This is a genomic window from Halorientalis salina, assembly GCF_005049285.1.
In the GTDB taxonomy this organism is placed as follows: Archaea; Halobacteriota; Halobacteria; order Halobacteriales; family Haloarculaceae; genus Halorientalis; species Halorientalis salina.
Map to the genome: position 1 here is coordinate 1 of NZ_SOSC01000009.1, position 113,675 is coordinate 113,675.

Sequence of the window (113,675 nt, forward strand, 5' to 3'; positions counted from 1 at the left end):
GACATCGAGACGCGCGGCGGCGCGGAGAACTGGGAGGACCTCCCCGAAGAGATCCAGGACACGTTCGACAAACTGGGCATCCCGGAAGCCGAGAAGAACGCGCTCTCCGGGGTTGGCGCCCAGTACGAGTCCGAGATCGTCTACCAGAACATGCAGGAGCAGTGGGAGGAAAAAGGCGTCATCTTCTGTGACATGGACAAGGCTGTCCGTGACCACGAAGAGAAGGTCAAGGAGTACTTCATGACCAAGTGCGTGCCGCCCAGCGACAACAAGTTCGCGGCGCTCCACGGTGCCATCTGGTCGGGCGGTTCGTTCGTCTACGTCCCGGAAGACACCACGGTCAACATGCCGATTCAGGCGTACTTCCGGATGAACTCCGAGGGGATGGGCCAGTTCGAGCACACGCTCATCATCGCCGAGGAGAACTCCGAAGTCCACTACATCGAGGGCTGTTCCGCGCCGAAGTACTCGGCGTTCAACCTTCACAGCGGTGGCGTCGAAGTGTTCGTCGGCGAGGACGCACACGTTCAGTACTCGACCGTGCAGAACTGGTCGAAGAACACCTACAACCTCAACACCAAGCGAGCTATCGTCGAGGCCGATGGGACGATGGAGTGGGTCTCGGGCAGCATGGGCTCGAAAGCCACGATGCTGTACCCGGCGACCATCCTGAAAGGTCCGGGCGCGACGGACAACCACATCACCATCGCCTTCGCGGGCGAGGGCCAGAACATCGACACCGGTGCGAAGGTCTACCACAACGCACCTGACACGAAATCGACCATCGAGTCCAAGTCCATCTCGAAGGACGGCGGCCGCACGAACTACCGCGGCCTCGTCCACATGGCAAACGGCGCGGAGAACTCCTCGACGAGCGTGGAGTGTGACGCGCTGATGTTCGACAACGAGAGTACGTCGGACACGATGCCGTACATGGAGATCCAGGAGAACCAGGTCGACGTCGCCCACGAGGCGACCGTCGGCAAGATCGGCGACGAGGACGTGTTCTACCTCCAGAGCCGCGGCCTGGACGACGACGACGCAAAGCAGATGATCGTCGCCGGCTTCATCGAACCGATCACCGAGGAACTACCGATCGAGTACGCGGTCGAACTCAACCGCCTCATCGAACTCGAAATGGAGGGCAGTCTCGGGTAACCCCCGGGAGCAATCATGAGTACGCAGGTACACGCAAACCTCACGGAGGAGCAGGTAACGACGATCAGCGAGGACCTCGGCGAGCCCGAGTGGCTTCTGGAGACGCGTCTGGAAGCGCTCGACGCGCTCGACGACCTCGACATGCCCGACGTCATTCGCACGCCGGGTCGTGACTGGACCAACCTCGACGCGCTCGAATACGAGAGCTTCGTCGACCCGCTGGACCGGGCCCAGGAGAAAGACCGCGTCGAGGCCGAGGGCGTCGAACTGCTCTCGTGGGACGAGGCACTCGACGAACACGGCGACGTCATCGAAGAGCACTTCGGGAGTGTCGTCGACCCGCAGCGCGATTACCTCACTGCGCTATCGACGGCGCTGTTCTCGGCCGGGACCCTCGTGTACGTTCCCGAGGGCGTCGACGCCGAGGACGTGAAGATTCGGACCCGGATGAACAGCCAGTCGCTGTTCAATTACACGCTCGTCATCGCCGAGGAGTCCTCGTCGGTGACGATCCTCGAACGACAGGAGAACGGCGACGACGTCGAGGGGAACCAGTACTACAGCGGCGTCGTCGAGGCCGTCGTCGGTGAGAACGCGCACGTCCAGTACGGCGCACTCCAGAACCTGGACGAGGACACCTACAACTTCCAGGTCAAGCGCGGCCACGCCCACACCTACGGCGTCCTCAACTGGATCGACGGCAACATCGGCTCACGGCTCACGAAGACCAACGTCGAGACGCGACTGCTCGGCGACTCCTCGGAGTCCAAGATCGTCGGTGCCTTCTTCGGCCACGGGGACCAGCACTTCGACCTCGCCTCGCGCGTCTGGCACGAGGCCGAACACACGGTCGCGGACCTCGTGACCCGCGGCGTCCTCGACGACACGGCGCGATCGGTGTACGAGGGCGTCCAGGACGTGGGCCGCGAGGCCTGGGACACCAGCTCCTACCAGCGTGAGAACACGCTGATGCTCTCCGACGAGAGCGAGGCCGACGCGTCGCCGAAGCTCATCATCAACAACCACGACACCGAAGCGAGCCACTCCGCGACGGTCGGGCAGGTCGACGAGCAGGACATGTTCTACATGACCTCCCGGTCGATCCCGCCGGAAGTCGCGCGGAACATGCTCGTCGAAGGGTTCTTCGTGCCCGTCCTGGACGAAGTTGCGGTCGACGAACTCAGCGACGATCTCGAAGAGCTCATCGCGAAGCGTCTTCGTGAGTAGCGTGGCATCGGAGACGCCACGAACGAACGGGCCGGAGGCCCGTGAGTAGTGCGGAGCACTACTCACGAACGGCTCGGGAGAGCGTTGCTCTCCCGGCGTCTCCGCGAGTAACGCCTTGGCGTTACGAGGGGGGGCTCGTCAGGCGTCAGCCTGACGGCGTCTTCGCGAGTAGCGTGGTGACGAAGTCGCCACGAACGAACGCGCCTCGCACCCCGATTTTCGACGAAATGGACACGCCGATGTGTGACAAGGGACTTAAGGTCCCGCCTACCCGAGTGTGGAACATGCCAGCGGTACAGGTCGACGACGAGGTGGCGACGGCGTGAGCGTCCAGCAACCCGTGGCGTCGGACCACCAGCTCGCACGACTCCTCCAGATCGGGATCGTGCTCGAAGAGGTCGTCGAGGCGCGAGCGGGCGAACACGCCAAGACGCTCGACGTGACCGATCCGGAACTCGAAGCGCTACTCGACGAGGCCGCGGCCGAGTCCGCCGACCACCGGGACCGACTCGAAGCGCTGATCGACGAACTGGAGGCCGAGACGATCCCCTTCGAGCAGATCAAGGAACTCGTCGCGGCCCAGTACGAGGCCGAATCGGACTTCGACGGCGTCCTCTACGATCAGCTCTGTAACGAGGAGACGGCGTACAAGTTCTACGACGACCTGATCGGCGCGATCGAGGCCTCGGACGCGGCGTTCAGCATCGACCGCGACCGACTGCTCGACACCCTCTCGGCGATTCGCGACGACGAGGCCGACGGCGTCGAGGACGTGGCGGAACTGATGGAGGCACGAGAATGAGTATTCAGGGGTGGCTTACATGAACACGGCAGACCAGTATCTGAAGGCGATCTATCTCGTTCAGGAACAGGAGGACGGCCCGGCGTCGACCGGTCGCGTTGCCGAGACGCTCGATGTCAGCCCGGCGAGCGCAAACGAGATGATCGGCAAGCTAGAGGAGCGTGACCTGCTCGACCACGAGAAGTACAAGGGCGTCACGCTCACCGACGAGGGCATCCGGAAGGCCAGCGACGCCCTCCAGACGTACTGCATCATCGAGCGGTTCCTCCACGAAGTCCTCGACGTCGAGGAGTTCCGCCACGAGGCCAAACAGCTCGAACCAGTCATCGACGAGACGGTCGCCGAGCGCCTCGACACCATCATCGACCGCGAACCGCAGTGCCCCGACTGCTTCTCCGCCGAAGACGACGCCTGTGCCCTGCTGGAACTCGAAGTCGACGCGGCGGACTGATGATTGCTGTTCAGTCCCACGGTTCCGGCCAAGAGTAACACTCTTACTTGTTCGCCCGGATTGCCTAAATGAAGTCTCGTGGTGTAGTGGCCAATCATAGGGGCCTTTGGAAGAACATACCCCAGAGTCGATTCGTATTCATTGGGGTGTGTTCTGAAGTTAGCCCCTGACGGCGGTTCGAATCCGCCCGAGACTATGACATATTTCGTATGTTTTCGCGGACGGGAGGATTCATATTTCAGCGTGACGTACTCGGAATCACGAGCGAAAAAAACGCATGAGTTCGATCGTCATCCACGCGGGGGAGCCGACGCAGTTACACGTGATGGTGGACGCGTTGGCCGGAGTCGGGTTCGGTCTCGTGGCCGTCGCCCTGTACTACGTCTTCTTGCGGTACGTCGTCGCCTCGAACCGCGGGAACCAAAGCGGCGGGTGAGTTGCCTACTCGCCGGGTTTCGGCATCCGATCGCGGTAGTCCCACGTCGAGACTTTCGTCGGGTCGATGCGAATGGTCACTTCCTCGCGGTCGGCATCGAGCAGACGGCTCGCGAGTTGTGAATCGGTGCCGTCGAGATATCGGTCCAGCAGGGCGCGAAGCAGGGTCTTTTCGGGGTCCGGGTCGATGGCGACGGTGCCTTGCCCGCGGACGCCCCGGTAGGGGGGTTCGTTAACGGATACCTCGAAGGCGACGCGGGGGTCTTCGCGCAGGAATCGGACGATATCGGCGTCGGCGCCGGTCGCACACCAGAACCGGCCGTCCTCGTAACGGTACCACAGCGAGAGCATCCACAGGCCGTCCGAAGGCGTCCGACAACTCAGTCGGATCGGAACGACGGCGTCGTCGAGGAACGCCGACAGTTCCGAGCGGTCCCAGGGGCCGGCAACCGGGACGGGGTCGTCGGTAGGGATTTCCTCTGGTGGCGGTCCGTCGTCCGTGTCGGTCACGTGGGGCCCTTCGGGACGGAGCGACAAAGGTTCTCCTGCGTCGAGCGCTACCCTTTTGTCGACACCGGAACAGGATCCGGCATGAGTGTCGGGAAGGTACTGCGGGACAGTTTCATCGCGGGGCTGGCGCTGGTGGCTCCGCTCGTGGTGACGGTGTTCGTGCTGCAGTTCCTCGTGAACTGGTTGACGACGTTCATCGATCCGGTAGTCCAGGAGACGCAACTGGCCCAGTACACGGCGAACATCCACATCGTCGCGCAGGTGCTGGCGCTGGCGATCATCGTCCTCACCGTCGTCGTGTTGGGCTACGTCGCCCAGCGGAGTTTCGGAAAACGGGTGTTCGGCTGGGTGGACCGCGGGGTCGGGTTGGTTCCGCTGGTTCGGACCATCTATTCGAGCGTGCGGCAGGTGTCGAACGCGCTCATGGAGCGGTCGAGTCGCTACGAGAGCGTCGTACTCGTGGAGTATCCGCGGGAAGGGCTGTACTCGCTGGGATTCGTCACCGGCGACAGCCCAGCGCAGGTCAAGGAGACGGTCGACGGCGACGTCTACAACGTCTTCGTTCCGAAAAGTCCGAATCCGACGGGCGGCAACCTCATCATGGCACCCGAAGATCAGGTGTACACCCTCGACATGAGCGTTCGCCGCGGCGTTCGGTTGCTCGTCACGACGGGCATGGCCGAGCGCCAGGAGGAACTCGCCGAGTTACGAAACGAGGCCGGCGTGTCGGAATCCAGGCCCTGAACGGGGTTACATGTACGACGCGTCCCAGCGGGTGGGCTTGCGGCTGTTGCCACACTGGCCACACTCGATCCGGCCCATCGAGTCCATCGCGTTGGCCAGGGAGTCACACTTCGAGCAGTGGTAGCCGTATTTTTCCTCGCGGTCCTGGTCGGCGTAGACGACGTGGAAAGGCGCCAGCGAGCCGCGTTCGACGTCATCGTGGTCCACGTAGACCGTCTCCCCGTCGGCAGTGAGCGCCTGGAGTCCCTCGGGTTCGGCTTCGAGGTAGAGCGCTTCCGTGTAGGGACTGTCGTCGATCCGCACTTCGCCCTCGCCGACCTTCTCGAAGCCCACGTTCTTGTAGAAGGTGTTCCCGGCCTGGTTGATCGAGAGCACGCGACCACGAAGGTGGGTCACTCCGTAGTCCTCCAGTCGATTTCTGGTCGTCTCGAACAGTTCCGAACCGATCCCCTCGCCGCGGTAGTCGGGGTGAACGTGCAACCAGAGGAGGTCCGCTTCGCCCTCTCCGAGGAGCGCGTTTTCCGAGAAGGCGACCGGCTCGCCGTTCCGTTCGACGACGAAAATCAGGATCTCGTCGTCCTCGATTTTCTCTGCGAACTCGTCGGGACCGAACCACTGTCTGATACCGCTCTCGATCGCCTGTGGACTCAACGAGTACGACGCCTCCAGCGACCGCTTGGCGATCTCCCGAATCGCCGCCTGGTCGTCGGCAGTTGCCTCTCTCACTTCCATACCCGCACGTATGACGGTCGGTTTCATAAATCTACGTCCGCCCGTCAGGATTTGCACGGACGTGGACCGGTCAACGACATCGCTGTTCGCGCGGCCACCCCAGGTTTCACTCGTATCGGCTCCCCGACAGAATCGAAATCGAGCAACCTGGATCGCCGGTACCGCCACGAGCAGTGATTGATTCGCACGTGTATACCGTCGTTACACGTCGAGATCAGTACAGTAGCGGCGACTGGGCGAGCGGTTCTGGGCTGTCGTAACGCTAAAGACCCGCACACGCCTTTATATCCGTAAGATGAACAACGAACGCTATTTGCGGAGGTGGTTCTGTGGGTGTTGAAATCCGGGAATCGCCCGTCTCCGACGCGGAGTTCGAGGAGATGAAGGCTTTCGTCCACGATTACCTGGAAGCGAGCGTCGAAAACGAGGAAGAAGGCGGGCGGATGCGGTGGTACCCCTGGCACTCCGCGGCCTACCGGTTCAACCACATCATGAACGTCGTGGAGTTGGCGACCGACATCGCCGAGGTCGAGGGTGCGAACGTCGACGTCACGCGCGTCGCCGCGCTCTTTCACGACATCGCGAAACTCGAAGCCGACCAGGACGTCCACGCCGAGGAGGGCGCCCGCATCGCCCGCGAGTACCTCACGCGACACGACGACTACCCCCAGTCGTTCGTCGACGAGGTCTGTGCCGCAATCCGAGACCACTCCTACCAGGGCGACCTGACCGACCTCCCGCTGGAGACACAGTGTCTCATCGAAGCGGACTTACTCGACAAGATCGGTGCGAACGGGACGGCTCTGATGCTGTTGCGGATGGGCTATGAGTCCCGCACACACATGGACGCCTCCGAGATGGTCGGGCGCGTGCTCGAACGCGGCCGGGACGCGGCCGAGCGCGTCGAGAGCGACGCCGCCGAGAGCCTGGTCCACCGCCGACTCAAACGAGTGCGGTGGTTCCAGGAGTGGCTGGAAGGCGAGGTCGCGATGATGGGCGACACCGACGCCGAGATGAGCCCCGAGATGGCCAAGGAACTCGACGCCGAGGCCGAGGCGGAGACGGACGACTAGGTCAGCGCTGTCAGCCCGTCGGCGAGGAAGTAGACGCCGAAGCCGCCGAGAACGAGGGCGCTCCCGACGGCGATCAGCGGCGCGAGCCTGTCGACCCGGTTCCCAGCGGCCACGAGCGCCGCCGGGAAGCCGACAATCCAGGCGACGATCCCGCCGAACAGGCCGACGACGAGCGCGGGACTGCCGGTCGTGACGACGAGCAGTCCCGACAGCGCCGACCCGACGTACGGCGTCTTCGCAAGGACGTCGACGGTTCCAGGTTCCAGCAGTCCGACGCCGACGGTCAGCCAGAACGCGATCTGATAGGGGTTCGTCAGCGCCAGCACGAACGCCTTTCGGAAGCCGCGGCCGGTCGTCGCCGCAGTGTCGTCGGCCGCTCCCGCACCGAACTGCTCGCGGGCGTCGCTGACAGCGCCGTACGCGAAGTACAACATGAGAACGCCACCGGCGAGTATCATCGCGGCGCGGAGCGTCGGCCGTTCCTGCACGACGGCGACGACGCCGACCAGCGCCAGCAGGAAGAAACAGGCGTCGGCGGTCATCGCCCCGAGGCCGGCCCGGAAGCCGGCGAGCCAGCCACGGACGACGCTCTCCTCGGCGATGATGGCGTTCATCGGTCCCGGCGGCGCCGCGAGCGCGACCCCGAAGACGACGCCGGCGGCCAGCGTCGAGAGGAGAGTCCCGGCAGCCATCCTCTCGGCTCAGATCCCCTTGCTCATCAGGTGGCTGCGCAGCACGTCGGCCTCCTTGTCGGCCGCGACCGTGTTGACGACGACGACGGTGTCGTCCGCGTCGAACTCGCCGTCCTCGGCGAGCGCCTGCGCACCGCTGACGGCGGGGGCGCTGCCCGCTCCGACCTCGACGCCCTCGTCCCCGGCGACCGCGACGGCGCTCTCCAGACACGCCGCGTCCTCGGTCGCGACCGCGCCGCCGTCGCTCTCCCGGATCGCATCGAGCGCGAGCGACCCGCCCGCGGGGTCGGCGACCTCCACGTCGCCACAGATGGTGTCGGGCGTCTCGACGGGGTCGTGTTCGTCCCGGCCGTCCTCGAACGCCTCGACGATGGGTGCACATCCCTCCGCCTGGGCGGCGTAGAGCGCCGGTGCCCCGTCCACGAGGCCGAGGGCTGACAGTTCCGTCGCACCGGCCTGCAGGCCGACGAGGCCGATGCCCTGCCCGGTCGGAGAGACCACGGCGTCTGGGGCCGTCCAGTCCAGTTGCTCGGCGATCTCGTAGGCGAGCGTCTTCCGGCCCTCAACGCGGTAGGGCGTCTCGAAGGCGGCGACGGAGTGCCAGTCTTCCTCGGCCGCGGCGTCTTCGAAGGCCTCGACGGCGTCGTCGAACCGACTGCCGACGACGGACATCTCGCCGCCGTGGACGTTGATCATCGCCTTGGTGCCGTGCGGTGATCGTGCCGGGACGAAGGCGTGAGCGGCGAGCCCCGCGCGGGCGGCGTAGGCGGCCGCGGACTGGCCGGCGGTTCCGGTCGTCGGGAGCGCGACATCCGTTGCACCGTTGGCACACGCGGCCGAGACGGCGAGTGCGAGACCGCGGTCGGTGACGCTCCCCGTCGGATTGCGGCTCTCGTCTTTGACGTACACCTGACCGACGCCCCACGCCTCGGCCAGCGTCGGACACTCGACCAGCGGTGTGGTCCCCTCGCCCATCGAAACCAGTGTCTCGCGGGAGAGGGGGAGCAGTTCCGCGTACCGAGCGAGGCCCTCGAACCGCCGGTCGGCGAGTTCGTCGGCCGTGACGTCGACGCTATCGAGGTCGTACTCGACGGTGAGGAAGCCGTCGCAGTCCGGACAGCGGTGTGTCTGGTCGGCCGGGTCGAACGCGGCCGCACAGTCCATACAAACGAGTCCGCGGACCGCGGGGGACGTATCCATGCTCGGCGTCTCGGGACGCCACGGACTAATCTCTGCGGATTCGCCGCCGGGTCAGTCGTCGTCAGGGCTCCGGGTCTCGTCCGCGCCTGGTTCGTTGGCAGGCGGCTCCGGCCCCGGTTCGTCGTCGGACGACTCCTCGCCCCCGTCGGCGATGGCGGTCTCCAGGCGCTGTTCGTGCCAGTCGTACTCGCGGCCGTACAGGGCGGGCGATTTTTCCTTGACGTTCCAGGGGTCCGGGTCGACCTCGGGGCCTTCGAGCCAGGACTGGACGACGTTCCAGACGAAGATGATCTGGCCGATGAGCAACAGCAGGGCACCGAGTGTGGCCGCCCTGTGGAGGTTAGTCAACAGCTGCTGGGGGGCGACACCGACCTCGTAGCCGGCGTATCGGCGCGGCATCCCGACGTACCCCAGCAGTAACATGGCGAAGAAGGCGACGTTGGTGCCCACCATCGAGAACCAGAAGTGCCACTTCCCGAGCGTGCGCTGGTACATCCGGCCCGTGAAGATGGGGAACCAGTAGTAGATGCCCGCGAAGGCGGCGAAGCCGATCGCGCCCATCACGATGTAGTGGAAGTGCCCGACCACGTAGTAGGTGTCGTGGACGAGGCGGTTGACGGGAACCGCCGCGAGGAACACGCCGGTGACGCCGCCGAGGATGAAATTGGAGATGAAGCCGATACAGAACAGCATCGGCGTCGTCAGGCGGAGCCGCCCGCTCCACATCGTCGTGATCCAGTTGAACACCTTGACGGCGCTCGGTATCGCGATGGCCAGCGAGATGGCCATGAAGCTCACCTGCAGTTCCGGGTTGATACCCGTCGAGAACATGTGGTGGGCCCAGACGCCAAAGGAGAGGACGCCGATGGCCAGCGTCGAGTAGACGACGAACTTGAACCCGAACAACCGGCGTCCGGAAAAGCGCGGCAGGATGTAACTGATCAGACCCATCGGCGGCAACACGAGAATGTATACCTCGGGGTGGCCGAAAAACCAGAACAGGTGTTGCCAGAGGATGGGGCCGCCACCCCCATCGACTGCGAAGAAGGCAGTGCCGAAGTTCCGATCCAGCAGGAGCATGATGAGCGCGCTCCCCAAAAGCGGGAACGCGAACAGGATGATGGCCGATTGCGTGAGCATCGTCCAGGAAAACAGGTCCAGATCCGCCCAGGAGACGTCTTCGCCACGTTCGGTGATGATGGTCGCGATGAAATTGATCGCCCCCATCGTCGCCGAGACGCCGGTCAGGTGCAGGCCAAGCAGCAGCATGTCGGCACCGGCCTGGGGCTGTTCGACCGACAGCGGCGTGTACATCGTCCAGGACGTCTGTGCCGCAGTGACGCCGGGAATGAGGAAGCCGCCCCAGATGAGCACGGCACCGGGAGGCAACAGCCAGAAAGCGATGGCGTTGATGCGGGGGAACGCCATGTCGTCCGCACCGATCAAAAGCGGGATGAAGTAGTTGGCAAAGGCCGCGATGATGGGCGTCCCGAAGAGAAACAGCATCGTGATGCCGTGGCTGGTGAGCAGGGCGTTGTAGAGACTCGCGTCGATGATCGCCTCGGTCGGCGTCACCAGTTCGGCACGCATGATGACGATCCCGATGCCGCCCCAGACGAACGCGACGAGCGCGTAGACACCGTACATGAGGCCGATGTCCTTGTGATCGACGGTCGTCAGCCAGCGGATCAGCCCGCTCGGCTTCTCCTGCTGTTCCACCTCCGAACCCTCGCCGTACACGCTGACGTCGTCCAGCGCGGTGTCGGGCGTTTCGATCCGATCGAGTCCGAGAACGCTGTAGGACCGGTCGGCGACCCGATAGTCGAGCCAGAACGCGATGACCAACAGGAAGATCCCCATCACCGCCGCCGTCAGTATCAGCGGAGACACCGCCATATCGGGGCCTGGGACGGTCGCCGGTTAGTTATTTACCGGCAAATCGGATCCGGGATTCGCTACGCTCGACGTACCTCAAGTAAGAACGGCTTGTGTCGCGGTCGCCGGGCCGACCCCGCTGTCGTTTAGTGGTCGGGGTCCCAAGCGACGGACATGACACGTGTCGTGGTCGTCGGCGGCGGACTGGCGGGACTGGTCGCTGCGCGCCGCCTCGCGGCGGACGGCGTGGACGTGACGCTGCTCGAAGCGCGCGAGGGAGTCGGTGGCCGGGTCCGATCCGTCCGCGAGGACGGCTACGTCTTCGACCGCGGGTTCCAGGTCCTCTTTACGGCCTACCCCGCCGCCCAGCGGGAACTGGACTACGACGACCTCGACCTCCGGTATTTCACCGGCGGCGCGACCATCGCCAAACCCGGCCGACGCTCGGTCCTGGCCGAACCGCGGAGTCTCGGGGACCTCTCCGATACGATCTTCAATCCCGACGTGACCTTCGGCGACAAACTGCGCCTGTTCTCGCTCGGCCGCGAGCTGACGGGGCTCGACCCCGCGGACTGTTTCGACGGGGCGGAGCAAACCATCGAGTCGTACCTCCGCGAGCGGGGCTTCTCCCAGCAGTTCCTCGACAACTTCGCCGCCCCGTTCTACGGCGGGATCACGCTCGACCGGTCGCTGTCGGTCGACGCCGGCGTCTTCCGGTACACCTTCAAGATGCTCCGGGAGGGCCGAACCGCCATCCCGGCCCGCGGGATGGGTGCCATCACCGAGCAACTCGCCGACCGGGCCCGCGCGGCCGGCGCGACCATCGAGCTCGGCACCACCGTCGAGAGCGTCGACGCCGCGGACGGTTCGACGGCCACGGTCGCAACCGGGAGCGAGACACACACCGTCGACGGGGCCGTCGTCGCCACCGATCCCCCTACTGCGGCGGATCTGACCGGCGTCGAGAGCGTCCCGACCGGGACGAAAGGCTGTGTCACCCAGTACTACGGGCTGCCTGGCCACATCAAACTCGACACCGGGAAGAAGATCGTGCTCAACGCGCGCGACGGCGAGCCGAATCAGGTCGTCCCGCTCTCGAACGTCGCACCCGAGTACGCGCCCGACGACCGGACCCTGCTGTCGGCGACCTGGCTCGGGACGCCCGACGAATCGGATGAGGCACTCGCGGCCCGCGTTCGCGAGGTGCTGGGCCAGTGGTACCCGGAGCGGCGATTCGACGATCTCGACCTGCTCCACACCGACCACATCGACGTCGGGCAGTTCGATCAGCCACCGGGCTTCCGCCGCGACCTCCCGGACGTGGACGCCCCGGACGGACCGGTCGTCCTCGCCGGCGATTACACCCAGTGGTCGTCGATCCAGGGCGCGCTCGAAAGCGGTCGCGTGGCCGCCGAAACCCTTCTACAGTAACTCCCGGAACTCCCCGAGCGGCGGGAACCGGCGCGTTTCCTCGACCGACTCGTCCCACACGATGGGGCGGAACCGGTCGAGGTCGGTCACGAGCGGCGAATTGAGCGCGGCCGTCCCGTACCGACGGTTGATCGAGACGCCCTTGACCAATTTGGTGAACGCCGGAAGCATGAGCACGTCCGCGCCCCGGAACGCGTTCTCGCCGTAGAGATAACAGTGCCACTTCTGCCCCTCGATCGTGATCGTGGGGTGGTCGTGGCCGACGACGTACAGCGCCGCGTCGGTCCCCGGTTCGCCGTGGCCGTGACAGACCACGACCGGGCCACCGTCGCCGCGCTCGTCGTTCGTCGACCCCGCTCCCGGCACCCATTCGACGCCGTCGACGACGTACTCGTGTTCGGTGGGCCCGTCCCAGACCACGTCGAGCATCGTGTCGTGGTTGCCCGGCGTGACGACCGCCCGGGCACCGGCGTCGCGGCAGGTTCGCGCGAGCGCCGTCACCGTGTCCTCGGCCAGCGAGGGGACGCGGTCGAAAGAGTGGAGCAGGTCGCCGGCGAAGACGACTTCAGCGGGGTCGTACCGGTCGCACAGCGCGGCGAGTCGCTCGACCAGGTGGTCGCGTTCGCCCAGCGGGACCTGGACGTTCGAGCTCCGACCCTTCCCCACGTGCAGGTCGGCACAGACCAGCGTGTCCCCGAGCAACACGGCCCGGTCGCGGAGCGGTGCGTCCATCGGGCGGGGGTCGGGGTTCGGCGTGTAAATGTCTGCCGTCCGCGTCAGCTCGCGTGTTTCTTGGCCGTCGTGTACGCCTCGCGCAACCGCTTGAACTCGTCTTCGTCGCCCCCGTGGTCCGGGTGGACCTCCTTAACCCGCTCACGGTAGGCACCCTTGACGTCTTCGACCGACGCTCCGGTCGGAAGACCGAGCGCGGCGTAGGCCGCCTCGCTGGGGTCGAGGGCGTCCTCGCCGTCGAAGTCGACATCGGGCGTCTCGAAGGGGAGGCGATAGCCAAGCGCCACGCCGGGCAGTTCGTGTTCGACGAGCACCGGTTCGGTCTCGGAGTGGGCGATACGGTAGTACGCCCGCGCGTCGAAGGTGATGGCCACGTCCCGCTTGGGGAGGTAGAAGGCGACGTGTTGGCCCTCGACGAAGTGGCCCTCCGCGTACTGCTCACCGATGGCGTCTAAGTAGTCGCGCATCTCCGCCCGGCGACGCGTCTCGCTGTCGGTCGTCCGCTTCTCGCGAGGGCGCTCGCCGGGAAAATAGCGGACCATCACGTAAAAGAGGCCGGCGACGACCAGACTGAGCACGACGCCGAGGAGTGCCCCGTCGATCACCCACCGCGGCAGCGTCTCCAGCGCCTCCGGAAGCACGCCTGAGGATAGGAAGCCGTCGATAAAGAATGTCTCGGAGTCGACGCCGGACCGAGTCGACCGGTCCCTCATACGGACTGTTGTGAGTCAGTTCGGTATCGACCGTCCGCCGTCCGGCGGTCGTACCGGTAACAAGTTACAACAATCCGTATCAGCCGATGTATCGGAGGTCCTCGTCCGAGGGCGTCGGCGAGCCCTGTTCCATCTCCTGGATTTTCCGGACGACTTCCTCCATCTCCTCGGCCCGCTCCTCGAGCGAACCGAAGTCGACCTCGAACCCGACGAGGTCCTGCAACACCGTCAGGACCGCCTGGGCGCTCTTGGGGTCGACGAGGTAGCCGCTGGTCTCGCCCATCAGGCAGGCCGACCCGAACCCGCGACGGCCGCCCAGTCCCAGCAGGAGGCCGCTCACGCCGACGATGCCGCCAGCCGGTTCGTCCTCGCGGAACTCGACACCCACGTCTTCGAGGTCGGCGGCGAGCTCGCCGGTCGTCGCCGCACCGAGCACGTCGTACTCCTCGATGAGTTCCCCCGTCGGCACGCCGCCCAGGGCGAACACGCGCTCGACGCCGAACTCCTCGGCCACGTCGAGGAAGCGGTCTGTCAGTTTGTAGTGCCCGCGGTTGTCCTGTGCCTGGTGGTCGCCGGTCAACACCAGCAGGTCCTGGCCCTGCTCGGTGTGGACGGCGTGGAACTCTGCGTTGGCCAGTTCCGACTGCCCCTCGTCGAGGCTGACCTGTGGCGGGAAGTGCTGGGAGTACACCTTCCGGACCGGTTCGCCGTCGAGTTCCTCCAGAAGATGCTCGGCGGCGAGTTTCCCGACGTGCCCGACGCCCGGCAGGCCCTCGATCAGTACCGGGTCCGAAAGCTCCGGGTCCGCGAGTCGCTCGGTCTCGAATTCGTCCATACCGATTAGTCGCGGTTGCGCCGCTTAATAGCGCGTCGATGTTTTCCGTAGGGGTCCGCCGGATCGAACGGCGCGGGCGCGCTGTTTACCGCCTGCGCCCCACACTCCGGACAGGTCTCACCCAGCGTGTACACCGGCCGCTCGTGGGTCGACTCCCAGGCCGAGCAGACGCGGATGTCGGATTTCATGTGAAAAACGGACCGACGGAATTACTCCTCGTCGGTGTTGCGCTCGCGGTGGTACTCGCCGCTGCCGCCGTGTTCGGCGACGACCGCGCTGGCGCGGTCCGCGCTCTCTTCGAGGTGGCTCTCGGCGGTCTTGTAGTCGGGCGCTTTCACCTTGATTCGGTACTCGGGCGCACCCACGTACGTGACCTCCAGTTCGACCTCGTCGGGGATCTCCCCGTTGCCCTCCGCGGCCTGCAGAGCGTCCTGGATGACCTCGACGCCCTGGGAGCCCGGACACTGCAGGTCGACGTAGCCGGTGACGTTGACGTACGGCACCGAGACGTTCTCGCGCGCGGTCTCGACGATGGCGTCGATCTCCTCCTCGGAGAGGTCGGTCTCTTCGAGGGCCTCGTGGCCGTGGATGGCGGCCTGCTCGAAGCCGTCGTACATCGAGCCGAAGGCCGCGAGGAACTCGTTGGCGATGGCTCCGTACTGCTCGTCATCCATGTCCTCGCCGAAGGCGACGGCCATCCAGTTGTCGGCCTTCTGCTCGTTTTTCCACTCCTGGATCTTGTCCTTGCGCTGGTGGTTGTTGACGTCCTTGATCGAGAGGTCGATCTGCTGGGCGTCCTCGTCGACCTCCAGCACCTTGGCGACGACCGTCTGGCCTTCGCTGACGTGGTCGCGGACGTTCTTGATCCATCCCGAGGCGACCTCGCTGATGTGACAGAGGCCGCGCTTGTCCTCGTACTCGTCCAAGTCGACGAACACACCGAAATCCTCGATCTCGTCGATGCGTCCGACGACTAACTCGCCGGGTTCTGGCCAGCCACTGTACTTCATGTGGGCTTATCGTGCCTCGACGGTCTCAACGATTTCGCCTTCGATGGCCGAGAGGCCACCGGTCGGGCGGGCCAGCGTGTGGCCACACACCGCACAGGTGACCTCGGTCGCGGCCTTCCCGAAGACGGTCTGTTCGTTCTCACAGTCCGGGCACTCGACGCTGAAGAAGTTCCCCGCCATGGTTACTCCTGGAACTCCAGTCGGCCGGCGCGCCATCCTTCGCGGAGGTGAGCCTTCCCGCATTCCGAGCAGCGGTACTTCAGGTCGGTCTTCTTCGTGGGCTTGTCTCCACCAGGGACCTTCGAGAACTTCCCGTCGTTCCCGATACCGGAGTTGCGCTCGCGCTGTCGATCGATCCACTTCATCCCGGTCTGGCGACCGGTTCGGACCTTCTCGACCTCGATTTCCTGGTGCTCGTTGCAGTGCGGACAGTACGTGTTAAATCGGCGTGGCATCTGCATAGATATCTACCTTAGTTCCTCGTATGAGAGTCCCCACTAAAACCCGTTTGGTTTTACGACCATCTTTTTGCTCCCATCTTTTTCCTCGTCGGGTTCGCGCGGAGCGCGAACCGCTCCTCGCAAAAACATGGGTGAAAAAGGCTGAACGCTCGCTCCGCTCGCGTTCAGTGAACCGCGCGCCGTAGGCGCGCGGATGCTGGTAGTCAGTACAGGCCATTCATCCAGCAGACAGGTGAGCCAGTAGATGAGGTTGATTTATGCTCACAGGTGCCCGGAATCCCACAAATAGAGGAGAGTATATACAGAAAAGAAAACAATGACCTGAACCAGTCTCGGTAGGCTCCCTGGTTCAGGACTCTCTTCGAGGGGCACGATCACGATAGTAGCGACAAAGAGCGAAAAGAAGAGGGACAATATGTTCTTACCAAATGCACGGACCATGCTCGTATCTCTCTCCATGTATTGCCCTAGCCGAATACGAGTAAAAATACCTGTTATATGACGTTTTTCTAACCGTCGCGTAGTGAATTTCTCGGTGGTCGATCCGCAGACGCAGTGAGCAGTCAGTAATGGGAACGATCCAGTTGCCAGACCTATTGAGTGCTGTTGCGGTCCAAGCATCCGTGCGAGCGAAGCGAGCGCGGTTCACCGCGAGCGCGCCTTCGGCGCGACTCGCGGCCTTTTTCGCCCACGTTCACGAGCGCCGCGCGCTCGTGAGCCCGGCAGAAATCTTCGATTTCTGCAGACGTTTTTCAAGGAGTGGTGGCCGAACGAAGTGAGGCCACCCGACGCAGAAAAAGGTGGCTTCGAAGCGCTTAATGGACGGTCTTGCGAACGCTCGGGCATGAAACAGCTCATCGTCCACGGGGACCCCGGCATCCGGAAGAACGCCGTCATCGAGTACGACGGTGAGGAGTACGTCTGTTTTGCCATCGCACGCCAGGGTGAGTGGCACGGCCCCGAGCGCGTCCAGCTGTGGTGTACCATCGGCAAAGAGGAGGAGTACGACGACTACCAGCGCCGCAACTACATCCCGAACCACCTCGAAACCGAGGACACCGACGCCGACGCCATCGAGGTCGTCGCGAAGTCCTTCACCTGATCGGCTCCCGCCCTTTTTTCCGCGTCAATCACTGACCGCGAGCTCGTCCTGCTCGACGCTGTATATCGTCACCTCGTCCCACTGCTTTTCGACGGTCACGCCCTGTACGTCCGCGAAGTTCGTGGGACCGTAGGTCACCCGCTCGGCCGGCCCGAGGTAGATGTACGACACGTCGTACTCGGCGAGCAGTTCGGCCTGTTCGGCCGGCTCACCGGAGTAGATGGTCCGGACGTCGGCCGCCCGGCGCTGGAAGGCGTCCTCGCCGCGGTAGCCGACCTCGTGGTGCCAGCCGATGACGGTCGGGTGCCCCGTGAGACTGGCCGCCGCGCTCGCGCCGCGACCGGCACCCGCGTTCCACTGATAGCCGCCGGGCGCTGAGGTGATGGTCCTTCGGCCCTCGCGGGCGTCGAGCCAGCGGATCGCCGGCGCCTCGTCGGCGTGGGTGGTCTCGACGAACCGCGTCGCGTTGAGCGTCGGGTCGTCGGTCTGGCTCATCGGTCCCTCGGCCGTGAAGTGGTCGGTGAGCGCGAGCGTACCGTAGATCCCGCTCCCGGCGATCAGCAGGACGGCGAAGATCGCGAAGGCCGGTTTCCACCGGCCGCCGCTGAGCGCGAGAGACGGTTTGTGCTGCCAGACGAGGTGGGCCAGGGCCACGCCAGCGGCGACGCCCCAGAGCACCCACACTTGCATGTAGGTCTTGAACACCGTGTTCATCCGGCCGGGTCCGGCCTGTTCCTGGACGTACGCGAACTCGACGAGCAGGACCAGTCCCGCGCCCGCGACGAGTAACACCGCCTCGAAGCCCGGCATGGACGGTGCAGTTCCCGCTTTCGGGCCGCCACCCGTCTCGTCCGGGTCGGTGCCGTCGCTGCCACCGTCGGCACCCACTGCCGCGGGTGCCGGCTCTGTGACCGTCTCACGGCGGTCGGCAACGACTCGCGTAAGCGCCCAGACGACGCCGATAAGGGGTGCGACCAACGCGACGACGGCCGCCTTGGTCACGACGCTGATGGCGACGACGAGCAGGAGCATGACGCCGAGCCGCCCCCTGCGCTGCAGACGGGGGAGCGCGTGCCTGAGGAGGTACGGAACGAACACGAGCAGGAACGTCCCGTGGACGAGCAACAAGGGACCGAGCGGACTCCGCTGGGGGAACAACCCGAGGCCGCGGCCGCTGGCGGTACCGAACCAGAACGGCAGCGACAGGACGACGCCGCCGACGACGACGAACGCGCCGAACGCCCCGGCCGTCAGCAAACGGGTGAGTTCCTCGCCCGCCCAGTTCCCTGGTCGGCGGAGCCGCTCTGTCAACGCCGACGGCAACAACGTGCGCGGGTCGGTCGGGGCGAGGTACAGCGTCAGCAGCGTGAGGCCGCCGACGCTCGGGAACGACCAGGTGTTGACGACCGCGAGCATGCCGGCGAGCGGCGGGAGCGTCCCCAACACGAGCAGCCGACGACGCGTGCGCTCGGACTCGGGCGTGCGGTAGTACCCGAAGAGGAGCGCGGCGACAAGCAGGAGAAACGGCGTACTCATCATGTGGGCGTGCAGGTCGCCGTTCAGCCAGGCGAAGAACGGGAACTCGTTGATGGTGCCCTCGATGATGCGGCTGGCACCCCAGTAGCCGAAGTCGCCCAGCGAGTTCGCCAGGCCCTCGACGGGGATCGAGAAGAGGCCGGCAACGAAGCCGGCGACGCCGTCGGGCAACAGCCAGACGACGAACTGGCCGGGCGTCGAGAGGTTGCTGGCGAACCCGACGAAGAAGGCCCCGAACAGGCCACCGAGCCACCGGGGACTGTCCCGGTGGGCTGCGATCGACCCCGCGAGGCCGTAGGCGGCGGTCACGAGCATGGCGTAGAACCCGGCGAGTCCGAGGTTGTACGCGTACTGCGGTGCGGTGCCGGTCAGCCGAGTCAACAGCGAGACCAGCAGGTGACCGCCGTAGTAGTAGCTGACCGGTTCGCCGGCGAACCACATGTCCTCGGGCGGCAGGGTCTCGGCACGCAGCAGCGATTTCAGGAGGCCGAAATCGAGGAACTTCTCGCCGCCGGCCGGATGCACCGCCGGATCGACGGCCCGCATCGCCACGAGAACGCAGAAAGCGACGGTGAACACGCCGACCGTCTCGGCGAGCACTCGGCGGTCGAGTTCGATGTCCCGGACCCAGACGAGTCCGACGACGAGGCCGAACAGCAACACGAGGCCGACCCAGACGGCCACCGAGAGCGAGAGCCGGCCGACCCAGTAGCCGACGATCCAGAGTATCGCCGCGGAGATAGGGAGCGCGACGCCCATCCCGCGGTCGGCCAGCCGTGGGAGGAGGGTCGCTGCGATCGGGACGCCGGCCAGCAGGAGGGCGAGGTAGACGACCAACCAGAGCGCGACGAGGCCGTATTCCATCACCCGAGAGAGGTATGGCCGACCCTATACCTTTTGTGACTCGGTACCCGTCGCGGGGAGACGTGAGAAGTCGAACAGTTTTTACACTCCCACCCGGTTTCTCCCACCAATGAGTCGGTCCCTTGGTATCGTCGTGCCGGCGTTCCGGCCCGATATCGAGCGGGTATCGACGTACGTCACCGCCCTCCACGAGCGCCTCGACCCCGCCGAAATCCGGGTCGAAATCGACGTTCCCGCCGACGGCGTCGTCGCGCAACTGGAGCGGCTCCCCGTCACGGTCGGTGTTTCACCGTATCGACGGGGGAAAGGAGCGGCCATCACGGCCGGGTTCGAGGCCCTGGAAACCGACGTGCTGGCCTTCGCCGACGCCGACGGGAGTACGCCCGCCGATTCGATGGCGTCGGTGGTCGAGCCGGTGGTGACCGACGAGGCAGATCTGGCGGTCGGCTCGCGTCGGCATCCCGACGCGACGATCCACAGTCACCAGACACTGGCACGGCGGTATCTCGGGGACGGGTTCGCCTTTCTCGGTCGGCTGTTGCTGGAAGTCGACCTGCACGATTTCCAGTGCGGGGCGAAAGCGATCTCGGCAGCGGCCTGGGACCAGGTCCGGGGACACATCTACGAACCCGGTTTCGCCTGGGATATCGAACTCATCGCGATGGCAGCGGCGGTGAACCAGCGCATCGCGGAGGTCCCGATCGACTGGGAGGACCAGCCGGGGTCGACGGTTTCGCCGGTTCGGACGACGCTGTCGATGGGTCGGGCACTGTTCGTCGCACGGCATCGGGCAAAGCAGCTCAGGGACAGTCGGTTGCACAACGCCATCGCTGCGAGTCGCGAGGAGCAGCCGGCGCTGATCGACCGAGACGACGCCGAGATGTAACCATGAGCGACGACTACTCGCTTTTCGGACTCGTCCGGGCGCGACTGCGAGCGATCGCGTCGGGGATGCGATTCGGGCGGTTCGTCTCGGTCGGCGTCGTCGGTTTCGTCGTCGACACCATGGTCATCACGGCACTGACGGTCGGGTTCGCGGTCCCGACGCTGTGGGCGAAACTGGCCAGCGCCGAGACGGCCATTATCGTGATGTTCGCGCTGAACGAGCGGTGGACCTTCGAGCGCTGGGGCGAGGCCGAACTCCTGTCGCTGGCTCGGCGGTTCGTGACCTCGAACGTCGTCCGGACCGGCGGAGTCGCGGTGGCAACGGGCGTGTTGCTGGCGCTGAACGGCTGGTTCGGAATCTGGGTGCCGATCGCCAACGCCGTCGGGATCGGCGTCGGCTTCGTCGTGAACTTCGTGTTCGAGAGCCTGCTGACGTGGCGTGTCCACACGAGCCACACCGAGGATAAGTAACAGACGGCTTCCGAATCACAACCCTTAATGGGAGGTCGGGGTTACAGAAAGGTAGCGGGATGGGATAGCCAGGAGATTCCGGCGGGCTCATAACCCGCAGACCGGTGGTTCAAATCCACCTCCCGCTACTTTTCAGCGAACAATTCGCCGCAGAGTCTCGGCTCTGCGGCACCAGTGAGCCTGTAAGTAGGGTCACGGTGATTTGAAGTAGAGAAACGCGAGCGTAGCGAGCGTTTCGCGTAGTTCAAATCCACCTCCCGCAATGTTCTACCGTCAGAGACCGTGGCCGACGAGTTACGTCGTCGTTGATCAGGCGTTCTACAAACTCGTTCCTGGCCGACGGTCACTCACGTTGTCGAGCGCGTTGCCAGGACACGAACCAGAGGGCGGTCAGGCCGAGGGCACAGACGATAGCGAGGAGACCGCCGGCGGCGACGGCGAGGAGGTGGTCACGAATCGGTCCTATGGCCGTGGCTGGCGAACGGGCGGCGACGAAGCCGAAACTCCCCAGGCCGAGGAGACAGAGGACGAACAGGCCGTACCGTGAGTCCATGCGGCGGTCAGTCGTCGCCGGTTTCGTCGACGATGACGACTTCCCCGTCGACGACGTCGACGTTGATGAGCGTCTTCGGTTCGTATCCGGTGCCGTCGAGGGCGTTCTCGCCGCCGACCTTCTTGATGACGGTGACGATGTCGCCGATGTCAGCGCCGATCTCTTCGAGCGCGCCACAGAGGGCCTTGAGGGTGCCGCCGGTCGAGAGCACGTCGTCGATGAGGAGGACGCGGTCGCCCTCGTAGACGTCGTTCATGTACATCTCGCTCTCGGAGTAGCCGGTGACCTGCGAAAGCGAGACCTCGCCGTCGAGGCCGTAGTGGCGCTTGCGGACGACGACGAGGGGGATGTCGGTCATCAGCGAGACGGCGGTGGAGATGTGGATGCCCATCGCAGCGGGGGTGACGATCTTGTCGACGTCTTCGAGTTCCGCCTTGCGGATGATCTTGATGACGATCTCCCGGAGCAGTTCCGGACGGAGCATCGGGACGCCGTCGCTGATGGGGTGGACGAAGTACTGGTAGCCGTTTTTCTCGATGATGGGGGCGTCACGCAGCGACTGCTGCAATCGGTCCATACCGCCCGCTTTACCGCCGATGATAAAAAGATACGCGTCACACGAGCGCGAGGAATTCGCTCAGAACGCCCATCGCCGGCAGCGCGAACCCGCCGGCGGACGCGAAATAGACCAGCCCGGAAAGGAGCGTAAAGACGGTTCCGACGCCCGTTGTCAATCCGAGAGCGATGGCTCCAGCACGATCCGGGACAGTCGTCGAGAGCGACCTGGCGACGACCCAGAGCCCCAGCAGGGTGCCGGTCGCGATCGCGAGGAGCGCGTGGAACTGGACAGCCTCGCCGAGTCCCGGGTTCGTCAGGCCGAGGTAGGCGACGACGAGTTGGCTGCCGACGAAGACCGTTCCGGCAAAGGTCCAGAGCGCCGTCGGCCAGTGGACGTCGAGTGCGCCGCGGACGGCCGGAACCCGGACGAGCGCGTAGATCGAAAGGGGAAAGAGTGGGTGGAGGTACCGGACCGTGACCTGCGCGTGGATCGGGAGCTTCGGGACGTACAAGAGGCTGAAGAGGATCGCACACGCGAGCACGTAGCAATCGGTCGCCCCGACCGGCGTCCGGACGTGTCGACGGAGCCGTGTCGTCGTCTCCCCCCGCAGCGAGTGGGCGATAGCTAGCGGGATTCCGAGGAGCCCACCAACGAGCGGAGCCGACTCCAACATGGTGAGGTTGATCGCTTCGAGGCCGTCTCCAGAGGCGACACCGGAGAGAAACCCTGAACGGATGAACGTCTGGTACAGCCGGATCGGCTCCGTGACGCTGACGACGACACCGTCCCAGAGCAGGGACCCGAACGTCAGGGCGATATCAACGCCGGTGCCCACGACCGGAATCGGAATTCCGCCACCACCACCCCCGCTCAGATCGAGATCGCCCGGAGCCTGGTCGAACGGGGTGAGCATTCGCGGCGGTTGGACTGGGTTTCCCGAGACAAGGAGGTTCGTCAGGAAGAATGGAAGCAGTGAGACGAGGAAAGCGAGAGCCACGAGGCCGAGCGTCCGTCGATCGTTCGAGGGGGCAGTCGCCACGTCGATGGCCACGAGCGGGACAAACAGGAGCAGAGCCTCTGCAGCGTGTATCCAGGCCATAATCCCCACTGCGGCGTAGGCGAGCGCGCGGAACGAAGCGGAGTGGTCGGTCCGCCGTCGGCTCCGATAGAGGGCGTACACCACAGTGACCAGGAGCAGCGCGGTGAACGAGTGTCGCTTCGGTATCGAAGCCCAGAACGCGACCGGGGTCCCCAGAACCGTCGCCGCACCTGCCATGAGTCCCACCCGTGCGTCGTACAGTTCAGCGACCAGTCGGTAGAGGACGACGCCGGTAAGCGCTGTGGCAAGCAGCGTCACGACCTGTAACGCGAAGATCGGATACAGCGATTCCGCGAGGGGAGTCGCGACACCGAGGTTCGTCAGGAAGGCAACGACGGCCAGTCCGCTGCCACCGACGACGATCCAATCGCGGTCGAGGAGTCGGCCGACCGTCGTCGCGAACCCGACCAGAACGAGGCTCCAGAGTGCGAAGACGACGACCGACGGTGCGAGAACCGTCGCGAGGGCCTCGAACGCCCAGAGCACCGGCAGTGCGAAAAAGACGATGCCGTAGTTTCGCCCGTAGGCTCTGCCGTCCGCGCGGTACGTCCCGGGCGCTTCGCGGCCGCCCCCGTACGGGGCCTCGGTTATGTACAGATGGCCGTCGGCGACGTTGACCAGCGTGTTCGCGATGGCGTTGGTGTCCGTGATGAACACCCCGATCCGCCAGTAGAGGCCGAAGAAACAGAGCCCACCCAAAAAGAGCGCGAGTCCTCGCCTGTCGCCGAAGACGGCACGACCGACGAGTCGACCGATGGCGCTGCCACGGGCGGACAGTCCGCGCAGCGAAAACCGGTTCCGCGTGCTCATTCGCGGACCTCGACGGTAACGGTGCGGTTCGCGAGCACGCGCTCGGTCCCGTTCGCTCGCAGCGTGAGCACCAGTTCCCCGGTGTATTCCGTCTGCGAGAACGTCTCCGGCGGGAACGTGTCCCGTTCGACCGTCAGCGTCCGCCGCTCGGTCCCGGATTCGACGAAGTAGACCGATTGCCGGCTGTAACTCAGCGCCGGCACGTTCAGTTTGTAGTTCAGGACCGGCCGGCCCGTGACGCTCTCGAACTCGACCTCGGTCTCGGGAACCTCGAGATAGTAGGTCCCGGAACCGTAACTCCCCTGCTGGAATCGAGCAGTCGACGGGAGCGAGGCGTTCGCGACCGTCACGTTCCCCGTCCCGACATCGGGTGTAGACTGCTGGGATCGTTCGATGTCGACGACCCCCAATCCCGGCGCAGCGACGAGTGTCCCGAGCACGATGATCGCACCAGCGACGAGCGGACTGCGGGACGCGAGGTTCATTACCTGTCCTCTCGTAGATGTGTCGTATAAAAGTATTGTCCGGGTTTGCCGACGCTGTCGCTCAGCAGTCGGTCGATAAAAACGGAAAGTAACGCGTGGTTACGACGTTGCCGGGCCGTTGTCCTCGGCGAGCGTCGCGGAGTTGTCGCCTTCGGAGGACTCGTAGACGAGGTCGAGTTCGTAGTCGTTGTCGACCCACGCACGCATCCGGTCACCGGAGACGACGGCGCTGTCGCCGCCCTTGTCACCGTTGGCCGTTGCTGGAGTTATTTTCGAGTTCCCCTCGTCGCTCGCCTCGCTCCACTTGGTATTCGATTCGGTTACTGCGTAGTCCCCGACTGTATTCGGGGCACTACCAGTATCAGCGAACCCTTCCCCACGGAGGACCAACTCGTTTGCCTTTATTGTTGCCCCACCGTCGTGAGTGATCGTCACGTTCCCGAATGACTCGTCATCGTGTGAATTGTAATCGAACGAGAACGACGCCTGCGGCGTCTGGTTCGTTTGCCCGCCCAGCCCGAGCACGAACGATGCGATGACGGCGGCCAGGATGACCGTGATCGCGACCATCAGGATGACCCCGATGACCGGACTGACCGCGTCTTCCTCGTTGAGCAGCTTGCGCACCTGCATACCTACCCCATTATTTACTACTTTACTTATTTATTTGGGTCGACTCAATGGCCGACTACAATCAGAAATGATAGCTGCCGGGACGAATAGAATCGCAAGACGGAAGCTGTTAATGGAGTCTTGAAGTCGGAAAAGTAGAGCTATGTGAGAATTACGCGTCGGGTCCTTCCCAGGATGCGAGCGTGGCGGAGTTCTCGCTGTTACTTCCTTCGTAAACGAGGCTGAGTTGGGAATCTGACTTGATACCGAAGGTTACGTAGTCGCCGCCAACAACTGCACTTTCGCCGTTTTTAGTACTACCCATACTACCGGTGATTGTACTTACACCACTTGACACGAGATCTGCCCATGTTTTGCCAGATTTGATATTATTTGATACAGAAGTATCGTTGTTTATCTGTCCACGGAAGTAGAGGTTAGACCCAGCAATAGTACCTCCACCATCGTGGGTAACCGATAGTTCGCTATCTCCGTCATTGTATTCGAAGGAGAAAGAGGCCTGTGGTGCGGTCGAACTCACTTGCTCGCCGAGTCCGAGGACGAACGTTGCGATGACTGCCGCCAGGATGACCGTGATCGCGACCATCAGGATGACCCCGATGACCGGGCTCACTGCGTCGTCGTCTGAGAGTAACTGTTTCAGTTGCATGGTTGGGTGGGTGGGTCACACGCGGCTCGCGGCGGGTTGCGGGACCAGTTGACGACACTCGTCACTTGCCCGTCCTGATCCGTTGGCCGAACGCGTGCTTACCAAGAAACATGAGCGGGAGCTAATATAAATGCTCGGCCTGTTTTAACCACTGTTTACCGTTTCAGTAAGGTATCATTTACCACGGTGGCTGTCCGGGAGAAGGGCGCTCAGTCCGAGAAACGACGGAGAAACGGTCGTGGCCATTCGTGTAGCTTAGCTTATGGAACGGCACCAGTCGCCTGACGCAGTATATAAAAGATGTGCCAACACGAGACGCGGTTCTCGGTCCGGATGGTACGGACAGCGGTCGCGGAACCGTGACCGCAAAGCAAAATGGCTTTCATTGGATACCGCGAACGGCAGAACAACAGTGACAACAGCCTGGTGCCAACAGCCTGCACTCGCTCGGACGCGTGCCACGGGATATCCGGTGGGTGAAACAGCATGACGAGCGGGCGACTGCTGGTACCGGTCAGTGAATCGGTGGCGCTTCGCAACACCGTGGCGTACGCCGTCCGCCACGTCGTCGAATCAAAGGCGGCAGAGGGAGCGGTCCATTTCGTCTATCCGTATTCTCCACAGATGGTGACTGGAATGGACACCAGCGGTGTCGACGAACTCCTCGAACGCGTCGAGGTGTGGGCCGACGACGACCTCGGCGACGACGCCGGGGCAGTCGACGTTCAGACAGCGGTTATCGGTGCCGGCGAGTACCTGTTCAGCCCCGGCGATTACGCCGACGTACTGGCCGAGTACGGGGAGCGAGAGGACCTGGAGACGGTCGTCCTCGATCCGGAGTTCAGCCCGTCGGGAACGACGCCGCTCTTGCCGCCGCTGGAGGCCGAGCTAGAGCGGGCCGGGTTCGAGGTGCTGGAAGCACCGGTCGAGCGGCCGACGCGCCGGGCTCGGCTGGTCCGTGGCGGGAACGTCGGCCAGTTCCTCCTGGTCGCCGCGCTATCCTTCGGGTTCTATCTCCTCATCGGCGGGTCGCTGAGCACCTTCGACCTGGTCACCGGTGGGCTGAGCGGCGTCATCGTCGCGACGGTGCTGTGGCGGGTCTGCTTTTCCGGTCCGGTTCGGCCGGGACGGCTCCTCAAGCGCATCGGCCGCATGTCCGTGTACACGTTCTACCTCGTCTGGGAGATCGTGATTGCGAACCTCCAGATCGCCTACGTCGTGTTGCACCCGCGGCTCCCGATCGACCCGAAGATGGTCGAGTTCGACGCGGCCGTCTGGTCGGAGATTCCGGTGACCACCCTGGCAAACAGCATCACGCTCACGCCGGGCACGCTCACAGTCGACGTGGACAGTCAGAGTTTCACGGTCCACTCGCTGACAGCGGGCGCTCGGGACGACCTGTTTTCCGGTGGGCTCGAACGTGCGGTCCGGTTCGTCTTCTACGGACGAGCCGCAGCGCGGATTCCGAGCCCGCGTGAGCGGGGCGAGGAAGGGAGCGACGACGGGGGTGCGGAATCGTGACTCTGCTCACGACCGCGCTGTTCGCCGCCACCGCCGCCTTCGTCGCGCTCTCGGTCGTCATCGTCTACCGCATCGTCCGCGGCCCGACGATGCAGGACCGGGTCATCGCGGTCAACGCCGTGGGGACGAACACGGTCGTCGTCATCGCGCTCATCGGCGCGGCGACCGACGACCCCGGCGTCCTCGACATCGCGCTCGTGTACGCGCTCTTGAACTTCCTCATGAGCATCGCCATCTCGAAGTTCACCGTCGAACGCGGAGGTGTCATGTAGATGGTCACCATCACCGAGGGCGCTGTCGTCGCCCTGCTGGCCGGTGGCGTCTTCTTCGGGCTGGTGGCAGCGGTCGGGTTGCTCCGGCTACCGGACCTCTACACGCGGACCCACGCGGCCTCGAAGACCGACACGCTAGGTGCCGGGCTGACCCTCGCCGCCGTCGCCGTCGTCTACGACGCGGGCCTGCCGACGGTCAAGGCCGGCCTCCTGCTCGTCTTCCTGCTCATCACCAATCCGACGGCGGCACACGCGATCGCCCGTGCCGCGGCCGACCAGGGCATCGAGCCGTGGACGGCCGAGGACGGAGGTGACGAACAGTGACCAGTCCGCTCGTCTTCGTGATGTTGGCGCTGGTGCTGGCGTGTGCGCTGGCGACTGCCGTCCTCCGGGACGTGCTGGGTTCGATCATCGCCTTCGCCGCCTACAGCCTCGGCGTCTCGATCATCTGGGTGTTCCTCAGGGCGCCGGACGTCGGACTGACGGAGGCGGCCGTCGGTGCCGGCGTGACGACCGTCCTCTTCCTCCTGACGATCACCAAGACGGTCAGGCCGGCCGGTGAGAAGATCCTCGAACCGATCGACTGGACAGGGGTCGTGGTCTCGGTACTCCTGGTCGGCGTCCTCGTCTCGACGCTCGGGGCGCTCCCGGCAGTCGGATCGGCCGAGACCCCGGTCGCGACCTCCGAAGTCACCGACTACTACCTCGACAACGCCTACGAAGAGACCGAGGTCAAAAACGCCGTGACGGCGGTCCTCGCGTCCTATCGCGGGTTCGACACGCTCGGCGAGGCAGTGGTCGTCTTCGCGGCGGGGATCGGACTGCTGGTCGTGCTCCAGAAGGAGGAGTTCGCATGAGTAACGGAAACGACGAGAACGGCGACGAGAACCTCGGCGAGCGACTCTACGTCGAGAGCCCCATCATCATGGCGACGGTCAGAGTCGTCGCCCCGTTCGTCCTCACGTTCGGCCTGTTCATCATGTTCCACGGGGCCGACTCCTCGGGCGGTGGCTTCCAGGGCGGCGTCATCGTCAGCACGGTCGTCCTGATGGTGGCCATCGCCTTCGGGATCGAACCGACGCGCGACTGGGTCGATCCGACGACCATCGTCGCGGTGATGGGTATCGGTGTGAGCGTGTTCCTGCTCATCGGGATGGGGTCGGTCGCGCTCGGCGGCCGCTTCCTGGAGTACCACGCCTACCCCGTCTATCACGCCAGCAAGTACGGCATCGAACTCGTCGAACTCGCCATCGGCGTCATCGTTGCGAGCGTCGTCGTGGGATTGTTCTTCGCCATCGCGGCCGGCGTCTCACACGGCGACGACGCCGAACCTGCCGAGTCGGAGGGGTTGCTGTGATCGACCTGGTCGCGGCGCGGGTCCACTATCTCGTGACCTTCCTGCTGTTGGGTATCGGTACGTACATGATGATCGGCAACCGGAACCTCGTCAAGAAGGTCATCGGTATGAACGTCTTCCAGACGGGGATCTTCCTGTTTTTCATCTCGGCGGCCTACATCGAGGGGGCCGGCAGTCCGGTCCTCAGCAGCCCGGGGCCGTACGTCAGCCCGCTCCCGCACGTCCTCATCCTGACCGCCATCGTCGTCGGGGTGAGCCTGACCGCCGTCGCCCTGGGCCTCGTCGTCCGCATCTACGACGAGTACGGGACGCTCGAAACCGACGTGCTCCGGGAGGTGCGTGCCGATGAGTGATCTGGCCCCGTTCCTGATCGCACTCCCCATCCTGGGGTCCGTCGTCGCGCTCCTGATCGGCCTCGCCCGCTCCGAGACCGGCTGGCCGGTCGCCGTCGTCGCCATGATCGGCCAGACGGGACTGGCCGCCTGGCTCGCCTACCAGGTGTTCACCGGCGGCCCCATCGAGTACGTCGTCGGCGGCTTCGAGGTCCCCTACGGCATCGAACTCGTCATCGACGGGCTCTCGGCGTCGATGATCGTCCTCATTGCCACCGTCGCGCTGGGTGTACTGGCCTACGCACACGCCGCCGGCCCGCGGTCGAACCCCTTCTACGGGACGTACCTGTTGTTGGTCGCCGGCCTCACCGGCGTCTGCATCACCGGCGACGTGTTCAACATGTACGTCTTCCTCGAAATCACGGGGCTGGCCGCCTACGCGCTGGTCGCCAGCGGTCGGTCCGGGCGGTCGGCCGTGGCGGCGCTGAAGTACCTCATCGTCGGGACGGTCGGGGCGTCGCTGTTCCTCCTGGGCGTCGGCTACGCCTACATCGCGACGGGGACGCTCAACATGGCCGACCTGGCGGCGAAACTCGCGGCGGTCGGGTACACCTCGACGCTGGTCCAGACGGCCTTCGCGTTCGTCGTGATCGGCCTGTTCATCAAGGTCGCCGTCTTCCCGCTGCACACCTGGCAGCCCGAGGCCTACGCCGGCGCACCCGACAGCGTGAGCGCCTTTATCGCCGCGCTGGTCTCGACGGTCGGGGCGTACGCGCTCGCCCGGATGATCCTCAGCGTCTTCACCGTCGACTTCCTTGCGGCGAACCCGCTGGCCCGCGACCTGCTCGTGGCCGGTGCGATGGTCAGCATCGTCGCCGGGAGCGCGCTCGCGGTGGCACAGACCGAGATCAAGCGGATGCTCGCGTACTCCTCGGTCTCGCAGTTCGGGCTCGTCCTCGCGGCGCTGTCGGTCACGAACCGGACGGCGCTCATCGGTGCGGCCGTCCACCTCGTCGGCCACGCCATCATGAAAGGCGGCCTGTTCCTCACGGCGGGACTCGTCGCCACGGGGACGGGCGCACGCACAGTCGATGGCTACGAGGGGCTGAGCGACCGGATGCCGATCGCCGCGGGAGCGTTCGCCGTGCTCGCGCTGGCGATGGTCGGCGTCCCGCCGATGGTCGGGTTCGCCGGCAAGTGGTACATCGCGCTGGGCGCCATCGAGGCACAGATCTGGCCGCTTGCAGTGGTCATCCTCGCCTCGACGCTGCTGACGCTGGCCTATTTCGCGCGCCTGATCGAGCGGATGTACTTCCGCGAGGCGGCGTCGGTGGGCGACGGACCGACGGCCGAGGCCGAGACCGGGTCGCCGACCGGTGACGCGGTCCTGGCCGACGGCGGCCGCGTCACGGCGGGGATGTACCTCGCCGTCCTCGCGGCGGCCGTCCTCGCGGCCACGCTGGGGGTCGCAGTGGTGGAGTACGGACGACTGCTCGAACCGACCCTGGAGTTGCTCCTCGCATGACTGATATCGCCTCACTCCGTCCGATCGCGGCCGTACTCGTGTCGGCGCTCGCAATCGTCCCGATCCTCGCGTCAGGTCACCGATCGAACATACGGGAGAGCTGGTCGGTCCTGGCCGCCGTGACCATGCTCGGGATCGTCGCCAGCATGGTCCCCGGCGTCCTCGATGGGAACGTCTACGTCACCGACTTCGGGACGTTCCTGCCCGGCATCCAGTTCGCGCTCCGGGTCGACCCGCTGGGCCTGCTCTTCGGCCTGCTCGCCAGTATCCTGTGGCTCGTGACGACGTTCTACTCCATCGGGTACATGCGCGGGCTGGGCGAACACGCCCAGACGCGCTACTTCGCGGCCTTCGCGGCCAGCGTTTCCTCGGCCGTGGGGGTCGCCTTCGCCGGCAACCTCCTCGTCCTCTTCGTCTTTTACGAACTGCTGACGGTCGCGACCTACCCGCTGGTCGCCCACGACGAGACCGACGAGGCCCGCGCCGCCGGCCGGAAGTACCTCGCGTACACCTTCGCGGGCGGCGTCGCCGTCTTCGCCGGCGCGGTGCTCGTCTTCTGGCTGTCCGGGACGACCGCGTTCACGCCCGGCGGCATCGCCGAGCTGGCGAGTGCCGACCCGGTGCTGGCTCGCGTTGCCTTCGCGCTGCTCGCGGCCGGCTTCGGCGTCAAGGCCGCACTCATGCCGATGCACTCCTGGCTGCCCGACGCGATGGTCGCGCCGACGCCCGTCTCGGGCCTGCTCCACGCCGTCGCGGTCGTCAAGTCCGGCGTCTTCGGCATCGCCAGGCTCGTCCTCGACGTGTTCGGGCCGGACCTGATCGGTGACCTCGGGATGGGGCTCCCGCTGGCGGCCGTCGCCGCCTTTACCCTTACTGTCGCCAGCATCATCGCGCTCCGGCAGGACAACTTAAAACGCCGGCTCGCCTTCTCGACGGTGAGCCAGCTGTCCTACATCGTGCTGGGACTCGCGGTGCTGGACCCGATGTCGCTCGTGGGCGGCCTGCTCCACATCCCCGCGCACGCGTTCATGAAGCTCACCCTGTTTTTCTGCGCGGGGGCGCTCCACGTCGAAACACACACCGACGACATCAGCAACATGGCGGGCATCGGTCAGCGGATGCCGCTGACGATGAGCGCCTTCGCCGTCGCCTCGATGGGGATGGCCGGCATCCCGCTGGTCGCCGGGTTCGTCAGCAAGTACTTCCTGCTCATCGGCACGATCTCCGCGGGCCAGGCGCTGTTTACCGGCGCGCTGTTGCTCTCGGGAATCCTCAATATCGCGTACTTCTGGCCGGTGGTGTACACGGCCTTCTTCGAGTCGCCGACCGAGTCGGACGAGAAACCGCTCGTCTCCGGCGTGCTCGGCGGCCGGTTCGGCGGGCGGGACGCGGTCACCGACGGCGGAACGGACCCGGACGACCCCGACGAACCGGAGGGTCACCGTGACGACCACGGCTTCGCGCCCGACCACGAGGGCCAGGGCATCCAGGACGACATCGATGCCGCCGAGCAACTCGATCACGACCACGGGGAAGAACACGAGATCGACTGGGAGCACCGCGGGTGGCGCGGCGGGGAGTCGACGTGGTTCATGCTCGCGCCAATCCTCTTTGCCGCCGCCGGCTCGCTCGCGCTGGGGATCGCCCCCGACGCGGCCGTCTTCCTGCGGATCGTCCGGCTCATCGTCGCCGGCGCGACGGGGGTGAGCGTCTGATGGTCGATCCGATCGTCCCGCCGTTCGCGTTCGTCCTGCTCGCCGCCGTCCTGCTGCCGTTCGTCGGCCGCCGGGTCGGCCACGCGCTCGGCTTGCTCGCCACGGCCGCCGTCGTCCCCTACGTCTGGTTCGTGCCGGAGGGCGCGCATCTGGCCACCCAGCTGTTCGGGTTCGACGCCGTGCTGTTCAACGTCGACGCGTTCTCCCGGCTGATGGGCCTGATCTTCGGCTTCATCGGCGCCGTCGCGGTGCTGTACTCCTGGGCCAGCGAGGCCGACGCCCCCCAGACCGCCTTCGCGCTGGGCTACGTCGGCACGAGCCTCGGCGCGGTCTTCGGCGGTGACTGGCTCTCCCTGATCTTCTTCTGGGAGCTGATGGCCGTCACCAGCACCGCCCTCGTCTGGTACCACGGCGGCCGCGCGATCCGGTCGGGCTTCCGCTACGCCATCTTCCACGGCATCGGCGGGACCCTCCTCCTCGGCGCCGTCGTCTGGCACTACGCCGAGGTCGGCTCCTTCCTCTTTACCGCCTCGCCGGATGGCCTCACGGGTGCGGTCGCGCCACTGCTGGCGGCCGTCGGCATCGGCGTCAACGTCGGCTTCGTCGGCCTCCACACCTGGCTGCCCGACACCTACCCGGCCCCGCACTTCGCCGCGAGCGTCTACCTCTGTGTCTTCACCACGAAGACCGGCGTCTACGGGATGTACCGGGCGTTCCCGAACGGCGAGATTGCCATCGCGTACATGGGCGGTCTGATGGCCGTCTTCGGCGCGAGCATGGCGCTGCTCCAGGACGACATGCGCCGCCTGCTCTCCTATCACATCCAGTCCCAGGTCGGCTACATGGTCGCCGGCGTCGGCCTCGGCGGCGCGCTGGCGACCGCCGGAGCCTTTGGCCACGTGTTCAACCACATTCTCTACAAGAGCCTCCTGTTCATGACCGTCGGCGTCGTCATCTACCGCACGGGCAAGGAGGACCTGAACGACCTCGGCGGACTGGCCCGGAAGATGCCGATCACGGCCGTCACGTTCTTCGTGGCCGCCTTCTCCATCGCCGGCTTCCCCGGCTTCAACGGCTTCGTCTCGAAGGGGATGGTCATCGTGGCAGCCCACGAGGAACACCTCGACGTCCTCTGGTACCTGCTGTTGGCCGGCGGCGTCGGGACCTTCCTCTCCTTCATCAAACTGGGCTACTACGTCTTCCTCCACGGCGAGTACGACGGGGCGGTGCGAGACGCCAACCCCGGCCAGAGCGTCGCCATGGTCGCGACCGCCGCGCTCTGTATCGTCTACGGCCTCTACCCGCCGGCGCTGTACGCACTGTTGCCCGGATCCTTCGCCTACCACCCGTTCACCCCGGACCACCTCGCCGAAGGGTTCCTGCTGGCCGCCGCCGGGATCGTCGGGTTCGTCGTGCTCAAGACGCCGCTGAAAAAGACCGGGCTGGCTCCCGACCTCGATCGGCTGTACAATCCCGGGGTCTTCTACGGATCGCGCGGGATCGTCGTCGCCGTCACCGAGGTCTACGCCGCGGTCGACGAGGCCGTCGTCGACCTGACTCGGAAAACGGTTCGGGCGGTCAAAGACCCGAACGGCGTCGCCGCGAGCGTGACGGGAGCCGACAGCGTCGACCTCCGGGCCGGCTTCGGCACCAGCATCCTGCTGGTGATGGTCGCGCTGGCGCTGGCGCTGGTACTCCTGTTGTGACGACGCTCAGTCGTTCTCGGAACCGAATCGGCGAGCGGCGATCAGGCTGCCGCCCAGTGCAGTAACGGTCGACCAGACGCCAAAGCCCGGCCCGTCACCGCTCGACGTCGTCGACCCGGTGTCAGCCGTCGACGTCGAGGACGGTTCGACCGAGGCCTGGGACTCGGACTCTGCCGTCGCCTCTCCGGCCGTAGCTTCGGTCATTGTCGTCGCTTCCGTCGTCTCGAACTGTATCGGACCCGATTCGTCCGCCCAGACGTGGTGGTGACCGAGCGTCCCCAGTTCGACCCGAGAGCCCTCGCTGGATTGGTCGTGGTCAGTACCGAGCGCGTGCAGCGTGCCGTCGGTCGTGCCCGCGTAGACGGTTCCATCCACGACCGTCGGCGAGGGGACATCCGCGCCCGTGGCCTCTGTAGCCCACCGCTCGTCGCCGCTGTCGGCTTCGATCGCGTAGACGCTGTCACCGCCGCCCACGTAGACGACGCCGCCGGCAACCGTGGGTGACGAGTACACGCGTCCACCGGCATCGAAGCGCCACTCCTCGTCGCCGCCCTCGGCGTCGATGGCGTAGACGTTGTCGTCGTTACAGCCGACGTAGACGGTGCCGTCGGCGACCGTCGGCGTGGACTGGACGCCGCGGTCGGTCGGGAACCGCCACAACTCGTCGCCGCTCTCGGCGTCGAGGGCGTATAGGTCGCCGCTACCGCTCCCGACGTAGAGCGCACCGTTCGCGACCGTCGGTGCGCCGGGGCTGTCGATTCCCGTGCGCCACTGTTCATCGCCGCTTTCGAGGTCGAACGCGTAGAGATTGTCGTCGCCGCTTCCGACGTAGACAGTGCCGTCCACGACCGTCGGCGTGTCCCACCCCAGGACACTGTCGACTCGCCACTGTTCCTCGCCGTCGGTCGCCGACACCACGACCAGGTCGCTCTCGGTGCCGACGACGATTCGTCCGTCCGCGACCGTCGGCGCGGTAAAGGCACTCCCGCCGCCGAGACCGGTCTGCCACAGTTCCTCGCCGGTCTCGGCGTCCACCGCGGTCACGTCTATTGCGGCGACGAAGACGGTCCCGTCGACGACCGACGGCGTCGGGAACGACTCCTGGGACCGGATGTCGACGTTCCAGCGCTCGTCGCCGCTTTCGGCGTCGACGGCGTACAACCCGTCGCCGCTGCCCCCGATGTACACCGTGCCGTCGACGACCGTCGGCGAGGAGGTCCGACTTCCCACGTCGAACTGCCACCGCTCGTCGCCGGCCGCCGCCGACTGCGCGCTCGCGCTGCCGGTCACACCGATACCTGCCAGTCCGATGCCTGCCATCATACCGGTTCGGAGTATCTCTCGTCGAGACAGTCGCGACATCGACCTGTCGTACTACCGGATAGATTCTAAGAATATCGGTTCGTTCGTCACGACAGGACGGCCGCCAGTTCCTCGGCGACACGCCCGCCGAGTCCGGCTTTGCTCCCCGCGTATTCCTCGACGCTGTCGTCCCCGACCAGGAGGACCGTCGTTTCGGTCTCGCCCATCACGTCGGCGTGGTTGCCGACGACAAAGGCCAGTCCGGCGCGGTCCATCGTCTCCCGGGCGCGCTCGACGAGCATGTCCTCGCCACCCTCGGTCTCGACCTTGAAGCCGACGATGGGGAGCTCGGGGTGTTCCTCGCGGACGGTGTCGATGAGTTTCGGCGTCGGCGAGAGGTCCAGCGTCAGGGTCTCCTGACCCGATTTGATCTTCTCACCGGCGGCCTCGACGGTGTAATCGGAGATGGCGGCCGCCGAAATCAGGGCGTCGGCGTCGTCGGCGTGAGCCAGGACGCCATCCAGCATTTCGGCGGCGCTCTCGGCGTGTTCGACGGTGGCGTAGTGGCACTCCTCGGCGTACCGGTCGGCGTCGTGAACGAGCGTCACGTCGGCCCCGCGGACGTAGCAGGCCTTCGCCACGGCGCGGCCGGTCTTGCCCGACGCGCGGTTCGAGAGCGTCCGAACGGGATCGACCGACTCCGTCGTCGCGCCGCTCGTGACGACGACGTGCTCGCCGGCGAGCGAATCGGGCGTCGTCGCGCGTGCGACCTCGGTGACGATGGCGTCCTCGGAAGCGATCTTGGCTTTCTCCTCTTCGATCCGCGGGTCGACGAACTGCACGCCCCAGGACTCGACCCGGTCGATGGCATCGAGGACGCCCGGGTGGTCGTACATCGGTTCGTGCATCGCGGGGGCGACGACGACGGGCACGTCAGCACCCAGCGCGGTCGTCGCACAGGTCGTGACCGGCGTGTCGTCGACGGCGGCGGCGATCTTCCCGACGGTGTTTGCGGTCGCCGGAGCGACGAGGAACACGTCGGCCCACTCGTCGCGACCGCAGAGTTCGACGTGTTCGACGCTCCCGGTGATCTCGGTGACGACGGGGTTGTCGGTCGCGAACTCCACGGCCCAGGGGTGGACGATCCCCTGTGCGCTCTCGGTCATCACGCCGCGAACGGTCGCGCCGCGGCGACGGAGTTCGTGGGCGAGTTCGACCGTCTTCACTGCCGCGATGGAACCCGACACCCCGAGCGCGACGTGTACTCCCTCCAGCATCGTCTCACGCTTCTTCCGGCCGGGGTAAATTCCTGTGGGTCGGGACCGCTCTCGACCGGCCCCGTTTAAAAGAACCTTGTATGTGTCCGAGAAGCTTTAGTAGGGTCGACTTCGCAGACCTTGACGCTATGACGGACGATATCGTCTTTCCGAGTCAGGCGTGGTTCGACGAGTACAAAAACAAGGTCAACGAGGACGAGGAGTACGCCGACGTCTCCGAGGGATGGGGCGTCGACTTCAACGGCGACTTCATCTTCAAGATGACGGACATGCCCATCGACGACATCGACCTGGACGCGCTGCCGGCGGACCTCCAGGACGAACTCGACACGTACGTCGACGGCGGGACCGGCCAGGCCTTCGTCGGCCTGGAGGACGGCGAGTGTAGCGAGGCCTATCTCATCGAGTCGGACGACGAGGTCGAGCAAGGGTTCGTCCTCACGGGCACCTACGACAACTGGGTCGAACTGATCCGCGGCAACATCGGTGCGGTCGACGGGCTGATGTCCGGGAAGTTCGAGCTCGACGGCGACATGCAGAAGGTCCTGCAGTACTCCGACGCCGCCACCCTCCTGACCGAGGACGCCGGCAAGGTCGAGGCAGTCTTCGCCCACGAAGAGTACGCGAAATAGACCGACCAGGTCACCACTGACCGCGCCTGAACCCTGAGGGGGTGGGCGCGCTGTCTTCGGTTTTCCTCCTACGGTGCGTACGTGCCTTCGAGCGTCGCGTCCGCGAGCACGTGCCCCGTCATCGCGTCGTGGAGCGCGTCCTTGTCGGCGGCCGACGACAGGTCCAGCGTCGTATCCAGCGCGTAGCCCATGAACCGATAGGTGTGCTCCCGATCCGGCGGGTTCGGGCCGCCGTAGCCGTGTTCACCGTAGTCGTTCTGGCCCTCGACTGCGCCCTCGGCGTCCGCCGACCAGTCCTCGGGGATCTCCTCGGTGTCCGGGTCGACGTTCCAGACGAGCCAGTGGTCCCAGATCTTCCCCGCTGGCTCCTCGGCGTCCGGATCGTCGACGATCAGGACCAGCGACTCTGCCTCGTCGGGGACGCCCGTGATCGAAAGCGGCGGGTTGACGTTCGCCTCGGTGTATCCGTACTGCTCGGGAATCGGCTCGCCGTCCTCGAACGCGGGACTGGAGAGCTGTAAGTCTGGCATGGGATCGACCTCACTCTCGTCGTTCGACCGGCAGCGAAAAGAAACTACAGGGCCGGTTCGGGCCAACGCCCTCACCGGGAGACTCGCGGGTCGTTCCTCTCACGGGCCTCGCCCGTTCGAGCAGCGTTCGAAGACCGCTCACTCCCCGCTCGTACGTTCCGAGACGCTCCCTCTCGGTCGCGTCTCGCGTCAGTCGTCGGCTACTCGCCGCCGATCGCGGTTCGACACGCACAGCGGTCCTCACCCATCAATCGTCGGCGATGACCTGCCCCGGTTCGTTCGCGATCAGCCGATCGATCGCGTCGACCATGGCCTCGACCGACGCACGGGTGATGTCGGCGTCGGAGACGGCCACGGTCACCGAGTTGTCGCCCCGCGACATCACGACTTCGACGGTGACGACGGCGTCCGTCCCGCCGGTGATGGCGTCGACGTGGTAGGAATCGAGCGAGGCATCGGCGGCGTGCCCGAGCGCTTCCTGCACTGCTTGCACGGCGGCGTCGACCGGACCGGACCCGGTGCCGGAGGCGACGCGTTCCTCGCCGTCGATCTCGACGCGGACGCTGGCTGTCGGGGTGCCAGACCCGCTCGCGGCGGTCATCTCCAGGAGCCTGACGCGGCGGTCGCGGTCCTGACCGATGACCTCCTCGGCGATGGTCAGCAGGTCGGCGTCGGTGACGCGCTTGCCCCGATCGCCGATGGCCTTGACCCGCTGGACGATTTCGCCGATTTCGTCCTCGTCGGCCTCGAAGCCGTGTTCCTCCAGTGCGGCCTTCACGCCGGCTGCCCCGGCGTGTTTCCCGAGAACGAGCCGGCGTTCGCGCCCGACCTTCTCGGGCGGGTAGGGCTCGTACATCGTGTCGTCTTTGAGCGTGCCATCGGTGTGGATACCCGACTCGTGGGTGAAGGCGTTCTCCCCGATGACGGCCTTGTTCGGGGCCAGGGGCACGCCCGTCGTGTTCGAGATGAGTTCGGCCAGCGGGTACACTTCCGAGAGGTCCATCGGCTCGACGCCGTAGCCGTGGTCCAGGGCGATGGCGACCTCTTCTAACGCGACGTTGCCCGCGCGCTCGCCGATGCCGTTGATCGTACCGTGGACCAGGTCCGCGCCCGCGGCGACGGACACGAGGGCGTTCGTGACGGCCATTCCGAGGTCGTCGTGGGTGTGCGTGCTCGTCGGGCCGAGTTCGGTCATCGGCTTGATCCGTTCGAGCGTCTCGTCGGGCGTCGCGTGGCCGACGGTGTCGGCGTAACAGATGCGGTCGGCACCGGCGTCCATCGACGCGGCCATCAGCTCCGTGAGGTAGTCGGGGTCGGCGCGAGAGCCGTCCTCGCCGATGACCTCGACCCAGAGGTCGTGGTCCTTGGCGTATTCGACCAGTTCGGCCGTGTTCTCGATGTTGTCTTCGTGGGTGGTCCCGACCTTCTCCTCGATGTGTTTGTCGCTGCCCGGCACGACGATGGTGACGCCGTCGACGTCACAGTCGAGCGCGAGGTCGATGTCGTTCCGAATCCCGCGACAGAAACTCGTGATCGTCGCGTCCAGGTCCAGGTTCGTCACGCGCCGGATCGTCTCGCGCTCGCCGGAGCCGGTACAGGCGCTACCGGCCTCGATGAAGTCGATCTCGGCGTCGTCGAGTTTCCTCGCGATGCGGGCTTTCTCCTCGGGCGTCAGCGAGACGCCGGGAGCCTGCTCGCCGTCGCGCAGCGTCGTGTCCAGGAACTGTACGTCCTCTACCGATGCGAGGTCCGTCGTGTCGGGATGTCGCCCGAAGAAACGATTCTGAGTCACCGTCTGTCCACTTCCATCAGTTCGAACCGAGAATTTCGCGGCCAGCCGCCTTGCGGCGACTTCCTCTATCCTCCGTGTCGTATTCCGACATGGCTGGGTAGGTGTAGGGGAATACGTACCCATTAATCTATCTCTTTGCCAGCCTGCGCGAAAATCGGCCGACAGCACCGTCGCGGCCGGCGTCAGGCCGCCGCTTCGGCGTCGGTCTCGGAGCCGGGCGCGGACTCGCCGTCTTCGATAACGACCGTATCGCCCACCTCGACGCCCTCGGCGGCCCCCTTCGGGAGTTCGATGATCGTATCAGCCCTGGCAGCACCGATCCCGGTCCACGGCGAAAGTGTCGTCTTCTTGACAACCTCGTCCTCGCGGAGCCAGAGCACGTCCAGGGGCATCCGGACGAACAGCATGTGGATGTACTGCCGGGGAATCGTATCGAACAGCCTGTGTAAGAAGTCCGGGTCGTGGAAGTGAAAGACCAGCGCGTAGTCGTCGGGGATCGACGACCGCCCCATCAGGCCCTTGGTCTTCTCGCCGAACGACTCGGCGACGTCGACGTCCGTCGCCAGCGCCCGGCGGTCACCGGCCGGGTCGTGTACGACGCGCATACCAGTCCGGTCGAGCCGTCCTGTCAAAAAGATTTGGCCAGTCAGTCGTCGCTTCGCGGCGTGGCCGGGTCGGGCCGGTCGGTGATCACCGTCGCGCCGTCGTCGTCGCTGGGAATCTGGAAGCGTTCGACGAGCCCCTGCAACTCCGCCGCGTCGGCGTTGAGCGTGCGGACCTGCTCGACGGCGTTCGAGACCGAGGCCGTCTGCTCCTGTGCGGCGGCGGCGACGTTTTCGGCTTCGGCCGTGGTCTGCTCGCTGATCGACGCCACGTCGTCGACCATCCGAACGACCTGCTGGGTGGTCTCGGCCTGTTCGTCCGTCGCCGTCGAGATCTCCTGGACGCTCGTGTTGAGGTCGCCGACGACCTCGACGATGTCCTCGAAGTCGCGCAGCGTCTCCTCGATAGTGGTGATACTGCCGGACACCTGTTCGTTCATCGCGCGCACCCCGTCGACGGCCTCGCGGGACTCGGCCTGAATCTCGTCGATGAGCTCTGACACCTCGTCGGCCGAGGCACGGGTCTCGTCGGCCAGGTTCTTCACCTCGTCCGCGACGACGGCGAAGCCGTCACCATCGGCACCGGTGCGGGCGGCCTCGATCGAGGCGTTCAGCGCGAGCATGTTCGTCTCCTCGGCGATCTCTTCGATGAACGAGACGATCTGGTCGATCTCGTCGATGCGCTCGACGAGCGCCTCGACCTCGTCGGCGGTCCGCCCGATCCGCTCCTCGACGTCGTCGAGTTCGTCGATGGCGTCGACGGCGGCGTCCCGTCCGGATCGTCCCCGCTCGGCGGCCGCCTCCGCGGTCGTGGCGACCTCGTCGGCCGAGGCGGCGATCTCCTCGACCGTCGCCGAGAGGGTGTTCATCTCGGTCGCGATGGTCTGGAGTTGCTCGCTCTGGCTCGCGGCCCCCTGAGAGATCTCGTCGGTCGAGTCCGCGACCTCCTCGCTCGCGACGTTGATCTCGTCCATCGAGATCTCCAGATCGTTGCTCGCGTCCGCGACCGAGTGTGCGAACTCGGCCACGTCGCTGATCGTCGCACCGAGCGTCCCGAGCAACTCGTTGTAGTTCTCGACGACCGTCCGGTGGCGGTCGTTGTCGGCGTCGAGATCGAGCGTGGCCGTCAGATCGCCGTCGCGTGCCTCCTCGGTCACGTCGCCGAAGGCGTCGGCCATCGACTCCAGGTTCTGGGAGCGCTGTTCGAGTTCAGTCGTCATCGACTCCAGTTCCGTCGTGTACTCCTGGAGGCTGTCGGCCATCGTCGCCATGGACTCACCGAACTCGCCGGGCACGTCCTCGTCCAGCGCCGGGTCCTCGAAATCCTGGCGCGCCAGGGCGTCGGCTTGCCTGTCGACGGTCCCGAGGTACTCGCTCATCGAGACGAAGGCGTTCGTCAGCCGGCCGACCTCGTCTCGCTGATCCAGCCGCGACACCTCCGCGTCGAGGTCGCCGGCGGCGATCGACGTCGCCGCCTCGTCGAGTCGAACGAGCGGGTCGACGAAATCCACCCGCGTGATCAACAGCGTGTTCACGAACGCGACCGTGGCCGCGAGCATGAGCGAAGCGACCAGCACGATCCGAATCGTGCCCGAGAGCACGAACGGGAGCACGGCCTGCCCCAGGGAGATCGAAAACTGGATCGCCACCGCCGCGACGATCTTCCGCTCTACGGATTCGGTGACGCCGAGCAGATCCATCGTCCCCCACAACAGATCCTGATATGTCTCGAATACAGCGTGGCTCATGTGACCTATATCTCGATGCGGGCCGTTTAAATCGACACCCTCTGTTCTCAAACTTTGAAAAGGAGAGGGGAACGAGCCGAGGATCGTATCGTTCACCCATCTGCACGGTGGTTCACGGGGCACGGTAGTACCGCGTTCGAATTTGGAAGCCGCACTGGCGTACTCGACACGACGCGGTCGCCCGACAGCGGAGTCGACGGACTGGCCCGAGATCGTCGAGAGCTGCCAGCCGATCGTGAGGGCGAGTCACGTCCCGGCGGCGGCGAGTACACGGCCGATTGAAGGGAGTCGAGGTACAGGGGGACGACATGGAAAAGACGCCCTCGGGGACCTCGGTCGGGGTCGACGATCCCTACGAGTTCGTTGGCCGGTGTGATCACCTGACCGACGAGGGTCGCTGCCGGTTCGCCGTCGAGCAGGGCGACCGCGACCCCGGGTTCGCCGACGCCCGGAGCGCCGAGGAGTTCCGCTGTCCGGTAGCGGGGGACCCCGACGAGGACGAGGCGTCCGGCCCCTGGGAGTGGGACGAATGCCCGCACTTTCGGTGTCGCAATCGGGATCGGCGAGGCGTGAGCGGAGTGAACGCCTCGGACAGCGCGAGCGGTGGAACCGCGAGCAGGGAGTGTGCCCGCTGCGGACTCGAAGAGCGGCGGATGGCCCACTCCGAGGAGCGGCCGCTGCTGGAAGAGCATCACCTGTCGTATCGCAGTGGGTCGACCCACGGCGATGGCGACCCGAGCCACGAGATCACGGTCTACCTCTGTCGGTGGTGTCACGCCAAGGTCCACGACTCCTGGGCCCGGGTCGACGACGACGCCAATCCCGACCCCGAGGCCATCGCCGAACAGGAGTCCCGGCGGGCGCGCGAACAGGACGAACTCGGTTTCGAGTCGGCGGCCGACCGCTTCGACCGCGAGGAGTGAGACGTCGCCCACGTCCATCGTCGTCGGCGTGGCCACGTCCAAATATCAAAGGAGATAATTGCAGAGCGGGTACTAAATGGCGGTCGAAACGAGATCCGAGTAGGAGGGGCCGCGAGCATGCACGTCACGAAGCGGAGTCTGGGAGTCAACTACATCGCCGGGATCGGTCTCGTGTTGAGCGGGATACTCCTGGCACAGCTCCTGGTCACTCCGCAGTCCGGCGTTCCGGTCTGGGCGATAACCGGATTCGGACCGGCACTCGCGCTCGGCTCCACGCTGTACTGGCTGCCACGCATCGACCTCGACGACGATCAGGTCTGGCGGGTCGCAGAGTGCGGTGCGCTGGGTCTGGAACTCACGACCCTCGTCGTCGTCGGGTTGCTCTGGTTATCAGTCTCTGTAACAGAAGCGACGAGTGCCCAGGTCGCGATCATCGCGAACACCCTCGCGACGGGAACCGTCCTGGGCGTCCTCGGTGGGGCGGTCTGGGAGATTCACAACACGAACGAGCGCATGGCGGTTCGGACGGAGGTACTCAATCGCGTCCTCCGACACAACCTCAGGAACGACATGACGGTCGTGTTCGGCCAGCTCGAACAGGTCCGCGCGAACGTCGACGAGCCCCAGCAGTCCCGAATCGACACCACGCTGGAGAAACTCGACGGGCTGCTGGAGATGACCGAACAGGTGCGGGCGGTCGACGCAGCCCTGGGCCGTGGCAGCCAGACACACCGGCCCGTCGACGTCGTCGACTGCATCGACTGCCGGGTCGAGGAGATTACGACGGCACAGCCGGCGGTCACGATCCACACGGACTGTCCGGCGGAGGCCTGGGCCCACGCGGACGACATGCTGGGGACGCTACTGGACAACATCGTCGGCAGCGCCGTCGATCACGGCGACGGCGACCCGACCCTGTACGTCCACGTGACGACCAGCGCCCAGTGGGTCGACATCTCCATCGAGGACGCCGATCACACGTTGCCCGTACAGGACCTCGCGGTGGTCTCGTCCGGCAGGGAGACGAAACTGGACCACGGCTGCGGGATCGAACTCTGGCTCGTCGACTGGCTCGTCGAGAAGTACGACGGCCAACTCACGATAGAGAGCGCCGACGACGGATTGAGCCTCATCGACATCAGACTCCCGCGGGCCGACGGCCGGAGCCGACTCGGGCTGTGATACGGTTTGCTGGAGCTGTGTCCCGCGACGACCGCCCCATCGTGGCAGTCGATGCGGAACTGATCTACACACGTCCGTATGAGCAGGACCCGTCTCCGTTTCAGCGGATATATACACGCTCGCCGACTGGGACCCATCAAATGACGCGTATCGACGTGGTGGACAACCACGGGCAGTTCACGCATCTCGAACAGCGGGCCCTGCGGGACATGGGCGTCGACGTCGAACTCGTCGACAACACCACCCCGCCCGAGGAGATCACGGCCGACGGCCTCGTGCTCTCCGGTGGCCCGGACATGGACGACATCGGTCGCTGTCCCGACTACCTCGACCTCGACGTTCCGGTGTTCGGCATCTGTCTTGGCATGCAACTCATCGCGGACGAACTTGGCGGGACAGTCGGCTCCGGCGACTACGGCGGCTACGCCGACGTGACCGTCGAGATAACCGACGCCGACGACCCGCTGGTCGGCTCGCTGGCCCCCGAAACCCGCGTGTGGGCCAGCCACGCCGACGAGGTCAAGGAGGTCCCCGAGGGCTTTACCCGCACCGCCACGAGCGACGTCTGCGGCGTCGAGGCGATGAGCGACACCGACCGAGCGCTCTTCGGCGTCCAGTGGCACCCGGAGGTCTCCCACACCGCCGAGGGCGAGGAAGTCTTCGAGAACTTCCTGGCAGTCTGCGAGTAGACCGACGGGCGAGTTCCTGTCGATTTTCGTCGAACGCCCAGCGACCGCCCACGCCGACGGACGCTAGCTCGTCGGTTCGGCTCCCGAGCGCTCCGTTCGGGACCGTCCCACACCCATCAGGGGCGTGTCAAAAGTTATAGACCCGGCGGGGTGAAAGACGGGTACGATGACAGCTACACAGGGGGACCTCGCCAGCCTCTCCCGGTTCGTCTTCCGTGCGCCGAGCTGGTATTCGAGTCTCACCTTCGCGCTCTGTCTCGCCGCAGTCACCGGGGTTGCGGCCTTCGATTCGCGGTTCGTCCTGGGCGACGCCTGGGAGGGCGTGTTCTTCATCGGGCTGCCGACCATCGCCGCCAGCGTCCTGACGCCGTACGTCGATGGCTGGCTGGGCGGCCAGTTGACGCCCAACCGGGCGTCGCTTCTGGCGCTTTCCTGTGAACTCGTCACCATCGCGTTCCTGACGGTCGCGGGCGTCGTCGCGCTGGTCGCGGGGTTCGGACAGGAGTTCGTCTTCGACGTGCTCATCGCCGCGCTGGGCGCGATCTTCGCGCTCAGACTGTTCGTGACCGTCGCGGTCTCGCGGCACTCGCTCCCGGTCGCGGCCATCCCCGCGAGCATCCAGACCGCCGCGGCCGCGCTCTTGCTGTTCGTCTACAGCGGCACGCTCCGGTACTTCGAGATCGGCGGACCCCTGACCCGATCGTACCTCTCGCGCCCGCAGGAAGCACCGCCGGAACTGCTGGTGGTCACGCCCGACGACTTCGTCATGCTCGCGGTCGTCTGTCTGCTCTACGCGACGGCCGTCTGGCTGTTCCTGCTGGCCATCGACCAGCCCTGGCGGCGCAGCCTCGACGTCTCGGTGCTGGATTTCATCCGAGGGTTCATCGGCCACATCGCGGAAGGGACCCGCGAACTGGAGGACTTCTTCGAGGAGATCGGCGAGGAGGCCGTCGTCCCCGTGACGGTGCTCGTCTTCCGGACGCCCGACGGGACCGAGAAGGCGCGGTTCGTCCTGCCGATGATCCATCCCGGCCCGATGGGCGAGATCGGCGGCGGCAATCTCCCAGAGCGAGTCGCCCGGAACGCCGATGGGCTGGCCTTCCCGCCCCACGCCACCGCCGGCCACGACTTCAACCTCGTCACCGAACGCGAGGTCGGCACGATCATCGACGCCGCCGAGCGCGCGGGCGACGAGATCGAGTTCACCGACGAGGCGACGGTCAGCGTCCGCACCGACGAGGGCGAGGCCTCACTCATCGGCCAGGCCTTCGGCGACGACGCCCTCGTCGTCACGACCTACGCACCGGGCTTCGCCGACGACGTGGCCTACGCCGTCGGCCTCTCGGCCACCGCCGAAACCCGTTCTGCCGGCCTAGACGACGTGATGCTCGTCGACGCCCATAACTGCAACAACGGCCTGGAGGGCGAGGACCTGGGCCACGTCACGCCGGGCAGCAAACGCTCGTTCGACATGATCCAGGGCGCGGGCGCGCTCGGGGACGCGGTCGTCGAGGCGCGCCGCGGCCAGCCGAAACTCGGCGTCGCCTGGGACGAAACCCCGTGGGAACCCGAAGACGGTATCGGACCGCTGGGGATCAGGGTGTCCGTCCTCGACGTCGAGGGTCACCGGACCGCCTACGTCCTCGTCGACGGCAACAACATGGAGCCGGGCCTCCGCGCGAAACTCGTCGAGCGCGTCGAGGAGAACGCGGGGGACATCGACGAGACGGAGGTGATGACGACCGACACCCACATCGTCAACACCGTCGAGGCGGACAACCAGGTCGGTGCGGCCATCCCAGACGACGAGTTGCTAGCCATCGTGGCGGACCTCGTCGACCGGGCCGTCGACGACCTCGAACCCGTCGAGGCCGGGATGGCGAGCGAACGCGCCGAGGTCACCGTCTTCGGCAACGACCGCACGGAGACGCTGGCCTCCCACGCCAACGCGATGGTCTCGATGGGGAGCTATCTGGCCGCCGTGTTCATCCTCGCCGTCTTCACCGTCTCCGTCCTCCTCTTTTTCCTGGCCTGACCCGTTCGTATAAAACAACGAATACGTTCTGCATCGCGTTCTGACGCGTAAAACGCCCGATAAATATAGATAGCTGGGCTGGGTATCACCTGCGAACGAACTCTCCTCCGACATGTCATCAAACGCCCACCGGTTACGTACCGATCGTCTGTCGCTGTTGGTCCTGGTTATTTGTCTCATCGGACTGTGTGGCGTCGCGACGGCCACCGTCGCAGCCGATTCGGCACCTGCGACGGGAGTCAACGCGACGACGGCACAGGACTCGGCCACCTCGACGCCTGCCATCGACCTCGCGCTCGACGGCCGGACCGTCGACGACGAGCGACGAATCGTACAGGGCGACCCGACGCTGACGATCAACGCATCCGTGGGTTCGTCCGTCCCGGACGGCACGACCATCGAGAGCGTCGTCATCAGAGTCAACGGCGGGACGTATCGGAGTTACAGCCCGGAGGAGTCGCCGACCGAGATCACCGCCGATCTCCCACTGAACCGCGGGAACAACTCCGTCACGGTCATCGTCGAGGACAGCGCCGACAACGTCAACTCACGGGAGATCGACGTGGCCAAAGACGACCTGGCACCGTGGATCGGACTGACCGCACCCTACCAGTCGAAACTCACCTCCTCGATCCCGAACGGCACCACCGACACCGCAAACGAGACCTTCGGCGTCCGCGCGGGCGATTTCAGCGGCATCGACTACGCGACCGTCACGGTCGATTACAACGAGACCTACGAGTCCGAACACGCCGGCCAGACGACGGGTTTCTCGAACGTCGAGACCATTCGGATCGACGAGCCCGGCAAGCGCTTCACACAGAACGCGCTGCTCGGGTACGGCAACAACACGGTGTCGATCTCGGTCGTCGACGACATCGGCAACAGGCGAACGGAACGGTTCAATCTCGAAGTCGTCGACGACCAGGCCCCGTCGGTCGCGATCGACCTCTATCCGGAGCAGACGACGAACCACCAGGTCGAACTGTCGGGGACCATCGAGGACAACGTCTGGCTCAGAAACGCGTCGATGCAGGTCGTCAACCTCGACCGGAAGGAGGAAGTCGAGAACGTGAGCGACGGCTACAAGCTCTGGAACTACTCCAGACAGCTCAAGAGCCCGCAGGACTACGACCACGACGATTCGGGCCGCACCCTGGAGTTCGAAGAGCGGATCGACCTCCAGCCGGGACTCAGCGAGGTGACCATCCGCGGCACTGACCACCTCGGCAACACCGTCACGCGCACGATACAGATCGAGCGCCTCGAATCGGCGACCCAGGCCGACAGAGAGCCGCCGACGGTCACGATCGACCGGAACAAGACCCGCCTGCGCGAAGACGGTCGCGTCCGGCTGGTCGCCTCCGTATCCGACCCCGACTGGGACATCGACAACATCGCCATCGAGACGTCGAACCTGTCCAGCGGGGAGATATACGACTTCGAGCAGTTCCGCTCGCTCGGGAACCGCAACGAAGTGAGCATCAACACGTCCCTCCGGAGCGGCACCGGCAACGGGACGCTCGTCGTCCGAGCCAGCGCCCGCGACCGGGAGGGCCAGGAGGACGTCGCCATCCAGCAACTCAAGCGCCAGGTCGACCGCCCGTCCGAACCGGAGACCGATCCCAGTACGGACGTGACGCCGACCACGACCGACCCGACGACACGGCAAACGGAGCAGACGCCCACCGAGTCGACCCCGACCTCGACGCCGGCCAATAGCACGACCGAGGCCGAGGAGGAGGACGATGAAGACGACGAGGACGAGTCCGGCGGCCTGCTCGGCGGCCTCGTCGGCGCGATCGTCGGGTTCGTCATCGCCATCGTTCCCTTCGTCGTCGGCGGCATCGTCTTCGTCACCGTCTCCTACTTCGTCCTCCGCCGGGTCCGCGAAGAGGGCAGCGAGAGCGCGGGCTGATCGGCCGCGTTGCCACTGTTTCGTGTCGCGATCGTCGAGAGAAGACCGACGACCCTCAGTCCGCGAACAGGTCGTCGACGGCGCTGCGTGCGGCGAGTGCCGCGTCGTCGGCGACGCGTTCGGGGTCGTGGGTGTCGTCGGGTGCGTTCAGATAGACGTCGACCTCGAGGACGCCCTCCTCGAAGGTGACCGTCACGTCGAGGTCGGTGACGTCCGACTGCCTGTACCGCGAGAAGACGAGGCCTTCAGCGGCCTCCGCGGCGGTCTGAACCACTTCTTCGTCGGTCGGCTCGCCCATTCGTCTCAGGCACCGCCGGCGCCCGGCCCCATCGGACCGCCGCCGCCACCGCCGGCGCCGCCGAGCAGCTGCTGGAGCTCCTGCTGGAGTTCCTCGAACTGCTCCTGAACGCGCTCTTCCTGCTTTTCGAGCGTGTCGACGCGAACGCCCAGGTTCTCGACTTTCTCCTCGAGGTCCTCTTTGGCTTCGGCGTACTCGGTCTTGACGAGGAGTTCGCCGACCTCGCGGTACATCGTGGCGTCCTCCTCGACGTCCTCGAGCTCGTCGAGGGCCGTCTCGGACTCGGTGAGCTGGGTCTCGGCCTGCTGTTTCTGGGCCGCGACCTGCTGGGCCGTCTCCTGGAGGTCCTGCAGTTCCTCGATTTTCTCCTGTGCTTCCGGCGGTAGATTACCCTGCATACCCTGACCCTCGGCATCCGGAGTGAAAAACCCACGCATCTACGCACAGGCGCGACCGAAAGCCCGTTACGTGTACGGCGTCCCGACAGTGCCCCACGGATCGGAGATCCGCGCCCGCCACACCCCTTAAGCAGTTCCCGACCCAGGTCCCTCGTATGCCCGAAACGGTGACTGCCTACGACGGGACGACGGTCACGGTCGAACACGTCAAGCCCCTCGCCAACGGCGGGGCGCGCTTCGACATCGAAAGCGAGGACGGCCGGAAGTGGCGGGTCGACATCACCCGGGCGGGGGAGACGGAACTCGTGACCAGTTGGCGAGACGGCGAGCTCGCGGATCTCGACGTGCCGGACTGGCTGGAGGACATCCTGGAACGGGTCCGCATGGCAGGGTAGCTGTCGGCCGTCGCGACGCCGATACCGAGACAGCGGGGACCGCGCCGCTCAGGGGGTGGACTGTTCGGCCCGGTTGTCGATCGCCCGGACGTGTTCGGCCCACTTCTCGACGGTCGGTTGCCCCCAGTACCGGGCCGTGTGGCTCCGCGGATCGTACTCGATGAGTCCCGCCGCCGCGAGCTTCGGGAGGTGGCGGTGGTGGAGGTCGATGGCGAACCGCTCGCGCTCCCCCTCGTCGGCCAGCGCATCGGCGATCTCGTCGAGCGTCACCACGGCCCCCGCCGCCCGCATCAGGTACAGACAGATCCGACGTCGATCGTCGTCGGCGAGCAGTTCGAACACCGTGTCGATCGGCGGCGTCACCGCCGCGGACCCCGACCCCAGCGGGGTCTCAGTGACAATGCCCTCCCCGTCCTGCTGTGGTTGAAAGTCGTCAGTCATTGAATCTGGTACAACTTCGTCGGTCTACCCCCAAGAGCGGTATACCTAGACACCTAGGTCCGGTCGGACGCATCGTCGAGATAGGCCGCCAGCAGTTTCCGCTGTGCGTGCCGGAGGTGTTGGTGGAGCGTTGCCGAGGCGATGTCGAGCGACGCGGCGATCTCCTCGGCAGTGCTGTCGCGCGGCCAGTCGAAGTAGCCCCCGAAGTACGCCGCGTTGAGGACCGCCCGTTGCCGGTCGGTGAGGTCGTCACGCAGTTGTTCGCGCAGCCCGACGGGAGCAGTCTCCCAGCGATCGACCTCGTGTTTCGAGACCAGCGACATGTCGCCGTAGACGTCCAGTCGATCGGTGATCGTCCGGATGTCGGTGTCCCGCGGCGCCTCGACGACGACGCGGAGCGCGTCGTCCTCGGCGACCACCTCGACGGGCCTGACACCGGAGTCGATGAGCACCGATGGGATGGAGTCGGGGTACTGGATCTCGAAGACGGCAGTCTCGCCGTCGGACCGCACCAGACGGAGCCCGTCGGGCGCGAACTCGCTTTCGTTCGCAGCCGCCATGACCGCCTCCGACTCGGCACCGTTGAACGCCACGTAGTGGAGAAAGCCGCCGTTCGACGCCTCGGCCGAGCCGAGGAGTCGGCAGGTGCAGTCGAGTGTCGACGAGATGTCTGCCGTCAGCGTCCGGGGACTGGTAAGCTCGAACGTCAACTCCAGATGGCTATCCGATTCGATGAGCCGTCGGTTTCGGGTGGCGCTGATGGCGAACCCGACCATCTCGCCGAGGACCTCGAACGCCTGGATCTCCCGCTCGCTGAACGCCCCCGCGCGGTCGGCGTACACCCCGAGAACGCCGTGGACGACGTTGCCGTACGTGAGCGGGATGACTGCAACCGACCGGAACCCGTGTTCGAGTGCGGCCTCCCGGAACGGCTCGAAGAGCGGGTCGGACTCGACGTCGTGGGTCACCGTGACGTCGCCCGTTTCGAGCGTTTTCGCCACCGGCCCGGAGCCGTCGATCCCGGGGTCGGCCGGAATCTCCACCGTCGAGAGGTACTCCGACCCCGCACCGGCCCAGGCCCGCGGCTCGACGTACTGATCGCTCGGGGGCTGGGCTCCGATGAACGCGAACCGATACAGCGGGGAGCCGGCGAGTCGCTCACAGACGGTCGCTTCGATCTCCTCGCGCGTCGCGGCCGACGCGAGCGAGCCGACGGTCTCCTGGACGAGTTCGTTGATGCGATCGAGCGTTTCGAGTTCGTCCCGCTGTGTCTCCAGCCTGGCTTTGCCGTCGCGCAGCCGCTGTTCGCGGTCCGCCCGATCGAACGCCGCCCTCACGTCCGCCGCGAACAGCCGCCCGAGTTCCAGGTCCGACTCGTCGAACGCCGCCGGTTCGGCCGATGCGATGGAGAGCATCCCGTGTCCCTCGATCGGGAGCAACAGCGCGCTCCGGGCCGGGTCCGGATCGTCCTTCAGATCGATCTCCCGGAGGTCGTCGACGACGACCGGGTCGCCCCGTTGGTACACGTCCCCGACGAACCCTTCGTCGACCCCGTACGACGGCATTTGCGTCCGGCGGAACCGGTCGTCGTTCGTCTCCTGTGCGACGGTATCGAGGGTTTCACCCGTTTCGTCGAGCAGACGGACGCCGACGGTCTCGAACCCGAGTCGCTCCGCGGCCGCCGCCGTCCGCTCGGCGACGGCTGCTTTCGTCTCGGCCGCCATCAGCTCCTGTGAGACCTCGTGGAGGGCTCTGACCAGCTCTTCGCGCTCCTTGCGGTCGGTGATGTTCCGAACGACGCCGACCGTCCCGCCGAACGCGTCCTCGCTCGGCAGCAGTGAGAAGCGGTTCTCGACGTACAGCATCCGGCCGTCCGGCCGCTCGATGGCGTCTTCCATGGTCGCGACCGTTGCGTCGCCCGACAGGAGTTCCTGCCTGCGTCGGTCCACCGCCGCCGCGTCGAGATGACTGAACTCGTCGACGGGCTTGCCGATGATGTCCGCGCGGTCGGTGTCGAACATCTCGACGATAGCGTCGTTGACCATCGTGATCCGGTTGTCGCCGTCGGTCATGTAGACGCCGTCGTCGATCGTCTCGACCAGCGTCTCGTATTTCTCCAACTCGGACGTTCGTTTGCGCAACCGCTCTTCGCGGTCTGCTCGCTCGAACGCAGCCTTCACGTCCGCGACGAACAGCCGCCCCAGTTCGAGGTCGGTCTCGTCGAACGCCGCCGGTTCGGTCGCGGTGATCGTTATCATCCCGTACCCGTCGATCGGCAGTAACAACGCACTCCGGACGGATTCGTACCGTCTCGCCGCGTCGGCGTCACGCACGTCGTCGACGATGACGGGTTCACCGCGCTCGTAGGCCTCACCCACGAACCCGTCACCGACCGGATACGACGGGCGCAACTCGTCGAGCCGTGCGTCGCCGGTTTCGACCGCGACCACCTCCAGAGCGCCGTCGCGCAGCAATCGCACGCCGGTCGTCGCGGCGTCGAAATGGGTGCCGATAACGCCCGCTGCCGTCACCGCGACCTCCGTCACCGTTTCGGCGTCCATCAGTTTGCGACTCCCCTCGTGGAGGCTCTCGAACAGCCCCAGGCGCTCCTTGCGGTCGCTGATGTCCCGTATCAATCCCAGCGCCCCGAGTTCGTCGCCGAGGGGGATGAACCGAACCTCGATGGGGAACGCCTCGCCGCAGGCGTCGACCGCCCGCCCCTCGATCGTCGCGACGGTCCCCCCGTCACGTTCGGCCAGTTCCCGCCGGACGCGGGTTCCCTTCGCGGCCGTCCCCTCGGAAACGAACTCCGAGAGGTGGGTACCCAGTGCCGCCTCGCGGTCGAGCCCGAACATCGAGGCGAAGGCCTCGTTGGCCTCTCGCACCCGCATGTCGTCGTCCACGACGTACATCGCGTCGCCGATCTCCTCGATGAGTCGCTCGTACCGTTCGAGGTCCTCCTCGCGGCGTTTTCGCTCGGTGATGTCCGTCACGAACCCCTCGAGTACCTCCACCCCGGCTTCGGTTTCGACGCACCGCCCCTGTTCCCAGACCCACCGTTCGGTCCCCTCGCTCGTGATGATCCGGTACGTGACCGTAAACGGTTCGTCCGCGTCGATAGCCCGCTGGATACGCCCCCAGAGCCGGTGGCGGTCCTCGGGGTGGACAACGTCCGTTCCCCACGAAACCGCAGCGGTTTCGAGCGCCTCGGAGTCGTACCCCGTTAACTCCCCACAGCCTTCGCTGACGAACTCGACGGGCCAGCTCGGTTCGTTCCGACACCGATACATCATCCCCGGAACGTTGGCCACGAGCGTCGAGAACCGGCGCTCCCGTTCTCGGCTCCGCCGCTGAGCTTCCAGCAACTCCGAGATGTCCCGAGCCGTCCCGACCATCCCCCAGACGGTTCCGTCCTCGTCGGTCAGCGGCGAGGCGGTGAACTCGTGGGGGATGCGTTCGCCGGCTTTCGTCAGCAGCGGCGCTTCGAGCGTGACCTCCTCGCCGGCAGCGACCGTCGCCAGCGCCTCCGTCGCCTCGGACTCGTACTCGTCGGGGATGATATCGAACTCGTGTAACTCCGCGATCTCCGCGTCGGTGTACCCGGTCACCTCGGGAAACCGGTCGTTCCAGTCGACGAACCGCCCCCGTCGGTCCACCACGTAGAGGAGGTCCGAGATCGCGTCGAGAACCTCTCCGCTCAGGTCGTCACCCTCCGGCCACTCCGCTCGACTGTCCTCGTCGAGGAACCAGCTCCCGGTCGTGTTACTCATAGAAGACTCCCACCATCGTCCCTGTCAGTACACCGGTCGACCCTGAAGGAAATAAGCGTACTGCCGTTGTCAGTTACTACACCGTTCGGCGACCGACACCAGCGTCAGCCAGGTGTTGACGCCGGCCCGGAGCGCCACGAGGTCCTCGGCCAGCACCGTCAGTTCGACCAGACACCCGTCGCGCGAGATGGTCGCTTTCGTCCGGTCGCCGGATATCTCGCCGATCTCCTGTCGGACGCTGCGTTCGACGATCCGCGCGCGCTCGCCGTCGTCGTACTCGAACTCCAGAACGGCGTCGTGGACCGCCTCCGGCACCGTTAGTTCACGTCGATCTCTTTGACGTCGCGGCTCCGCTCTTTCAGCAGGACGCGGTGTCCGCAGTACGGACAGCGGACGCCGCCGTAGCTATCCAACTCGACGTCGCGCTTGCATCGGGAACACTTGTAGCTCATAGCTGTGAGATAACGACGGCGATCACTTAGTCTTCGTCCTCGGCGAGTGCCGCGCGGATCGAGCGCGTCACCGTCTTGCCACCGGGCGTCTCCGGCCGGTAGGTGCCGCCGGCGAACTTGTAGTCGCAGTAACCACACTGCCAGATACCGGTTCCCTGGCGCTCGACGCTGTCTTTGCCGCACTCGGGACACTCGTGTTCGTCCCGCATGTCCTTCTCGATCTCCGCGACGCGGCGGCGGGCGACACGACCGTAGCGAGCGCCGAACCGACCCGCGCTCCCCGTGCGTTCGTCTGTAGCCATAGTACCGTACCATCGACAGGGCGTGTGTTTAAACCCTGCGAGTTCTGCCCGACGGAGTCACTCTTTCAGTCCGGCCTCGGTGAGCGCCTCGTTGATGTCCTCGCGCACTCGTTCGCCGAGTTCGCGGTCGCCCGCGGTCGTCACCACGCGGTTCTCCTGGACGCTGGAGCCGTCGCGGATGAGCATGCGGACGTTCCCGTTGGCGTCGGCCCGCGTCGCCTTCGCCCGGACGCCCGTCCGCGACCCCGAGCCGCCGGCGTCGATGGGACCCGGAATGATCTTCTTGACGTGGGGATGGCTGGCCACCGTCTCCAGGGCCTGTTTCCCGGCGCGCTCGCCGATGAGCGTGGTGTGTGAGCCGCCGAGCTTCTCGGCCATCGATCCCTCGACGACCTCCAGTGCGGGCTGGCCCCGCCGCTCGATGACCGCGGTCACGGGGTCCTCGGCCTCGACGCGGTAGAACTCGTAGTGGAGTTGGCCCCGAACGGCCCGCAACACCTCCCGGTCGCCGGTGGCGTACACCTCCTCGGGGCGTTTGCGCCGCACCTCGTCGGCGACGAGGCCGGCGAAGTTGCGCAGTTCGATCACGTCCGACTCGCCGTCCGCCTGTTCGGGCGTCGTCGTCACCGTCCGCGCGCTGACGGTCTCGTCTTCGAACAGCGCCGTCACGGTCGCCCGTTCCCGAGCCAGGTCCAGCACCACGGTGTCGGCGTTTTCGGTCCGACAGACCAGGCAGTAATCGCCCGGTCTGTCGAGTTTGGACCCGCAATGCCGACACTCCATGTCCCGCTTTCGGGCCGACGCCCGGATAAGCGAGGCGGTTCGAGGTTACCCGAGCGCTTCGGGGTCGGTCTTCAGGAACTCCCGCATCAGCACCGTCGCGTAGCTCCCCTTGGGCAACTGGAACGAGAAGGTGAGCGGGTCCCGGTCGACCGTCAGCGCGGTTCGGACCATGATCGCTCGGCGCGTCCCCGTCGAGTGGAACTCCTCCGGCAGGTCGAAGGCCGCGGGTTCGAGTCCCATCTCGGCCAGGACCTCGCGTTCGATCGCTCCGGGTTCGCCGTCGCCCAGATCCGTCTCGGTCCCCACGAGCGGTGCGGTGACGAACGCCCGGCCGCGCTCGCAGTGGCGCGCGACCGTGTCGACCCGGCCCTCGTCGACGCGCTGGAGTCGGTCGGTGTCGGGCAGGGGAAATTCCTCGGGCGCGTCCCGGTCGGCGAAACAGACCACGTCGCCGGCGACGGGGCGGTCGAATGGGAGGCCCCGTTCCAGTCGCTCCGAGAGGATTCGGTTGAACACGTACGACTGGGCGGCGTTGACGAACAACTGCTGGAGGTTCGTCGGCAACCGCTCCAGTGCGTCCCGGAAGTCCTCGGGCTCCTCGCCCCCGTTCTCAGCCAACTGGTGACACATAGAGCGCTCGTACCGCAACCACCCCGGGAGCTCGTCGAGCGTGCCCTGCCAGTCGCGAGTCTCCTCCGCGTACGCGCGGGCCGCCTGGGTTTCCTCGGGTTCGCGCTCCGACGGACTGCCTACGTAGGCAAGTACTGCGTCCTCCCAGTTGCCCCGGACGATTTCGAGGCCGACCTCGTGGGTAACCGGGCGCTTGCTGCCGAACCGCTGCTGGCCGAAGTAGTTCGGGACCGCGACGGTCGCTTGCTGGTCGTCGGGGTCCTCACCCCCGAACGCGCGCAGGTCGGCGGTGATGGGTTCGGCGTTGTCGGGACTGGTCGGGTCGCGGACGACCACCTCGAAGGCGTTGCCGGCGAGGTCGCCGAAGAGGATGGGGCGACCGGTCCGACCCAGGACGGAGACGTCGGCGTCCGAGAGGGCCACGTCGGCCACGGCGTCGGGGTCGGCGCTCTTGACGGAGAACAGCTGGGTCGTGACGGCGTGTTTGTCCTTCGTGCCGGCCCAGGAGACGCGTTCACGGCTGATCTCCAGTTTGTCGGAGAGCGCGCTGGCGAAGTCGTTGGTGTCCCAGCCGCGCAGGGTCGCCCGCAGGAGGACGTGCGGGTACGAGCCGGGATCGGCGTCGACCGGTTCGGGGTCGAACGCTTCGAGTTCCTCGACGCGGAAGTCGGCTGGCGACTCCCGGAGGTGCCCGCCCACGCCGTCGGGCTCGCTGACGTAGTACTCCATCCCCACGGCCTGCTCGACGGGCTGTGCCTCGCGCATCAGCCGGCCACCGTCCACTGATTCATCGCCCCGGCGTTCGGGCCGGTCGCATAAAAGGCTGGAGATCCGTCCCGCCAGGGCGGCGATGCAGCGGCACTGGCTGCCGGTATCGACAGCCAGTCCTGAATCGTGAGAACAAGTAACGCCTTTTTGGTTATGGGCATCGTCCGTTCAGATGTAGAGGGACACATCGTCGATCGACGCATCGAGCGGCAATCAGCGAATTCAACGGAGCAATGATGGACATCAGGGATATCGTTTCGACTGACTACGTAGCATTTCAAGCCGACCAGCGCGTCTCGAAGCTCGTGGGGGCATTCGACGATCCGGACGTGAGAGGCGTGGTCGTGACCAACGACGGGGAGTACGAGGGGGTCGTCACTCGCCGCCAGCTGGCCGCCTCCCAGCACCAGCCCGAGGAGAAGGTCCAGTCGCTCGTCTGGTCAGTCCCCCGGCTCGCACCCGGCGAGGACATCCGCGAGGTGGCCCGGCTCATGATCGACAGCGACTCGAAGGTGTTGCCGGTGTTCGAGGGCGAGAACCTGGTGGGCGTCGTCACCGCCGCCGATATCATCGAGAAGGTCAAACCCAACCTCTCGGAAGCGACGGTCGACCAGGCGGCCACCGACGACCTCGTCACCGTCGAACCGGCGACCACCTTCGGCGAGGCCATCCACGAGATGCGCGAACACCGCATCACGCACCTGCCGGTCGTGGAGGACGGGGACGTTGCGGGCATCGTCAGCCTGTACGACGTCGTCGGCCTCGCCGCCCGGTCGATCGAGCAGAGCCAGGGCGGCAACGCCGGCGGCTTCGACGGCCACGGCGGCACCGGGTCCAGTGGCGGATTCCGCTCACACGGCGGCTTCGGAGCGCGTGACGGCGAGCGCGATCGGATGCTCGACCTCCCGGTCCGGGACGTGATGGTCTCGCCAGTTCGGACGATCGAGCGCGAAGCGACGCTCGAAACGGCCGTCGAGGAGATGGACGAGGTGAACGGCTCCGCGCTCGTCGTCGTCGACGGCGACGAGCCGACCGGGATCGTCACCAATACCGACGTACTGGACTCGCTGACCTGGGGCGTGGAGGGCTCCCGTGCCGTCGAAATCTACGGCGCGGACTACCTCGACGACATGAGCTACGAGGACGTCAAATCGGTCGTCGACGACCTCGACGGCCGGGACAGCGGGATGAGCGTCCTCGACGCGAAAGTCCACCTCCACCAGCACGACGAGAAACTGCGAGGGACGCCCCTGCTGATGGCGCGCATCAGGCTCTACACCGACGACGGCCTGTTCATGGCCAGCGGCGAGGGGTACGGCGCGAAGGCAGCCATCGGCGAGGCCCGCGAGACGCTCGAACGCCGCATCCGCGACAACAAGACCTACGGCCAGTCGAAGAAACATCCCGACGAGGCCTACTGGCACAAGCGGTTCGGCTGGATGCTCGAAGAGTGACGGTTACGTCGCCTCGGCGGCGTTGACCACGACGACCGGAACCGGTGCCGAGCGGATGACTTTTTCCGTGACGCTGCCGATTATCTCCCGTTCGTCCCCGGTTCGACCGGCGGTCGCCATGACCACGATATCGATGTCGTGCTCGTCGACGTAATCGAGGATGGCTTCGTGGGGAATACCCAGGTCGACCGACGATTCGACGCCGTCGATACCCGCCGTTTGGGCCCGCTCGACGACCTCGTCGACGGCTCCACGCCCCGCGTCTTCGAGCCGTCCGTACATGTCGGTGTCAGTGAAATCGTCGATCGTCTCGGCCATCTGTACCGACTCGATCACGTAGTAGGTGTGCAAGTCGGCGTCGTAGCGCTCGGCGAGTTCGATCGCGTGTTCGATAGCGATAGCTGACCCGTCAGATCCGTCCGTCGGAACGAACACAGAGTCGTACATATCCAACTCGGCTCTCCGGTCGCCCCTTGCAGCGTCTGTCGTTTATCCCCCGGGGTCACTTCGACTCCCGATATCGACGGATTAGAACAGCGACAGTTCGCCGGTCACGCGGTCGACCGCGTCCTCGTCACCGGGCCCGACGGCCAGCGTCGTCACGGTTCCCGGCTCCAGTTGCGTGTGGCCGGCGTCCCGGACGACGGCGTTGGGGAGCCCCTCGCGTTCGGCCTTGTCGGCGAGTTCGAACAGTTGCTGTTCGCTCTCGCCTTTCAGGACGACTTTCTTCTGACCGCCGCCCTTCCAGGCGCGTCTGGTCTTCGTCGAGGTGTCCTCGTATGCCGACAGCGACGCGTGGGCGACCTGGGCGGCGAGTTTCCCCTGTCCCATCGGAATGTCGGTGCGAGCGACGATTGCCTGTTTCATACCCCAACGGAGCGGACCGCAGACCATAGGTCTGACCGTTGTCGCCGCTCGCCCGGACCCGGATACTTTTAGACCGGTGGCCCCGGTGGTTCTGGTATGATCCTCTCGGACGCGGACATTCTCGAACGGTTGGAGAAGGGGGACCTGGTCATCGACCCCCTCTCGGACCCCGAGATCCAGGTGCAGCCGGCCAGCGTCGACCTCCGACTGGGGCGGGAGTTCCTGGAGTTCCAGCACGCCAACATCCCGTGTATTCACCCCAACAGCGAGCAGGAAGTCGACGAGTACGTCGACGAGACCTACGTCGAGGAGGGCGACGAGTTCATCCTCCACCCCGGCGACTTCGTCCTCGGGACGACCGTCGAGACCGTGGAGATTCCGCCGGACCTCATCGCCCACGTCGAAGGTCGCTCGTCACTCGGTCGGCTCGCCATCGTCGTCCACGCCACGGCCGGCCTGTGCGACCCCGGGTACAAGGGCCAGATCACGCTCGAACTCTCGAACCTCGGGACCGCGCCGGTCGCACTGACCCCCGGCATGCGCATCTCACAGCTCACGTTCACCGAGCTCAAGACGCCGGCGGACCGGCCGTATGGGGAGGAACGCGGCTCGAAGTACCAGAACCAGTCGGGCCCGCAGGCCTCGAAGATCCAGGGCGACCACGAGTTCCACGGGGACCAGAAATGATCCGGGACGGGGGGACGGCATGAGGTTCGTCGAGGAGGTCGTCGTCGACGAGTTCCTGCCGACGTTCCGGTCGATGCTGGCCGAGGCGCTCCGGGAGCGCGGGCTGACCCAGAGCGAGGTCGCCGAGATGCTGGGTATCAGCCAGAGCGCCGTCTCGAAGTACGTCCACGGCGAAGTGGCGATCAACGAGCGGCTGTACGACGACGAGCGCGTGGTCGAACTCGTCGAGCGACTGGCCGACGGACTCACCGACGGGGAGATGAGCCCGGTCCAGGCGCTCGTCGAGGCCGAAGTCGTCATCCGCCAGCTCGAAGGCGGTGACGTGCTCGCACAGCTCCACCAGGAGGTCGTCCCGGAACTCGCCGAGTACGGCGGGGCGTTCGACGTCCACGACCCCGACAGCGACGTTCGCATCGCGGAGCAGGCGCTGGCTTCGGTCCGCCGCGGCCTGTCGGTCGTCGAGAACACCCCGAACGTCGCCCGCTACATCCCCGCCGTCGGGACGAACCTCGTCGAGGCGCTCCCCGACGCCGACGGCATCGAGGACGTGGTCGCCGTGCCTGGTCGCATCATCGACCTGAAGGGCCGCCCCGAGATCCCCGCCGAACCGGAGTTCGGCGTCAGCGAGTACGTCGCGAGCGTCCTGCTGTCGGCCCGCGAGCAGGGCAGCGACGCCCGCGCGGCGATCAACGTGAGTTACGACGCAGACCTGCTCGACGCGCTCGAAGCGGCGGGGTACGTCACCGTCGAGTTCGACGCGAACCTGGGTGTCGAGGACGGCATCGCCGCCGCACTCGACGCGGAGCCCGATGCCGACGTGATCTACCAGACCGGTGGGTTCGGACTGGAGCCGATCATCTACGTCCTCGGTCCGGACGCTCCCACCGTCGCCGGGACCGTCCGCGACTGTCTCTGAGATGGACCCCGTCACCGCGACGCAGTCGTTCTACGGCCGCTGGGCCCGGCTCTACGACGTGATTGCGACCGCACCCGGCGTCGCCTCGTGGCGTCGGCGTGCCGCCGACTCCCTCGACATAGACCCCGGCGATACCGTCGTGGAGATGGGCTGTGGGACCGGGGCGAACCTCCCGTTCCTCCGCGAGCGCGTCGGCCCCGACGGCACGGTCGTCGGAATCGACGTGACTCGAGAACTCCTCTCGCGTGCCCGGGAGCGCGTCGAGCGAGAGGGCTGGACGAACGTCTCCGTCGTGCAGGCCGACGCGACCCAGCCACCCATCGAGGGACCGGTCGACGCCGTGCTCGGGACCTTCGTGGTCGGGATGTTCCCCGACCCCGCCGAGGCCGTCGCGGACTGGTGCGATCTGTGTCCGGGCGGTCGCGTCGCGCTGCTCAACTTCCAGCCGAGCGACCGCTTGCTGGCCCGGCCGCTGAATCTTGCCTTCGAAGGATTCGTCTGGATCTCCGCACCAGGCTGGAGCCTGCCCGAGGAGCGGCCGGTCGCGCCGTTCCAACGTCGGGTGTCGGCCGCCCGGACTGCCCTGGCCGACCGGACTGTCGACCGAATCTATCGGGAGTTCGCCGGTGGCTACCTGGGACTGGTCGCCGGGCGCGTTCCGAAACGGTCCCCGTCCGGCGAATAGGAACGTTTTTGCTGGATCTGACAGCAGTTCCGAACATGTCGTCCGCCAGCCGACTCGCGCCCGTCGCCCTCGCGCTCCTGTTGGTCCTGGCGGGCTGCGGGGGGTCGACGGGTGGCGGGACACCCACGAACGACTCGACAGTGACGACGACGGCACCGGGGTCGCAGTACGACGTGCCCGTCGAGAACGGGACGCTCCCGGTCGACGCGAACCGCACGTACGCGCGAGTCACCTCGCTCATGGGGACGGACGTCGATCCGCGCCCGGTCGAGGTCCGAAACTGGAGCGAGTGGCGGGAGAACCTCCCGCGAGTCGCCGCCGCTCCCATCAACGACGCGCTGGGCTACGAGAACGTCTCGGCCGACTGGAGCGAGCCGACCGGCCTGACGCTGCCCACGGGATACGTCTACCTCCACCCCGGCGAGGGGTCGCCCGACGAGATCGAGCGCGTCCTCGCCCACGAGTTCGTCCACAGCGTCCAGTTCCAGGGGAACATGTTCCCGTGGCTCGACCGATTGCGAACGCAAGATGCGAGGACGACGACCGACGAGGCCAAAGTGTATCGGTCGCTTCAGGAAGGCGGTGCGGTCTACGTGACCGACGCCTACACCGAGCGGTATCTCGACGGACGGAACGACTCCGCGGTCGCCCGCGAGTACATGGACGAGAGTCCCACCCACTGGAGCGCGCTCGCGCCCTACTACTTCGGGAACCGGTACGTCGCGGACCGCATCGACTCGCCCGCGAACCTCTCGGTGGTCTACGAGGACCGCCCGGTCACCACCGAGCAGCTCATCCATAACTACACCCGCGCGGAGGAACCGCCGGCTGCCCTCACGGTCGAGACGAACGCCACCGGCTCCGACTGGGAGTACGAAGGCAACAACACGCTCGGCGAGATGACCACGCGGGGCGCACTCGGGACCGAACTGAACCGGTCGCGTGCTGCGGCCGCGGCCGCCGGCTGGGGGACCGACGAACTCACGATCTTCTCCCGCACTGGCGAGGACGACCGGTTCGGCTGGGCCTGGGTCCACCGCTGGGACGACGCGAGCGAGGCCGACGAGGCCGCCGCCGCGCTCGAAGCCTACGCCGACCGGCGTGACGAGTCCGGGACCTACGACTTCGCGTTCACGCGCGTCGACGAGGGGACGACCGCGCTCGTGTTCGGCGACCCCGCCCTGGTCGCCAACGCGACCGTCTCCGGAACGACCGGGAACGTCTCGGTCGCCGTCGGTTCCTGAGCCCCTACCGTTCGCCGTACAGCGCCGCGTGGTCCTCGCAGAACTCGGGGTCCCGGAGCTGTGCCTCGACGACCCCGGGCTGTCGATGTGGGTTCGCGAGCCGACAGGCGTCGGTCTCGCAGAACGCCTCGCCGGTGTCGACGTAGTGGTACGCCTGCAGGACGTAGCCTTTCAGCGCCTCGGTCGTCCGCGGGTCGTCCTCGATCAAAAAGTCCCCCTCGACCTCGGATTCGAGGACTTCCCGGGGCGGCGTGTCGCCCGAGAGCATCGCGTGTTTCTGTTGTTCCTTGTAGTACTGCTCGGGCTTGGCCGGGGCCTCGTACAGTCCGGGGACCGATACCAGCGCAGGTTGTCCGAGGACGTTCACGCGCTTGTGCCAGCGCCCGTCGTGGTCGCCCCAGGTCCCGAGAACCCGGTCCAGCAAGGGGACGTGCAGGTGGTCCAGCCGGCGCTCGTCGTCGGGGAGTCGTTCCCGGAGGCGTTCCTGGACCGCAAGCCCGTCGTAGATGACGCCGCCGGCGCGCTCGGGGTGTTCGAGCGCGCGCTCCTCGTACCGGACGATCCCCAGCATCGTGTTTCCCGTCTCGCGATCGTAGGGGCTGAGTACGCGCGTCTCCGCGAACGCCTCCGGCAGGTCCTCGTCCGTGTACTCGGCCAGAAAGCGGTCCCGAACCGTCACGTCAGCGTCGATGCGCTCACGGAGCCAGTCGGCGATGACGTCGGCGTCGGCCTCGGTCGTGGGAGCCCGATACAGGGTCACGCGGTCGACCATATCAGCCAGTGGTATCGCCCGGTAAAACTGCTTGCGGTCGCCGCCTCAGACGCGTCGCCAGACGACGAGGCTCAGCGTCAACCCGACGAGCGCGGACCCGACACCGAAGCCGGGGCCGTCGCCGCTCGACGCGCCGTCGGACCCACCCGAGTCGGTTCCCGCCGGCGTCGACGGCTCTCGGACCGTCAGGGTTAGATTCCGGTCGCCCAACTCGAACCGAGTGTCGCCAGCGGCGTCGACCGTCCGCTCGAAGGAGAGCGTCCGGGTTTCTCCCGGTGTGAGGACGACCCGTCTGGTGTCGACCGTCTCGCCGTCCTGGGAGAGGGAAAGGTTCCCCGCCGCCGGCACCGCGTCGTCGTTCCGGACCGTCGCGTCCAGAGTGACGGTGTCACCCGCGACCGGATCGGACCCGTCGGCGGTCAGACGCTCGACAGCGGGGGTCGCCGGCGGCGTGACGACGACTTCGATCTGCCGGTCACCGACGGAGAGGGCGTAGGTCCCGGCGTCGGTGAACGTGTGCGTGACCGGCCAGCGCGTCGTCGCGTTCGCGTCGAGCGTCCCGTTCTGTTGGGCGATGGTCGTTCCGTCGAGGCGCGCGGTCGCCTCGTACTCGCCGGCCGCCGTCCCGGTGTTCGAGACGATCACGTCCGCCGTCAGCGTCTCGCCGGTCGCCAGGCGAACCGGTCGCTGCTCGCCGACGGTGCCGGTCCGGTAGGGCCCCGTCACGCGAATCACAGAGGCGTTGGTCGTCGCGCCAAACTGGTAGCTGACGTTCGGTAATCGCGTCTCGAAGGCCCGTGCGTGGGCGTTCCGGTCCCACATCGACGGGGTCGCGGTCGTGGTCGTGTATCGGTCCCACAGCGTCGTAACGTCCGCACCACCGGCCGAACGGATCGCCGATCGGAAATCCAACTGCCCCACGGTACCCTCGTGGGAATTGACCCGTCTGAACGCGGTCTGGAGGGAGTTGTCCGTGTTCGCCAGTCGCGTCCGTCGGTCGAGTTCGCCCGCGACGAGCGCGCCCTTGGTGTAGGGGGCGACCTCCTCCCAGGTCGACGTATCCGACAGGACCGCGTCGGTGTCAGCCGCTCGTTCGCCCAGTGCCAGGCGGTTTCGGAACGTCCGGTAGTCGATCCGGTCGGCTTCGAGCGCGAACAGCGCCGCGTAGTAGGTCGCGCTCGCCTCCGTGAACCAGCGCGTCTCGGCGGCCGGTTCGTAGTCCTGTCGAGTGTGGACGTACTCGTGGATCCAGACGTTGTCGGCCGAATCGAGTCGCGACCGGTCGCGCGCCCAGAAGTCCGACTCGCCCGTCTGGAGGCCGTTGACGCCCCACTGCACCGAGTCAGTCGGAGCGGCGATCATGAACACCGACGAGTCGCGGTCGCCGACTCGCAGCGCGTCCGACGCAGTGGCGACGCTATCGAGGACCTCGTCCGGCTGAGCCGCCATGTCGGCGTGTTCGGGGACGACCAGTCGAAACCGTTGGCCGTGGGCCGACCGCTGGTACTCCCGATACTCGCCGAGGTACGCGAGTTCGTCGCCGACGGCACCGGATCCGTCGACGGTGGTCGATTTCGTGAGGGTGATGTTCTCGTCGAACGGCTGGCTCCAGCCCGTCGACACCTGCGGTTTCCTGACGAGCGCCCACGACCCCGCATCGACGAAGAGGTAGTCACCGCTCCCCGCAAACGGCCCGCTTGCCTCCCGCGTCCGGTTGACCGACAAACGATAGGTGAGCGTCGGGACGCTGGTGCGCTTGTCCCAGACGTACTCCCCGTCGCGCTCGGTGAACCCCTGCGTCCCGGCGACCGTCGTGTCTTCGGGGAGTTCCACCCGAAGCCCGGCGAGGTTCGACGGCGTGTCGTACCTGAGCGTGACGGTGATCTCGCCCGGTTGCGCCGGTGAGAGTTGCAGTTCCTTCCCGAGAGCCAGGGTGCTCGACGCGGCGGACCCGGACGGCTGGTCGACGGAGCCGTTCTCGACAGTCGGCAGTGTCCCGCCAGCAGACGCCGACTGGGCTGTCGCACTGCCAGTGAGAGACAGTCCGAGGAGAACCACGAACAGTGTCACGAACACGACCGGTCGCCATCGCCATCTCATCGATAGACGTCACGAAGGGTGTACTCTTAGTTCCGGTGGCAGACATCGACCGACGATCTCCAGCCAGCCCCGTAGTCGGTCCCCACCGGACCCCTCTGAGATGGTCGACTGCCCCAGACACGGGCGGACGGCTATCAGGGTCGTGGAGCCGGTGACGAACGGCGCGTGAAAAGAGACGACTTGCACATCAGGCAGCGACGGCTTCGTCGGCAGCCTCGAGCAGTTCCGTGTAGCGGTTGCGGATGGTGACCTCCGAAATGTCGGTCACCTCGCTGACCCGGTCCTGGGTGACTCGCTCGTCGGCCAGCAGCGAGGCGGCGTACACCGCGGCGGCGGCGAGACCGACCGGGCTCTTGCCGACGTGGACGGCCGCCGATTTGGCGGCCGCGAGCAGTTCGTGGGCGCGGCGCTCCGCGGCCCCCGAGAGGTCCAGGTCCGACGCGAACCGCGGGACGTAGCTCTCGGGGTCGGCGGGTTCGATCTCCAGGTCGAGTTCGCGGACGACGTAGCGGTAGGTCCGCTTGAACTCCATCCCGTCGATGCGGCTGACGTGGACGATCTCGTCGATGCTCCGGGGAGTGCCCGCCTGGCGAGCGGCCGTGTAGACGGCCGCGGACGTGACGCCCTCGATGGACCGCCCCGGCAGCAGTCCCTCCTCGAGCGCGCGGCGGTAGATGACCGAGGCGGTTTCCCGGACGGTTTCGGACAGACCCAGGGCGCTCCCCATGCGCTCGATTTCGGCGAGCGCCTGCTTGAGGTTGCGCTCGGAGTGGTCACGAGTGCGGAACCGCTCGTCCCACTTCCGGAGCCGCTGCATCTTCTGGCGCTGGCTAGTCGAGAGGGAGTTCCCGTTGGCGTCCCGGTCCCGCCAGCCGATGTTGGTCGAGAGCCCCTTGTCGTGCATCATCTTGGTCGTCGGGGCGCCGACGCGGCTCTTGGTGTCCTTCTCCGAGGCGTCGAAGGCGCGCCACTCCGGCCCCGGGTCGATCTCGTCTTCGTCGACGACGAGGCCGCACTCCTCACAGACCGTCTCGCCGTGAGTCTCGTCGTCCACCACGTCGCCGCCGCACTCGGGACAGACCGCCGTCTCCTGGCCCGCCTCCTCGCGCTGTTTCGTGTGTCGGTCCTGCTCGGTCGATTCCGGACTCGATACGCGGTTCTCACCGTCGTAGCTTCGGATACGTGTTTCTGTCATAGTGGTCTGGTCTAGCGGTCCGGCGGAGAAAACCCGAAGAAGACCGGAACCGCTCTCGCTAACATAAGGTAACGGCCTCAAGTATTTAAACCTTTTGCAGCAGAAAACGCAGAGAACCGGGTTACTGGGACGTTACTTGGCTGTTTACGGGCAGCTGTACCGATGAATGGGCGAGATACAATAATATATAACGTTGTCTGTTCCGGTAGAAGACTGCGCGACCGACAGTCCCGACCTGAAACTTCACATCGAGAGCGGTGAGCGGCGGGTTAGTCTGTGAATCCGCCGAAGGAGGCGGTTAGTCGTCAGCGGGACTGGCTCGCGTCGTCATGTCCACGTCCTCGGCGTCGACGCCGAGTTCGTCGATAGCGGCCTGGGCGGCCTTCTTCCCCGAGAGGAGCATCGCGCCGAAGGTCGGGCCCATGCGTGGGAGGCCGTAGGTCGTGGCCGTGGCCATGCCGGTGACGACGAGGCCGTCGTGGGCGAGACCGGTGTGTTCGACGACGGCGTCCTCGCTCTTGCCGACCCACATCGAGTCGTGGCCGGGCGAGTCGTGGCCGGGCGCACCGTAGGTGTCGTCTCCGGTCTGGTCCATGCCGCTGGCTTCCTCTTCGAGCCCGGGAGCGTTCAACACGCCGCGCTCGTCGAGTTTCTTGACGGCCATCGCGTCGTGACCGGTCGCGTCGATGACCAGGTCGGCCTCGACGGCGATGGGGTCGACGCAGGTGATCTCGCGGGGCAGCGCGTGGACCGGCGTCCAGTTCATGACGATGCCGCCCACGCGGTGGTCCTCGCGGATCACGATGTCGGTGAACTCCGTCATGTTCTGCATCTTCGCCCCCGCGTCACAGGCGGCCTTGATGAGTCCTGAACAGGCTTCCGGCCCGTTGGCGACGAACAGTCCCTCGCTGTCCTGGGACTGCTTGTAGTCCACGTCGAGGTCGTCGAGGACGTGGTGGGCCGGGCCACGAACGGTGACCTTGTTCATCAGGAAGCCGCCGAGCCAGAACCCGCCGCCGAGGTAGTTGTTCTTCTCGACGACCATCGTCTGGACGCCCCGTTCTGAGAGTTCTTTCGCCGCCATCAGCCCCGATGGCCCGCCACCGACGATTATCACGTCGCTGTCGGAGAAATCCATGAACTCCTCGGTCCACTCCTGACCGATGGCGCGTGTGACTTCCGCCTCGCCGACGTCGCTGAACTGCTCGAATTCGGACATACCATCCAGTAATATTACCTGGTGAATGAAAGCGTTTCTGGTCCCCGGCGTTGTTCGTCGGACGGCTTCAGCGCTCCAAATATCAAAAAGTGATAAGGGAACCCGGTGTGAACAGATGGCAGACAGCCAACATGCCGTGGCAGTACACGCCGTTTACCACGCCGGTTCTCGTCGCCGCCGGAGCGGTAGCGATCGCGGCTCTCTACGTCGTCCGGCAGCAACGCGCCTACGCGCCGGTCCCCGGTGGCTACGTCGCAGTGCTGCTCTCGGCTGCCGTCTCGGTCACCTTGCTCGCGTACGCCGTCGAACTCGCCCACGTCGAGCGAGCAGCGAAACTCCAGTGGAAGCAGATCGAGTACGTGGGTGCGATGCTGGTACCGCCGCTCCTGTTGGTTTTCACGCTCGAATACACCGAATACGAGCGGTACCTCACCTGGTGGAGCCTCTCGGCGATCCTGAGCGCGCCCGTGGGATTCATCGTACTGGTGTTCACCCGCAACTCGCTCGTCTGGGCGGACCTCACGCTGGTGCAAAACGGGTTCAACGCGTTAGTGAACACGCCCGGACCGGCGATGTACGCGTACGTCGGGTACGCGTATCTCGTGGTCGGCATCAGCATCCTCTTGCTCGGACAGCGCGCGATCGACTCAGAGGGAATCTACCGTCGGCAGGCGGTGTTGCTGATCGGGGGGTCGGTCGTGCCGCTGACGGCGGCCGCAGTCTACGTCACGGGAATGAACCCCTATCCGAAGCTCAATCTCGTCTTCGTTACGATGGTCGTGCCCGGCCTCGTCTTTTCGTGGGGCGTCGCCAGACACGGACTCTTTACGCTGGTTCCCATCGCCAGCCAGGCCGCCGTCGAGCAGATGGACGACGCCGTCGTCGTCATCGACGTGCGCGGACTCGTCGTCAACGTCAACCCGCAGGCCGAACCGTTTCTCAGCGAAGACGTCGACGACGCCATCGGACGGTCCGTCGGGGACATGCTACGCCCATTTGCGGTCCCGCCGGCACCCGAGCAGAACCGGACCGAGAGCGACCGCGAGGTCGTCACCGATCCCGAGACCGGACGGTACTACCAGCGCATCGGCACGCCGCTGACCGACGACGACGGCGTCCTGATGGGGCAGCTCATCGTCCTGCAGGACATCACCGAGCGCTACCGCCGAGAGAAGCGCCTCCAGCAGCAAAACGAACAGCTAGAGGAGTTCGCCAGCGTCGTCTCCCACGACCTGCGCAACCCGCTGAACGTCATCAGTGCACGGTCCCAACTCGCCAGGGAGACCGGCGACGAGGAGCACTTCGACGCGCTCGACCGGGCCAGCGACCGGATGGACCAGCTCATCGACGACCTCCTCCAGCTCGCCCGCCAGGGCCAGACCGTCAACGAAACGACCCAGGAGGACCTCCGGGTCGTCGCCGAGGAGGCCTGGAGCCTCGTCGAAGCGCCCGACGCCGATCTTACCGTCGAAGGCGAGATGGCCGTCGAGGCCGACCGCGACCGACTCCAGCAGGCCCTGGAGAACCTCTTCCGGAACGCCACGGACCACGTCGGCGAGGACGTGTCGCTCCTGGTCGAACCCCTGGAAGACGGGTTCGCCGTCGAGGACGACGGCCCCGGCATCCCCGTCGAAGAACAGGACCAGGTGTTCGAGTACGGCCACACGACCGACGAGGACGGCACCGGGTTCGGCCTGGCGATCATCAAGGAGATCGTCGAGGCCCACGGCTGGGACATCCGCGTCATGAACGGGGACATGGCACACAGCTCTCAGGAGGGCGACGGAACCGAGTACGGCGGTGCCCGCTTCGAGATCACCGGCGTCACCACTGCCCGCAGCTTCTCCTTTGCCACGGACGACAGCCCCTTCGGAACCGGCAACAGCGAGTTCGGGTCCAGCGACCAGGGGTTCGAGTTCGGGTAGCGCGGCCCGAGACGACGACTCGCGATTCGCCCGGACTGACCGCGAGGAGACGAGTGGTTTCTATAGGCTTCGCGCCTTCGTGACGAACAACGTGACATCGAACGGAACAGGCCCGGCGGGGGATCCGGCCCACCCCGCCTCAGCGGTCCGATTCGGGGGAACTGTGGTACTACTGTGTCTCTTGCTCGCAACCGGTGCAGTCGTCGGCCCAGCGACCGCAGCGGCCGGACCGACCACGCCGGCCGCGAACTCGAGCGCTGCCAACGCGACGGACACGAGCCCGCCGGACCCGCCGTCGGACCGACTCGGCTGGGAGAACGGGGTCTGGTACAACGAGAGCCTGAACGTCGACCAGCGCGACGGCATCAACGACAGCGAACTGGACGCCGTCGTCGCCCGCACGATGGCGCGCTTAGAACACGTCCGCGGACTCGAATTCGATCGGACGCCGCCAGTCAGACTCATCTCGCCCGACCAGCAACAGAACGAGACCGCAGAACAGTACGCCGACGTCAACGAGACGAACCGCATCGCCCTGAACGTCCAGTACGAGTCGCTGCTGCTGATAAACGAGACGACGGACGCCGTCGAGTCACAGCAGGCGCTGTTCGGCGGCGGCGTCAGCGGTTACTACCAGCCCGGCGACGAGAACATCACCCTGATCTCGTCCGACGAGGACGTGCGGCGGGTCCAGGAGGGCGTCCTCGCCCAGGAGTTGTTCCACGCCCAGCAGGACCGGTACTTCGGCATCGACACGAACACGTCGACGGTCGAAGCCCGGAACGCCCGGAACGGCATCGTCGAGGGTGACGCCAATTACGTCCAGTACCTGTACGAACAGCGCTGTGACGGCGCGTGGAACGGGACCTGTCTGCGACCGAACGCCGGTGACGAGGCGTCACAGGAACAGCCGCCGAACCTCAACATCGGCATGGTCCAGCTCTTCCTCCAGCCGTACAACTCCGGGATCGCGTTCGTCCAAGAGCGCCAGCGAACGGGGGGCTGGGACGCGGTCGACGCCGTCTACGACCAGCCACCGGAAAGCACCGAACAGACCATCCACCCCGACAAGTACCCGACCGACGAGCCGACGAACCTGACGGTACCGGACCGGAGCGGGGAAGGATGGCAGCCCCTCCGACAAAACGGCGAGCGCGTCACCGGGTCGGTCGGCGAGGCCGGCCTGTTCGTCTCGTTGTGGATGCCGAGCTACGAGACGAGGGGGCAGACGAGCGTCATCCCGTTACAGTCCCACATCAACTACAACATGACGACCCGCGAGCCCGCGGAGCCGGTCACCTACAGCTACGACCACCCGATCACGGCCGGCTGGGACGGTGACAAGCTCGTCCCGTACGTCGCCAACGGCTCGAACGAGACCGGCTACGTCTACGAGACGGTCTGGGACTCCGAGGCCGACGCGCGCGAGTTCCGCGAGGGGTACCTCGAATTGCTCTCCTATCACGGGGCCGAGCCGGTCGACGGTCGCACCGACACGTTCCGCATCGCTGCGGGCAGCGAGTTCGCCGACGCCTTCGCCGTCACTCGAAACGGCAGCCGCGTCACCATCGTAAATGCCCCGGCCGTCGAGGACCTCTCGACGGTGCAACGCGGTGCCGGAGCGCCGACCAACGAGTCGGCCACCGACGACCCGACGAACGAGACGACCGAAACGACAGACGGGTTCGGTCCCGGCTTCGGATTGGTCGGCGCAGTCGTCGCACTGCTGGCAGTCGTCGTCGGTCGGCTCAGTCGAGGTCGCCGCTCCTGATCGCGGCCTCGGCCGCGTCGAGCGCCGCCTGACGGTCGAACGACTCGGTGATCGCGTCCAGTTCCTCCCGGCTGGCGTCCTGCAGGTCCCGGGCGTGAGCGGTCACGTTCGGCACCGCCCGAATGATGTTGTCGACGATCGGGACTGTCGCTGTCTGTGCCGACCGCGAGAGGGGGTTCAGATCGACGACCAGTTCCGTCTTGCCCATCTCGGCGAGGGCCTCGGCGCGGTCGCCGTCCTCCAAGGGCACCAGCACCACGTCGGCGTCGCCGATGCCGTCGGCGTCGACCTTGGCGCGCTCGTGGTCCAGGTTCGGGATGCGGCCGTCGGCTTCCAGACCCAGGACGCCCTCGGCCCCATGGTCGCGGAGGTGCTCGGCAATGCGCTCCATGCGCTCGCGGGTCCGGTTGAAGAGGTTCACCTCGATGTCGGCCCCGGTCGCCTCAGCCAACTCGACCGTCTCGCCCGGGACGAGCGCGGCGACGTTGCCGTTGACGGACAGCACGGCGTGGTCGGCCGAAAGCAGGTGTGCGGCCGCGGCGCGTGCCGCCTCGTCGGCGGTCTCGATGGTCTCCTCTCCGAGGAGGTAGTCGTAGGCTTCGCCCCGGCCCTGCGCGATGAGCCCCTGCTGGGAGGTGATCCCCTTCTCGACGCCCGCCTCGATGCGGTGTCGAGTCAGGAGCGACTCGTAGCGCGGGTGACTCTCCGGAATCTCGACGTCGTCCATGTTTCTACAGGACAGTGGGGGCTGAAAAATCCCGCCCTCGACGGTCGCGGCGACCGGGTCTAGGCGGGCAGTTCCGTCGGGGCATCGGCCCCGAACGTTCGCAGGCCCTCGAGGGCCTCGCGGGCCTCGCGCCGCGTGGGGTACTGGCGCATGCTCTCGGCGATGGTCGACCCGTCGGCGTCGACGAGCCGCCAGCGCCAGTCGCCGCCCTCCGAGTGGAGTTCGAAGGCCGGGGACTCGACCTCGATGAGGCTGGCCGACGTCAACTGATCGCGAACCGCCGAGAGCGCGCGCTCGGCGGCGGGCCGGGAGTCGAACTGCTGAGTGCTGACGCCGAGGACGGTGTCGTCAGTGTCGACGAACTGCCAGACCCAGCCCCGGTCGCGCATGACCACCTCGAAGGCCGCCCGGGCGAAATCGAGCAGGCCCGCACCGCCCGCGAGTTCACGCACGCGGTCGAGTTCGGAGCGAGCGTCGTCGCGAGTCCCGTGGACCTGCGAGCCGACTGCCAGCGTCGTCCGGTCGGGATCGACCAGCCGCCAGCACCAGGCCGAGCCGTCGCCGTCCTCGACGGACTCGATGCGGAAGGCCGCGGGGTCGACCTCGAAGACGCTGGCGGCTCCGGCGTGGTCGCGGAACAGCCGCGCGGTCGCGGCGACGGCGTCCCGGGAGGGGAACCGCTCGGTGCCGACCGCCACGGGTTCGCGGTCCCGATCGACGAGTTCCCAGTGCCAGCGTTCCGCGGGTTCGGCGTCGTCGCCGTCGGCGTCGACCGCTTCGACGGCGAACCGGACGGCCAGGTCGGAGATCGTGTGGACGGTCGCATCGGCCGCGAATTCGGCGACGGATTCGGCGGCCTCGCTGGCACCCTCGCGTGTGGGGTACCCTGCAACGCTCGTCGCGACCACCGCTCCGTCAGGGTGGACGAGTCGCCAGTGCCACTGCCGGGGTTCGGCGTCGCTGACGTACACCTGGAACAGCCCGGCGTCCATCGTCCGCGCGTCGGCGTCGCGTGCCAGCAGTTCCAGCGCGTCCATGGCCTCGTGGGCGCGCTCGTGGCTGTCGTACCGGCCCGGACTGGTCGCCAGCGTCTCGCCGGCGGCGTCGACCAGCCGCCAGTGCCACTCCTCGTCGGCCTCGTAACACTCCAGCGTGGTGCTGTCGATCTCCACGAGGTCCGCCTCCGGCGCGTGTTCTTTCATCGTGCTCATCGCCGAGGCGGCGTCCTCCCGGGAGGCGTGTTCCTGGCCGCTGTCGGAGACGACGCGACCGTCGGCGTCGACCAGCCGCCAGTTCCAGCCCCGGTCCTCGGCCTCGAAGAGGTGAAAGGCGGCGCGCTCGAACGTGGTTCGGTCGACGCGTTCGATCTCGTCGCTGACGCGGTCGACCGCCGCCTCGGCGGCCGCCTCGCTCTCGTAGGTCGCACTGGGCGGGCTCCGCGCGATGGTTCGACGGTCCTCGGTGACCAGCCGCCAGGCCCACGCGTCGCCCTCCGAGAAGAGTTCGAACTCGGCGTCGTCGAGGACCCGAACCGTCGCGTCGGTCGCGATGTCCTTGACCCGACCGACGACCGAGCGACCGCTCTCCTCGGAGGGGACGGCTCGCTCGCCCCGGGCGACCACCTGGTCGCTGTCGTCGACGAGTCGCCAGTGCCAGCCGCCGCTCTCCGCTTCGAATACCTCGTAGCCCGGCGCAGTCGCGGTGATGAAGGGCACGTCGATCGCGCCCTCGGCGACCCGCCCGACGGCGTCGGTCGCGGCCGCCCGTGAATCGTAGGTATCCGCGGCTCGTGCGACGGTCGTGTCCGCCGCGTCGACCAGCCGCCAGTCCCACCCGTCGTCACGTTCGCGGAGTTCGAACCCGACGTGTTCGACGCCCATGACCGGTGCCGACTGGACCGCCTCCCGGACCGACACGACGGCCGCCTCCGCCGCCTGTCGGTCGTCGTAGGCGTCGGTCCCCTCCCCGAGGACGCCGCGGTCCTCGTCGACCAGCCGCCACTGCCAGGCCGACCCGTCACCGTACACCTCGAAGGCCCCGTCGTCGACGTCCAGCAGCGGTGCCCCCGGCCCGTGTTCCTTCAGGAGGTTGGCCGCCGTCTCGGCGCGGTCGCGATCCGGATACGTATCGTCACTGTCGGCGAGAACGACCCCATCGCCGTCGACCATTGTCCAGCGGACCTCGTCGTCGCCCCGGTAGAGGCGTATCGCGGGGTGTGTGACCTCCATGAGGCCCGCCCCGTCGACCGTCTCCGTGACCGCGTCGAGCGCCGACTCGGCGTCGGCCTGGGTCTCGAAGGTCCGGCGACCGTCGGCCACGGCCGTCTGCTCGACGAACCACCAGCGCCAGCCGTTGTCGTCGGGAAACACCGCGAACACGCCGTCACGAACTGCCTCGCCGTGCAAGACCGCCGAGACGTTCTCCGCCTCGTCGTCGCCGGCGGTCCAGGCCAGTTTCTCGACGGACTCCTCGGGCAAGAGCAGACTCCGCCGACCGGTCAGGACGGGGACGAGCGCGGCGACGGCGGCGACGAGACTCAGCCCGCCGACGTAGCCGACGACGACGGCGAGGCTCTCGACGGTCCTGCCGAGGTCCCACCCCTCCGGATACACCTGGACGAACACGAGGACCGCGAAGAGCGAACAGACGCCGCCCGCCACGGCGACGGAGACGGCGCGTCGTCTGAGCGGCAACTGCAGTACCGATCCCAGTAACAGACCGACGCCCCCGCTCGCCCCGACGCCGATCGCCCAGTTGTCGAGCGAAACCGTCGACACGCCCAGGTCGACCAGGAAGATCCCGATGCCGGCCAGTACCGCGAGCAACCCGCAAACGAGAACCCAGTAGCCGTACACCTCCGGCTTCGTCCGCGCTTCCCCCACGTACGCGTCGTACAACCCGTAGAAGACGCTGTCCGGTTGCGACCCCATTGCCATGTTGGTACCGCCCGCCGATAGACCGCGTGCGAATGTTAAACGTGGGGACCGTTCGTCGGGACAAGAGGTGCCTACTCGCCCGCGAGTCGCGCGCCTGCGACGTCGACCTCACAGACGGCAGGGTCGTAGCCGGCGTCGGACAGCCCCGTGCCGAGCGCGAAGACCGTCTCCCCGAGCATCGCCATGGAGGCCTGGCCGTCGGCCTCGTTCACGTCGAGGACCACGTCCCTGATCTCGGGCGTCAGGAGTTCGGCCTCGCGAGCGAACTGCCGCGAGGCGCGCATAAAGGAGTCCATCGTCGGCTCCTCGACGACCCGCGAGAGCGCTCGTTTGCCCGCCTGCGTGAGCAGGTCGTCCTCGCCGGAGATGACCGATTCCGTCGAGAGTTCGCCGAGCGTGTGGTACTCCACGCGGGGCCGGGCCGGAATCCCGTCCAACAGGTTGTCCTGTGGCCCGCCGGGTTCCAGCCGGATCGGGACACCGCCGCGGGCCTGCGCGACCACGTCACCGAGGCCAGTCCCCGCCTGGACCTCCGCGCCGTGGGCGATGGTCAGCAGTTCGTTCTCGGAGAGCCGGCGGTCGAGCGCCCGGTTGACCGCCAGGGCCGTCCCCAGGGCCACACCGCCGGAGACGCCGAACCCGGAGCCCAGCGGCAGTGGCGTCTCCGCCTCGACGCGCGCAGTCGTCCGAAGCGTCGACAGGACCGTCTCGACGGCCTCCATCTCGACGGCCACGTCGTTGAGTCGAACGCTGGTCTCCTCGGCCGGCCGGACGGTCACCGTCACGCCGTCGGTGAGGGTCAGGCCGCCGCCGCGCGACCCCGTTTTCGTCGGATCGTCGTCCCGGTGGATCGTGAAAAATCCGGTCACGTGTCCCGGAACGAACGCCGTCACTTCGGTCATGGGTCCGTCTCCGTAGTCCCGGCGGATAAATTGTGGAGTTCCCCCCGATCGCCAGTGACACTTATTCCACTCGCGGGCGACCGCCCGAGCAATGACTCCGTCGCCCAGTGTCGTCGCGGACCCGGCCACGATCCGCCTCGACGAGCGGTTCGCTGTCCGCCTGACCGACTTCCCGCCGAACCGACGCGTCACCGTCCGGGCACGGATGCCCCTGGACGGGCGTCTCTGGGAATCCCGGGCGGTCGTCGAAACCGACGATGCGGGCCGCGCGGACCTCGACGAACAGTCCCCAGTCGCCGGCACCTACGAGCGGGCCGACGCGATGGGGCTGGTCTGGTCCGCGCGTCGGGTCGGCGACCGACCAGCACCCACTCCCCACACGAAGACCGACGGTAACGTCTCGATAGTGGCTGCCCTCGACGGTAATACCGTCGCGACGGCCACGGTCGAGCGCCGGTTCGCCGATGGCGGGGTCACTGTCGAGTCAGTCGACAACCCGTCGCTCGTCGCCGACCTGTACGAACCACCGGGGGACGGCCCGCACCCGGGCGTCCTGCTGCTGGGTGGGTCGAGCGGCGGCTTCCCATCGCGGCGGGCCGCGTCGTTGCTCGCGTCTCGGGGGTTCGCCGTCCTCGCGCTGGCGTACTTCGGCGTCGAGGACTTACCCCGGAATCTCGTCGGCGTCCCGCTGGAGTACGTCGATCGGGCCGTCGAGTGGCTGGCCACCGACGACCGGGTCCGGAGCCACCCACTGGGTGTCGTCGGGTGGTCCCGGGGCGGGGAACTCGCGCTCCTGACGGGTTCCCGGTGTGAGCGCGTGCGGACCGTCGTCGCGTACGTTCCGAGCACAGTTGCCTTCCAGGGCAACAGCCTGCTCGAAGACCCAGGCAGTGCCTGGACCGAGAACGGCGGGGACGTTCCGTACGTCCCGATCGACCGACCACCCGGGTTCAGGACGCGGACGGCGCTCCGCTGGCTCGGGGGTCGTCCGGTTTCGGTTCGGCCGCTGTTCGAGCGCGGCCTTGCGCGGACACCGCCGGAGCGCGTCACCGCGGCGACGATTCCAGTCGAAGAAACGGACGGTCCGATCCTGCTGGTCACCGGCGACGACGACCGCGTCTGGCCGGCCGGCCCGCTCGCCACGCGAGCGCTGGCGCGACTGGACGCTCGCGAGTACCCTCACAGCGACACCCATCTTCACCTCCCGGCCGCCGGGCACGATATCAAGGTCCCGTACCATCCGACGACCGAGCGCGCGAGACGGTCGATGCGGCTCCCCGGCCGGTCGCTGAAACTGGACATGGGCGGGACGCCAGCAGGGTACGCCCGTGCCGACGCCCGCGCCTGGGAGGCCACGATCGATACGCTCAGTGCAGGCCTCGTCCCGGAGTGACAGACGGCCGGCCCGGCGTCCGCAGACGCTACTCGTCCGGTTTCGCAGGCGCGAGTTCGTCGAACCCCCGTCGTTCGGCGACGGTTTCGAGGATTTCCCGTGCCCGCTCGTCGCCGACGTCGTCGACGAGGCAGTCGACGAACGAGTCCAGTAGCTCCGGGCGAACCCTGAGGTCGACGTACTGTACCCGCCCGTCGAGGACGACCGTATCGACCTCCCACTCGCCGGCTTCCGGGTCGGTCATCCGAATGTCGACCCACTCGTCGCCCCCGAACGCACTCGACTCTGACGGCACTGATTCTGTCATACCAGACGATGTACGACCGGTATCGGCTTAGCTATAGATGAACAGCTGGTATCACGTGGCAACTCGAAAGAGCCGATAGATTCAATGTTTGCACGGTAACACCTCGCAAACAGTACTCATGCCGACGATCAGCGCACGCCTCTCCGAGGCGGACCACGAGGAGTTGGAAGCAGTCGCGGACCTGCTGGACGAGGACCGGAGCACGACGATTCGGAAGGCCCTCGAAGAGGGGTTACGGGAACTCCGCGTCCGGGAAGCCGTCGGGCGCTACCAGCAGGGTGACGTCGCCGTCAACGAGGCCGCCCGTCTGGCCGGCCTCTCGGTGGCCGAGTGGCTGGACGTGGCCCGCGAGCGCAACCTCACGACGCAGTTGACGGCCGCGGACCTCCGCAGGGACGCCGACGACGCCCAGGAGTTATGACGCGCATCTACGTCGACGCGACGGCGCTCGTCGCGCTCGGACAGGTCGGCGAACTCGAACTGCTCGATGCCTTCGACGGCGAAATCGTCGTCCCCGACGCGGTCGCGGCGGAGGTGACGACCGAGCCGCCCCGGACGAACCTCGACCGGTTCGTCGACGAGAAACCGGTCGTGACCGGCCCGGTCGAGACCGACTGGACCGAGCAGGCGAGGTCAGTTCTGGGTGCCGAGGAGCCGACGAGCGACGTGCGCGTCATCGAAGGCGTCCTCGACGCGACGGACGGTGACGACGAGGCCAATGACGACCCGGCAGTCGGCGTGGTCTCCGAGGACCGCCGGCTCCGGACCGTCGCCGAGGGGTTCGGTGCGACGGTAACGGGCGCGTTCGGCGTGGTCGTTCGCGCCGCTGCCGACGACAAGTACCTCTCGACGACGCAGGCGAAACGCATCGTCCGCCGCATCGACAGCCACGGCCTGCACCTCACCGGCGAGTTGCGCGAACAGGCCGTCGGCGCGACGGAGTAGAAAACCGACGTTCGGTCGTCAGGGACTCAGACGCTGAGATCCCGCGGGAACAGTGCGGCTCCGAAGGAGCCGCTCGAAGCCGGCGCGAAGCGCCGGCGACTGGGTCAGACTCGCTTCGCTTGTCTGACTTGCTCCCGCTCGACAGAGCGACTCTAGGGAGAGAGTCGCTGTCGGTCTGACGAGACTCGTTCCACTCGTCTCGTGGGCTCCCAGAGATCTCGTCCTACGGACTCAATCTCTGGCGATCTCGCGGGAACACGGTCAGTCCGCTTCGCTCCCTTCCCTGCTCCCGCTCGATAGAGCGACTCTAGGGAGAGAGTCGCTGGCGATCTCGCGGGAACAGCACGGCCTCACGGATGTTGCCCAGACCGAGCATCGTCATGATGAGGCGCTCGCCACCGAGGCCCCAGCCGGCGTGGGGCGGCATCCCGTACTTGAACATCTTGGTGTAGTACTCGAAGGCCTCGGGGTCGAGGCCCTGCTGTTCGAAGCCCTCGACGAGCCGGTCGTAGCGGTGTTCACGCTGCCCACCGGAGACGAGTTCCATCGACGGGTGCATCATGTCGAAGCCCGTCGAGACCTCGGCGTCGTCGTCGTGGTCCTTGATGTAGAACGGCTTGATCTCGCTGGGCCAGTCCGTGATGAAGTAGTGCTCGCCGACGTCCTGGCCGAGCGCGTGTTCGGCCTCCGTCGAGAGGTCGTCGCCCCAGACCAGCGGCTCGTCGAGTTCGCCCGTCGCGTTGATGCGGTCGAGTGCGTCCTCGTAGCTGATGCGCGGGAAGTCGCCCTCGGGAGCCTCGAACTCGTCGGCCAGGTCCAGCGCTTCGAGCTGTTCCTGGCAGTTCTCGGCGACGCCCTCGTAGGCGGCCTGCACAACGGCCTCACAGGCGTCCATTGCCTCGGTGTGGTCGTAGAAGGCCGACTCGAAGTCGATCGAGGTCGCCTCGTTCAGGTGCCGGGGCGTGTTGTGCTCCTCGGCGCGGAAGATCGGGCCGATCTCGAAGACCCGTTCGAGGCCGGAGCCGACCATCAGCTGTTTGAACAGCTGCGGGCTCTGGTTCATGAACGCTTCCTGGCCGAAGTACGTGATCGGGAACAGCTCGGTCCCGCCCTCGGTCCCCGTGGCGACGATCTTCGGCGTGTTGATCTCGGTCGAGCCCAGGTCGCGGAACTGCTCGCGGACCGCGCGCAGGGCCTCGGCACGGATCTCGAAGATGGCCTTGACCTCGTCTTTCCGGAGGTCGAGCGTCCGGTTGTCCAGCCGGGTCGGGAGTTCGGCGTCGACCTTCCCGGAGGGGTCCAGCGGGAGTTCCGGGTCGGCCTCGGCGACGACCTCGACCGATTCGGGGACGATTTCGACGCCCGTCGGGGCGCGCTCTTCTTCCTCGACTGCGCCGGTCACGGCGACGACGCTCTCGCGGTGTACGTCCAGGCCGGTCTCGACGAGGTCGTCGTCCATCTCGTCTTTCTCGAATTTGACCTGGATCTTGCCGGTCGTGTCTCGAACGATGATGAAGGCGATCCCCCCGAGGTCTCGGATCTCGTGGACCCAGCCGGCGACTGTGACGTCGTCACCCGGCTCGGCGTCCGCCGTGTAAGTGCGGTCGTCCATGGAGCCAGATATTGATGCACGGGACTTAAGCACAGTTGTTCGGCACGGCCCCTGGCCCCCACGATGCGTTATAAATGCCCGATGTAATCGGCCGAAATATTATGGCATCGACAGCAGAACGAAGCAACCACGCACACAGTATGGTAACAAGTCAGCAAGTACCACGGGCGGCGGGGACTGAACACGGACACCGTCGAGGGAGACTGAAGACACCGGAATCGGCCGATAACGTGTCAATTCGGTGGAGGGGCGTCTCGTGATCGTCGGCGTCCCGACGGAGACGGCCGCGGACGAGGGTCGCGTCGCGCTCGTGCCACCGGTCGCCGAGGAACTCGTCGATGCGGGCCACGAGGTCCTGGTCGCGTCAGGTGCCGGTGAGGGCGCACACTGGTCCGACGAGGAGTATCGGGACGCGGGCTGTGCGGTCCTCGACGACCGCGAGTCGGTGTTCGAGCGCGCTGACGTCGTCTTTCAGGTCCAGGCGCTGGGCGCAAACGAGGGCCAGCCGACAGACCCCTACGACGATGGGCAGGTCGTCGTCGGGTTACTCGGCCCCTACAGCATCGACGAGGACACGCTCGCGGAGCTCGCGGACCGGCAGGTCAGCGCGTTCTCGCTGGAACTCATGCCGCGGATCAGCCGCGCACAGAGCATGGACGCGCTGTCCTCCCAGGCCAGCCTCGGCGGCTACCAGGCCTGCCTGCTGGCCGCAAAAGAACTCCCCAAGATGTTCCCGATGGAGATGACCGCGGCGGGTACTATCCGGCCGGCGGAGGTGTTCGTCATCGGGGCCGGCGTCGCTGGCCTGAAGGCCATCGCGACGTCCGAGCGACTGGGTGCCAGCACGCGCGGGCACGACGTGCGCCTGGAGGTCAAACGGGAGGTCGAGAGCCTCGGTGCCGACTTCGTCGAACTCGAACTGGAGACGGAAGGCTCCGGCGACGAGGAAGGGTACGCCGTGGAGATGGGCGAGGAGTTCTACGCGGAGCAACGCCGCCAGATGCAGCGGGTCGTCCCGGAATCCGACGTGGTGATCACCACAGCTGCCATTCCCGGCCGGCCCGCACCGGAGATCGTCACCACCGAGATGATCGAGGAGATGGACGCGGGGTCGGTCATCGTCGACCTCGCGGCCGAGACCGGCGGGAACTGTGAACCCACGGAGGCCGGCGAGACCGTCGAAGTCGACGGCGTCACGGTCCACGGCCCGACCAACCTTCCCTCGCGGGTCAGTCACACCGCGAGCCAGCAGTACGCCAACAACCTGGCGAACTTCCTCGAGAACCTGACGGACGACGAGGGCGAACTCGACGTCGACTTCGAGGACGAAATCATCGATTCGACGCTGCTCACGCACGATGGACAGGTACGAAACCCACACCGCGACGACGGCGGAGGCACAGACGACGATGAATCGGCCGGGGACGATGGGGAGGCCGATGCCCCCGAGGAGGAAGCCGATGACGACTGAGGGAGGTGTTCTCGCGTGACGTTCGTCGAGAATCTGACGCTGTTCGTCCTCTCTGCCTTTGTCGGCTACGAGATCATCACGAAGATCCCGACGAACCTCCACACGCCGCTGATGTCGGGGGCCAACGCGATCTCCGGGATCACGCTCCTGGGTTCGGTCGTGGTCGCCGGGTCCGGTTCGACGACGCTCGCGACGGTCCTGGGGTTCCTCGCGGTCGTCATGGCGACGATCAACGTCGTCGGCGGCTACATGGTGAGCCACTTCATGCTCGATCAGTTCAGGGGAGGTCGGTAACCCATGGCCGCTATTCTCGCCGGATTCCCTGACGCGGTGCTGAATCTCACGTATCTCGTCGCGGGCGTCATGTTCATCCAGGGGCTCCGCGACATGACCCACCCGCGAACGGCCACGCGAGGAAACACCATTTCCTCCGGCGGGATGTTGCTCGCGGTCCTCGTGACCGTCCTGTGGTTCGATATCCTGTCGCCGGTGATCCTCGGTGCCGGCCTGCTCGTCGGTGGGCTGGTCGGTGCCGGACTGGCCGTCTCGGTCGAAACGACGGAGATGCCACAGCTCGTCGGGCTGTTCAACGGGTTCGGTGGCGGGGCGTCGGCCCTGGTCGCCGGCGCTGAGTTGATCGACGTGCTCGGGTCCGGTGGCTCGCTCTCGATCGGCCTGACGGCGTCGGCCTCGATCGCCGGGATCATCGGCGCAGTCACCTTCTGGGGCAGTCTGGTCGCGGCCGGGAAACTCCACGGTCTGGTCGGTGACGGCCCGTTCAGTACCAACGTCGGCCACGCGCTCAAGGCCGTGTTCCTCGCCGCCGCCGTGGCCGCGGGAGCGTTCCTGGTCGTCCGACCGGACGTCTTCGGCACCGCACCGCTGGCGTCCTGGGTCCCGTCGTACTGGGCCCTCGTCGGGGCCGCCTCGCTCCTGGGAATCTTCCTCGTCATCTCTATCGGTGGCGCGGACATGCCCGTCGTCATCGCGCTGTTGAACTCCTACTCGGGGCTGGCGGCCGCGACGACCGGCTTCGTGCTGAACAACACCGTCCTCATCATCGCCGGGACGCTCGTCGGCGCGTCCGGTCTCATCCTCACCGTCATCATGTGTGAGTCGATGAACCGCTCGCTGACGAACGTCCTCTTCGGCGGCTTCGGCAGTGACGGGGACGGCGGCGAGGACATGGAGGACATCTACGAGGGACAGATCCAGGAGACCTCCGCCGAGGAGGTCGAAATGCTGCTCGACACGGCCCAGCGGGTCGTCGTCGTGCCCGGGTACGGGATGGCCGTCGCACAGGCGCAACACGCGGTGGCCGAACTGGTCGAACTGTTGGACGAGAACGACGTCGACGTGGAGTTCGGCATCCACCCCGTGGCCGGCCGGATGCCGGGCCACATGAACGCCCTGCTCGCAGAGGCCGACGTGCCGTACGACAAGATGCGCGAGCTGGAGGAGGTCAACCCGACCTTCTCCCAGACCGACGTGGTCATCGTCACCGGCGCGAACGACGTGGTCAACCCCAAGGCCAACGAGGACGACTCCAGTCCCATCGCCGGGATGCCGGTCCTAGAAGTCGCCGACGCGCGGCAGGTGATCGTCAACAAGCGCAGCCTGAGTCCGGGATTCTCCGGGATTCCCAACCCGCTCTTTGCCAAGGACAACACGAGCATGCTCTTTGGCGACGCCAAGGCGTCGATGCAGGAACTGGTGAACAACTACAAGGAGAACCACTGAAAACGGCGTTCGCGACTGGTCCGACGACACACTTTTTACCGGATGGGCAGTTCGCTCCCTATGAGCGACCGCGAGGACACCGTCGAACTCGACGACCTGGACCGCCACATTATCTACCGACTCCAGCACGACGCGCGCAACACCTCCGCGAGCACCATCGCCGAGGAGAAAGGCGTCTCGCCCAGCACAGTCCGCAACCGCATCAACCGACTGGAGGAGGCCGACGTCATCAAGGGCTACCACCTCGACGTGGATTACGAGCGGACCGGGTTCCAGTTACACACGCTCATCGTCTGTAACGCCGAGATACCCGAACGCGAGGAGCTCTGCAGGGAGGCGCTCGAAATAGAGGGTGTCGTCGCGATCCGGGAGGTGATGACCGGCAGCGAGAACGTCCACGTCGAGGTCGTCGGGGGCGACGGCGACGATCTGAGTCGTATCGGCCGCGAGCTCGACGCCCTCGGCCTGGAAGTCGTAGACGAGGACCTCATCCGCAACGAGTACGTCCACGCCTACGAGGGGTTCTCCCCGGACGACGACGAAATCCCATAGCGGAATCAATCATATTTGAGTTGCTATTTTGCGGATTCGATAAATAATCAGTTGATTTATCCCGATACAGCAGCGACTAGCAGCTGAATCGGAAACTGGACCGGCTTTCGAGCGCGAGCCCCCACACGATCTGTCACGGCTCCACCGCGAAACACGAAACAATGAATATACACAAAGACCGGCAGAGAAGAGCCAAAAACACCGGTTCTATGCCGTCCGTCGTCGTCATCGGGAACGCGGTCGCGAAGAACCTCGCAACCGGGCTTGACGAATCCGCAACAGTGACGTTCGCCAGCAGCGACGACGTCGTCGTCCGACAGGCGACGGCGAGCGGGCTCGACGCCCACTGCGTAGACGTGACTGATGCCGGCAGCCTCTGTCCCGTCGCGGAGGGGTCGGACACGGCTATCGTCGTCCTCGAACCGGAGCGGACGGCGTTGCTGGCCGCAAACCTCCTCAGGTCGAGTTGTGGGATCGACGACGTAGTCGCGGTCGTCTCGGAGCCGACGTATCTCGAGGCGTTCGACGCGACCGACATCGAGCTCCTCGACACCCGGACCTGGCTCCTCGATGCCGTCCAGGAGCAACTCCCGCATCTGCGAACGGACGACTGAGCCTACCGACGTCGCGCGACTTTCGACACAAACAATGCCAAAAGAACTCGAACGAGACCTCGGACTGCCAGCGGTAATCGCAATCAGCGTCGGTGCCATGGTCGGCAGCGGCATCTTCATCCTGCCGGGCATCGCACTGAAGACGGCGGGCCCCGCAGTCATCCTGGCGTACCTGGTCGCCGGCGTTCTCGTCTTGCCGGCCGCGCTTTCGAAAGCCGAGATGGCGACGGCGATGCCCGAAGCCGGCGGGACGTACATCTACATCGAGCGCGGGATGGGGCCGTTACTGGGAACGATCGCGGGCGTCGGGACGTGGTTCTCGCTCGCCTTCAAGGGCGCGCTGGCGCTCATCGGCGGCGTCCCCTATCTGCTGTACCTGTTCGATCTCCCGGTGAAGCCGATCGCCATCGGTCTCGCCGTCCTGCTGGTCGGCGTCAACCTCGTCGGCGCGAAACAGACCGGGCGACTCCAGATCGGCATCGTCGCCGTGATGCTCGCGGCGATGGTGTGGTTCGTCGTCAGCGGGCTCCCGTCGGCACCCGAGAGCACCTACTACGGCGGCTTCTTCGAGAAGGGGGCCGGCGGGTTGCTCGGCGCGACCGGACTCGTGTTCGTCTCCTATGCGGGCGTGACGAAGGTCGCGAGCATCGCCGAGGAGATCGAGAACCCCGACCGGAACATCCCGCTCGGCATCCTCGTCTCGCTCGTGTTCACGACGCTACTGTACGTCCTCATCGTCGTGGTGATGGTCGGGGTGACCCCGCCGGACGTCCTCAGCGACTCGAACGTGCCGATGATCAACGCCGCCGAGGCGACGCTCGCGTTCCCGGGCGTCATCGCAGTCATCCTGGCGGCCGTCCTCGCGCTGATCAGCACCGCCAACGCGGGCATCCTCTCCTCGTCGCGGTACCCCTTCGCGATGGCCCGGGACAAACTCGCGCCGCCGTCGCTGACGGAGATCCACGACGACTGGGGCACACCCTCGAAAGCCATCACGCTCACCGGCGGCGTGATGTTGCTCCTCATCGCGTTCGTCCCCATCGCGGAGATCGCGAAACTGGCCAGCGCCTTCCAGATCATCGTCTTCGCCCTGGTCAACGGCGCAGTCATCGCGTTCCGCCAGGGCGACGTCGGCGAGTACGACCCCAGTTTCGAGTCGCCGCTGTACCCCTGGACGCAGATCGCCGGCATTCTCGGCGGGTTCCTGCTCATCGGGTTCATGGGAACCGTTCCCCTCGTCGGAGCAGTCGTCATCACCATCGGGTCGATGCTGTGGTACTACTACTACGCCCGCGAGAACGTGGATCGAGAGGGGGCCGCGACGGACGTGGTCCGGCGCGCCATCGGCCAGCAGGCCATCGAGCGCACGAAGTCGACCTTCGAGGAGATCGAGGGGTACGAAGTGCTGGTCGCGATCAACGAGGACACCAGCGAGGACCGCGAGCGCTCGCTCCTCCGGATCGCCGCCGACGTCGCCCGCCGGAACGACGGGAGTGTCACGGTCGTCCAGTTCGACGAGGTGCCCGACCAGGCTCCGCTCGAACAGGCGTCGGCGAACCAATCCGCGGCCGACGAGGCCTTCGAGCGCCGCACCGCCGACCTCACGGCGGAGTTCGAGGTTCCCGTGCACTACGGGGAGATCGTCAGCCACGACAGCAAGCGAGCGATCGTCAACTTCGCCGAGGACGAGGACGCCGACTTCCTCCTGCTCGAACGCGAGGGTGCGCCGCAGTACGCGTCGATCTTCGGGACGCGAATCGAGTGGATCGCCCGGAACGCTCCCTGTGACGTGTTGTTCATCGAGGAGCGGGACCTGTCGGACATCCACTCGATCACGGTCGTGACCGACCGCGGCCCGTTCGACCCCCAGAAGATCGCCGTGGCCAACGCGCTGGCGAGCGAAACCGGGTCACGCATCGATCTCCTCTACCCGGTCGACGGGGGCGCGACCGAGGCCCAGCGCGAGACGATCGACGAGTACCTCGCCGAGTTAGAGGACCTCTGTTCGGTACCCGTCTACCGGTCTGTCGTCGAGACCGACGACCCCACCAGTGACTTCGTCTCGGCGACCGACCCCGCGGACGTGTTGATCATCGGGACCGACGGCGGCCGCATTCGCGGGAACCTGTTCGGTCGCCCGGCCGACTGGATCGTCGACACCGTCGACTGCACGGCGATCCAGATCAAGCCCGCCGGTTCGAAGCGACCCGGCATCCTCCGTCGCACCGTCGAGCGGCTCGTGTTCTGACCGCGGCCGTCGCGCCCGCGTCGACTACCGGGCGTCGTTCGCACCTTCGACCGTCTCGCGGACGGCGTCGACCCCCTCGTCGTGGACGAGGTCGCCGACGACGATCACGTCCGAGTCGCTCGCCATCTGATAGGCCGAGTCGTAGTCGTGGATGCCGCCGCCGTAGAACAGCGTCGCGTCGTCGAGTTCGTCGTGTGCGGCCGCGACCTTCTCGGGGTCGCCCAGCGTCCCCGAGTACTCGATGTAGACGATGTCCTGGCCGAACATCTGTTCTGCGACCTCGGCGTAGGCCGCGACCTCGTCGGCGTCCAAGTCGCAGTCGGCCTGGGTGTACTCCGCGACCGACGAGTCCGGGTTCAGGACGATGTACCCCTCGGTGAAGGTGCGCGACCAGTCGATGTCGTCGTCCAGGCGCGCCCACTCCTTGTGGGCACCCGTGACCCAGGAGATGTCGCCGGCGTTGAACACGATCGGGATGAGATAGCCGTCGAGCGCGTCGTCGTGGACGACGGCGTTCGAGTGGCTCGGCTCGATGTAGAGAGAGACGTCGTACTTGCCACAGGCCTCGACGACGGTCGCCATCTTCTCCTCGGTCATGCCGGTCGTCCCGCCCACCGCGATCGCGTCCGTCCCGGTCTGACAGACGTCCTCGAAGGTTTCGCCGTCGACCAGCGTCTTGTCCGGGTCCACCTTCAGGAGGTGGTCCCACTCGGTCCAGGGGCCGCTCATACGCGGGAATTTCTACCGACCGTGAAAACACTTCGGAAACGACACGGCCAACAGACGGACTACTGTACGTCGTTTCCGGATCGACCGCACGCAGTCGTGCGGTCGTACCGATACACAGGTACAGCAGTCCGTCTCAGTCCGCGGCTTCGGCCCCGAGCTGGGCCTGCCACTCGCGGATCTGGTCGGCGCTGACGCCCTGGAGGTCCGTCGCCACCTCGTCGGCGTCGACCCGCTGGAGGTCCCCCAGGTCCTCGACCGACACGTCGGCCAGTTTCTCGGCCGTCCGCTCGCCCAGGCCGTCCAGGTCGACCAGGTCGTCGACCGACTGGCGCTCCCGGTACTCCTCGTAGTTGCAGATGGGACAACCCAGTTCCCACGGCTCGTCGCCGTTGTGGACGGTCAGTTCCGGCAGGTCGTGCTCCTCACAGTGCTCGTCCTCGATGTCGATGTCGCCCCGCCGCGGGAGCGGCAGCGAGTACTCACAGTCTGGGTAGCGCGTACAGCCGACCAGGCGCGAGCCGCTGCGGAGGTGCTTGATGGCGAGTTCGCCGCCCTCGTCTTGCCCACAGTCCGGACACGTCCCGATCACTTCGTCCTCGCTCTCGTCGGCCTCGTCGGCCTTGCACTGCGGACACCCGTGCGTGAAGGTGTCCCGCCCCGCCAGGAGTTTGACGTGTTTGAGGTCGTGCTCCTCGCATTGTTCGTCGATGACCGTCGGTTCGCCCTTGCTCGGCAGCGGCAGGGTGTACCGACAGTCCGGGAACCCGTCGCAGCCGACGAAGTGCGAACCGTGGCGGCTCTTCCGAATCAGGAGGTCTTCGCCACACTCCGGACAGGGGCCGAGCGTCCGGTCGGCTTTCAGCGACTGCTGGAGGTGGTCGCCGACCTCCTCGCGAGACTCGTGGAGCGCGTCGAACACTTTCTCCAGCATCTCGCGGGACTCGTCGGTCACGTCGGCAAGCGTCGCCTCGCCGTTCGCGATGGCGGCCATGTCGGCTTCGAGTTCGGCGGTCATCTCCTCGCTGACGACCAGATCAGCGAACTCCTCGGCGGCCTCGACGACGGCCTTGGCGAGCGTGGTGGGACGGGGCGGGTCCTGCTCGATGTACCCCCGGTCATAAAGTTTCTCTATAGTGTTATGTCTAGTTGCTTTTGTTCCAAGTCCGAGAGATTCCATCTTCTCGATGAGCCGGGACTGGCCGTAGCGCCGGGGCGGCTGGGTCTGCTTGGCTTCGAGTTCCACGTCCTCGATGCCCAGTTCCTCGCCCTCCTCGACGTCGGGGACGTGGTTCTCGCTGGCGCTGGAGTAGGGATAGACGGCGTGATACCCGGCTTCGACCAGGCGCTTGCCGTTGGCCTTCATCTGGCAGCCGTTGGCGTCGGCGACGACGCGCAGGTGTTCCCAGATCGCGGGTTCGGCCACTGTCGCGAAAAAGCGGCGGACGACGAGTTCGTAGATCTCCCACTCGTCGTCGTCGAGTTCGCTCCGGTTCGGGAGTTCGCCCGTCGGGTGAATCGGCGGGTGGTCGGTCGTCTCCTCGTCGCCTTCCGTTGGTTCGATCTCGTCCTGTTCGAGCAGCGACTGGGCGTCCTCGTCGAACGCACTGCCGGTGAACGCGTCGAGCAGTTCCTCCGGGTCCAGGTCCTCGGGATACACCGTGTTGTCCGTCCGGGGATAGGTCATGTAGCCGGCGGTGTACAGTTCCTCGGCGATGGACATCGCCCGCTGGGCCGAGTAGCCCAGCGACCCGGCGGCGCTGATGAAGGCCGTCGTGTTGAACGGGTCCGGCGGGTTGTCCGTTCGGGTCCGACGGCGGACCTCCGTAACGGTCGCCGCTGACGCCTCCAGGAGCCGTTCGTGGGCCTCGTCGGCCGCGTCCTCGTCCCAGACCCGTTCGGCTTCACTGCCGTCGTCGTCGTAGAAGTACTGGGCCTCGAAGCCCTGGCCATCTTTCAGGAGATCGGCGAACAGTTCCCAGTAGTCCTCGGGGTCGAACGCCTCGATCTCGCGCTCGCGGTCGACGATGAGTTTCAGCGTCGGCGACTGCACCCGGCCGACCGAGATGAAGTCCTCGCCGAGCTGGCGGGCCGACAGCGAGAGGAATCGCGTCAGCGCCGCGCCCCAGATGAGGTCGATGATCTGCCGGGCCTCCCCCGCCGCCGCGAGGTCGAAGTCCAGGTCGTCGGGGTTGGCGAAGGCGTCCCTGACCTCCCGGTCCGTGATCGAGGAGAACCGAACGCGCTTGATCGGGACGTCCGTCTCGTCGTCGATGATCTCGTAGGCCTCCTTCCCGATGAGTTCCCCCTCGCGGTCGTAGTCGGTCGCGATGACCGCCTCGTCGGCCCGCCGGGAGAGTTCTCGCAGCGTCTGAACGATGTTTTCCTTCGTGGGCGATTTCGTGATGTCGGCGTCGATCAGTTCGACCGGTTGCACGTCCCGCCAGTCGTTGTACTCCGGGGGGAAATCGACCCCGACGACGTGGCCAGAGAGGCCGACGACGCGTTTGTCGCCCCACCGATAGACGTTGACGCCGTTGCGGCGTTCGGCCTCGGCGCTGCCCTCGCTCAGAATCTCGGCGATGCGCCGCGCGGCGTTGTCCTTCTCGGTGACGATCAGTTCCACGACGGCCCACCTCCCGGGACGCGGGTACTCATTGGGAACTGGTAGGCGGACCCAGTTTCTAAAGGTTTCGTCGTCAATACAGATTCGCGGGCGCGCGCGAGGCCCAGCAGTAGAACCAAGGGACCCGGACGCGATTGACGCGGTAAATGGTCCGAGACACCGCCCGCCGCGTCACCGACCACGTGCTCGACCAGGTCGGTGACGAACTCCGGACGACGGCCGTCCTCACGCCCGACGACTGGGAGGTCGTCTACCTCCGCGACGACCTCTCGGAACAGTACGCGCCAGACGAGTACGAACAGGCGCTCACGGCCTTCCGCGCGACGACGGAGGTCGACCAGCCGGCAGTCGAGACGCTCCCCATCGGCGAGCGACGGGCCGTCGTCCACTACCACGAGCACGCGTTCGTCCTCCAGTTCCCGTATCAACCCGGGAAGACGGTCATCGTCAGCGTCGAACCGGCCGTCGGCTCCAGCCTCGGGTCGTTCATCGACGAGTGCCGCGAACTCGTCGACGACGCGTAGTTCTACTCGGCGATTTCCGCACGCAACAGCTCTATCCACGACCAAAAAGCGCGACCTCGCTCCGCTCGGTCGCGAAGCTACTCGTCCAGTTCTTCCCGCAACAGGCCGTTCACGTCACCGGGGTCCGCACTGCCCCCCGTTTTCTGCATCACCTGGCCGACCAGGAAGTTGATCGCCCCGCCCTCGCCGTCGTAGTAGTCCTCGACGGCGTCGGGGTTCTCCTCGATGGCCTCGGTGACCGCCGTGGCCACCTCGTCCTCGTCAGTCTTGCCCAGCCCCTCGTCGTCGACGATCGTATCGGGGTCCTGTCCGTCGTCGAGCATCCCCCGGAGCACGGTCTCGTGGCCGTTCTTGGCCGTGATCTCGTCGGTGGCGACCAGTTCGACCAGCCGCGTGACCTCGTCGAGCCGGTCCGCGATCTCGGTGATCGCCATGTCGCGGTAGTTCAGTTCGCCGAGCAGGTTGTCCGCGACCCATGTGGCCGCCAGGTCCGGGTCGTACTCGCCGGCCACGTCCTCGAAGAAGTCGGCGACCTGCTTCGTGGAGGTGAGTTTCGAGGCCGCCTCCTCGCTCAGGCCGTACTCCTCGCGGAAGCGCTCGCGGCGAGCGTCGGGGAGTTCCGGGATGGGGATCGTCTCCTTCCAGTCCGAAACCTGCAGCGGCGGCAGGTCCGCCTCCCGGAAGTACCGGTAGTCTTTCTCCTCTTCCTTCGAGCGCATCGAGACGGTGTTGCCGTGGGTCTCGTTGAAGTGGCGCGTCTCCTGTTCGACGGCGCGCCCCGATTCGACGAGTTTCTTCTGGCGGGACTTCTCGAAGGCCAGGGCTTTCTCCGCGCCCTTGTGGCTGGAGATGTTCTTGACCTCCGTGCGGTTGGCGTCTTCGAGGACCGCTTCTGGAATGGAGCCGTCCTCGGCCACGTCGGCGGCGTCGACCATCGAGAGGTTGGCGTCGATCCGGAGCGAGCCGTCCCGGGTCGGGTCGAAGACGCCCAGGTATTCGAGAACTTCTTCGAGTTTTTCGAGGAAGGCCCGCACCTCCGAGGGGTCGCGGAAGTCCGGTTCCGTGACGATCTCCATCAGCGGCGTGCCCGCGCGGTTGTAGTCAACGAGCGTGTAGTCGGCCCGCTCGATGGAGCAGGTCCGCGTCTCGACGTCCTCGGGCCCCTCGCGGACGTGGCGGATGCTCCCGGGGTCCTCTTCTAAGTGGGCGCGACGGATGGTCACCTGGTGGCGGTCGCCCTCGACGGCGAACTCCAACCCCCCGTCCTGGCAGATCGGCGCGTCGTACTGCGTGATCTGGAAGTTCTTGGGCAGGTCAGGGTAGTAGTAGTTCTTCCGGTGGAACGTCGTCTCCTCCGGGATGTCGGCGTCGATCGCTTTCCCGATCTTTACGGCGGCTTCGACGGCCCCCTCGTTGACGACGGGGAGCGCGCCCGGCAGGCCGAGACAGACCGGGCAGGTGTGGGTGTTGGGCTCGTCGGCCCCCTCGGTCGAACAGCCACAGAAGATCTTCGTCGCCGTTTCGAGCTGGACGTGGACCTCCAGTCCGATGACGGCGACGAGATCACCCGTTTGGGCAGCCTGTGCAGTCATTACCCGCAGTTTGCGGGCCGCCGGCTAAAGGCTAACGACCCGGCGTGCGGATGAGCCACGTCGACGATCACTCGCAGTCGCCCCTGTGCCCCTGCATTGATACGTCTCCGCGCCGTAGCGCGGTCGTGTTCACCGATAGACTACGTCGCGCCAGCTACGGGTGGCTCCTCGTGCAGGGACTCGCCGCCGCGCTGGCCCCGAAACGGAGCATCGAGACGAACCTCAAGCTGTGGGGCGTTCCCTTCGAGAACGTCGACGCCGTCGAACCGAAATCCTGGTACGTCGACAGCACCCGCGCCGTCGGGATCGGCATGATCGCCACCGGCGTCGCCGGCCTGCTGTTCGAGCGCGAGGACGAGTCGAGCAACGACGACTGATCAGTCGGGGTCGGCCCGACCGGTCACTCGTCCTGGTACTCCTTCTCGAACCCGCGGAACTCGGTGCGGTGGGCTTCCTCGTCGGCCAGGATGGTGACGGCGAGGTCCTCGGTCACGGGGTCGCCGGCGTCCTCGGCGGCGTCGATGAGCTCCCGATACGTCTCGATGGCGTCTTCCTCGGCGTCGAGGACGCCGCGGATCACCGAGATGACGTTCGTCGAGTCCTCGGGCGGCTGCAAGGAGTCCTGGCGTGCGGTGAACTCCGCCGAACCCGGCGGCCGGGCGTCCAGTTGTTTGAGGCGCTGGCCGAGTTGCTCGGCGTGGGTCAGTTCCTCCTGGATGTCCTGCTGGAGGCTGTCCTTGATCTCTTCGGCGCGGACGCCGTCGAGCACGATCGCGTTCGTCTGGTAGTTCATGACCGTCTCCATCTCGTCGACGTAGGCTTTCTCGAGCAACTCGATTACGCGGTCGGATGACATCGTCGACGCTTGGACCGGCTCGCTGATGGATGTTCCGGCAGCGGCGGTCTTCGAGGGCTACTCGCGGACGATGTGCCCGTCCAGATACGACCGTATCTTGTCGTTGGTCGAGCGGGTCTCCTTCAGGAACTCGACGACGCGCTCGCCGTCCTCGGTCCGATCCGCCTCGATGCGAATCGTCAGCCCGAGGTCCTCGAAATGTGCTACTAGGTCGTCGATGACCCCCGGTGGCGCGCGGGCGGTGTGTGGCTCGCCGACCGTCTCGCCGTCATCGATCCGCCCGATGGCCTCGGTCATCGGCAGCAGGATGGACTCCCCGAGGTCGTGAGCGCGGTCGCGGCGCTCGCCGTCGTCCTCGGCGAACTCGACGGACTGGAACGCCTCGCGGATGAGCCGGCGGAACATGAACGACTGGCCGTAGTCGAAGGGCAGCGAGAAAGCAAAGGCGAGGTCGTCCTGGTTGGCCGCCGACGTGGTGTACTTGAGCTGCTGGCGCACGTCCAGTGACTTCATCACGACGCCCTCGCCGCCGGCGTCGTCCAGATCACCTATCAGCCCGGGCAGTTCCGCGACGACCTCCTCGGGCGTGTGAATTCCGTGGAACGGGACCTGCGGGATGTCGTACGACGCACAGAGGTCGCGCCGGTCCGGCACGGGCACCGAGTCGCCGGTCTCGCGGTCGCGGACGTCGAAGACGCGAAAGGCCAGCGAGTCGACCCCGGAGTAGTCGTGTGACGTGTAGGGGTTCTCCGGGCCGACCATCTCTCCGCAGAGCATCATGTCCGGGTGGTCCGCGAAGAACGACTCGACGGGGAGTAGCTCCCGGGCCTTGTACGTCGTAAAGGGGCAGACGATGCCGCTTCGGGTGAATCCCAGCGGTTCGGCGGCGGGGTCGTCGCCGACGCGCGCGACCCGGACGTTGAACCCGTCGAGTTTCTCCTCGATAGCTATCTCGCCCTCGAAGTGGCGGGGAACGCCCTCCTCGATGACGAGCGTGCGCGGGACCTTCGGGAACCCGTCGACGATGTCGTCCCCGATGAGGACGACGCCGCGGTTGAGGTCGCTCCGGTAGTCCGGGAGGTACTCGTACTCCCGCCCGCGGTAGGTTCGGGTCTCGAAGTGCTCGCGGAGTTCCGCGAACCGGGCTTCAGAGAGCCCGAGGCGGTCGTGGTACTGCATACCAGAAGATAGGACCCGACTGGACAAGAAAGCACGACCCGGTTCCCGGTGGGCGGGACCGGTTTCAGGCGTCGTCGTCCGCCTCGTCCTCGACGGCGGCCTCGGGGCGAACGACCAGGACGGCCCCCAGCGACGCCTCGGCGACGCGCTCCTCGAAGTCGCCGAACACGAGTTCCTGCCAGTTCGGCGCGCGTTCGCCCATGACGACGGCGTCCACGTCCTGGGCCGCCTCCGAGATCGTCCGGATCGGCGTCTCGGTTTCGACGCGGTCGGTGGTGAGACGGCCGGGGTCGATCCCGGTGTCGAGCAGCGCGCTCTCGGCCCGGTCGAGCAGGTTCAGCGTGTCAGCGTCCGGGCCGGCGACTTCCAGCAGGTGGACGTTCGTCTCGCTGTCGCCGACGAGAGTGCCGACGACCGAACCGATACGTTCGGCCGCGACGGATCCGTGGAGGGCGACGAGGAGGTCGTCGTCGGTCATCGCGGGATTGAGGTGGACGACGATGTCGAACCCGTCCTCGTCGGCGACCCGGTCGAACGTCTGGGCCTCGTCGTGGGTGAAGACGAGGCGGGTGTCGACGGCACCGCCCGCGTCCGCGAACGCCGCCGCGATCTCGTCGAGTTTCGCGGTCGCCCGCTCCTCGAAGGACAGCCGGGCCTGTTCCGGCGTCGTCTGTTCGGGGATGACGTGATAGCCGAGGACGACCACGTCCGCGCCGCCGAGCAGGTCGACGACACCCTGCGGCACCGTTTCTCCTTCCAGAACTTCCACGGGAACGAGTGCGCGAAGCATCAGAGTTCTCCCTTGAGCGTTACGTCACGGGCGTAATAATAGTACCAGCCAGCCGCGGCGACCATCAGGGCCACTCCGACCACCTGCGAGAGGAACTGCATGAACCCGATGAGCGCGAAACTGGCGGCCGCACCGAGGATCGGGACGACCGGGTATCCCGGCACCCGAAACGAGGGATCGTACCAGTCAGGTTCGTCCCGGCGGAGCGCGATCAGCGCCACGCAGATCAGCCCGTACATGACCAGGTGGAGAAAGGAGGCCACCTCCGCGAGCACCTCGACGGCCCCGCTGGCGACCAGCACGACGACCGGGACGCCCGCGAGCAGGAGCGCGACGTGGGGCGTGCCGTACCGGAGGTTGACGACGCCGGCTCGCTTGGGAAAGAGGGCGTCCCGGGAGATGGCGAACAGCGCCCGAGAGGAACTGAGGATCGAGGCGTTCGCCGAGGAGACGGTCGCGAGCAGGCCGGCGACGAGGATCGCCACCGCGCCGACCGGGCCGATCAGCGAGCGGGCCACCTCGACCATCGCCGTCTCGCCGAACCCGGACAGCTGATCGCTGGTGAACGCGCTCGTGGCGACGAAGATGGTCACGACGTAGAGCACCCCGACGATCACCACCGACCCGACCATGGCAAGGGGCAGGTTCCGCCCCGGCTGTTTGATCTCGCCCGCGACGGTCGCGACCTGCGCGAACCCCAGGTAGGAGGTGAACACCAGCGCAGCGGTCGTGAACACCGGCATCGTCCCGAAGGGTGCAAACGATTCGGCGGCCCGCTGGCCGCCGAACACGCCAACCGCGTCGAGACCCCCGTAGGAAAGAAACACCGTCAGGATGACGAGCAGGAGGCCGACGACGCCGTTCTGGAGTTTCGCGGCGTTCTCGGTCCCGGTCATCGACAGCGCGGTCAGGAAGACGCCGAACACCACGCCGAACGCGATCACCGGGTCGAACCCCAGGGACAGGCCCAGTTCCGCCATCACCCCCGCGGCGTAGCTCCCGAAGCCGACGAGGTAGAACGCCGAGGCAAAGACCAGCCCGAGCCAGAGGCTGATACCGACGACGGTGCCCGCGAGGCTCCCGAGACCGCGGGAGATGAAGTAGTAGCCGCCACCGCTCCGGGGCATCGCCGTCGCCAGTTCCGAGGCGGGCAACGCGACGAGCAGCGCCACGACGGCCCCGATAGCAAAGGAGAGCGCCGCGGCCGGCCCGGCCCGCCCCGCCGCGAGTCCGGGAAACACGAAGATGCCTGCGCCGATCATCGTCCCGATACCGATCGAGAGCGCACCCGACAGCGAGAGCGTCCGTTCGAGTTCGACGCCGGAGGTTTCGTCGACAGTCGCCTCCGCTTCGACGGTTCCACCGGTCGGTTCCGGGCGCTCACCCTCTCGATTCGTCCCCTCAGCGTCCGGGTGGCCAGAAGCCATTGTAAAACGGTGATACCGGGCAGCCCAAAGTAATGTGGGACGACTCGACGCGGTGAGCGGGCTGTACCTATTTCACTGCTTGCGTCCGTATCACCCCACATGTCCGACCATCCGCTCAAACAGCGGTTCGTTATCGACACCTCAGCGGTCCTCACGGACGAGATCCGACGCGGGGACGAGGGACTCGACGAGGCCGCGAACCGGCTGTTGGACCTCGTCGCCGAGGCGAAACTCGGGCTGAACATCTCCTGTTACATGCCGCCCTCGATCTACGACGAGTTGCGCCTGATGCTCGACAACCGGGACGTCGACGACGAGGTGTACTCGAAGCTGAACACCTGGGTCATCAAGAAAAACCCCGCGCGCTTCGAGGTGATGATTCCCGCCGAAATCGTCTACGAGTTCATCGACGAGATGTCCGACCGCGTCGACCGCGGCCTCCGCGTCTCTGAGAAAGCCGTCCGGAAAGCCGAGGAGCCCCGCGCCAAGGAGGTGGAGGAACACGAGTACATGAGCGAGGTCGACGCCGTCATCTCGGACCTGCGCGACGAGTACCGCAAGACGCTCCGCCAGGGCGTGCTGGACTCCCGCGAGGACTTCGACTTGCTCATCCTCGCGCGAGAACTCGACGCCGGCGTCGTCACCGAAGACCAGGGCATCATCAACTGGGCCGAGGACTTCGGCCTGCGCTACCTGAAAGGGCGGGACTTCCCGACGCTGCTAGAGGAGTATCTCGCGGCGTCGGACCGCGAGGGGTGGTGAAACGCGATATCGGACCGAGCGGCGTCGGCGGATGGAATCGCGTAGTCGGACCGCGGCACGAGAGCCGACGGCCGAAAACTCCGGCACTGTCACGTTCTGGCCAGCGAACCAGACGATAATCCCGATCCCACACCTATCAGAAACAATGTGAATGTCTGACGTAAGTTTATGCCGTCGGAGAAGTCCTGTAGTTGTATGGCGAGCGGCAATCGAGTCGAAGAACTCGAATCGAGGGTCAAAGAACTAGAGGCGACAGTCGACGGGTTGACGGACGAACTCGTCGAGTGCAAGGTTCGCATCCGCGAACTGGAGAACGTCGTCGACGCGGCCGGTGGCATGGAGGCCATCGAGGGCATGGCCGAGGACGACTCGGCGTCCGAGCCCGAACCGGAAGCGTCTGCAGAAACACCCGCCCCAGAACCGGAGGGCGAGGAACCAGCCGACACGACTAAATCCGAGGCAGCCGAGGACTCGGACGAGACGGAGCCGGAATCGAGCGACATCATCATCGCCTGACCGGCTCCGGTCACGAGCACCCCCATGCATATAAAAGAGCTCGTCCTCGACAACTTCAAGAGCTTCGGCCGCAAGACTCGCATCCCGTTTTACGAGGACTTCACCACCGTTTCGGGCCCGAACGGCTCGGGCAAATCCAACATCATCGACAGCGTCCTCTTCGCGCTCGGCCTCGCCCGAACGTCGGGCATCCGCGCCGAGAAGCTGACCGACCTCATCTACAATCCGGGTCACCACGAAGACGACGCCGAAAGCGACGAGGAACGCGAAGCGAGCGTCGAAGTCATCCTCGACAACGGGGACGGCACCCTCGAACGGTCGGCAGTCGTCAACGCCGCCGGCACCGAGGACGTCGGTGACGTCGAGGAGATCTCCATTCGGCGTCGGGTCAAGGAGACCGAGGACAACTACTACTCCTACTACTACATCAACGGTCGCTCGGTCAACCTCGGCGACATCCAGGACCTGCTGGCGCAGGCCGGTATCACACCGGAAGGGTACAACGTCGTCATGCAGGGCGACGTGACCGAGATCATCAACATGACCCCACACGCGCGCCGGCAGATCATCGACGAGATCGCCGGCGTCGCGCAGTTCGACGCGAAAAAGGAGGACGCCTTCGAGGAACTCGACGTCGTCGAGGAACGCATCGAGGAGGCGAACCTCCGCATCGAGGAGAAACGGGATCGCCTCGACCAGCTCGAAGACGAACGCCAGACCGCCCTGGAGTACCAGGACCTCCGCGACGAGAAAGAGGAGTACGAGTCTTTCCGCAAAGCTGCCGAACTGGAGGACAAACGCGCCGAACTCGACGGGCTCGGCGAGGAGATCGACGAGTTGGACGCGGAACTGGCGGACCTTCAGCGCGAACTCGACGAGCGCCAGGGGAAGGTCGTCCGGCTCGAAGAGGACCTGGAGGACCTGAACGCGGAGATCGAGCGGAAAGGCGAGGACGAGCAACTCCGCATCAAACGCGAGATCGAGGAGGTCAAGGGGGAGATCTCCCGGCTCGAAGACGCCATCGAGAGCGCCGAGGGCAAGATCGAGGACGCCGAAAACGAGCGCCGGCAGGCGTTCGTCCAGATCGACCGCAAGCAAGAACAGATCGACGACCTCGAAGACGACATCCGCGAGACGAAGGTCGCCAAATCCTCGATCAAGGCCGACGTGCAGGAAAAAGAGGGCGAACTCGCCGATCTGGAGGCACGCATCGACGAGGTCGGCGAGGAGTTCGAGGAGGTCAAAGCGGAACTCGACGAGAAGCGGTCGGAACTGGAGGACGCGAAATCCGAGAAGAACGACCTCCAGCGCGAGCAGGACCGCCTGTTAGACGAGGCCCGGCGGCGGTCGAACCAGCAACGCGAGAAGGAAGACGAGATCGAGGCGGCCGAGGCTCGGGTCCCGGAGATCGACGCCGAGATCAGCGACCTCGAAACGGAACTGGAGAAGGCAGAACAGAACCGCGAGACCATCTCGGGCGTCGTCGAGGACCTGAAACGCGAGAAACGCGGATTACAGTCGGATTTAGACGACATCGAGGACACCATCTCGGCCAAACAGCAGGAGTACGCCGAACTCGAAGCGAAGGCGGGACAGGACGGCGACTCCTCGTACGGGCGCGCGGTGACGACGATCCTCAACAGCGGCAAAGAGGGCGTCCACGGGACGGTCGGGCAACTCGGCGGCGTCGACCCCGAGTACGCCACGGCCTGTGAGACGGCGGCCGGCGGCCGACTGGCCCACGTCGTCGTCGACGACGACAGCGTCGGCCAGCAGTGCATCGAGTACCTCAAATCCCGGCAGGCCGGACGGGCGACCTTCCTCCCGATCACGAAGATGCAGAATCGGTCGCTCCCCTCGCTGCCGAGCCACGACGGCGTCGTCGATTTCGCCTACAACCTGGTGGATTTCGATTCGCAGTACCGCGGCATCTTTTCGTACGTACTCGGCGATACGGTCATCGTCGAAGACATGAACACTGCCAGGGACCTGATGGGCGATTTCCGGATGGTCACCCTGGAGGGCGACCTCGTCGAGAAGTCCGGCGCGATGACCGGCGGTTCCTCGAAGGGAACCCGCTACTCCTTTTCGGGCGGGCAGGGGCAACTCGAACGCGTCGCCCAGCGCATCAACGACCTCGAAGACGAACGCCAGTCGATCCGTTCGGACCTCCGCGACGTGGAAGACCGACTGGACGACGCCCGGGACCGCAAGTCCGACGCGACGGACCAGGTCCGGGAGATCGAGTCCGAGATCGAGAAGCTCGAAACAGAGCGCGAGGAGATCGACGACCGCATCGAGCGACTGGAGGCCGAACTCGACGAGATCGAAACCGAGCGCGAGGAGGTCTCCGATCGGATGGACGAACTCGAAGGCGAGATCGGCGAGCAGACCCAGGCCATCGAGGCCATCGAGGCCGACATCGACGAGCTCGAAACCGAGATCGAGGACTCGGAGATCCCGCGGCTCACCAGTGAGGCCGACGAGGTCCGCGAGGAGATCGACGAACTGGAGGACCAGCTCGACGACCTGGACGGCGACCTGAACGAGCTCCAGCTCGAAAAGCAGTACGCCGAGGAGGCCATCGAGGAGCTCCACGACGACATCGAGGCGGCCCAGAACCGCAAAGCCGAACAGGAGGAGAAGATCGCGGACCTCGAAGACGCCGTCGCCGAGCAGGAGGACCTGCTCAACGAGAAGGAAGCGGCCGTCGCGGAGTTGGAAAACGAACTCGCGGACCTCAAAGCCGAGCGGGGCGACCTGCAGGACGAACTCAAGGACGCCAAGGAAGCCCGCGACGAACAACAGCGGGAGGTCACGGACGTCGAAGAAGACCTCGGCGAACTGCGCGAGGACCGGGACCGCCTCGAATGGGAGGTCGAGGAACTCGAAAGCGAGGTCGGCGACTACGATCCCGAGGACGTGCCCGACCACGACGAGGTCGAACGCGAGATCGACCGGCTGGAAACCGAGATGGAGAAGCTCGAACCGGTCAACATGCTCGCCATCGAGGAGTACGACAACGTGGCCGAGGACCTCGACGACCTCGAAGACAAGAAGGCCACGCTGGTCGAGGAGGCGGAGGGTATCCGCGACCGCATCGACTCCTACGAACAGAAGAAGAAGGCGACGTTCATGGACTCCTTCGAGGCCATCAACGAGCAGTTCGAGGACATCTTCGAGCGACTCTCGAACGGGACTGGGACGCTTCACCTCGAAGACGAAGCGGACCCCTTCGAGGGTGGGCTGACGATGAAGGCCCAGCCGAAGGACAAACCCATCCAGCGGCTGGCGGCGATGTCCGGCGGGGAGAAGTCACTGACGGCGCTGGCCTTCATCTTCGCCATCCAGCGGCACAACCCCGCGCCCTTCTACGCGCTGGACGAGGTCGACGCGTTCCTGGACGCCGCGAACGCCGAGATGGTCGGCGAGATGGTCGACGAACTCGCGGGCGAAGCCCAGTTCGTCGTCGTCTCCCACCGCTCGGCGATGCTCGAACGCTCCGAGCGTGCCATCGGTGTGACCATGCAAGAGGACAACGTCTCGGCCGTTACCGGGATCGACCTGAGTTCGGCCGATCCTGATGAGGAGGTGCCCGCCGATGACTAGCGGGGACGAGCGGGGCGCGGACGAACGTAGTGAGTCCGCGGACAGTCGAGCGGCGAAGCCGCGAGACAGCGAGTCCCCGGAACAATCGAGCGGGGAACGAAGTGACCCGCGAGATAGCGAGGAACGCGAGGACGACCGAAGGGAGTCCTCGGATACGGGAACGGCGAGCGAAGTGAGCCGTGACCGAAGCGACCCGCGAGATGACGATGATATTCCGCTGGACATCTCCGGCCACGAGGACAGGGAGAAACCAGCGGGTGCCAAATCGATGCTCGGGGCCGACGGGAGTGACGAATCGGGCGAGGACGTCGACGAGTCCGAAAGTGCCGACGAGGACGTCCAGGAAGTCGAGTACCGCGACCACTACGGCCCGGAGCTCCCGGGCGAGGGCGACGACGACGAGGTCCAGCCCGTCGAGGTGCTGGTCCAGTTGGCCAAGGACGGCGAGATCGAGCCGTGGGACATCGACATCGTGACGGTGACCGACAAGTTCCTCGACCGGCTGGACGAGGCGGATCTGCGGACCTCCGGGCGGGCGCTGTTCTACGCGAGCGTCCTGCTGCGGATGAAAAGCGACGCGATGCTGTCGGACGACGAGGAGGATGAGCCCGAACCCGAGCCGTGGGAGGCCGCGGCGATGGGCGAGGAGACGCCGATCGACCCCGAGGCCGATCCGTTCGCAACGCTGGAACAGGAGATGGACCGGCGCCTCGAACGGAAGCGTGCACGGGGAATGCCCCAGACGCTGGACGAACTCGTCCGCGATCTGCGGGACGCCGAGCGGGATAGCTGGTGGAAGGAGTCCCGCGAGTACGACACCAGCGAGTCGCCGGGGAACTACCAGCGCGGGACCCAGGAACTGGATTACCGGAGCGGCGACGACTTCCGGATGGACGACGAACCGACCGAGGCCGACGTGACCGAGACGGCCCACGGCGAGGACATCGACGCCGTCATCGACGACGTGTACGGGGCCGTGCTCGAACGGTGGGACACCGGCCGCGACGAGGTGCTGTTCTCCGAAATCGTCGATGCCGGCGGCTCCCGCGTCGAGACGTTCCTCGGCCTGCTCTTTCTCTCCCACCGCGGCCAGGTCCATCTCCAGCAGGACGACCTGTTCGGGGACCTCTGGGTGCAGGACCCCAACGCCGCCACGGGCTCGGAAGAAGTCGCCGCGGACTGAGTCGGCCGTCCGATTCTGCTTCGTTCCGCCGTCTGCTGAACGTCCAGTCCCGACTCCGCCGAAAGAGCTATGCTATTCCGGGTTGTATGTTAACAACACGCATGACCCCAACCAAACTTCAGGAGCGCATGGACGAGCTGGACGGGCGGGTCGACCCCGAGCAGCTGGTCGACGCGCTGTGGTACGTCCGTGACGACGGCCGTCGCTGAACAGCAATTTTTGTCCAGTCTCGTGCGCGTCGGTAGCCGTTGCTGGAGAGTCTCGACTCCGCATGGTGGGAACGTTTAACAGCGGGTCGGCCGATGGCGACCGTATGCACGAGACCCGCCAGGTCTTCCTCGTGGACGCGTTCACCGACGAGCCGCTGACGGGGAACCCGGCCGGCGTCGTTCCCGACGCCGACGACTTAGAGAGCGAGCAAATGCAGGCCATCGCCTCGGAACTGGGCGCGAGCGAGACCGTCTTCCTGCGCTCTTCGACCGAAGCCGACCGCCAGCTCCGGTATTTCACGCCCACGAACGAGGTCGACCTCTGTGGGCACGCGACCGTCGCCAGCCACGCGTGGCTGGCAGCCCGGGATCACATCGAGACCGGCGAACACACCTTCGAGACGAACACCGGCGTCCTCACCGCCGAGATCGCGGACGACGGGACCGTCTGGATGACACAGAACCAGCCGGAGATCCGGCCGGTCGACGTCGAGTACGACGCGGTCGCGGACGCGCTCGGGATCGACGTGGCGGCCCTGAAAGACGTGGGTGCGGACCTCCCACTGGCCGTGAGTTCGACGGGACTGCCCTTCCTGATGGTCCCCGTCAATTTCCTCGAACACGTCTCGGACATGGCCCCAAAGATGGGCGCGATCGAGGAGTTGAGCCGCGAGGTCGAGGCGGCGGGGATCTACGCCTTCACGTTCGACGCGCTCGACGCCGACTCGACGCTCCACGGCCGGATGTTCGCCCCGAAGGAAGGCGTCCCCGAAGACCCGGTGACGGGGACGGCGAGCGGGGCCGCGGGCGCGTACGTCCGGGAGTACGACGCTTTCGACGACCTGCCCGAGGAGATGGTCTTCGAACAGGGGCACTTCGTCGACCGACCCGGCCGGGTCCGCGTGCGCGTCGGCGCCGAGATCGAAGTCGGCGGCCGTGCGGTGACGGCACTGGACGGCAGCCTGGTGGTCCCCGAGAGCGACGAGGACGACATCATCGAGGCGTGACGCCGGGTGACGAAACGCACTTGTGTCGTTTGAGCTAACCGAACGGTATGGCAACGAGGCGGGGGTTCCTGTCCCTATCGGCGGTTGCGCTCGCGGGCGTGGCGGGCTGTACTTCGAAAGTGACGAAACCGACTGAGGTGGGAGTCGAGAACCCGCACGCGGCCTACGAGGTTGACGATCTCTCGTCGTGGACGGCCGGAAGCGGATTCGAGCGCGGGGCGACGCTCATCGTCGACGGCACGCTGACGGTCACGTCCGAAACGCCCCGGACCCCGCCGAAGATCGAGGGGGAGTTCACGGACTCGGAGGGGCAGACTGAAACCGTCGTTGCGGACTACGAAGAGGGGCCGCGGTGGACGGCCTACGAGGAGCACCGGACACGGGAGTTCGAGTCCGGGGGAACTGTCAGCTTCCGACTGTTCTACGAACCGGACGAGCGGACGAGCGTCCGCGAAGCGACCGTGTACGTCCGAGCCGAGCCATCGGGATCGGAGAACGGTTCTCGGGAGTAAGACGACCATAACAATCCGAGGACGGGCAGTGGGGACCTGGTATGGGCGAACTGACCCACAATCGCCGAGCAGTCACCCGGTCTGGGCCACGGCGGAGCGAGGAACAGGAGACGGTTGCCGCGGTTCGGAACCCTTTTTATCAGGGTTCTGCACCCTACAGGTGAGGACATGGCTGTACTCTGGCTGGACGAAATCGGGGCGGACGACCTCGAATCTGTCGGCGGGAAGGCGGCCTCGTTAGGGGAACTCACGGCCGCTGGCCTGCCGGTTCCCCCGGGGTTCGTCGTCACGGCGGGAACCTACCGACGGTTCATCGAGGAGACGGGTATCGACGAGGAACTGTTCGCGGCCGTCGACGTCGACGCCGAGGACTCGAAGGCGCTCGCCGAGGCCGAGTCGCGCGCCAAGGAACTCATCCTCGAAACCGAGATGCCCGAGGACCTCAAAGAGGAGATCCTGGCATCCTACGACGAGGTGGGTGACGGCGACTCGTTCGTCGCCGTCCGGTCGTCGGCGACCGCCGAGGACCTGCCCGACGCCTCCTTTGCGGGCCAGCAGGAGACGTTCCTGAACGTCACCGGCGAGGACCTGCTCGACCGCGTCAAACGCTGCTGGGCCTCGCTGTTTACCCAGCGTGCCACGTACTACCGACAGGAGCAGGGCTTCGCTCACGACAAGGTCGACATCGCCGTGGTGGTCCAGCAGATGGTCGCCGCCGAGAAGTCGGGCGTGATGTTCACGTCCCACCCGTCGACCGGCGAACCGAAGGTCATCATCGAGGCCGCCTGGGGCCTGGGCGAGGGCGTCGTCTCCGGCTCTGTCACGCCGGACAACTACGTCATCGACCGCGAGAGCGGCGAGGTGACCGACATCGAGGTCGCCGACAAGAAGACGATGTACGACAAGGACCCGGAGACGGGTGAAACCGAGGAGCGGCCCGTACCCGACGAGAAACGCAACGAGCAGGTCATCTCCGAGGCGGAGATCGACCGGCTCTGCGAACTCGGCGAGCGGGTCGAGGACCACTACGACACGCCCCAGGACGTCGAGTGGGCCATCTTCGAGGGCGAGGTCTACATGCTCCAGTCCCGCCCCATCACGACCATCGCCGAGGGCGACGGCGAGGCCGCGACCGCCGACGGCAGCGGGACCGCACAGGCCACCTCGTCCGACGAGGACGGGGACGTGCTGCTCTCGGGCCTGGGCGCGAGCCCCGGCATCGCATCCGGTGCCGTTCGTATCGTCGACAAACTCGATCAGCTGGACAAGGTCGAGGAGGGCGACATCATCGTCACCGAGATGACGACGCCGGACATGGTGCCGGCGATGAAACGCGCCGCCGGCATCGTCACGAGCGAAGGGGGCATGACCTCCCACGCCGCCATCGTCGCGCGCGAACTCGGCGCGCCCGCCGTCGTCGGGACCGGCGGGGCGACCGAGGCGCTCGAAGACGACCAGGTCGTCACCATCGACGGCGACAAGGGGACGATCCGCGAGGGCGTCGAGACCAAAGAGGAGACCGAACCCATCGAGGAGGCCCGTCCGACCACGCCCGTCAAACCGATGACAGCGACGGAGGTCAAGGTCAACGTCTCCATCCCCGAGGCCGCCGAGCGCGCGGCCGCGACGGGTGCCGACGGGGTCGGCCTGCTCCGCATCGAGCACATGATCCTCTCGACGAACAAGACGCCAGAGCGCTACATCGAGGACCACGGCGAGCGGGCCTACGTCCAGGAGATCATCGACGGCGTGCGCGGCGTCGCCGACGAGTTCTACCCGCGCCCGGTTCGGGTGCGGACGCTGGACGCGCCGACCGACGAGTTCCGCCAGCTCCAGGGCGGCGAGAACGAACCCGAGGAGCACAACCCGATGCTGGGCTACCGCGGGATCCGGCGCAGTCTCGCCACGCCTGACGTGTTCAAACACGAACTGGAGGCGTTCCGCCAGCTGTGGGAGATGGGCTACGACAACGTCGAACTCATGCTCCCGCTGGTCAACGACGCCGAGGACGTGCTGCGTGCGAAGAACCTGATGAAAGAGGTGGGCATCGATCCCGAGAAGCGCCGCTGGGGCGTGATGATCGAGACGCCCGCCGCCGCGCTGGGCGTCGAGGAGATGGCCCGGACCGGCATCGACTTCGCCTCCTTCGGGACGAACGACCTGACCCAGTACACCCTCGCTGTGGACCGCAACAACGGCAACGTCGCCGACCGGTTCGACGAACTCCATCCGAGCGTGCTCGAACTCATCAGCCAGACGATCCAGACCTGCCGCGAGCACGACGTGGACACCTCGATCTGTGGCCAGGCCGGCTCGAAGCCGCGGATGGTCAACCACCTCGTCAACGAGGGGGCGACCTCCATCTCGGCCAACATCGACGCCGTCCGCGACGTCCAACACGAGGTCAAGCGCATCGAGCAGAAGCTGATCCTCGATTCGGTGCGCTAGGCGCCCGCGGCCAGCCAGCCGTCAGGACTCGTCGCCGAATTTTCCGAACAACTCGAACTTGTCCCGTCGATAGAGATCGATCTCGCTCGCCATCGACGGCCCCTGCTCGGCGGCGAAGACGACGGCTTCTGCGATTTCCTCCGGTTCAGTGACCTCGCCCTCGTCGAAGCGTTCGGCGAAGGTCTCGCCGTAGACGGCACCGAACTCCGTGCGGACTTCCGAGGGGTTGATGACCGTGACGGCGACGTCGTCGCTCCCGACCTCCGCGGAGACGCTCTTGGCGAACCCGCGGGTCCACCACTTGCTGGCGGCGTAGATCGGGTTGAACGGTCGGGGGTACTGGCCGGCGAAACTCCCGATGAAGACGAGCGTGCCCGCCGACTCGCGGAGGTGTGGCAGTGCCGCGCGGGTGGTGAAGAACATCCCGTCGACGTTGGTCTCCATCATCGTGCGGTACTGCTCGGTCGACATCTCTTCGACCGACGTGCCGCGAGCCAGGCCGGCGTTGTTCAGGAGGAGATCGAGGCCCCCGAGTTCGTCGACGGTGGCCTCGATTGCCCCCTCGACGGCCGCCTCGTCGCGGACGTCGGTCGGGGCAACGAGCGCGGTCACGTCGTACTCCGTGCGGATGGATTCTGCGATCGCTTCGAGTTCGTCCTCGCTGCGCGCCGCGAGTGCAACGTCAGCGCCCTCGCGAGCCAGCGCGTGTGCGGATGCACGACCGATGCCAGCGCTCGCACCCGTCACGAACGCCGTTGTTCCGTCCAGTGAGTCCGTCATCACCAGTGCTACGGGGGCGCGTCGAATAAACGACGGTGGCCGCCGCGTCCCGAGGCGAACACAATCGATAAGCCGCTGTGGCACATCCCGACTGACACATGCAGCGGGTCGAACCGCAGGATTTCAGTCGGGTTCTTTCTTCGATGTGCACCAGGCCACATCCCCGGGCCCGCGAGGCCGCCGAACGGTTCCTCGCGACCAATCCCGGTGACCCCGGCACGTACGAGGCCGTCTCCGAACTGGAGACGGAGGCGGTCGAACTGCTCGGGACCGTCACCGGACTGCCCAACCCCGAGGGGTACGTCGCCAGCGGCGGGACCGAGGCCAACATCCAGGCGGTCCGCATCGCGCGCAACCGGGCCGACACGGAGCGCCCGAACATGGTCGCGCCCGAGAGCGCCCACTTCAGTTTCAACAAGGCGGCAGACCTGCTGGGCGTCGAGTTGCGGACGGCGCCGACCGACGAGGACCACCGCGCCGACATGGAGGCGATGACCGAACTCGTCGACGAGGACACCGTCGTCGTCATCGGCGTCGCCGGCTCGACGGAGTACGGACGGGTCGACCCGATCCCCGCCATCGCCGACCTCGCCGATGACGCGGACGCGCTCTGTCACGTCGACGCCGCCTGGGGCGGGTTCGTCCTGCCCTTTACGGACCACCGGTGGCACTTCGGGCACGCCGACGTCGACACCATCACCATCGACCCGCACAAGATGGGACAGGCCGCGGTCCCGGCCGGCGGACTCGTGACACACTCGGCGGAGTTGCTGGACGAACTCGCCGTCGACACGCCGTATCTCGAATCGAAATCGCAGGCGACGCTGACCGGGACCCGGAGCGGCGCGGGCGTCGCCAGCGCCGTCGCGGCGATGGAGGAACTCTGGCCGGTCGGCTATCGCGAACAGTACCACGAATCGATGGACAACGCCGAGTGGCTGGCCGAGCAACTGGCCGCCCGCGGCCACGACGTCGTCGAACCCGAACTCCCGATCGTCGCCGCGGACATGACGATGCCCGTCACGGAGGACCTCCGCCAGCGGGGCTGGCGCATCTCCAAAACCGGCGAGGGCGAGATGCGCGTCGTCTGTATGCCCCACGTCACGAAGTCGATGCTGCGCTCGTTCGTCGCCGACCTCGACTGGTTCTGACCCCGTCAACGTGTCGCTATAGAGACGAAATATTAACCCTTACACCACCGGCCTGCAAACGCCGTGGCGTGGCTTCAACGGTAGCCCTCGCACTGGATGGGGTCCTTCAGGGGATGATGCACACGCTCGAAGCGGCAGTCAGAACTGCGACCGGCCCCGCCGGACTGGGCATCATCGCCGCCTACTCGTTTCTCATCGCCGCCGTCCTGCCACTCCCCAGCGAGATCGTGCTCCTGCCGGTCGGCGAACTCCGGCTCGGACTGCCCTACGAGGCGAACCTCGCGCTGGTCATCCTCGTCAGTGGCGCCGCGAAAGCCATCGGCAGCCTCTTCGCGTTCCACCTCGGGCAGAAGGCCAAGCAGTCCGGACCAGTCATCCGCGCCCTCCGTCGCTCCCGGTTCGACGTGGTCGGCTGGTCCGAACGCAAAACGGTGCAGTTGGCACAGGAGTACGGCTACGTCGGGCTCGCCCTGGCGCTGTGTGTCCCCGGGTTCCCCGATACGATCTCGATCTACGCGTTCACCGTCCTCGAAGAGGACCACGTCCTGTTCGGGCTGGCAACGTTCGTCGGCAGCGTCGGTCGACTCCTCGTCACCCTGTTCCTGTTCGGCCTCGGAGCGGCGACGCTCGCCTGATATTCTCACGTGGGAAACAACCGAACTGTCACATCGAAAGTTATTCTTGAGTGACTGCGAGATACCGGATAGAGTGGGGGATGGTGTCACACGCAACACAGGCGGTGCGCGAGCAGTCGCGGGTACTGCTCCTCGCATCGCCGACCGAAATCGACGAGAGTGGGCTGTGTCTCGACACGCTGTCGACGGAGACGGCCCGGGACCAGCACGTACTGACGATCGCATACGACCGGCGAACGACCGAAATGGTCGAGGGGTGGCTCGATCACACCGACGAGTTACCGGCGTCGTTGGCTGTCATCTGTCCCGAGAGCCGAGCGACGGCCGACCGGGACTTGCCCGAGGGCGTTTACGAAACGCACGTCGCCCCGGGTGATCTGACCGGGGTCGGCATCGCCGTCTCGCGATATCTCGACCGCTGGGCCGAGGACGAGCGAGCCGTCACCGGGTGTGTGGACTCGCTGACGGCGATGCTACAGTACGCGGACACGGAACGGGTGTTCCGGTTCCTGCACACGCTCACCGGTCGGTTTCTTGCCGCCGGTGCGAGCGTCCACGTCCATCTGGACCCGGCGACACAGGACGACCGGACGATCGCGACGCTGTCGACGCTGTTCGATTCGGTCGTCCGCCGCGACGGCGACGAGTGGGTCGTCGACCAGTCCTGAGATCCGTGCGGCGGGCGACCGGGCGAAACCAGCGGGTTTTAGGTCCGCATGACGGTACGAAGAGACACATGAGCCACGAGGCATTTCCGACGGACAATCCCGCGGTGGTGACGGTGGGGTTGCCCTACGCCAACGGTGACCTCCACGTCGGCCACCTGCGGGGCTACGTCACCGGCGACACGGTCGCCCGCGCGCTCCGCCGCGTCGGCCAGCAGACCGCCTTCGTCTGCGGGTCCGACATGCACGGGACGCCCATCGCCGTCAACGCCGCCAAGGAGGGCGTTTCCCCCGAGGCGTTCGCCCTGGAGTACCACGAGGAGTACGCCGAGACGTTCCCGAAATTCAACGTCGAGTTCGACAACTACGGCCACACCCACGACGAGACCAACGTCGAAACCACCCAGGAGTTCGTCCGGTCGTGGATCGACGGGGACCACGTCGTCGAGAAGGAGATCCAGGTCGCCTACGACCCGGCGGACGACCAGTGGCTGCCCGACCGCCTCGTCGAGGGGACCTGCCCGTACTGCGGCGAGGACGCCCGCGGCGACGAGTGCGACGAGGGCTGTCAGCGCCACCTCGAACCCGGCGAAGTCGAAGACCCCGTCTCGACGCTGTCGGGCAACCCCGCCGAGTACCGCGAGCGCGAGCACAAGTTCCTGCGGCTCTCGGATTTCCAGGACTACCTCCAGGCGTTCATCGACCGCATGGATGGGACGGACAACGCGAAGAACCAGCCCCGCGAGTGGATCGAGGGCGAGTTGCAGGACCTCTGTATCACGCGCGATATGGACTGGGGGATCGATTATCCGGGTGAAGACGGCGAGGGAGAGGAAGACCTCGTCCTCTACGTCTGGGTCGACGCCCCCATCGAGTACGTCTCCTCGACCAAGCAGTACACCGACCGCGTCGGCGAGGACGCCTTTGACTGGGAAGAGGTCTGGACAGTCGACGACGAGGACGAACTGACGGGCGAGGACAACGGCGAGATCGTCCACGTCATCGGCCGGGACATCATCCAGCACCACGCCGTGTTCTGGCCCGCAATGTTACGCGGTGCCGGCTACAACGAACCCCGGGCCATCCTGGCGACGGGCTTCGTCGGCATCGACGGAAAGGCCCTCTCGACCTCCCGGAACCGGGCAGTGTGGGCCGACGAGTATCTCGACGAGGGGTTCCACCCGGACCTGTTCCGGTACTACATGATCAACGGCAGCGGCATGGAGACCGACGTAGACTTCTCGTGGGACCGCTTCGCCGAGCGGGTCAACGGCGAACTCGTCGGCAACCTCGGGAACTTCTGTTACCGCTCGCTGCTCTTTGCCGAACGCAACTACGACGGTACGCCGGACGCCGACGTGAGCGACGACGTTCGCGAGCGCATCGAGGACGCCATCGACGAGTTCGAGGCCGCGCTCAACGAGTACCGGGTCCGCGACGTGGGCGCGGTCCCCATCGAGTTGGCCGACTACGGTAACGAGTACATCCAGCGCAACGAGCCCTGGAAGCTCACCGACGACGACCCCGAGCGAGCGGCCCAGGTCATCCGCGACTGCGTCCAGATCGCGAAGGCCATCGCCGTGTTGATGCAGCCGGTCATGCCCGAGAAGGCCGACGCGCTGTGGGCCCAGCTCGGTGAGGACGGCTCCGTCGAAGACGCTCGACTCGACGAGGCGCTCGACGCGCCGCCCGCGACCTTCGACGAGCCCGAGGAACTGTTCGGCCAGATCGAGGACGAACGCATCGAGGAACTGAACGAGAAACTCGCCGAGCGCGTCGAGGAAGCGACGGAGGACGGCGAGGACGATGCGGAAGAGGCTAACGAGGATACCATGGACTTCGAACCGGAATCACTGACCGACGAGCGGATCAGCTTCGACGACTTCGGCGACCTCGACATGCGCGTCGGGGAAATCGAGACCGCAGAGCCCATCGAGGACTCGGACAAACTCGCGCGGCTGGAAGTCGACATCGGCGTCGAGACGCGACAGGTCGTCGCCGGCATCAAACAGCTCCACGACCTGGCGGAACTGCCGGGGACGCGGGTCGTGCTGCTGGCCAACATGGAGAAAGCCGAGCTGTTCGGCGTCGAATCCAACGGCATGGTCCTGGCCGCCGGCGACGAGGCCGACCTGCTGACGACCCACGGCGACGCGCCGCTGGGCTCGAAGATCCAGTAGCTCCAGCCGTGGGCTTTTGGTCGTGAGGACCGTACCGTGAGACATGACTGACGACGAGGACGGGTGGCGCTACTCGGTCGACGACTTCCCGGACGACGACACGGCGGAGTCGACACCCGAGACCAGTTCGACTGCCGACGAGTCCAGTGACGGGACCGATCCCGAGGCGGACGACGAGTCGAACGGCAACGTCGCCGGCCACATCGGCGGCGTGGACGACGAACTCGTACCCGGGACGCCGACGCTGGAGAACGCCGCTTTCGTGGCGCTGGGTGCGGTCGCGACGGTTCTCTTTTTCCTGGTAGTCGCGGGCGTTATCTGAGGGAGTTGGAGCGGCGTGACGGGGTCCAACCCCGAAGCTTAACCCCGGGGCACACCTAGCTGGGAGTATGGCAGAGTCCGTTCTCGGAGAGAGCCTCTCACTCCTGCTCGTGGTCGCGGGGGCGCTGTTAGTCATCGGCGAGGCCCTCGCGCCGGGTGCTCACTTCATCGTTCTCGGCGTCGCCCTGCTGGTCGCCGGACTCGCCGGCCTGTTCCTCCCGACGGGACTGGGGATCTTCGCCCCGCTGATACTGGCCGCGATCGTCCTCGTCGTCGGGGGCATCACCCTGTACGGCTACCGCCAGTTCGACTTCTACGGCGGGAAGGGGTCCGGCCAGACGAGCGACTCCGATTCGCTGCGCGGGAAGACCGGCCGCGTCACCGAGCGCGTCACCGAGACGGGCGGCGAGGTGAAACTCGACGGCGGCGGGTTCAACCCCCACTACCGGGCGCGCTGTGTCGACGGCGAAATCGGCGAAGACACCGAAGTCATCGTCATCGACCCCGGCGGCGGCAACATCGTCACCGTCGAGGCCATCGACGACATCGAGGACGACATCGACCGCGAACTCGCCCGCGAGAGCACGCAAACGACCGACACCGAATCGGCGAGCGAACGCGATCCCGACGCCGCCTGATCCGACGCCCGTTTTCCCGAGACGAGTCGCGTGAT

111 protein-coding genes and 2 tRNA genes are annotated in these 113,675 nt (G+C 66.2%); 60 read left to right on the top strand and 53 right to left on the bottom strand.

Annotated elements, in window-relative coordinates; all coding sequences use genetic code 11:
* From sufB to E2481_RS18760, 6 genes are all read left to right on the top strand, one after another.
* Positions 1-1,158: Fe-S cluster assembly protein SufB (gene sufB / locus E2481_RS14395; protein ID WP_136717859.1), on the top strand; the 1,158-nt coding region annotated here is incomplete at its 5' end.
* Positions 1,159-1,173: 15 nt separating this feature from the next.
* Positions 1,174-2,385: a Fe-S cluster assembly protein SufD gene (gene sufD, locus E2481_RS14400; protein WP_136717860.1), complete on the top strand. Its 1,212-nt coding sequence runs from the start codon at positions 1,174-1,176 to the stop codon at positions 2,383-2,385.
* 322 nt (positions 2,386-2,707) lie between these two features.
* On the top strand, positions 2,708-3,187 hold the full coding sequence (locus E2481_RS14405) for a ferritin-like domain-containing protein (protein WP_136717861.1): 480 nt from the start codon (positions 2,708-2,710) through the stop codon (positions 3,185-3,187).
* A gap of 19 nt (positions 3,188-3,206) precedes the next feature.
* Entirely contained in the window at positions 3,207-3,638 is a 432-nt protein-coding gene (locus E2481_RS14410) for a metal-dependent transcriptional regulator (RefSeq protein WP_136717862.1), read from the top strand.
* Positions 3,639-3,710: 72 nt separating this feature from the next.
* Positions 3,711-3,834: transfer RNA gene (locus tag E2481_RS14415), tRNA-Gln, on the top strand.
* Positions 3,835-3,915: 81 nt separating this feature from the next.
* Positions 3,916-4,074: a hypothetical protein gene (locus E2481_RS18760; protein WP_169302456.1), complete on the top strand. Its 159-nt coding sequence runs from the start codon at positions 3,916-3,918 to the stop codon at positions 4,072-4,074.
* 5 nt (positions 4,075-4,079) lie between these two features.
* On the opposite strand, the gene E2481_RS14420 is transcribed toward E2481_RS18760, so the two are convergent.
* Complete coding sequence (locus E2481_RS14420) at positions 4,080-4,547, bottom strand: pyridoxamine 5'-phosphate oxidase family protein (RefSeq protein ID WP_169302459.1); 468 nt, start codon at positions 4,545-4,547, stop codon at positions 4,080-4,082.
* A gap of 117 nt (positions 4,548-4,664) precedes the next feature.
* Here E2481_RS14420 and E2481_RS14425 point away from each other — a divergent pair, with 117 nt between their 5' ends.
* Complete coding sequence (locus E2481_RS14425; RefSeq protein ID WP_136717863.1) at positions 4,665-5,327, top strand: DUF502 domain-containing protein; 663 nt, start codon at positions 4,665-4,667, stop codon at positions 5,325-5,327.
* Between the two features lie 6 nt (positions 5,328-5,333).
* On the opposite strand, the gene E2481_RS14430 is transcribed toward E2481_RS14425, so the two are convergent.
* The gene (locus E2481_RS14430; protein ID WP_136717864.1) at positions 5,334-6,059 is read right to left on the bottom strand and encodes a GNAT family N-acetyltransferase; all 726 of its coding nucleotides are present in this window, start codon (positions 6,057-6,059) and stop codon (positions 5,334-5,336) included.
* Positions 6,060-6,388: 329 nt separating this feature from the next.
* Here E2481_RS14430 and E2481_RS14435 point away from each other — a divergent pair, with 329 nt between their 5' ends.
* A complete protein-coding gene (locus E2481_RS14435; protein ID WP_136717865.1) occupies positions 6,389-7,132 on the top strand; it encodes an HD domain-containing protein in 744 nt (247 codons plus the stop codon).
* Here the strand turns inward: E2481_RS14435 and E2481_RS14440 are convergent.
* From E2481_RS14440 to ctaD, 3 genes are read right to left on the bottom strand one after another with little or no spacing between them, the layout of a single operon-like run.
* Positions 7,129-7,824: a LysE family translocator gene (locus E2481_RS14440; RefSeq protein WP_136717866.1), complete on the bottom strand. Its 696-nt coding sequence runs from the start codon at positions 7,822-7,824 to the stop codon at positions 7,129-7,131. The genes E2481_RS14435 and E2481_RS14440 overlap by 4 nt on opposite strands.
* Positions 7,825-7,833: 9 nt before the next feature.
* Positions 7,834-9,024 (bottom strand): threonine synthase, encoded by a 1,191-nt coding sequence (locus E2481_RS14445; RefSeq protein ID WP_136717867.1) that lies wholly within the window; start codon positions 9,022-9,024, stop codon positions 7,834-7,836.
* Between the two features lie 51 nt (positions 9,025-9,075).
* Positions 9,076-10,920, bottom strand: a complete 1,845-nt coding sequence (gene ctaD / locus E2481_RS14450; RefSeq protein ID WP_250137836.1) for a cytochrome c oxidase subunit I — start codon at positions 10,918-10,920, stop codon at positions 9,076-9,078.
* Positions 10,921-11,073: 153 nt separating this feature from the next.
* Here ctaD and E2481_RS14455 point away from each other — a divergent pair, with 153 nt between their 5' ends.
* Entirely contained in the window at positions 11,074-12,330 is a 1,257-nt protein-coding gene (locus E2481_RS14455; RefSeq protein WP_136717868.1) for an NAD(P)/FAD-dependent oxidoreductase, read from the top strand.
* On the opposite strand, the gene E2481_RS14460 is transcribed toward E2481_RS14455, so the two are convergent.
* From E2481_RS14460 to E2481_RS14490, 7 genes are all read right to left on the bottom strand, one after another.
* Positions 12,322-13,062, bottom strand: a complete 741-nt coding sequence (locus E2481_RS14460; RefSeq protein WP_136717869.1) for a metallophosphoesterase — start codon at positions 13,060-13,062, stop codon at positions 12,322-12,324. The genes E2481_RS14455 and E2481_RS14460 overlap by 9 nt on opposite strands.
* A gap of 44 nt (positions 13,063-13,106) precedes the next feature.
* On the bottom strand, positions 13,107-13,703 hold the full coding sequence (locus tag E2481_RS14465; protein ID WP_256867905.1) for a J domain-containing protein: 597 nt from the start codon (positions 13,701-13,703) through the stop codon (positions 13,107-13,109).
* 151 nt (positions 13,704-13,854) lie between these two features.
* Positions 13,855-14,610 carry a proteasome assembly chaperone family protein gene (locus E2481_RS14470; RefSeq protein ID WP_136717871.1) on the bottom strand — a complete coding sequence of 252 codons (756 nt, stop codon included), beginning with the start codon at positions 14,608-14,610 and terminating at the stop codon, positions 13,855-13,857.
* A 5-nt stretch (positions 14,611-14,615) separates the two neighbouring features.
* Positions 14,616-14,798, bottom strand: a complete 183-nt coding sequence (locus E2481_RS14475) for an RNA-protein complex protein Nop10 (protein ID WP_136717872.1) — start codon at positions 14,796-14,798, stop codon at positions 14,616-14,618.
* Between the two features lie 21 nt (positions 14,799-14,819).
* Entirely contained in the window at positions 14,820-15,620 is an 801-nt protein-coding gene (locus E2481_RS14480) for a translation initiation factor IF-2 subunit alpha (RefSeq protein ID WP_136717873.1), read from the bottom strand.
* A gap of 6 nt (positions 15,621-15,626) precedes the next feature.
* Positions 15,627-15,800, bottom strand: coding sequence for a 30S ribosomal protein S27e (locus E2481_RS14485; protein ID WP_136717874.1), 174 nt, complete (start codon positions 15,798-15,800; stop codon positions 15,627-15,629).
* A 2-nt stretch (positions 15,801-15,802) separates the two neighbouring features.
* The gene (locus E2481_RS14490) at positions 15,803-16,081 is read right to left on the bottom strand and encodes a 50S ribosomal protein L44e (protein WP_136717875.1); all 279 of its coding nucleotides are present in this window, start codon (positions 16,079-16,081) and stop codon (positions 15,803-15,805) included.
* An 844-nt stretch (positions 16,082-16,925) separates the two neighbouring features.
* On the opposite strand from E2481_RS14490, the gene E2481_RS14495 reads away from it, so the two are divergent.
* Entirely contained in the window at positions 16,926-17,183 is a 258-nt protein-coding gene (locus E2481_RS14495; RefSeq protein WP_136717876.1) for an HAH_0734 family protein, read from the top strand.
* Positions 17,184-17,207: 24 nt separating this feature from the next.
* On the opposite strand, the gene E2481_RS14500 is transcribed toward E2481_RS14495, so the two are convergent.
* Positions 17,208-19,583, bottom strand: a complete 2,376-nt coding sequence (locus E2481_RS14500; protein WP_136717877.1) for a DUF2298 domain-containing protein — start codon at positions 19,581-19,583, stop codon at positions 17,208-17,210.
* Between the two features lie 109 nt (positions 19,584-19,692).
* Between E2481_RS14500 and E2481_RS14505 the strand changes: the two genes are divergently transcribed.
* The 3 genes from E2481_RS14505 to E2481_RS14515 all read left to right on the top strand — a co-directional run bounded on the left by E2481_RS14505 (position 19,693) and on the right by E2481_RS14515 (position 21,067).
* A complete protein-coding gene (locus E2481_RS14505; RefSeq protein WP_136717878.1) occupies positions 19,693-20,469 on the top strand; it encodes a glycosyltransferase in 777 nt (258 codons plus the stop codon).
* 2 nt (positions 20,470-20,471) lie between these two features.
* On the top strand, positions 20,472-20,939 hold the full coding sequence (locus E2481_RS14510; RefSeq protein ID WP_136717879.1) for a GtrA family protein: 468 nt from the start codon (positions 20,472-20,474) through the stop codon (positions 20,937-20,939).
* Between the two features lie 53 nt (positions 20,940-20,992).
* Positions 20,993-21,067 (top strand) — tRNA-Met (locus E2481_RS14515).
* Between the two features lie 215 nt (positions 21,068-21,282).
* On the opposite strand, the gene E2481_RS14520 is transcribed toward E2481_RS14515, so the two are convergent.
* From E2481_RS14520 to E2481_RS14545, 6 genes are all read right to left on the bottom strand, one after another.
* Positions 21,283-21,492, bottom strand: a complete 210-nt coding sequence (locus E2481_RS14520; RefSeq protein WP_136717880.1) for a hypothetical protein — start codon at positions 21,490-21,492, stop codon at positions 21,283-21,285.
* Positions 21,493-21,499: 7 nt separating this feature from the next.
* Entirely contained in the window at positions 21,500-22,069 is a 570-nt protein-coding gene (hpt, locus tag E2481_RS14525) for a hypoxanthine/guanine phosphoribosyltransferase (protein WP_136717881.1), read from the bottom strand.
* Between the two features lie 37 nt (positions 22,070-22,106).
* Entirely contained in the window at positions 22,107-23,960 is a 1,854-nt protein-coding gene (locus E2481_RS14530; RefSeq protein ID WP_136717882.1) for a hypothetical protein, read from the bottom strand.
* Complete coding sequence (locus E2481_RS14535) at positions 23,957-24,445, bottom strand: hypothetical protein (protein ID WP_136717883.1); 489 nt, start codon at positions 24,443-24,445, stop codon at positions 23,957-23,959. Before E2481_RS14535 ends, E2481_RS14530 begins: the two co-directional genes overlap by 4 nt.
* 99 nt (positions 24,446-24,544) lie before the next feature.
* Positions 24,545-25,078, bottom strand: a complete 534-nt coding sequence (locus tag E2481_RS14540; RefSeq protein ID WP_136717884.1) for a type IV pilin — start codon at positions 25,076-25,078, stop codon at positions 24,545-24,547.
* A 151-nt stretch (positions 25,079-25,229) separates the two neighbouring features.
* Entirely contained in the window at positions 25,230-25,727 is a 498-nt protein-coding gene (locus E2481_RS14545; protein WP_136717885.1) for a type IV pilin, read from the bottom strand.
* A 486-nt stretch (positions 25,728-26,213) separates the two neighbouring features.
* On the opposite strand from E2481_RS14545, the gene E2481_RS14550 reads away from it, so the two are divergent.
* Genes E2481_RS14550 through E2481_RS14590 form a run of 9 tightly spaced genes read left to right on the top strand, consistent with a single transcriptional unit; the run spans position 26,214 to position 34,155 of the window.
* Entirely contained in the window at positions 26,214-27,248 is a 1,035-nt protein-coding gene (locus E2481_RS14550; protein WP_136717886.1) for a monovalent cation/H+ antiporter subunit E, read from the top strand.
* Positions 27,245-27,520 (top strand): cation:proton antiporter, encoded by a 276-nt coding sequence (locus E2481_RS14555; protein ID WP_136717887.1) that lies wholly within the window; start codon positions 27,245-27,247, stop codon positions 27,518-27,520. Before E2481_RS14550 ends, E2481_RS14555 begins: the two co-directional genes overlap by 4 nt.
* Entirely contained in the window at positions 27,521-27,844 is a 324-nt protein-coding gene (gene mnhG / locus E2481_RS14560) for a monovalent cation/H(+) antiporter subunit G (protein ID WP_136717888.1), read from the top strand. It abuts the gene before it with no gap.
* Positions 27,841-28,377 carry a DUF4040 domain-containing protein gene (locus E2481_RS14565; protein ID WP_256867906.1) on the top strand — a complete coding sequence of 179 codons (537 nt, stop codon included), beginning with the start codon at positions 27,841-27,843 and terminating at the stop codon, positions 28,375-28,377. The genes mnhG and E2481_RS14565 overlap by 4 nt, the downstream gene beginning before the upstream one ends.
* The gene (locus E2481_RS14570) at positions 28,374-28,877 is read left to right on the top strand and encodes an MnhB domain-containing protein (RefSeq protein WP_136717889.1); all 504 of its coding nucleotides are present in this window, start codon (positions 28,374-28,376) and stop codon (positions 28,875-28,877) included. Before E2481_RS14565 ends, E2481_RS14570 begins: the two co-directional genes overlap by 4 nt.
* Entirely contained in the window at positions 28,874-29,230 is a 357-nt protein-coding gene (locus E2481_RS14575; RefSeq protein ID WP_136717890.1) for a cation:proton antiporter subunit C, read from the top strand. The genes E2481_RS14570 and E2481_RS14575 overlap by 4 nt, the downstream gene beginning before the upstream one ends.
* Entirely contained in the window at positions 29,223-30,734 is a 1,512-nt protein-coding gene (locus E2481_RS14580; RefSeq protein ID WP_136717891.1) for a monovalent cation/H+ antiporter subunit D family protein, read from the top strand. Before E2481_RS14575 ends, E2481_RS14580 begins: the two co-directional genes overlap by 8 nt.
* Positions 30,731-32,449: a cation:proton antiporter gene (locus E2481_RS14585; RefSeq protein ID WP_136717892.1), complete on the top strand. Its 1,719-nt coding sequence runs from the start codon at positions 30,731-30,733 to the stop codon at positions 32,447-32,449. The genes E2481_RS14580 and E2481_RS14585 overlap by 4 nt, the downstream gene beginning before the upstream one ends.
* Entirely contained in the window at positions 32,449-34,155 is a 1,707-nt protein-coding gene (locus tag E2481_RS14590; protein ID WP_136717893.1) for a Na(+)/H(+) antiporter subunit D, read from the top strand. The genes E2481_RS14585 and E2481_RS14590 overlap by 1 nt, the downstream gene beginning before the upstream one ends.
* Before the next feature lie 6 nt (positions 34,156-34,161).
* Here E2481_RS14590 and E2481_RS14595 read toward each other — a convergent pair whose 3' ends face one another.
* Positions 34,162-35,478 carry an outer membrane protein assembly factor BamB family protein gene (locus tag E2481_RS14595; RefSeq protein ID WP_169302457.1) on the bottom strand — a complete coding sequence of 439 codons (1,317 nt, stop codon included), beginning with the start codon at positions 35,476-35,478 and terminating at the stop codon, positions 34,162-34,164.
* Between the two features lie 86 nt (positions 35,479-35,564).
* Positions 35,565-36,734 (bottom strand): bifunctional phosphopantothenoylcysteine decarboxylase/phosphopantothenate--cysteine ligase CoaBC, encoded by a 1,170-nt coding sequence (coaBC, locus tag E2481_RS14600; RefSeq protein WP_136717895.1) that lies wholly within the window; start codon positions 36,732-36,734, stop codon positions 35,565-35,567.
* A gap of 128 nt (positions 36,735-36,862) precedes the next feature.
* Between coaBC and E2481_RS14605 the strand changes: the two genes are divergently transcribed.
* Positions 36,863-37,366 (top strand): SCP2 sterol-binding domain-containing protein, encoded by a 504-nt coding sequence (locus E2481_RS14605; RefSeq protein ID WP_250137837.1) that lies wholly within the window; start codon positions 36,863-36,865, stop codon positions 37,364-37,366.
* Between the two features lie 68 nt (positions 37,367-37,434).
* Here E2481_RS14605 and E2481_RS14610 read toward each other — a convergent pair whose 3' ends face one another.
* The 4 genes from E2481_RS14610 to E2481_RS14625 all read right to left on the bottom strand — a co-directional run bounded on the left by E2481_RS14610 (position 37,435) and on the right by E2481_RS14625 (position 42,038).
* On the bottom strand, positions 37,435-37,896 hold the full coding sequence (locus tag E2481_RS14610; RefSeq protein WP_136717897.1) for a YbhB/YbcL family Raf kinase inhibitor-like protein: 462 nt from the start codon (positions 37,894-37,896) through the stop codon (positions 37,435-37,437).
* 247 nt (positions 37,897-38,143) lie between these two features.
* Complete coding sequence (locus E2481_RS14615; RefSeq protein ID WP_136717898.1) at positions 38,144-39,811, bottom strand: (R)-citramalate synthase; 1,668 nt, start codon at positions 39,809-39,811, stop codon at positions 38,144-38,146.
* A 59-nt stretch (positions 39,812-39,870) separates the two neighbouring features.
* Entirely contained in the window at positions 39,871-40,293 is a 423-nt protein-coding gene (locus tag E2481_RS14620) for a DUF192 domain-containing protein (RefSeq protein ID WP_136717899.1), read from the bottom strand.
* A 41-nt stretch (positions 40,294-40,334) separates the two neighbouring features.
* On the bottom strand, positions 40,335-42,038 hold the full coding sequence (locus tag E2481_RS14625; protein ID WP_250137839.1) for a methyl-accepting chemotaxis protein: 1,704 nt from the start codon (positions 42,036-42,038) through the stop codon (positions 40,335-40,337).
* Positions 42,039-42,346: 308 nt separating this feature from the next.
* Here E2481_RS14625 and E2481_RS14630 point away from each other — a divergent pair, with 308 nt between their 5' ends.
* From E2481_RS14630 to E2481_RS14650, 5 genes are all read left to right on the top strand, one after another.
* Positions 42,347-42,961, top strand: coding sequence for a DUF7097 family protein (locus tag E2481_RS14630; protein WP_136717900.1), 615 nt, complete (start codon positions 42,347-42,349; stop codon positions 42,959-42,961).
* A 117-nt stretch (positions 42,962-43,078) separates the two neighbouring features.
* Positions 43,079-44,143 carry a sensor histidine kinase gene (locus tag E2481_RS14635; protein WP_136717901.1) on the top strand — a complete coding sequence of 355 codons (1,065 nt, stop codon included), beginning with the start codon at positions 43,079-43,081 and terminating at the stop codon, positions 44,141-44,143.
* A gap of 140 nt (positions 44,144-44,283) precedes the next feature.
* Complete coding sequence (locus E2481_RS14640) at positions 44,284-44,832, top strand: GMP synthase subunit A (RefSeq protein ID WP_136717902.1); 549 nt, start codon at positions 44,284-44,286, stop codon at positions 44,830-44,832.
* A gap of 166 nt (positions 44,833-44,998) precedes the next feature.
* Complete coding sequence (locus tag E2481_RS14645) at positions 44,999-46,867, top strand: DUF2070 family protein (protein ID WP_136717903.1); 1,869 nt, start codon at positions 44,999-45,001, stop codon at positions 46,865-46,867.
* Between the two features lie 157 nt (positions 46,868-47,024).
* Positions 47,025-48,785, top strand: coding sequence for a hypothetical protein (locus tag E2481_RS14650; protein WP_169302458.1), 1,761 nt, complete (start codon positions 47,025-47,027; stop codon positions 48,783-48,785).
* Between the two features lie 55 nt (positions 48,786-48,840).
* On the opposite strand, the gene E2481_RS14655 is transcribed toward E2481_RS14650, so the two are convergent.
* Positions 48,841-49,083 (bottom strand): DUF3194 domain-containing protein, encoded by a 243-nt coding sequence (locus E2481_RS14655; RefSeq protein ID WP_136717905.1) that lies wholly within the window; start codon positions 49,081-49,083, stop codon positions 48,841-48,843.
* A 5-nt stretch (positions 49,084-49,088) separates the two neighbouring features.
* Positions 49,089-49,481: a prefoldin subunit beta gene (locus E2481_RS14660; protein WP_136717906.1), complete on the bottom strand. Its 393-nt coding sequence runs from the start codon at positions 49,479-49,481 to the stop codon at positions 49,089-49,091.
* 155 nt (positions 49,482-49,636) lie between these two features.
* On the opposite strand from E2481_RS14660, the gene E2481_RS14665 reads away from it, so the two are divergent.
* Positions 49,637-49,876 (top strand): hypothetical protein, encoded by a 240-nt coding sequence (locus E2481_RS14665; protein WP_136717907.1) that lies wholly within the window; start codon positions 49,637-49,639, stop codon positions 49,874-49,876.
* A gap of 48 nt (positions 49,877-49,924) precedes the next feature.
* Here the strand turns inward: E2481_RS14665 and E2481_RS14670 are convergent, their stop codons facing one another.
* The 7 genes from E2481_RS14670 to truD form a co-directional block, all read right to left on the bottom strand.
* Positions 49,925-50,317 carry a winged helix-turn-helix domain-containing protein gene (locus E2481_RS14670; protein ID WP_136717908.1) on the bottom strand — a complete coding sequence of 131 codons (393 nt, stop codon included), beginning with the start codon at positions 50,315-50,317 and terminating at the stop codon, positions 49,925-49,927.
* A gap of 53 nt (positions 50,318-50,370) precedes the next feature.
* Positions 50,371-54,087 (bottom strand): PAS domain S-box protein, encoded by a 3,717-nt coding sequence (locus tag E2481_RS14675; RefSeq protein WP_136717909.1) that lies wholly within the window; start codon positions 54,085-54,087, stop codon positions 50,371-50,373.
* A 69-nt stretch (positions 54,088-54,156) separates the two neighbouring features.
* Positions 54,157-54,402 carry a KEOPS complex subunit Pcc1 gene (locus tag E2481_RS14680; RefSeq protein ID WP_136717910.1) on the bottom strand — a complete coding sequence of 82 codons (246 nt, stop codon included), beginning with the start codon at positions 54,400-54,402 and terminating at the stop codon, positions 54,157-54,159.
* 2 nt (positions 54,403-54,404) lie between these two features.
* Positions 54,405-54,539, bottom strand: coding sequence for a DNA-directed RNA polymerase subunit P (locus E2481_RS14685; RefSeq protein ID WP_136717911.1), 135 nt, complete (start codon positions 54,537-54,539; stop codon positions 54,405-54,407).
* Positions 54,540-54,565: 26 nt separating this feature from the next.
* The gene (locus tag E2481_RS14690; RefSeq protein ID WP_136717912.1) at positions 54,566-54,841 is read right to left on the bottom strand and encodes a 50S ribosomal protein L37ae; all 276 of its coding nucleotides are present in this window, start codon (positions 54,839-54,841) and stop codon (positions 54,566-54,568) included.
* A 57-nt stretch (positions 54,842-54,898) separates the two neighbouring features.
* A complete protein-coding gene (locus tag E2481_RS14695; protein ID WP_136717913.1) occupies positions 54,899-55,624 on the bottom strand; it encodes a DUF2103 domain-containing protein in 726 nt (241 codons plus the stop codon).
* A 45-nt stretch (positions 55,625-55,669) separates the two neighbouring features.
* On the bottom strand, positions 55,670-57,019 hold the full coding sequence (truD, locus tag E2481_RS14700; protein ID WP_136717914.1) for a tRNA pseudouridine(13) synthase TruD: 1,350 nt from the start codon (positions 57,017-57,019) through the stop codon (positions 55,670-55,672).
* Positions 57,020-57,258: 239 nt separating this feature from the next.
* Between truD and E2481_RS14705 the strand changes: the two genes are divergently transcribed.
* Positions 57,259-58,476: a CBS domain-containing protein gene (locus tag E2481_RS14705; RefSeq protein WP_136717993.1), complete on the top strand. Its 1,218-nt coding sequence runs from the start codon at positions 57,259-57,261 to the stop codon at positions 58,474-58,476.
* A 3-nt stretch (positions 58,477-58,479) separates the two neighbouring features.
* Here E2481_RS14705 and E2481_RS14710 read toward each other — a convergent pair whose 3' ends face one another.
* Positions 58,480-58,923 carry a universal stress protein gene (locus E2481_RS14710; RefSeq protein WP_136717915.1) on the bottom strand — a complete coding sequence of 148 codons (444 nt, stop codon included), beginning with the start codon at positions 58,921-58,923 and terminating at the stop codon, positions 58,480-58,482.
* Between the two features lie 81 nt (positions 58,924-59,004).
* Positions 59,005-59,343: a peptidyl-tRNA hydrolase Pth2 gene (gene pth2, locus E2481_RS14715; RefSeq protein ID WP_136717916.1), complete on the bottom strand. Its 339-nt coding sequence runs from the start codon at positions 59,341-59,343 to the stop codon at positions 59,005-59,007.
* A 96-nt stretch (positions 59,344-59,439) separates the two neighbouring features.
* Between pth2 and dcd the strand changes: the two genes are divergently transcribed.
* The 4 genes from dcd to E2481_RS14735 are packed head-to-tail and all read left to right on the top strand — an operon-like array spanning position 59,440 to position 62,875.
* Positions 59,440-60,030 (top strand): dCTP deaminase, encoded by a 591-nt coding sequence (dcd, locus tag E2481_RS14720; protein WP_136717917.1) that lies wholly within the window; start codon positions 59,440-59,442, stop codon positions 60,028-60,030.
* 19 nt (positions 60,031-60,049) lie between these two features.
* Positions 60,050-60,946 carry a thiamine-phosphate synthase family protein gene (locus E2481_RS14725; RefSeq protein WP_136717918.1) on the top strand — a complete coding sequence of 299 codons (897 nt, stop codon included), beginning with the start codon at positions 60,050-60,052 and terminating at the stop codon, positions 60,944-60,946.
* Position 60,947: 1 nt separating this feature from the next.
* Positions 60,948-61,631 carry a class I SAM-dependent methyltransferase gene (locus tag E2481_RS14730; protein ID WP_136717919.1) on the top strand — a complete coding sequence of 228 codons (684 nt, stop codon included), beginning with the start codon at positions 60,948-60,950 and terminating at the stop codon, positions 61,629-61,631.
* A 35-nt stretch (positions 61,632-61,666) separates the two neighbouring features.
* A complete protein-coding gene (locus E2481_RS14735; protein ID WP_136717920.1) occupies positions 61,667-62,875 on the top strand; it encodes a hypothetical protein in 1,209 nt (402 codons plus the stop codon).
* Positions 62,876-62,879: 4 nt separating this feature from the next.
* On the opposite strand, the gene E2481_RS14740 is transcribed toward E2481_RS14735, so the two are convergent.
* The 4 genes from E2481_RS14740 to E2481_RS14755 form a co-directional block, all read right to left on the bottom strand.
* Positions 62,880-63,647: a DUF7001 family protein gene (locus tag E2481_RS14740; protein ID WP_136717921.1), complete on the bottom strand. Its 768-nt coding sequence runs from the start codon at positions 63,645-63,647 to the stop codon at positions 62,880-62,882.
* Between the two features lie 45 nt (positions 63,648-63,692).
* The gene (locus E2481_RS14745; RefSeq protein WP_136717922.1) at positions 63,693-65,747 is read right to left on the bottom strand and encodes a hypothetical protein; all 2,055 of its coding nucleotides are present in this window, start codon (positions 65,745-65,747) and stop codon (positions 63,693-63,695) included.
* 187 nt (positions 65,748-65,934) lie between these two features.
* A complete protein-coding gene (locus E2481_RS14750) occupies positions 65,935-66,942 on the bottom strand; it encodes a transcription initiation factor IIB (RefSeq protein WP_136717923.1) in 1,008 nt (335 codons plus the stop codon).
* A gap of 298 nt (positions 66,943-67,240) precedes the next feature.
* Positions 67,241-68,161 (bottom strand): sulfide-dependent adenosine diphosphate thiazole synthase, encoded by a 921-nt coding sequence (locus tag E2481_RS14755; RefSeq protein WP_136717924.1) that lies wholly within the window; start codon positions 68,159-68,161, stop codon positions 67,241-67,243.
* Positions 68,162-68,292: 131 nt separating this feature from the next.
* Between E2481_RS14755 and E2481_RS14760 the strand changes: the two genes are divergently transcribed.
* Positions 68,293-70,086, top strand: a complete 1,794-nt coding sequence (locus tag E2481_RS14760) for a sensor histidine kinase (RefSeq protein WP_136717925.1) — start codon at positions 68,293-68,295, stop codon at positions 70,084-70,086.
* A 163-nt stretch (positions 70,087-70,249) separates the two neighbouring features.
* A complete protein-coding gene (locus E2481_RS14765; protein ID WP_136717926.1) occupies positions 70,250-71,857 on the top strand; it encodes an Hvo_1808 family surface protein in 1,608 nt (535 codons plus the stop codon).
* On the opposite strand, the gene E2481_RS14770 is transcribed toward E2481_RS14765, so the two are convergent.
* From E2481_RS14770 to E2481_RS14780, 3 genes are all read right to left on the bottom strand, one after another.
* Positions 71,835-72,584 carry a 4-phosphopantoate--beta-alanine ligase gene (locus E2481_RS14770; RefSeq protein ID WP_136717927.1) on the bottom strand — a complete coding sequence of 250 codons (750 nt, stop codon included), beginning with the start codon at positions 72,582-72,584 and terminating at the stop codon, positions 71,835-71,837. The two genes, E2481_RS14765 and E2481_RS14770, sit on opposite strands and share 23 nt — an antisense overlap.
* A 59-nt stretch (positions 72,585-72,643) precedes the next feature.
* Entirely contained in the window at positions 72,644-75,520 is a 2,877-nt protein-coding gene (locus tag E2481_RS14775) for a DUF1508 domain-containing protein (protein ID WP_136717928.1), read from the bottom strand.
* Between the two features lie 71 nt (positions 75,521-75,591).
* Positions 75,592-76,422 carry a pantoate kinase gene (locus E2481_RS14780; protein WP_136717929.1) on the bottom strand — a complete coding sequence of 277 codons (831 nt, stop codon included), beginning with the start codon at positions 76,420-76,422 and terminating at the stop codon, positions 75,592-75,594.
* Between the two features lie 91 nt (positions 76,423-76,513).
* Here E2481_RS14780 and E2481_RS14785 point away from each other — a divergent pair, with 91 nt between their 5' ends.
* The gene (locus E2481_RS14785; RefSeq protein WP_136717930.1) at positions 76,514-77,815 is read left to right on the top strand and encodes an acyl-CoA thioester hydrolase/BAAT C-terminal domain-containing protein; all 1,302 of its coding nucleotides are present in this window, start codon (positions 76,514-76,516) and stop codon (positions 77,813-77,815) included.
* Between the two features lie 28 nt (positions 77,816-77,843).
* Here the strand turns inward: E2481_RS14785 and E2481_RS14790 are convergent, their stop codons facing one another.
* Entirely contained in the window at positions 77,844-78,122 is a 279-nt protein-coding gene (locus E2481_RS14790; RefSeq protein ID WP_136717931.1) for a hypothetical protein, read from the bottom strand.
* A gap of 118 nt (positions 78,123-78,240) precedes the next feature.
* On the opposite strand from E2481_RS14790, the gene E2481_RS14795 reads away from it, so the two are divergent.
* Both E2481_RS14795 and E2481_RS14800 read left to right on the top strand, forming a co-directional pair.
* A complete protein-coding gene (locus tag E2481_RS14795; RefSeq protein WP_136717932.1) occupies positions 78,241-78,543 on the top strand; it encodes a UPF0175 family protein in 303 nt (100 codons plus the stop codon).
* Positions 78,540-79,067 (top strand): hypothetical protein, encoded by a 528-nt coding sequence (locus E2481_RS14800; protein WP_136717933.1) that lies wholly within the window; start codon positions 78,540-78,542, stop codon positions 79,065-79,067. The genes E2481_RS14795 and E2481_RS14800 overlap by 4 nt, the downstream gene beginning before the upstream one ends.
* Before the next feature lie 307 nt (positions 79,068-79,374).
* Here the strand turns inward: E2481_RS14800 and aspS are convergent, their stop codons facing one another.
* The gene (aspS, locus tag E2481_RS14805; RefSeq protein ID WP_136717934.1) at positions 79,375-80,679 is read right to left on the bottom strand and encodes an aspartate--tRNA(Asn) ligase; all 1,305 of its coding nucleotides are present in this window, start codon (positions 80,677-80,679) and stop codon (positions 79,375-79,377) included.
* Between the two features lie 241 nt (positions 80,680-80,920).
* Here aspS and E2481_RS14810 point away from each other — a divergent pair, with 241 nt between their 5' ends.
* From E2481_RS14810 to E2481_RS14835, 6 genes are all read left to right on the top strand, one after another.
* Positions 80,921-82,150, top strand: coding sequence for a Re/Si-specific NAD(P)(+) transhydrogenase subunit alpha (locus E2481_RS14810; protein WP_250137842.1), 1,230 nt, complete (start codon positions 80,921-80,923; stop codon positions 82,148-82,150).
* Positions 82,151-82,165: 15 nt separating this feature from the next.
* Positions 82,166-82,444: an NAD(P) transhydrogenase subunit alpha gene (locus E2481_RS14815; protein ID WP_136717935.1), complete on the top strand. Its 279-nt coding sequence runs from the start codon at positions 82,166-82,168 to the stop codon at positions 82,442-82,444.
* A gap of 3 nt (positions 82,445-82,447) precedes the next feature.
* Positions 82,448-83,890 carry an NAD(P)(+) transhydrogenase (Re/Si-specific) subunit beta gene (locus tag E2481_RS14820; RefSeq protein ID WP_136717936.1) on the top strand — a complete coding sequence of 481 codons (1,443 nt, stop codon included), beginning with the start codon at positions 82,448-82,450 and terminating at the stop codon, positions 83,888-83,890.
* Between the two features lie 60 nt (positions 83,891-83,950).
* A complete protein-coding gene (locus E2481_RS14825) occupies positions 83,951-84,442 on the top strand; it encodes an Lrp/AsnC family transcriptional regulator (RefSeq protein WP_136717937.1) in 492 nt (163 codons plus the stop codon).
* Between the two features lie 209 nt (positions 84,443-84,651).
* On the top strand, positions 84,652-85,056 hold the full coding sequence (locus tag E2481_RS14830; RefSeq protein ID WP_136717938.1) for a hypothetical protein: 405 nt from the start codon (positions 84,652-84,654) through the stop codon (positions 85,054-85,056).
* A gap of 34 nt (positions 85,057-85,090) precedes the next feature.
* The gene (locus E2481_RS14835; protein WP_136717939.1) at positions 85,091-87,304 is read left to right on the top strand and encodes an amino acid permease; all 2,214 of its coding nucleotides are present in this window, start codon (positions 85,091-85,093) and stop codon (positions 87,302-87,304) included.
* 24 nt (positions 87,305-87,328) lie between these two features.
* On the opposite strand, the gene E2481_RS14840 is transcribed toward E2481_RS14835, so the two are convergent.
* Positions 87,329-88,033, bottom strand: a complete 705-nt coding sequence (locus E2481_RS14840) for a phosphoglycerol geranylgeranyltransferase (RefSeq protein ID WP_136717940.1) — start codon at positions 88,031-88,033, stop codon at positions 87,329-87,331.
* A gap of 133 nt (positions 88,034-88,166) precedes the next feature.
* Positions 88,167-90,656: a DNA topoisomerase I gene (locus E2481_RS14845; RefSeq protein ID WP_136717941.1), complete on the bottom strand. Its 2,490-nt coding sequence runs from the start codon at positions 90,654-90,656 to the stop codon at positions 88,167-88,169.
* A 146-nt stretch (positions 90,657-90,802) separates the two neighbouring features.
* On the opposite strand from E2481_RS14845, the gene E2481_RS14850 reads away from it, so the two are divergent.
* A complete protein-coding gene (locus E2481_RS14850) occupies positions 90,803-91,180 on the top strand; it encodes a hypothetical protein (RefSeq protein ID WP_136717942.1) in 378 nt (125 codons plus the stop codon).
* Between the two features lie 77 nt (positions 91,181-91,257).
* On the opposite strand, the gene gatB is transcribed toward E2481_RS14850, so the two are convergent.
* Positions 91,258-92,772, bottom strand: coding sequence for an Asp-tRNA(Asn)/Glu-tRNA(Gln) amidotransferase subunit GatB (gatB, locus tag E2481_RS14855; protein ID WP_136717943.1), 1,515 nt, complete (start codon positions 92,770-92,772; stop codon positions 91,258-91,260).
* A 125-nt stretch (positions 92,773-92,897) separates the two neighbouring features.
* Here gatB and E2481_RS14860 point away from each other — a divergent pair, with 125 nt between their 5' ends.
* Positions 92,898-93,149: a hypothetical protein gene (locus E2481_RS14860; protein WP_136717944.1), complete on the top strand. Its 252-nt coding sequence runs from the start codon at positions 92,898-92,900 to the stop codon at positions 93,147-93,149.
* 23 nt (positions 93,150-93,172) lie between these two features.
* Here the strand turns inward: E2481_RS14860 and E2481_RS14865 are convergent, their stop codons facing one another.
* The 4 genes from E2481_RS14865 to E2481_RS14880 form a co-directional block, all read right to left on the bottom strand.
* Positions 93,173-93,628, bottom strand: coding sequence for a ferritin-like domain-containing protein (locus E2481_RS14865; RefSeq protein ID WP_136717945.1), 456 nt, complete (start codon positions 93,626-93,628; stop codon positions 93,173-93,175).
* 57 nt (positions 93,629-93,685) lie between these two features.
* Positions 93,686-94,807: an RNA ligase gene (locus tag E2481_RS14870; protein WP_136717946.1), complete on the bottom strand. Its 1,122-nt coding sequence runs from the start codon at positions 94,805-94,807 to the stop codon at positions 93,686-93,688.
* A 64-nt stretch (positions 94,808-94,871) separates the two neighbouring features.
* Positions 94,872-95,597 carry a universal stress protein gene (locus E2481_RS14875; RefSeq protein ID WP_136717947.1) on the bottom strand — a complete coding sequence of 242 codons (726 nt, stop codon included), beginning with the start codon at positions 95,595-95,597 and terminating at the stop codon, positions 94,872-94,874.
* Complete coding sequence (locus E2481_RS14880) at positions 95,597-97,024, bottom strand: APC family permease (protein ID WP_136717948.1); 1,428 nt, start codon at positions 97,022-97,024, stop codon at positions 95,597-95,599. Before E2481_RS14880 ends, E2481_RS14875 begins: the two co-directional genes overlap by 1 nt.
* Before the next feature lie 99 nt (positions 97,025-97,123).
* On the opposite strand from E2481_RS14880, the gene E2481_RS14885 reads away from it, so the two are divergent.
* From E2481_RS14885 to ppsA, 7 genes are all read left to right on the top strand, one after another.
* Positions 97,124-97,786: an RNA ligase partner protein gene (locus tag E2481_RS14885; RefSeq protein WP_136717949.1), complete on the top strand. Its 663-nt coding sequence runs from the start codon at positions 97,124-97,126 to the stop codon at positions 97,784-97,786.
* A gap of 195 nt (positions 97,787-97,981) precedes the next feature.
* Complete coding sequence (locus E2481_RS14890) at positions 97,982-98,302, top strand: DUF7518 family protein (protein ID WP_136717950.1); 321 nt, start codon at positions 97,982-97,984, stop codon at positions 98,300-98,302.
* A 24-nt stretch (positions 98,303-98,326) separates the two neighbouring features.
* Positions 98,327-101,911, top strand: coding sequence for a chromosome segregation protein SMC (smc, locus tag E2481_RS14895; RefSeq protein ID WP_136717951.1), 3,585 nt, complete (start codon positions 98,327-98,329; stop codon positions 101,909-101,911).
* The gene (locus E2481_RS14900; RefSeq protein WP_136717952.1) at positions 101,904-103,094 is read left to right on the top strand and encodes a segregation and condensation protein A; all 1,191 of its coding nucleotides are present in this window, start codon (positions 101,904-101,906) and stop codon (positions 103,092-103,094) included. Before smc ends, E2481_RS14900 begins: the two co-directional genes overlap by 8 nt.
* Before the next feature lie 313 nt (positions 103,095-103,407).
* Positions 103,408-104,310: a PhzF family phenazine biosynthesis protein gene (locus E2481_RS14905; RefSeq protein WP_136717953.1), complete on the top strand. Its 903-nt coding sequence runs from the start codon at positions 103,408-103,410 to the stop codon at positions 104,308-104,310.
* A gap of 47 nt (positions 104,311-104,357) precedes the next feature.
* The gene (locus E2481_RS14910; protein WP_136717954.1) at positions 104,358-104,822 is read left to right on the top strand and encodes a DUF3426 domain-containing protein; all 465 of its coding nucleotides are present in this window, start codon (positions 104,358-104,360) and stop codon (positions 104,820-104,822) included.
* Between the two features lie 168 nt (positions 104,823-104,990).
* Positions 104,991-107,270 carry a phosphoenolpyruvate synthase gene (gene ppsA, locus E2481_RS14915; protein WP_136717955.1) on the top strand — a complete coding sequence of 760 codons (2,280 nt, stop codon included), beginning with the start codon at positions 104,991-104,993 and terminating at the stop codon, positions 107,268-107,270.
* Between the two features lie 21 nt (positions 107,271-107,291).
* On the opposite strand, the gene E2481_RS14920 is transcribed toward ppsA, so the two are convergent.
* Positions 107,292-108,050 carry an SDR family oxidoreductase gene (locus tag E2481_RS14920; RefSeq protein ID WP_136717956.1) on the bottom strand — a complete coding sequence of 253 codons (759 nt, stop codon included), beginning with the start codon at positions 108,048-108,050 and terminating at the stop codon, positions 107,292-107,294.
* Between the two features lie 98 nt (positions 108,051-108,148).
* Between E2481_RS14920 and mfnA the strand changes: the two genes are divergently transcribed.
* From mfnA to E2481_RS14950, 6 genes are all read left to right on the top strand, one after another.
* On the top strand, positions 108,149-109,201 hold the full coding sequence (mfnA, locus tag E2481_RS14925) for a tyrosine decarboxylase MfnA (protein ID WP_136717957.1): 1,053 nt from the start codon (positions 108,149-108,151) through the stop codon (positions 109,199-109,201).
* Positions 109,202-109,314: 113 nt separating this feature from the next.
* Positions 109,315-109,836, top strand: coding sequence for a YqaA family protein (locus E2481_RS14930; RefSeq protein WP_136717995.1), 522 nt, complete (start codon positions 109,315-109,317; stop codon positions 109,834-109,836).
* A gap of 80 nt (positions 109,837-109,916) precedes the next feature.
* Complete coding sequence (locus E2481_RS14935; RefSeq protein WP_136717958.1) at positions 109,917-110,504, top strand: DUF7504 family protein; 588 nt, start codon at positions 109,917-109,919, stop codon at positions 110,502-110,504.
* Between the two features lie 68 nt (positions 110,505-110,572).
* A complete protein-coding gene (gene metG, locus E2481_RS14940; RefSeq protein ID WP_136717959.1) occupies positions 110,573-112,681 on the top strand; it encodes a methionine--tRNA ligase in 2,109 nt (702 codons plus the stop codon).
* Positions 112,682-112,724: 43 nt separating this feature from the next.
* The gene (locus tag E2481_RS14945; RefSeq protein WP_136717960.1) at positions 112,725-113,003 is read left to right on the top strand and encodes a DUF7312 domain-containing protein; all 279 of its coding nucleotides are present in this window, start codon (positions 112,725-112,727) and stop codon (positions 113,001-113,003) included.
* Positions 113,004-113,070: 67 nt separating this feature from the next.
* Positions 113,071-113,640: an NfeD family protein gene (locus E2481_RS14950; protein WP_136717961.1), complete on the top strand. Its 570-nt coding sequence runs from the start codon at positions 113,071-113,073 to the stop codon at positions 113,638-113,640.
* Positions 113,641-113,675: the final 35 nt, after the last annotated feature.

Coding starts and splice junctions, on each gene's coding strand:
- sufD (WP_136717860.1), top strand. CDS start 1,174: ATGAGTACGCAGGTACACGCAAACCTCACGGAGGAGCAGGTAACGACG.
- E2481_RS14410 (WP_136717862.1), top strand. CDS start 3,207: ATGAACACGGCAGACCAGTATCTGAAGGCGATCTATCTCGTTCAGGAA.
- E2481_RS18760 (WP_169302456.1), top strand. CDS start 3,916: ATGAGTTCGATCGTCATCCACGCGGGGGAGCCGACGCAGTTACACGTG.
- E2481_RS14425 (WP_136717863.1), top strand. CDS start 4,665: ATGAGTGTCGGGAAGGTACTGCGGGACAGTTTCATCGCGGGGCTGGCG.
- E2481_RS14430 (WP_136717864.1), bottom strand. CDS start 6,059: ATGGAAGTGAGAGAGGCAACTGCCGACGACCAGGCGGCGATTCGGGAG.
- E2481_RS14440 (WP_136717866.1), bottom strand. CDS start 7,824: ATGGCTGCCGGGACTCTCCTCTCGACGCTGGCCGCCGGCGTCGTCTTC.
- E2481_RS14445 (WP_136717867.1), bottom strand. CDS start 9,024: ATGGATACGTCCCCCGCGGTCCGCGGACTCGTTTGTATGGACTGTGCG.
- ctaD (WP_250137836.1), bottom strand. CDS start 10,920: ATGGCGGTGTCTCCGCTGATACTGACGGCGGCGGTGATGGGGATCTTC.
- E2481_RS14455 (WP_136717868.1), top strand. CDS start 11,074: ATGACACGTGTCGTGGTCGTCGGCGGCGGACTGGCGGGACTGGTCGCT.
- E2481_RS14460 (WP_136717869.1), bottom strand. CDS start 13,062: ATGGACGCACCGCTCCGCGACCGGGCCGTGTTGCTCGGGGACACGCTG.
- E2481_RS14470 (WP_136717871.1), bottom strand. CDS start 14,610: ATGGACGAATTCGAGACCGAGCGACTCGCGGACCCGGAGCTTTCGGAC.
- E2481_RS14475 (WP_136717872.1), bottom strand. CDS start 14,798: ATGAAATCCGACATCCGCGTCTGCTCGGCCTGGGAGTCGACCCACGAG.
- E2481_RS14480 (WP_136717873.1), bottom strand. CDS start 15,620: ATGAAGTACAGTGGCTGGCCAGAACCCGGCGAGTTAGTCGTCGGACGC.
- E2481_RS14485 (WP_136717874.1), bottom strand. CDS start 15,800: ATGGCGGGGAACTTCTTCAGCGTCGAGTGCCCGGACTGTGAGAACGAA.
- E2481_RS14490 (WP_136717875.1), bottom strand. CDS start 16,081: ATGCAGATGCCACGCCGATTTAACACGTACTGTCCGCACTGCAACGAG.
- E2481_RS14495 (WP_136717876.1), top strand. CDS start 16,926: ATGAAACAGCTCATCGTCCACGGGGACCCCGGCATCCGGAAGAACGCC.
- E2481_RS14500 (WP_136717877.1), bottom strand. CDS start 19,583: ATGGAATACGGCCTCGTCGCGCTCTGGTTGGTCGTCTACCTCGCCCTC.
- E2481_RS14505 (WP_136717878.1), top strand. CDS start 19,693: ATGAGTCGGTCCCTTGGTATCGTCGTGCCGGCGTTCCGGCCCGATATC.
- E2481_RS14510 (WP_136717879.1), top strand. CDS start 20,472: ATGAGCGACGACTACTCGCTTTTCGGACTCGTCCGGGCGCGACTGCGA.
- E2481_RS14520 (WP_136717880.1), bottom strand. CDS start 21,492: ATGGACTCACGGTACGGCCTGTTCGTCCTCTGTCTCCTCGGCCTGGGG.
- hpt (WP_136717881.1), bottom strand. CDS start 22,069: ATGGACCGATTGCAGCAGTCGCTGCGTGACGCCCCCATCATCGAGAAA.
- E2481_RS14530 (WP_136717882.1), bottom strand. CDS start 23,960: ATGAGCACGCGGAACCGGTTTTCGCTGCGCGGACTGTCCGCCCGTGGC.
- E2481_RS14535 (WP_136717883.1), bottom strand. CDS start 24,445: ATGAACCTCGCGTCCCGCAGTCCGCTCGTCGCTGGTGCGATCATCGTG.
- E2481_RS14540 (WP_136717884.1), bottom strand. CDS start 25,078: ATGCAGGTGCGCAAGCTGCTCAACGAGGAAGACGCGGTCAGTCCGGTC.
- E2481_RS14545 (WP_136717885.1), bottom strand. CDS start 25,727: ATGCAACTGAAACAGTTACTCTCAGACGACGACGCAGTGAGCCCGGTC.
- E2481_RS14550 (WP_136717886.1), top strand. CDS start 26,214: ATGACGAGCGGGCGACTGCTGGTACCGGTCAGTGAATCGGTGGCGCTT.
- mnhG (WP_136717888.1), top strand. CDS start 27,521: ATGGTCACCATCACCGAGGGCGCTGTCGTCGCCCTGCTGGCCGGTGGC.
- E2481_RS14570 (WP_136717889.1), top strand. CDS start 28,374: ATGAGTAACGGAAACGACGAGAACGGCGACGAGAACCTCGGCGAGCGA.
- E2481_RS14580 (WP_136717891.1), top strand. CDS start 29,223: ATGAGTGATCTGGCCCCGTTCCTGATCGCACTCCCCATCCTGGGGTCC.
- E2481_RS14585 (WP_136717892.1), top strand. CDS start 30,731: ATGACTGATATCGCCTCACTCCGTCCGATCGCGGCCGTACTCGTGTCG.
- E2481_RS14590 (WP_136717893.1), top strand. CDS start 32,449: ATGGTCGATCCGATCGTCCCGCCGTTCGCGTTCGTCCTGCTCGCCGCC.
- E2481_RS14595 (WP_169302457.1), bottom strand. CDS start 35,478: ATGATGGCAGGCATCGGACTGGCAGGTATCGGTGTGACCGGCAGCGCG.
- coaBC (WP_136717895.1), bottom strand. CDS start 36,734: ATGCTGGAGGGAGTACACGTCGCGCTCGGGGTGTCGGGTTCCATCGCG.
- E2481_RS14605 (WP_250137837.1), top strand. CDS start 36,863: ATGACGGACGATATCGTCTTTCCGAGTCAGGCGTGGTTCGACGAGTAC.
- E2481_RS14610 (WP_136717897.1), bottom strand. CDS start 37,896: ATGCCAGACTTACAGCTCTCCAGTCCCGCGTTCGAGGACGGCGAGCCG.
- E2481_RS14615 (WP_136717898.1), bottom strand. CDS start 39,811: ATGGGTACGTATTCCCCTACACCTACCCAGCCATGTCGGAATACGACA.
- E2481_RS14620 (WP_136717899.1), bottom strand. CDS start 40,293: ATGCGCGTCGTACACGACCCGGCCGGTGACCGCCGGGCGCTGGCGACG.
- E2481_RS14625 (WP_250137839.1), bottom strand. CDS start 42,038: ATGAGCCACGCTGTATTCGAGACATATCAGGATCTGTTGTGGGGGACG.
- E2481_RS14630 (WP_136717900.1), top strand. CDS start 42,347: ATGGAAAAGACGCCCTCGGGGACCTCGGTCGGGGTCGACGATCCCTAC.
- E2481_RS14635 (WP_136717901.1), top strand. CDS start 43,079: ATGCACGTCACGAAGCGGAGTCTGGGAGTCAACTACATCGCCGGGATC.
- E2481_RS14640 (WP_136717902.1), top strand. CDS start 44,284: ATGACGCGTATCGACGTGGTGGACAACCACGGGCAGTTCACGCATCTC.
- E2481_RS14645 (WP_136717903.1), top strand. CDS start 44,999: ATGACAGCTACACAGGGGGACCTCGCCAGCCTCTCCCGGTTCGTCTTC.
- E2481_RS14655 (WP_136717905.1), bottom strand. CDS start 49,083: ATGGGCGAGCCGACCGACGAAGAAGTGGTTCAGACCGCCGCGGAGGCC.
- E2481_RS14660 (WP_136717906.1), bottom strand. CDS start 49,481: ATGCAGGGTAATCTACCGCCGGAAGCACAGGAGAAAATCGAGGAACTG.
- E2481_RS14665 (WP_136717907.1), top strand. CDS start 49,637: ATGCCCGAAACGGTGACTGCCTACGACGGGACGACGGTCACGGTCGAA.
- E2481_RS14670 (WP_136717908.1), bottom strand. CDS start 50,317: ATGACTGACGACTTTCAACCACAGCAGGACGGGGAGGGCATTGTCACT.
- E2481_RS14675 (WP_136717909.1), bottom strand. CDS start 54,087: ATGAGTAACACGACCGGGAGCTGGTTCCTCGACGAGGACAGTCGAGCG.
- E2481_RS14685 (WP_136717911.1), bottom strand. CDS start 54,539: ATGAGCTACAAGTGTTCCCGATGCAAGCGCGACGTCGAGTTGGATAGC.
- E2481_RS14690 (WP_136717912.1), bottom strand. CDS start 54,841: ATGGCTACAGACGAACGCACGGGGAGCGCGGGTCGGTTCGGCGCTCGC.
- E2481_RS14695 (WP_136717913.1), bottom strand. CDS start 55,624: ATGGAGTGTCGGCATTGCGGGTCCAAACTCGACAGACCGGGCGATTAC.
- truD (WP_136717914.1), bottom strand. CDS start 57,019: ATGCGCGAGGCACAGCCCGTCGAGCAGGCCGTGGGGATGGAGTACTAC.
- E2481_RS14705 (WP_136717993.1), top strand. CDS start 57,259: ATGGACATCAGGGATATCGTTTCGACTGACTACGTAGCATTTCAAGCC.
- E2481_RS14710 (WP_136717915.1), bottom strand. CDS start 58,923: ATGTACGACTCTGTGTTCGTTCCGACGGACGGATCTGACGGGTCAGCT.
- pth2 (WP_136717916.1), bottom strand. CDS start 59,343: ATGAAACAGGCAATCGTCGCTCGCACCGACATTCCGATGGGACAGGGG.
- dcd (WP_136717917.1), top strand. CDS start 59,440: ATGATCCTCTCGGACGCGGACATTCTCGAACGGTTGGAGAAGGGGGAC.
- E2481_RS14725 (WP_136717918.1), top strand. CDS start 60,050: ATGAGGTTCGTCGAGGAGGTCGTCGTCGACGAGTTCCTGCCGACGTTC.
- E2481_RS14730 (WP_136717919.1), top strand. CDS start 60,948: ATGGACCCCGTCACCGCGACGCAGTCGTTCTACGGCCGCTGGGCCCGG.
- E2481_RS14735 (WP_136717920.1), top strand. CDS start 61,667: ATGTCGTCCGCCAGCCGACTCGCGCCCGTCGCCCTCGCGCTCCTGTTG.
- E2481_RS14740 (WP_136717921.1), bottom strand. CDS start 63,647: ATGGTCGACCGCGTGACCCTGTATCGGGCTCCCACGACCGAGGCCGAC.
- E2481_RS14745 (WP_136717922.1), bottom strand. CDS start 65,747: ATGAGATGGCGATGGCGACCGGTCGTGTTCGTGACACTGTTCGTGGTT.
- E2481_RS14750 (WP_136717923.1), bottom strand. CDS start 66,942: ATGACAGAAACACGTATCCGAAGCTACGACGGTGAGAACCGCGTATCG.
- E2481_RS14755 (WP_136717924.1), bottom strand. CDS start 68,161: ATGTCCGAATTCGAGCAGTTCAGCGACGTCGGCGAGGCGGAAGTCACA.
- E2481_RS14760 (WP_136717925.1), top strand. CDS start 68,293: ATGCCGTGGCAGTACACGCCGTTTACCACGCCGGTTCTCGTCGCCGCC.
- E2481_RS14770 (WP_136717927.1), bottom strand. CDS start 72,584: ATGGACGACGTCGAGATTCCGGAGAGTCACCCGCGCTACGAGTCGCTC.
- E2481_RS14775 (WP_136717928.1), bottom strand. CDS start 75,520: ATGGCAATGGGGTCGCAACCGGACAGCGTCTTCTACGGGTTGTACGAC.
- E2481_RS14780 (WP_136717929.1), bottom strand. CDS start 76,422: ATGACCGAAGTGACGGCGTTCGTTCCGGGACACGTGACCGGATTTTTC.
- E2481_RS14785 (WP_136717930.1), top strand. CDS start 76,514: ATGACTCCGTCGCCCAGTGTCGTCGCGGACCCGGCCACGATCCGCCTC.
- E2481_RS14790 (WP_136717931.1), bottom strand. CDS start 78,122: ATGACAGAATCAGTGCCGTCAGAGTCGAGTGCGTTCGGGGGCGACGAG.
- E2481_RS14795 (WP_136717932.1), top strand. CDS start 78,241: ATGCCGACGATCAGCGCACGCCTCTCCGAGGCGGACCACGAGGAGTTG.
- E2481_RS14800 (WP_136717933.1), top strand. CDS start 78,540: ATGACGCGCATCTACGTCGACGCGACGGCGCTCGTCGCGCTCGGACAG.
- aspS (WP_136717934.1), bottom strand. CDS start 80,679: ATGGACGACCGCACTTACACGGCGGACGCCGAGCCGGGTGACGACGTC.
- E2481_RS14820 (WP_136717936.1), top strand. CDS start 82,448: ATGGCCGCTATTCTCGCCGGATTCCCTGACGCGGTGCTGAATCTCACG.
- E2481_RS14825 (WP_136717937.1), top strand. CDS start 83,951: ATGAGCGACCGCGAGGACACCGTCGAACTCGACGACCTGGACCGCCAC.
- E2481_RS14830 (WP_136717938.1), top strand. CDS start 84,652: ATGCCGTCCGTCGTCGTCATCGGGAACGCGGTCGCGAAGAACCTCGCA.
- E2481_RS14835 (WP_136717939.1), top strand. CDS start 85,091: ATGCCAAAAGAACTCGAACGAGACCTCGGACTGCCAGCGGTAATCGCA.
- E2481_RS14840 (WP_136717940.1), bottom strand. CDS start 88,033: ATGAGCGGCCCCTGGACCGAGTGGGACCACCTCCTGAAGGTGGACCCG.
- E2481_RS14850 (WP_136717942.1), top strand. CDS start 90,803: ATGGTCCGAGACACCGCCCGCCGCGTCACCGACCACGTGCTCGACCAG.
- gatB (WP_136717943.1), bottom strand. CDS start 92,772: ATGACTGCACAGGCTGCCCAAACGGGTGATCTCGTCGCCGTCATCGGA.
- E2481_RS14865 (WP_136717945.1), bottom strand. CDS start 93,628: ATGTCATCCGACCGCGTAATCGAGTTGCTCGAGAAAGCCTACGTCGAC.
- E2481_RS14870 (WP_136717946.1), bottom strand. CDS start 94,807: ATGCAGTACCACGACCGCCTCGGGCTCTCTGAAGCCCGGTTCGCGGAA.
- E2481_RS14875 (WP_136717947.1), bottom strand. CDS start 95,597: ATGCTTCGCGCACTCGTTCCCGTGGAAGTTCTGGAAGGAGAAACGGTG.
- E2481_RS14880 (WP_136717948.1), bottom strand. CDS start 97,024: ATGGCTTCTGGCCACCCGGACGCTGAGGGGACGAATCGAGAGGGTGAG.
- E2481_RS14885 (WP_136717949.1), top strand. CDS start 97,124: ATGTCCGACCATCCGCTCAAACAGCGGTTCGTTATCGACACCTCAGCG.
- E2481_RS14890 (WP_136717950.1), top strand. CDS start 97,982: ATGGCGAGCGGCAATCGAGTCGAAGAACTCGAATCGAGGGTCAAAGAA.
- smc (WP_136717951.1), top strand. CDS start 98,327: ATGCATATAAAAGAGCTCGTCCTCGACAACTTCAAGAGCTTCGGCCGC.
- E2481_RS14900 (WP_136717952.1), top strand. CDS start 101,904: ATGACTAGCGGGGACGAGCGGGGCGCGGACGAACGTAGTGAGTCCGCG.
- E2481_RS14905 (WP_136717953.1), top strand. CDS start 103,408: ATGCACGAGACCCGCCAGGTCTTCCTCGTGGACGCGTTCACCGACGAG.
- E2481_RS14910 (WP_136717954.1), top strand. CDS start 104,358: ATGGCAACGAGGCGGGGGTTCCTGTCCCTATCGGCGGTTGCGCTCGCG.
- ppsA (WP_136717955.1), top strand. CDS start 104,991: ATGGCTGTACTCTGGCTGGACGAAATCGGGGCGGACGACCTCGAATCT.
- E2481_RS14920 (WP_136717956.1), bottom strand. CDS start 108,050: ATGACGGACTCACTGGACGGAACAACGGCGTTCGTGACGGGTGCGAGC.
- mfnA (WP_136717957.1), top strand. CDS start 108,149: ATGCAGCGGGTCGAACCGCAGGATTTCAGTCGGGTTCTTTCTTCGATG.
- E2481_RS14930 (WP_136717995.1), top strand. CDS start 109,315: ATGATGCACACGCTCGAAGCGGCAGTCAGAACTGCGACCGGCCCCGCC.
- E2481_RS14935 (WP_136717958.1), top strand. CDS start 109,917: ATGGTGTCACACGCAACACAGGCGGTGCGCGAGCAGTCGCGGGTACTG.
- metG (WP_136717959.1), top strand. CDS start 110,573: ATGAGCCACGAGGCATTTCCGACGGACAATCCCGCGGTGGTGACGGTG.
- E2481_RS14945 (WP_136717960.1), top strand. CDS start 112,725: ATGACTGACGACGAGGACGGGTGGCGCTACTCGGTCGACGACTTCCCG.
- E2481_RS14950 (WP_136717961.1), top strand. CDS start 113,071: ATGGCAGAGTCCGTTCTCGGAGAGAGCCTCTCACTCCTGCTCGTGGTC.